This window comes from candidate division KSB1 bacterium (genome assembly GCA_034506255.1).
GTDB classification, from domain to species: Bacteria; Zhuqueibacterota; Zhuqueibacteria; order Zhuqueibacterales; family Zhuqueibacteraceae; genus Coneutiohabitans; species Coneutiohabitans thermophilus.
In genome coordinates this window covers 403,023-518,365 of record JAPDPX010000001.1, presented here as the reverse complement: position 1 = coordinate 518,365, position 115,343 = coordinate 403,023, and the positions used below count along the sequence as shown (strand labels likewise).

Below are 115,343 nucleotides of genomic sequence, written 5' to 3'. Positions count from 1 at the left end.
TGCTGCTCTTGGGTGTGTTCGTTTATGAGGATGCCGCCCGCTGCGCGATGAGAAACACATGGTTTTGCGGATACTGATCATACTCAACATGACGGCAAAGGCAATCGAACTCGTCGAGCAACCGCACATAGGAATTCACCCCCAGGCTGCTGTACGCGAAGATTTCGCCTGCAAATTCCCCGGTGATTTCTTCCGGACCGGAGCCGCCGCATGTAAACAGCAACACACCGCCGGCATTCAGCCCTTTACAAAGTTTCTGCAAAACCGGTTTGTGCCCGGCCAACGGCAGGTGAAAAATGCTGTCCCAGGCGATGATCAGGTCATACTGTTGCGGCAACTGCCACTGGCAAATATCCGCAATGACAAAGTGCACCTGCGGATGCCGTTGTCTGGCCAGGGCAATCATCTCCGGTGCAATGTCCACTCCGGTCGGTGTAAAACCATGCCTGATCAAAACCTCGATGAAACGGCCGCTGCTGCCACAGCCCACGTCCAGAGCGGCTGTTTTGCTGCGGGTGAATGGGATGGCGCGCTCGAGGGCGGCGAGACCATAGGAGGAATGCCATAGTTGCTGCTGCCAGAACCGGGCAATGCGATCGTAGCGCGCAGCGGTTTCTTCCGGTTTCATGCCATCAGGTGTGCAACCAGGAAACGATCTTGCATAATTACTGTACCCGGGTTCATATCAAATTCCCGTTCCAAAATCAAGTCGAGTTTTGCTGAACCGGCGCATGAGCCCGGTGGTGTGACCATCGCTCTTCGTGTGTCGTCTTGACAATCTCGTTTATTTTGGTATTTTGTAGCAGCCTGATTCAGCCCTCCTGACACTGCCGGGGATGGGCAAAAGCTGCAACCTTTCAGGCGCATTTTCCCCTGTGCTCTTTGATCTAACGAGGAGGTACAGTCATGCTGCAAAACTTCACGAAGTATGCCGGCCTGGTGCAAACGGCCATTGGTCTGCTTGGCCAGTTTGTTCCAGACGTCGCGTCCATGCTGGGGGCAGCGGAAACAGCAGGAGCTGGCAACATCCTCGGAGGAGGCAATTTGTTCAATGTCGTGTCCGGTGCGATCTTGAGCTATCTCGGCTTCAAGGGCACGGAAAGCGCACAACGAACAGGCGCCCAGGTCCTCGGTGGTTTGAATGGCTTGGTCGGTCTGCTGGGTGCGTTTGGCATTCAGCAACTGGGCAACCTGCAATTGACGAGCGGTTTGGGTGGTGCCATCGTTAACCTGCTTGTCGGCGCCTGGGGTTTGTACTCCGCTTTTGCCAAGAAAACAGCGGGTGCCGCTGCTCACTGAATCGGAATCAGGCGTTAGGCAGTGCCCTCGCCCTCCTGAATCATTTCAGCCCTTGCCGGCCGCTGGAGGGCGGGGCTGTATAGATTACCCCGGAAAAACAACCATCTTAACTGCGAAGTTTTTGTAGCGCTGGCCTCCTGCCGGCATTGGTTTGCAGACAAGATGTCTGCGTTACGGAATGTGATTTGCAAGTGCTATTTGCGGATTCACGGCGAATTCAGTTTCTTCTCCCCGTCGTTGCCCCATCAACGTCCTGAAGAAACTCTTTAATCCCCATCGTTGCTCTCATGGTCTAAACTGAAAGGATTGGACATGCCAAGTCTGGTGGACGAGATCGTTGAAGCGCTTGGTCCGCAAGTGGCACAGCAGATGTCTTCCCACCTCGGAATCGATCGCAACACCGCTGCCCGGATTCTGCCGCAGGTAGTGCCCTTGGTTTTGGGCGGTTTGAAGCGCCAGATGGAACAACGCGGCGGTGCACCGCGGGTGGATCATATTCTCAACAAGTATGGCAATCCGGATGTGCTCCAGGACATCGGAGGGTTGTTCGGGAGGCAGGTGCGCAATCAGAACGCCGACCCGCGGCTGGGCGGATTGCTCGGCGAATCCGGCGTGCAGGCAGCCGGCCAGATTGCACAGCGCTTTGGTTTGAACATGGAAACCGCCATGAAAATCATCCCCATGCTGGCACCGCTGATTTTGGGCCTGCTGACGCAAAAACGCGATGCCACCGGCCTCGGTTCGCAAGGGCTGGCAGCGCTGCTCGATCAAGACGGTGACGGCAACATTCTCGACGATGTCGCCAGTTTCTTTATGCGTGGTTTGGGCGGCGGGCAAAGCGGCCAGTCCGGCGGCGGGCTGGGTGACCTGCTGGGCGCGGTGTTGGGCGGCGGCCGGCGGTGAACCCGTTCCCCTTTTGCTGAAAAAAAATCCCAATCACCCTGCGGGTGATCGGGATTTTTCATTTTTGTGGATTAGCACGGATCTGCAGTCGCGCCCCGGGTAATTTTTATTTGCCACCGACTTCATCAATATCAACCTGGCCGGTGAGGCGCCGGGTGAGATGCGACCAGGAGACACCAATTGCCAGGACGAGTGACAGCACCACCAGCACAAGGTGGGAAATCGTGCGGGTGCCGCGCGGCGTGAAAACCTCCCAGTAGATCAAAACCCAAATCAGGCAGCCAAACAACGCGGCGGCAAGCACCGCGCCTTTCAAGCCCAGTGCGCGATTTGTCGCCTGCAGGTAGACCACCCACAAGACGAACAGGGCAAGGCCTGCCAGCACCTTGAGAGGATTGATGGCGCTCAAGGTGGTTACCGGCACTTCGGTGACCGGTTGAATCGCCCAGTGAAAGTAGGAAAATCCTTCAGGATTGTAGGTGGCATACACCAGCACAAACGCGAGCGCGAGCCGCAACAGTAAGCCACTCCAACCGAATTCCGTCTTGTCCATGTCACTTTTCCTCAATGACCAGCGCAACGCTTTCGGAGAAATCGAACCTGCCCCCTGTTCCCTCTTTTTGTGAGAAAGAATCCCGGCAGCGGCTTGCCTTCGTTTCATCATGCACCGGCTTCCCAGGACTCACGTCACCCTGGCATCCCCGGCTCTACCAGGGCGCATCACGCGCTGATCGCGGAACCGCTCAACTTTGACGGCTCTTGGTAAAAAGGCGATACGCGAGCAGAATCAATATGGCCCCGACCACTGATCCCACGAAACGCGCATTCTCCTCCGGGGTGTAGATGCCAAGCCACTGCCCGAGGTAGGTGGCGAGCAGCGAGCCACCGATACCCAAGAGGATCGTCACGATGATGCCGCCGGGGTCTTTGCCCGGCATGATGAGCTTTGCAACCGCACCGACCACTAAGCCAATCAGGATGGTGGACAGCATGGTTCCTCCCTCACAGGTATGGAGTGCACAACAAAGCCGCGAAGGCGCAGGGCGTTTCCCTGGCCGCGATATTTCTACCGGCCAGTTGAACGCTGCGCTTTCGCGGCTGCGAGGATATAAAACGCCCCTCCGCTTACTTCACGCGCAAGAACTCGATGCGGCGGTTCTGCTGGCGGCCTTCCGGCGTGTCATTGGAAGCCACCGGCTTGTCCGGGCCAAAGCCCCTGGTGGTAATGCGGTTGGCGGCAATGCCTTTTCTCACCAGGTACGCCTTGACGGCTTCGGCACGCGCCAATGACAGTCTGGTGTTCAACGCCCGGCCGCCACGATTATCCGTGTGGCCCTGAATCTCCACGACGATCTCCGGGTTCTCATTGAGCGTGTTGAAGGCTTTCAACAGAATCGCCTCGGATTCCGGAGAAATCTCGGCGCTGCCGCTCTTGAACACCACGCCCTCCAGCACAATGGCCTTGCCAACTTCCACCTGCAGTGTCTCTTCAACTTTGGCCGCTTTCGGCACGTCGTCTTCGGCGTTCAGCGGATCACTGCCGCGCGTGACTTCCGCGCCATCATTCACACCGCCGCCGTCGCTGTCCGCCTTCAGCGGGTCACTCTTGGTTTGTGTCACCTCCCGGCCGTCGCTCAAGCCGTCACCATCGCTGTCGGCCTTCAAGGCATCGGTCTTGTGCGTGTTGAGCTCGGCGCCATCATTGAGGCCGTCACCGTCGCTGTCGGCGTTGCCGGCCTGCGTGCGATGTTTCAGCACCTCGTCGCCATCGCTCAGGCCGTCGCCGTCGCTGTCGGCTTTGTTGGCGTTGGTGTTGTACTTCCTCAGCTCATCGCTGTCGCTCAGACCATCGCCATCGGAATCGGCTTTGAGTGGGTCGGTTTTGTGAACATTGACCTCCTCGCCATCATTCAGGCCGTCGCCATCCGTGTCGGCGAGATTGGGATTGGTACCGCGCGCTTTTTCCTCCTTCCTGGTCAGGCCGTCACCATCCTTGTCCGGGTTGCCGCCGCTGAGCCAGGTCAGGCCGGCCGTGCCGGTGAGGAAAGCGTCGTTTGCACTTTTGGTGGCGAGGCCATCATAACGATCGTCGAGCGCGTAATGATACAAGCCGCGCACGTCCAAAGTCACACTCTCTCCGAGCCCCAGACTTACGCCACCGCCGAGTGGAAAGGCGAACGAGGTGCGATCGTACTGGTCATTGTTCCCGCCATCGGGGTCAATGCCAAGCAATTCTGCACCCGCCGCCAGATAGGGACGAAAACCGCCGCCCAACAGGGCCAGACGGCCGATCAGACTCAAGCTGCTGGCAACCGACTTGAAATCGCTCGCGCCGGTTTCGCCAGCCAGCTCACCGATGTTCAAAGCGGTTTCCTGTGAAAAGCGGTTGGTGAGATAGTACTCCGCCAGCACGCTGCCATAAGGCCGCTGTTTGGCGGAATCATAGTCATCGCCCTGGTAGTTGGTGAGGCCGCCACGCACGCCAAAGGCGACCGATCCCGCACGATCCTGGCTGAGCGCAAGCGAGCTCAACACCAACACCGCCAGGAAACCCGATAGAATCTGCCTGGACATCATCAACTCCTCTCTTGGTTCAGACCCTCTTGCCATTTTATCAGCCCGACTCGGCACCAGTCCCCTCCCAAAAAGAAGGCCGGCGGTCGGATGCAACGCATCGGATGCCATTCCGCGTGACCGCCAGCCTGATTCACAGCCAGTCGTGAGCTTCTCGTGCCAGACAACATCCCATCAATACTGCAGCTCAGAGAGCATGAGAGAAGCAGTGCAATGACGACGGCGCATGCGCGCCGGGCTTTGACAGTATTGCACGACTCTTCCCATTTTTTTACAACTCTCATGCCATCGACTGTGTTGCGGGCCGGCAGTCGAATAAACTCCTGATTCTTCTTGCAAAGCATGTCACCCGGCAAGCGGCCATTTCAACACGTTATGCCTCGCCGGGGCATTTACCCCATGTTCCTGGGCAAAATGGGGGATTTCCCCAGTCCCGTTTGGCGCAGCCCGTAGCGCACCAAATTCAAGCAACGTGAAACCGCATGAACGGAAAGCTTGATCGCAAATTTATTTGGTATGTCGCATTGCGAAGGATCTTCGCGCTCGTGAGAATTCTTCCGGCACGATTGTTCTGTCCGTTTGGACATCCATCTGCCGGCGAAGCTCAAACGGCTGCGCTCCCGGCGAGGTGCCGGGTCAATTCCCGATCGAACCCCGAGTCGAGCGCTATTTTGATATTACGGCAGCGAAGCCATGCAAACGTTTCCATACTTGCCGGGGACAAAGTTGACACCCCCGGTTCATGCAAATCGCCGGTCTTGCTTTTATTGCGCTTCCGGGCGCCAATCATATTCCATGTATTTCGCCGTCTCCCACGCTTGCTCTTTGCCCAACAGGCCGGCGACAACATACAGCGACATGTCGATTCCCGCCGAAATGCCGGCGGAGACGATAATTTTGCCGTTGTCGATAAAACGTTTTGTGGCGTCAATCTTGGTGTTGGGCGCAGTTTCTTGCAGCAGTAAAATCGCGCCGTGATGCGTCGTTGCCGACAAACCTTCGAGCAAACCGGCTTTGGCCAGGATCAAAGCACCGGTGCAAACGGAAAGGAGACGCTCAGTATTTTGCGAAAGGCGCCTGACCCAGTCGAGCACAATGCTGTTGTTCATTTCACGGCGCGTACCGAAACCGCCGGGAATGATGAGAATGTCCGGTGGCGGGCAATCCGCAAAGGTGTAACGCGGATTGACGCTGAGCTCGTTGCGCGCCAAAATCGGGCGTTGCTCCTGTGCAACGGTGTAGACATTGAATGGATTCGATCCCTCGCGCTTTCCAGTCACAGAGAAAACTTCGAATGGACCACAGAAATCGAGTACTTCGACTTCATCGAAAATAAAGATGGCGACATTTCTTGGTTGGTTGGCCATGTTTCCCCAAAGCATGTTGGCACGAGAACAACGTCATCATGACGTCTTCCGGCGTCAGGTGGATGAATTTGTTGGAAGATGCTTGAAATAATCACGTGCTTTTGTTGCTGCCTCTCAAAGCCCTGGAACGTTTGGGAATCGAGGCTGAAGCTCTACCACAAAAGTGTTCTCCTCATTCCCTGGCGATGATGCCCTGGTGTGTGATCTGCAAAGTCACCGCCTGCTGCACGCCGCCCAAATTGCCGAGCGGGTTGCCATTCAGGAAAAGCTCGGTCTGGCCGGCATTGCCCACCTGCACACGAAAATGTTGCTCGCCATGCCAGACATAGGTTTCTCCGCGCCGGAAAATGAAGTCTGTCGAGTCGCGTCCATCGGTAATCACCTTCATCCACACCCGGCCATGCACGCGCGCTTCCAGGCGCAAGGGCGGCGGCAACGGCACCGACTCCCGCGCCGCCGTCGGCGTTACGATTGGCCCGGTCGGTGGCGCGGCAGGGTTGATGGGCTGCCCATCCCGCCACAGCGCGCTAAACAACATCAGTGCGGCAACCGCGGCCAGAGCGACTTTTGCAGTTGCCGTGCGGTACCACGGCCGGAGACCGACTGCTGACCGTGCCGGCTCCGGTTGCGCCGGCTGCGAAAAGGCGGTGATGAACTTGTGCATGGGCTGTCGCGCGGCCTGCAGCACGGAGGCATCACCGGCAAATTCGCGCAACTCGCGGTGCCAGGTGTTGTGAATGCGGCGCAGCAGACCACGCAGCTTGTCCGGAAATTGCACCGGCGGCGTTCCGGTGGTCACGGCGGCCAGAAAGGCCGGGGGGTTGACGGCCACAAAGATCGTCTTCTCCCCATAGCGGACTTCGTGCAGGTCACCCTCCTGGCCGGCGCCGAAGGCTTCGCGGGAGAAATCTTGAATCGCCGTAAGCATACCGCTCACCATCTGCAGCTTGCCGTTGCTGTCACCCCCGCTTGCCGCGGGCACATGCACCAGCAACAAGCCCGAGCGTTGATCGATGAGAAAGAGTTGTTCGATGGTAAAGGGGAAAACTTGTGGAATGACGGCGAGCGGAGCGGGCAGGCCCAGCACGCGCGCTTTCAGCCGCGCCCAGGTGGCCTGCAGATTGAAGGCTTTGTCCAGCCGCTGGTTGATTTGCGTCACCAGTTTGCGCATCGCCTCGGCCACGGCGCGGCGCACCGTCTGGCCGATCACTGGATAAAGCGCCTCGACCATCTCCTCTTTGGATTCTGCCACCTGTTGTTTGATCGCCGGGCCCATCAGGGGTGCCACGATTTCCGCCATCTCCGGCCCGGCGCGGGCAATCTTGCGCTCGAGCAAATCACCAATGACGGGGGTGAGCGAGGCAATCAAGGACTCGCGGTCCGCGAGCTGGTGGCGCAATTCGCCCACCTCGTTTTCCAGACGACGCACGCGCGCACGGTCGCTGCTCAACAACAGCTCGCGCAGGCGTTCGATCTCCGCGTTTTTTTCTGCATCCGCATTCATGGTGATTTTCGCGAACGGCGTCCGGCAGAGGAATTCTTTTGACGGGAGTTCCCCGCAGGGCGGCGGGAACGCGCAGCAGCGGTGGGTGAACTTTTTATGTCATTGGCGGGTGTCCCGCCGGGGCGCAGGTGCGGGGTCAATTGCGTCAACAATTCGGCGAGCTTGAGGCGGCTGCGCTCCCAGCGGACACGGCTTTGCATGCGCTGCCACTCCGCTTCAAACGCGGCGAGCGTCCGCTTGAGGTGATGACGCTGCCGCAGCAGGCGGCGTGACATGCGATCGAGACGCGCCTGCAACTGCGTCAGTTTCATCTCCTGCTCCGCCCGCCACTGCGCTTGTTGCGCGCCGAGACGCTCGACCTGGCGGGTCAATTCTTGCAGCCGGCGGTCGAGATCGCGCCACACCGGCCCCAGCACAATCTCGCGGATGGCGTCAAGCGGTTCCGCCTGACTGCCATCCCTGCCCAAAAATTTCTGATCTGCCATCCCTCTCTCACTTTTTTGGCCCGCACATGACGCTTTAAAGTAGCCTGCAATCCCGCCAAATGCAAGCAGTTTGTCGGGCAAGCCAGACAGGCAGCATGCCGCCCGCACACTTGCAAGAATGGCGTTGCATTTCAATCCCATTTTGATAATTTTGCCGCCGGATGAGGGATGGCAATGGTCATCTGCTGTGCGCGAGAATCTCAACACTGGCACAGGTCCGTATGAGATCTTTCCACACCCCCCAAACATGTCACCCTCTCCGGCGGGCACGACTCGCCGGCTTCAGCTTAACGGCTGCTCTTATCCTCTCTTCCCCCCTGCCGGCACAGCATCTGAATGCCGTGAGTTACAGCATCGAGCAGGGGTTGCCCACCAATCTTACCAAGGCCATCTTTCAGGATGAGCTGGGTTTCATCTGGATCGCCACCGATGCCGGCCTGGTGCGCTTCGATGGACGCAACTTCAAAACCTACACCGAAAACCTCCCCGACATTTTCATCAAGGGCTTCTTCGTCGCACGCGACCACCGCGTTTTCGTCATCACCGATTTGGGCATCTGCCAGCTCGACTCGCGCGGCGACACCACCCTGTTCAAGCCGTTCCTGGCCGGCAGCCGGGTGCGCACGGATTCCACCCTGCTTTATCCCAAAACCATGTTCCAGGACAAAAATGGTGCTTTGTGGATCAGTGAACCGGACGCAGTGGTGCGCTATCAAAATGGCAGGATGCAGCGCTTTGCCTTTGATGAAATCTACCGTGCCGACAGTTACTCGCGCTCGTTTCTTTGCGTCGAAGACGACCTGGGACGTCTGCTGGTCGCCTCACAGCGCGGATATTTATTCCATTTCGATCCCGCCACCGAGACCTTTCACAAAATCGCCGAGCGCCGGCCCGAGCCCACCTTTTCCATCGACGCCATGATCAAGCGGCCCGGCAATCGCCTGTGGATCGGCAGCAACAATGGCCTGTTCGAGCTCACCCTCACACCGGATCTGAAAGGACTCTCCTGGCAGCCGCTGGCGTTTATCAGCGCAGGTGTGTCATCTTTGCTGGAGCATACGGACGGCAATCTTTACCTCGGCACCTGGCGCGAAGGGCTCTATCGCTGGCGCCTGGCGGACGGCGAAAGCCGGCCACAACCGATGACCGGACTGCCGCTGGTCGTCATCAACCACCTCTTTGCCGGACAAGAAGGCCGGCTGTGGGTCAGCGCGGACGACGGCATGGCCGTGCTGCATGAGACCTTCTTCGCGCCCTTCAAGCTCAATGCGGAGAGTCCCTACATTCACGCGGTGACAATCGACTGCGATGGCAACGTGCTGACCACCAATGGCGATGCCATTTTCCGCATTCACCCCACTGCCCGCGGCTTCACCACTGAAACGGTTTTTCAAAAACAGGAGAGCTGGATTCTTGCCCTGGCCTGTGAGGGCCGGACCATTTGGGCGGGCTACCGGGACGGCTTCCTCACACGGCACGAGCATGGCCGGTTTGAAAAGATCACGCTGCCGCAAACTGGCAATCGCATCATCTCCTTTCTGAGGGCAGACGCGCAGCAAAATCTCTGGATTTGCCAGGATGGCACGCCGGGCGTGCTGCGGCTGGATCCGGAGCGCCGGGTGAAGCATTATGCCGCCGGCGAGGGGCTCAGCATCCCGCTGCAGGTGGTCGAGGTCAGCCCGCACGGGGAGGTGTACGGCGCCGGCGCCGGTGCGCAGAGCTACCTTTTCCAATACGACCCGGCCGCCGACCGTTTCGTCAATTGCAGTGTGGCAGCAATCGGTCTGGAACCCGGGTTTGCCGTGCATGATCTCGCCATTGCACGCGACCGCACCATTTTTCTGGGAAGCAACCAGGGCCTGTGGCTTTATCGCAATGGCAGGATGCAGCCCGCGCCGGGCTGGCAGGGCTGGCGCGACAGCATGATCAAATCGCTGGCGGTGGACGATTCCGGCAGAGTGTGGGCCGGCACCAATCACGGACTGATGCTCTACGTGGGCGGGCAGGTGACGCATTTCGACCGCAGCGACGGCTTCCCCAGCCTGACCATGAGCTTTCGCGCCGCGGTGATCGATCATGCACAGCGGCTGTGGATCGGCTCTTCCCTGGGGCTGAGCTACTGGCAGGATGTGGGGCACCGCCAAATGCCGACACCCGCACCGATCTTTCTGGCGGTGCGCCTCAACGGAAGCAATGTGCTGGGCAAAGCGCCTGAGGAGGCGACTTTCCCGTATCATTCCTACCTTGAGGCGGAATTCGCCTCCCTGCTTTATCCCGCGGAAAAAATCCATTATCAAACCCGCCTGCGTGACCGGCAGGACTCGTGGTCACCGCCCTCGCCGGAGGGCAGGATCATTCTGCCCAAACTGGGCCAGGGTGAACACACACTCGAGGTGCGGGCGCTGCAAAGCGGCTATTTGTGGAGCGCACCGCGGACTTTTCAGTTTGCGATTCAGCCGCCGCGCTATCTCTCCTGGTGGGCTTTCCTGCTCTACGTGCTCAGTATATTGGTGCTGGTGGTATTTCTCACCAATCTGCGCGTGGCGGTGCGGCAACGCACCCTGGCAGAACACGCCCTGCGGGAAAGCGAAGAACGCCTGCGCACGGTGGTTTCGAACACTCCGATTGCCCTGCTCGCCGTGAATCAAGACGGTGTCGTGACACTCTCCGAGGGGCGGGCCTTGACGGCGCTGGGTTATCGCCCGGGTGAAATGGTGGGCCGTCGCATATTCGATCTCTTCCCTGACATGCCCGCGCTGGCGGAGCACTTCGAACAGGCGCTCGCCGGCAGGGCTTGCTCCGTGGTGACGGAGACCAATGGCGTCTTCTTTGAATTTCGCTGTGCGCCGCTGCGCCAGAACAATCGCGAAACCGGCGGAGTGATCGCGGTGGTGGTGGACATCACCGAGTTGAAGCGTGTGGAGGCGGATCTGCAAAAGGCCAAGGAGGCCTCCGAGACGGTCTCCCGTGAACTCAAACGCACCAATCAACAGCTCCAGCAATCCATCGAGCACGCCCGGCAGATGGCGCTGGCCGCCGAGGCCGCCAATGTGGCGAAAAGTGAATTCCTCGCCAACATCAGCCATGAGATTCGCACGCCGATGAGCAGCATTTTGGGCATGACGGAACTGGTGTTGGACACCGATCTCTCCGCGCAACAGCGCAGATATCTCCAGGTGGTGGAAAAATCCGCGGAAGAACTGCTGGCGGTGATCAATGAGGTGCTCGACTTTTCCACCATTCAAGCGGGCCGGCTGGTGCTGCAGCCCGCCCCCTTCCGGCTGCGGCCCTGCCTGGCGGCCGCCCTGCAGCCTTATGAACAGCGTGCACTCGAGCGGGGCTTGCAATTCACCTTTCGCATCGCGCCCGGTACCCCGGATGATTTGATCGGCGATGAAGCCCGCTTGCAACAAGTCTTGACGATTTTGGCCGACAACGCCATCAAATTCACCGAACGCGGCGAAGTGGTGGTGGAGGTGCGCCGGGATGGCACCACGCATGCGGCTGAAGCAGACGACACCCCCGCCGGCATTCGCCTGCATTTCACCGTGACCGATACCGGCATCGGCATCCCCTCGGAAAAGCAGGCCATGATCTTCGCACCCTTTGCCCAAGTTGACGGCTCTCCGGCTCGCAAATATGGCGGCATCGGTCTGGGTTTGAGCATTGCCGCGCAACTGGTGGAATTGATGGGCGGCCGGATTTGGGTGGAAAGCACGCCCGGCAGAGGCAGTACCTTTCACTTCACCGCCAGCTTCGCGGTCTCGGAGCAGGAAACGCCACGGCCGCTCGTCTTTCCCACGGAGCCTGTTGCCAGCACGGCCGAAGAGGAATTGTCGCTGGAGGAGCCGGGCTGGACCCTCACCCCCACTGCACACTCCCGCCGTATTCTGCTGGCTGATGCTGACCCCCTTGCGCAAGAGTCCACCGCCCGCCTGCTGCGCAAACTTGGCCACCGTGTGGTGGTCGCCACCTCCGGTACCGATGCGCTCTCCGTGCTCACCAGCGAACATTTCGATCTTGCCCTGCTCGATATCAATCTCCCGGAAATGAGTGCCCGGGAACTGGTTGAAAATCTCTACCGCCAGCAGAGCGAAAGCGGTGCAACCACACCGGTCATTGCACTCAGTGCCCATGCCACCCCGGCTGAGCGCGAACGTTGTTTGCAGGCGGGCATGGCGGGCTATCTGGGCAAACCGATTCAGGAAGCCGAGCTGCGCGACGCGCTGGCAGCGCTGTTTTCAGCCCCGATGGAACCCGCCGGGTGAAACCGTCAAACCCTTGCACGTCATCCGCCTGGTCCTGACGGGCGTGTGACGCTGTTGTGCTGCATGCTTCAGATGAACAAATGAAACTCAAATTGGCCTGCGTCCAATTTCACTCCCGCCCGGGAGAAGTGGCGTACAACCTGGACCAAATGACGCGCTGGTGTGAACATGCCCGTGCCGCAGGCGCGGAAGTCGCACTCTTTCCCGAGGCCTGTCTCACCGGATATTGCCGTCCGCGGGAAATGACCGGGCTGGCCATGCCTTTTGCCGGCGCCCTCGCCGATCGCCTGGCTGAGCTTGCGCGCGTCAACAAACTGCTGCTGGCTTTTGGCATGCCGGAACGTGACGGTGCGGCAATTTACAATTCCCTGATCGCCATTGCACCCGACGGCAGGGAGCTGGCGCGCTATCGCAAAACGCATTTGTGGGCCGCGGAGACCCGCTGGGCAAAAGCGGGAGATTGCTTTGTCAGTTTTCAAACTGAGCAGGCGCATTTTGGCCTGATGCTGTGCTATGACACACGCTTCCCGGAGGTGAGCCGCGCCCTGGCCCTGCGCGGCGTGACCATCCTGCTGGTGGCGAGTGCGTGGCGTTCCAGTCACGTGGAAGAATGGCGCTTTTGTGCGCGCGCTCGTGCGCTGGACAATGGCGTCTTTCTCGCCGGCAGCGATGCCATCCTCGATGCCGATCATTTCAAATGTGCTGGCGGCAGCCTGATCGCCGGACCGGCCGGTGAAATACTGGCACAGGCCCGCTACCATGAAGAGAGCATGATTGTCGCCGAAATCGACACCGCCGCGCTTGCGGCGCGCCGGCGGGACCTGCCCCTGCTCGAGCAGCGCCGGCCCGAGCTTTATGCCGCCGCCGGTGTCTGCTCCACCCTGCCCCCCTGAAGCGCCCGGCAGGCGGGCCGCGCCGCGCAGCGATTGCTCAAAGCAGGAATTGCCGATCAAGTTTTGCGCCGGCCAAGATTGTCCTGCCATCCGACAAGCAGCGGTGTTCCCTTCCGCCGGGCCGACAAAGTTTGTAAAAGCCAGCCCCCTGCAAGGTTCACTGGCGGGCATCTGCCGGGAGGATTTGGCGGGATAAATTAAGATAAAAATATCTGATAAAATTCTTGACAATGAGCGCGCGCGAATTATTTTGTCGCTTGTGCTGCACGGTCATGGGTGTGCGGGCACTTGCCGGCCGGGAGAAACGCCCGGTGCGCGGCCCGAGGGCCGGCAATTGCCATGCTCGAGGTGATCATGTACGTTTACTTGTTCCTTGTCCCGTGGTTATTGTTGGATCCTTTCGAGGAGGTGTGTAATGTTGCGAAATGTATGGCGAAGTCTGGTGATGCTGGCCGGCCTCCTGCTGGCCGCGCCGTTGCCGGCGCAGCAATGCGTGGAATGCCACAAAAAAGTCACCCCCAACATCGTGAGCGACTGGCAGCTCAGCAAGCACAGTCAAAACGAAATTGATTGTGCCGTGTGTCATGGCGCGGAACATCAAAGCGCGCAGGACGTGGCCAAAGCCAAAATTCCGACGCCGGAAACCTGCGGCACCTGTCACGCCGAGCGCCTGGAGCAATTCAAGGGCGGCAAGCATGCCGCCGCGTGGGCGGCGATGAAGGCGATGCCCACCGCCCATTGGCAGCCGATGGCATTGATGGAAGGAATGAAAGGCTGTGGTGGCTGTCACAAAATCGGCTTGAAGAGTGATGCCGAAATCGCCGAGCTGCGCAAGAACGGCGCCGGCTTCGGGGTGGCCTCCTGCGATGCCTGCCACACCCGCCACACCTTCTCGGTGCAGGAAGCCAGGCAACCGCAGGCCTGCCAGACCTGCCACATGGGTTTCGATCATCCGCAATGGGAGATGTATTCGGCATCCAAGCACGGCGTGCGCCATCTGTTGAAGCAGAACGGCACCCTGCCGGAGAGCGTGGCGGCCCCCACCTGCCAGACCTGCCATATGCAGGAAGGCAATCATGAAGTGCGGACGGCATGGGGCTTTCTCGCCGTGCGGCTGCCGATGCCGGAGGACAAAGAGTGGGCAGCCGATCGCGCCACCATCCTGCAGGCGCTGGGCGTGCTCGATCCCGCCGGCAAACCCACGGCCCGCCTGGATGTGGTCAAGGCGGCCGATGTCGCGCGCCTGACGCAGGAAAGCTGGCAAAAAGAGCGCGACAAAATGCTCAAGACCTGCAATCAGTGCCATTCGCTCAACTTTGCGCGCGCTGAACTGGAAAAAGGCGACCAGATGATCAAGGCGGCCGACAAGCTGACGGCCGAGGCCATTCGCCTCGTCGCAGGACTTTATCAAGACGGTATCCTCGCCAAACCTGCAAACTATGCCCATCCCTTCCCGGACCTGCTCACCTTCCACGATGCCCCCACGCTGATCGAACAGAAGCTCTTTGTCATGTTCCTGGAACATCGCATGCGGGCATTTCAGGGCACCTTTCATGCCAATCCCGATTATGCCCTGTGGTATGGCTGGAGCGAGATGCAACAGGATTTGACCGAAATCAAAACCCTGGCGGAGGAAATGCGCGCGAAAAAGAAGTCATAACCCCCCATGCAACCGGGCTGTGTCGAAAGCCGGAGGTCTCCTCCGGCTTTTTTATTTTTCCGGGAAAAACGGGAACCAACTTTTCACTCCGTTCCAACCGCAGCGCAATCCCTGCGAGCAAACGCCTGTCTCGGCCGGCGGGAGCCCTGCGCAGGCGTCGAGCTTTTCCTTCCACGGACTGGCTCCTGAAATTTTCGCCGGATTTTCGCTTTCATGCCCGGAGCATGACTGATGGGAGGGTGCTCAAAAATCGCAGTAGACCCGGCATGCCCTTGGAAGTGTGCATGCCGTTTCATATCCAGGAAGAAAAGATGAGAGAATTGGGCCGGATTCTGATTGCCGATGACGAGGTTGGATTTGCAGAGGTGACGGCCGACTTGCTGCGCGAAGAAGGCTATGTCTGCGATTGCGCCGCCGATGCCTTTGCCGCGCGCCGCCTGCTCACCGGCCACTGTTATGACTTGCTGGTGGCGGATATCAAAATGCCCGGGAATGAGGAGCTGGAATTTATCGGGATACTGCCCGCCCTTGCCCCCATTTGCCGGTCATTCTTGTCTCCGGCTATCCCACACTGGAGACCGCCATCAAATCGACCCGCCTGTCGGTGGTGGGGTACATGATCAAACCCAGGCCCAGTGAAGACTTTTTACGCCTGGTTCGTGATGCCGTGATGCGCTCACAAACCATGCGCTTGTTCGAACGCACGCGCGAAAAAATGCAGGAAATGCAGCAGGAAAGCAACACCCTGCGCGGACTGCAAATTCTGCCGCGCGCTTCGAAAGTGGACGTTTTCCTGCATTATGCCATCAATAACATCCTGGCGAGCCTGGCGGATTTGAAAAGCCTGGCGCATTCCCTGAGTCGCAGTCAACCGCCTTCGCACGTTTGCAACCTGATCAACTGCCCGCGCCATGCCGAGCGGTGCCAGGCTCTGGCGGATGCGGTGACCGTGCTGCAGCGCACCAAAGGATCGTTCAACTCGAAGGAGCTGGCAGCTTTGCGTCGGCGCTCCGAAGAGTTGCTGGTGCAGCATCATCTGCACAACGGCAGCAGGGCTGGCGGTGTTTGACACGGCTGTGCCAGAAAATTTTACCGGCCGAATTTCCCGCAGAGCGGGCAGGCTGGCTTACATTTATGCAAGTTTTCACACAATCGATCCCTCGCAAGCGCTCAGTATCAGCCGTTTCGACGACAGGTGCAGGCAGGCCCTGCCACGTCCGGTTCAAACGAGACTGTCGCCAGCCTTGCCAGACAAGCCCGGGGCTTGTAGGACGAAGACGCCCGCAAATCCACGACATGCGAAAGCGGAATTGCTGGCGCTTTTGTATTTCTGACAACAATGTGCCAAGCTTTGGAAAGCACTTCCAGTCATATGCCCCTTGCGCTGGGGTGAGCACTGCCGCGTGAACGCGCGGGCGGCAGTATGGCGCCGTGCGACGGCTGCAAATCAAATCGTGGACTGGCAGTGTGATTGCCAGGGAGCCTGCAGCACCATGCCCTTCCTCCGGTTCGAGTACAACTCTCGCGCTGAGCATGTCATGACAATTGCAGCGCAGCGCAATGGTCATGCCAACACCGCCGCCCCTTCCCGTCCTGCCAATGTATCGGCCGCAAGTGCAGAGATTTTTAGCGGCGATTGTCAGGCAACTGCGGAACGGGATGAAAATCACAAATGTGAACAGTAACGAAATATTACACCGGCATGAGGCAGCGCAATGAATTGAAGCAACCGGTCAAATTCGCCGCAGTCTGATTACAAGCCGGAGATGCTGTGCGTCTATCTCCGCACGCGCCACGCAGGATGCTCATGCCCGTATCCCCCAGGGTTCTCACTGATATCCGGCCAGCTTGATTCCTGCAAAAAGCGGCACCTCATGGAAATTTTCAGCGGGCGGGCATTATAGAAATCCGCCAGCTTTTGCTGCGACGCAATTTTTCGTGGGAGTTGACTTTTCGTGGCAGGATCGGCATGCGTGTCGCTCACTGCCGGAGCCTCGCGGGATGATCAGGAATGCCTTGCAAAGCCTGCAGCGCGCTAGCGCACGACACGCAATGATTGCAGCTCACCATTGTCAGACAAACGCACGTAGAGCAACTGTTTGTGGCCGTCATAGGCCCAGCCCGTCGTTGTGCCAGCGCGAACTCGATCCAATTTTTCCTGTTGCACTCGCCGGCCGTCATGCACGACCGCCGCCGGCGTGGCGGGCAGGGCGTGAATTGCCACCAGGAAATCCCGCACCGGCGGTTGATACCCGCCCTGGCGTGCCGCGAGACGCAGCAGCAGATGATCACCGTGATCCGCAAATGTCATGGCCGTCACCGCATACCTGCCCTGCTCATACTCATAAGTCATGCCGTCATCATCATAGAGCGTAAAGCTGCCCGCGCCGTCGGGATAGCAATGAAGCGTGAGCGGATTCGGGGGTGTCTGCGGATCATCCACGAATCGCCCCACCGGCGCCATTGGCACAATTGCACCGGCTTTGACGAAGATTGGAAGATCCCGCAGGGTCACCGGCACATTCACCCAGCGGCCGCCGGTGTGCCTCTGCTCCGTCCAAAAATCAAACCAGGTGCCCGCCGGCAAATAAACCGAAACCGTGTCCGCGTGCGGCTGCACCACCGGCGTAACGAGCAGGGACTCGCCGAACAGCCACTGCGAATAAAGCTCGGCAACCCGGGGATCATCGGGATAGTCCCACACCAACGGCCGCACTAGCGACAGCCCGGTCAGATGATTCTCCCAGGCATGGGAATAGATGTAAGGCAGCAGGGCATAGCGCAGGCGAATGTACTTCGTCACGATGGCCTCGGCTTCGGGACCAAATTGCCAGGGCTCACGTTCCTGGTTGAGCGTGCCGTGCACCCGAAAGATCGGCACGAACGCGCCGAATTGCATCCAGCGAATATAGTTCTCGGGCGCGGGCCGGTCTTTAAAACCACCGATATCCATTCCCCACCATGCCGACCCCAACATCACACTGCTCAGCATAAAGAGGCGCTGCTGTGCCATGGATTCGAAGCCGGTGGGTATGTCGCCCGACCAGTGGCCGTAGGCATAGCGCTGCGCACCGAGGAAAAAATTGCGGTTGATCGACCACACGCGCAGATTGTTGCGCCGGCGCTGGCCTTCATAGTTGGCGCGCTGCATCTGCAGGAACATCAGGTTGCCGCCGTAGCTGTCCGCTTCGTCGTTCCAATACCCGATAATGCCGGTGGCGAAGCTGTGGTGGCGATCCCAGAATGAATCGAAATACCATTGCCGCACTTCCGGCATATGAAAATTCAACCGGCCCACCTGCTGCTTGCTGAAATAATCCTTCTCGCTGTCGAGGAAGAATCCCCGGCTTTTGGCAAAGCGGCCCTGTTCGGTATCGAGATGCACGCGCGGTTTGCGAATGCCGAACAGCTTCACGCCCAGCGAATCGGTCACCTGCTTCAGGCGGCCGCTCGGCCCGTCGGGAAATTTTGGTCCCCAGCGGAACTCACCATAGTTGTCCTCGCCGTAGGCCATCCAGTCAAAGTCGAGAATGTAGGCATCCAGCGGTATGCCCTTGGCGCGGTAGGTTTTGATGTCACCCAGCAGCTCGGCCTGATCCATGCCCCACTCGGTGTTCAGGAAACCGTGCGCAAATCTGGGAAAAAGCGGCGCAGCACCCGAGACCGCGGTCATGGCTGCGAATATCTCGCGCGGGTTGCCCACGAGAAGATAAAGCTCGACACCGGTCCGGGCGGGAGTTTTTGTGCCGTCTTTGGCACCCAGCCGGTGGAATTGCCGCGCGCGTGCCACTGTGAAATCCAACTGACCATCGGCGATTTTGATCTCACCGCTGTCGCTGTTCATCAACAAACCATAGCCGGCAGTGGTCCAGACGAATGGCGCGCCGGCGTGGCCCTGCATGCCGGCACTGATCGTGCCGCCTTGGTTCTTGCTCAAACTGCCGGTGAAATTGTTGTAAATGCCATAAAAGTTCCCGCCGCTCACGCGCAAACGAATGCCGTTATCATGCAGACCCACAGCCGGCATTTCCTGGAGCAGTTGCCGGCCGCTGGCATCGTAGAGCGTGAAGCGCATGGGCCGGCGCGTGATGGTCAGCCGCAAGGCCGCGGTGGTGATCACCAGAGCATCGCCACTGGTGTCGATCTGCGCGCGCACGGCAGGCCAGTCTCGCCGCGGTGCAATCAGCGTGTCCGGCTCACCGGCGCCCGGTGGACGAAAGCTGATCCGGAGAATGTTGGGCCGGCACACGTGAAAGACGACGGTTGCCGCACCGGCCTGCAGCGTGAGCACATCTTCCTGCACATGGATTTCCGTGACATCGCCCACTCCGGCCTGCAGACACGCCGGGAAGAGGAAGGACAACAGAAACTGCGGAAATGAAACGCTTTTTTTCCAGTCGGTCGGGAAGAAGGGCTTGGCCATGGACAGGTTTCCTGGTCGGGTGGTTTCACTTGCGCTGCCGGCACGTTTCCGCAAGACAGGTGCAACGATAGAAATTTCTTTTGGGAATGTCAAGCCGGCCGGGGCCTGGCGGGAGGAATTTGCCCTTGATTTCGCAACGGCGCTTCTGTATTGTAGGGTCATCGCCGGACGGTTCATCCCGGCAAGGCGTTAGTCGGGCCCGCACCACCGCCGGCGGGTGTAATGACAACACGGAGATCGAGTGCCCATGCCCTTCCCCACTTTGGCCGACATTCGCGCCGCTGCCGGGCGCATCAAGCCGTACGCGCATCGCACGCCGGTCATGACCTGCGAAAGCATCAATCACATGGTCGGGGCCCGATTATTTTTCAAATGCGAAAATTTGCAAAAAGTCGGGGCCTTCAAATTTCGCGGTGCCTGCAATGCGGTTTTCTCGTTAAGCGATGGCGACCTGGCGCACGGCGTGGCGACGCATTCTTCCGGCAATCATGCGGCCGCCCTGGCGCTGGCAGCGCGTTTGCGCGGTGCGCCGGCCTTCATCGTCATGCCCAAAACCGCGCCGCGCATCAAAAAACTGGCAGTGGAAGGCTACGGTGGCAGGATCGTCTTTTGCGAGCCGACGCTGGCGGCGCGTGAAGCCGCGCTGGCGCAAGTGGTCGCGGAAACCGGCGCCACGATCGTGCATCCCTTCAATGACGAACGTGTCATCGCCGGACAGGGCACCGCCGCGCTCGAATTGCTGCAGGAAGTGGATGAGCTCGACTATGTGCTGGCGCCGGTGGGGGGCGGCGGATTGTTGAGTGGCACGGCGCTGGCGGTTGCCGGCATTTCACCCAAAACAAAAGTGATCGCTGCCGAACCGGCCGGCGCGGATGATGCCTGTCGTTCGCTGCAGCAGGGCAGGATCGTGCCTTCGATCAATCCCCAAACAATTGCCGACGGCCTGCTCACTTCGCTGTGCGAGCTGACCTTCGGCATCATTCGCCGTCACGTTGATCAAATCGTGACCGTCAGCGAGCAGAACATCATCACCGCCATGCGGCACATCTGGGAACGCATGAAAATCATTGTTGAACCCTCGGCGGCAGTTGTGTTGGGCGCGCTCTTGGAAAACAAATTCGATTTCACCGGCAAGCGCTTGGGCTTGATCCTCTCCGGCGGCAATTGCGATCTGGAAAAGCTGCCGTGGCTGCCACAATGAGTTTGTCACCATGGGTGTGACCTCCATTGCTGAACAACCGTCACTCCGGGCGCTACTGCAGTCGGGGATGAGGCCCCCACCGGCAGGCGCTGTCCAGAAATGTGAAATAAAAAAGGCCCGAGTCATTCGACCCGAGCCTCTTGGCTGTGAGGGGGAGCCACAGTCTTTTGAACCGACATTCCCTGTCAGTACATTCCTAAAATCACTCTGCCCGAATCACTGGCAATCAGCGTGCCGCACGCATTGCGCGGCTGCGGATCAATGCCTCATCCCCATCTCCCCGAAACAAACTGTTGACTTCATTGCTTTTGCTCCGGCGGTCAAGCACCCCGCCTGCAGGACGTGGCGGGATCAATATGTATCGCATACAGGCAGAAGTACATTTTCGAAATCACTCGTGTAACCGTGATACACAAATCGTAACCGAACCCACTGGTTTCTTCTCACGGTGCAACCGCAAGAGTATGCACCGGCAAATTGCCGCCAATGCCACCCTGCAAGCTGGCCGCGCCGGTTGCGAGATTGATGAGATACAGGCTGGATCTGCCGTTGCCCGCAACCGTCAACGCGGCGTAGGCCAGGCCATCCGGCGCCGAAATGTCAAAGCCCACGAAGTCATTGGTGTTAACCCCCAAATCGCCGATGGTCAACATCCTGCCATTATTCGGGCTGGGCAAATAGACCAGCAGATCCCAATTGGAATCGATGGCATACAAAGCCGTGCTGGTCGCACCGGCAACGCTGTTGGTGTAGGCGGTACCGACAATGTTGGGATTGGCGCCAAAATAGGGATCACTGTTGTCAAAGGCGAGCGTCGAATCCTGGGCCAGCGCACCAGTCACCGGATCCACCCGCAAATCCTGCTCGGCATTGCTGTGCACGCGCATTTTGTCGGGCACGGGATTGAAGCCGAATCCGAAAGAAGAACCAACCAGGCCGGTGCTGAGCGGCGTCGAGCGCACCGGCAGTGCAGCAGCCGAAACCGTGTCAATGGTGTAAACGCGGCTGAAGTTGCTGAGGCCGTACAATCTGCCGTCGACCGGGCGGAAATCAATGCCGACGATCACCTCCCCGGGCTGCAGTCCGGAGATGGCCTTGCTGGTCACCGTATCCGGGCTGAGGCTGCCAAAGCGAACCAGGTTGTTGCCGCTGTCGACGGCATAGAGCGGGCGGCCTTTGACTTGTGGTTGCACCACCTGGTCTTCACAAGCGACGCACAACAACGCCAGCACGGGCATGCCCCATCGCATGGTCCGCCCGATCGTGCTCCTCCCTGCCCTTGCTGCTGCGAGCATGATCTTCTCCTGTACCTGAAAAGTCCGCGGTGTTTACAATCCTGTAATTCGAATTCGACGCGCAACAGACAGTCACCCGCGTCATGCGGAGGTACGGATCTCATCTGCTTGCGCGTCACAACTGGAATTCACCGGCATTCCATCCGGCCACAGACCGCAATTCAGGTGCCAGTGCAACGCGAAAACACCCATCCCATGGTGGAATGGGTGAGGCACGGTTGGTGGAAATTTCCAGAGCGGGGGGTGAGCAGGGAACTGCCGCAGGTGGTGACAGTGCGCCTGCGCGCGCAAGCCCGGTGGTCAAACGGCATGGCTGCCATTGCGGGAGGCTTAAATCAGGCGCAGGGGCATTTTTCAAATTGCAGTCCGCGGCGCCTGCCGCTCGCGTTGTCGCAGTTCCCGAACGGTGCGCCGGAAATTTGAGTGCGCCTGCGCGCTCCAACCCACACGCGCAGATTCACCGCATCACGGCCGTTTGCACGGCCTCGCGCCGTTGCTGGACACCGGCGATGCCAGGCTGCTTCTCAGTGCGCGGTTGCGATTACTGAACAGGCGGGCGATGCTGTATCGCGGGGAAATGATGATGAGCACGGCTGCCATCCGTCACCTCTCTGTTTGCGCTGCCGGAAATTTCGATTCGGGCGCGCTGCCAGGTTTGCCATGGCTTTGCGACGCATGGGGAGGACAGACCGGGCAACCGGCAGGGCGAAAACGTGTCATTCGCTGACCAAGCCCTCATACCCTGGGTTGGACGCACTGCGCTTGCAGCCAGGCATCCACTTCGCCTCGAATGGAAAAAATTTTTGTGTGATCGAATTTGAACGTCTTGTGCTCATAATCGCCGTTGGGCAGGCGCAGGTATTGTGCGCGATAAAAATCCTTGTTGGCGGTGATGTGCTTGAGCGCCGCCACCAGCGCATCGACGTCTTTCTCGGTGCTGTAAATGCCGAAGCTGGCGCGCACCATGCCGCGGTGCAACTCCGCCAGTTGTTCGAGCGCTTCATCGGAAAGCCGCTCCGCCTCCTCCGCCAGACTCATCGTCACCATCTCGCGCACGTAGGGATGGGCACAGAAACACTCGTTGCGCACCGAGATGTTGAAATAATCGTTGAGTGCCGCCGCCACCAGGCCGTGGTCCATGTTTTTCAGGTTGAATGAGATGGCGCCGGTGCGCTGGCATTGCGTGCAATCCGTTTCCCCGTAAATGATCAGATCGTCGACCGTGCTGAGTTTTGCAATGGCATACGCGATGAGCCTGCACTCTTCTTCGGCAATGTAGTCCATGCCGATTTGGTTGAGCGCATACAATGCCGCAGCCAGCCCGATCGCACCGCAGATGTTGGGTGTGCCGGCCTCTTCGCGATCCGGAAATTTTTGCGACAGGGTGTAGCGGTTGAGGTAAACCGTCTCCACCATGCCGCCGCCCACTTCCTGCGGCTCCAATCCCGCAAACAACTCCTGGCGCGTGACAACCACACCGGGAGAGCCGGGCGCATAAATCTTGTGTCCGGAAAAAACCAGCACGTCGAGATCGCGCGCCGGGTTGTCATGGCCGCTCATTTGTATCGGCACGTGCGCCGTCATCTGCGCCGCATCCACCACGATCAGCGCCCCGTAGCGGTGCGCCATTTCCGCCACATCGTGAACCGGGTTGATGATGCCGGTGACATTGGAAACGCCGGTGATGGCGACGTAATTGACCTTGTCATGATGCTCGCGCAGCGCCTCTTCGAGCCGGCGCAGATTGACACAGCCGAGCGAATGCGCCGCCATCGCCGCGGGAATGTGCACGACTTCGCGAAAATGCTTGCGGTGCGGCAGATCGTTGGAGTGATGCTCCATGATCGTGGTGATGACCACATCGCGCGCCGGACGTTTCTCGCGAAGGGTACAGGCCACGCGATTCATGCCGCCGGTCGTGCCGCTGCCGACAAAGAAGGCGGTGTAAATTTCAGGGTTCGCACGCACGAACTCCAGCACCATGTCGTGCGCCCATTGATACTCCCGCGTGGAAAGTTTGGCGCCAAAATGCAGCAGGCTGTGGGTGTTGGAGTAATAAGGTTGAAACTTGTCGAGCACCTCCTGCACCACCTTCAGCCGCAGCGTGCTCGCCGTGCTGTCGAGATAAATCCGCCGGGTGCGCTCGCCGGTCGCCAGCGTATATTGCACCTCCAGGCCGACGACCTCGCGCCGCAGCCTCTCAAAAAGCTCATCCCGGCGTGCGCTGCCGTTTGCGTCTGTCAATTGCATGGGACCTCTTGATCTGGGAGCGGGTCAATCCCCGCGGGTGATGAAAATTCAACCGTTTCAATCTCTCAGTATTACACAAAAGAAAAATTATTTGCAACTGTTCAGACAATTTTTTGCAGGATGCGTTTGACCAACTGGTCGCGCGTTTGCTGAAAAAAATCCACGACGGCCTCCGCGGCCTGCGTCCCCTGCACCTGGCCGGTTTGCACCTCCTTCATGGCCAGTCCCGATTGAATCAAATCATTGATGCGCTCGCCGAGCGAAAGACGATTCACCTGTGTGGCTTGCATCAGATCGCCCAAAGAAACCACCGGCTGTTCCCGCAACTTCACCAGAATCGCCAGATTGGTTGGCTCCAATGCCGCCCGCAAGGCCCGCAACACAAGGTCACCGGCGATGGCCTTCACCTCGTCGGGACTGTCGGCCAGCGTTTGCAACCAGCGCGGGGGAGCCTGTGCGCCGACATGACCTTCCGGCAGCTCTCCCGACGGTGCCATCCCAACAAAACTGTCCGCTTTGTCAATGATCATCGCCAGCAGCCGAAACCGCTGCCACAACTCCTCGGCGATGGCCGCGGAAATTTCAGACAAGTCCTTCATTTCAAACCAGTGCTGTTTTGGCCCTTTGTCTTCCCCGGGTTCCGGCCTTCTATGCCATTGCCTCCGCCACCAGCTCGATCAAATCTTTCACTTCGATCTTGCCCTCATTGCCGGAAGTCTTCACTGCGTCGGTGTACATGGTGTAGTCTTTCGGGCAGGCGGTGACGAAGTATTTCACCCCACCCAGGCCGAGCGCTTCCTCGATCCGCTGCTCACTCGTGCGCTTTTTCTCGTTCGAAGTGTCCATCCAAATCCTGCCGCCGCCGGCACCGCAGCAGAACGTATTTTCACGGCAGCGCGGCATTTCGCGCAATTCCACGCCCAGTGCCGCCATCACTCTGCGCGGCGCATTGGTTTCACGATTATAGCGCGCGAGATAGCAGGGATCGTGGTAGGTGACGGTATAATTCAGCCTCCGGTTGAATTTCAACCTGCCCTCGTCGATCAGCTTCGCCAGCAAGCCGGTGTAGTGGTGAACCGTGTAATTTCCGCCGAACTCGGGATACTCATTCCGGAAAGTATTGAGCGTGTGAGGATCCGTCGTGACGATCTCCTTGAATTTGGCCTTCTTGAGCGTCGCCAGATTGTCTTCCACCAGCATTTCGTAAAGCCCCTCTTCGCCGACTCGGCGCACATCATTGCCGGAATTTTTTTCAGCGTCATAGAGAATGCCGAAATCCACGCCGGCTTTGTTGAAAACCTCGGCGACAGTGCGGGAAATATTTTGCAGACGCGGATCGAACGAGGCAAAATCTCCCACATACCACAAATACTCGACCTGCTCTTTGCGCGCGTCTTTGATTTTGAACGCCAGCTTCTGCGTCCACTTGGCGCGGTTCTTGGGCGACTGCCCGAACGAGTTGCCATACTCACCGAGGTTTTGCAGCGCCCCTTGCAAGTTGTTGTCGAGTGTGCCGGCATCCACCAAATTGCGGCGCATCTGCACGATGTGAGTCAGATGCTCAATGCCCACGGGACAGGCTGCGACGCAGGCCATGCAGGTGGTGCAGCTCCACAGGGTTTCCGGACGAATCACCTGCTGCGCCACATCAATGCTGCCGTTGCCATTGGCGGGCCATTTGGAGTCAGGCAAAAATTTTTGCCGGAACCATTCACTGGTGCGGAAAGTGGCGTCGGCGAAGGTGCGCAGATCGAGAATCAAATCGCGTGGCGAGAGTGTGGTGCCGGCGGCGTTGGCAGGACAGGCAACATGGCAGCGGCCGCATTTGGTGCAGGCGTCGAGATCGAGCAGCTCCTTCCAGGTAAAATCCGTGATTGTGTGATAGCCCGGCTTTTTCGCGCCCGCGAAGGGTTTGGGCAGACGCCGCGCCGCCATTTCGTCTTTGAAAATGAGATTCGCCGTATCGGTGAAAATATGCATCGCCTTGGAGTACGGCAAATACGCGAGAAACACCATCACCAGCAGCGCGTGGATCCACCACGCCGTGAGGTGCAACGGAATCACCTGCGCTTGTAATCCCAAGCCATTTGTTGCTTTGGCGAGCAGCCAGCCCACCGGCGACCAGCGCTCGAAAGGCGGCATCCTCTCGGCGATGCGAAAGCCCTCGATCAAATATCCCGTGACGCCGATCAGCAGGAGCAGCCAGAGGAACATGCGGTCATCGAAGACAAATCCGGAACGATCATACCTGCCGTTCTGCGAATCGGCACGGGTGTAATCGAGCTGCGGCAGCCGGAACGAAGTCCGGCGCACCATCATCATCACCAGGCCTGCCAGAAAAAGCACGCCCCAAACATCCAGGATCAGCGAGAACCAGAGATAAAACGGGCCCTGCAGCATCTTGAGGCCGAAAAACCGCAGGAAATCGTGATCGATGGCGACGATCACCGTGCCGATGAACAGAAAGGTGAAGCCCCAAAAAATGAGAAAGTGTGAAACGCCGGCATACGTGTCGCGGTGAAAGATCGTGCGATTTTGCGCAATGGTTGTGAGTGCGCGGACAAGGCGCCGGCCGGGATGGTCGAAGCGGTTGACGCTGTGGCCGCGACGATATTTTTGATAACGGCGGTAGAAGCCATACAGAAACGCCAGCGAGGCGATCCCGGCAACGGCATAAAACACCAGTTGCATCCACATCGGAAAATGCGCGAAGATTTCGCGGGTGGGAGTTTCGGGCATAATTCCTTCCCTTTTGTTTGTAATAGACCCTTTGGGGGTCGGGAGGCCGCCAGGTTCATTCTTAATCGAAAATTTCGATGCCGTGGTTGTCAAATGGTCTCATGCTTTTCCTGCAAATGATAAAGCAACAGATCGAACGCCACCATGCGGATTTCACGCTGATATTCTTCCAGCACCGCCGCGCTTTTCTTCAGCGGCTGTTTGACGCTCTGCCGGCAAAGCGGGCAGGTCATTTCATACACCATCCTGCCGGACTGCTCGTCCACATAAATCTTGATCTCTTCACCATGCTCTTTGACGAGATGCGCGTGCAAATCCATGCGGTGGCCGGAGAAATCACAATGCGGGCATTGCATGACTGGTTTTTCAGTTCAACAGACGGGTTGCGGAATCGCCGGGACGGGGGCGTGATGGGAATTTGCAGAGGGCATCACTTTGTTCTTTCCAGCCCGCAACCATCCCCCTGCCTGGCTGGTGCGCCGGTGAATCTCCGGCAGCAGCTTGATGCCCTCGTCAAAATCGACGATGCGGTTGATGAGATAGAAAAGATACATCGTCGTCAGCCAATTGGTGAATTCCTGCTGCGAGCCGAGATGTTTTTTCATGTTCAGCATCACCCAGGAGAAATGCTCCCAGGTGTCGAAACAGCTTGCGCAGTCACGATCGACACCGGTGCAGCAGCGCCGTGTCGTCACAAAATCGGCATTGTAGGCGCGAAAATGCGGGTTGTACGGCCTGCCGTTTTTGATGCGCCCCTGATTGATTTCGTTGTCGGAGCTGATGCTCGTGCAAACTTCGTAACCCCACTGTTCATCGTACAGCCAGCCGGTCGAAACGACTCTGCTGAAATAGGAGGTCATCAAGATTTTGTCGGGATGGCGCTCGATCATGCGCGCGATCTCGCGGCGTGCCGCGTCGAAGCCGCGGCGATAATCCAAATCACCGCCGGCGCCGGTGAGATCGCAGTAAAAATTGAACAGCACGCGATTGCCGTTGCCCACGCATTGCTCGACCACGCTTTCAATTTCGTGGGCATTGCCGGGCGTGACAGTGTAATAAAAAAAAGCGCGTGGATCGTCACGATAATTTTCCAATGCTTTGGCAAACACTGCGATTTTGCCGCTGCCACGCAACCGTTTGTCGGTTTGATGATCACCCCAGACCGCCACCCCGATCGGCATCTTCTCAAAACCCTCGTAGGGGATTTTGCGCAGGCCGTTGGTGGCCACATTCATCCAAAAATTGTCGTGGATTTTTTTGAGGCGGGACAGCGCGAGACTCGGCTCGCCTCCGACGACGGTGACGAAATTGGTGCCGCGCGCCTTCTCCCGCGCCAGGAAAGCGTCGAACACGGCCTCGTCCGCGGGCGAGTGATGGCGGTCCATCCCCTCGGCAAAAAAATAACAGCCGAGGCAGCGAATGTTGCACACGTGGGTGAGATCGACGGCAATGGATTTGATGGGGCCGGCGTTGCGGATCTCGGTGTACAGGCGGTTGAGAAACGGATCGCGCAGATATTCTTTGAGCAGGTGAGCCATTGTAATTCTCGGGGTTTTTGCCGCAGCATCCTCCGCCGTACTGGCTGCATTTGAAACAAAATTGTTCCTGTCTTGCTTCCACCTCCAATGCCGGCCGGCGCGGCTACGCGACCATGTTGCATCCGGCAGGCGGGATCGCCGCAGCCACCTGAAAAAAACTTTCCCAAAAATTTTGCCATCCCTGAAACGGCATGCCGGCCATGGCCGCTTCATGCTTCTGCCAGTTCTGTGGCGGCTGCGAGTCGAGACGCGCCACCGCAACACAATTGTGGTCAACCCGCACGCTCGCCCACATGACGTGTCCATTGCACACCGTCTGCGCGGCACGGATGAAAACATTCGCTGAAATTTTCAACTCCTGCTGGGGCTCGACTTCGCCATGCCCGCGATGCAAATTCAAATATGCCGGCGAAGTCAGCTGCGCTGCCAGCTCGCGGCTGCGGGCCTCCTCCACCGCTGTCAAGCGGCCGGACAGCACCGGCCGTCCCAGCGTCCTTTCAAACTCTTCCACCAGGATTTTTTCAACTGCGGCAACTGCAAAGGAACCAAGCTGCCGCAGCGTGACGAGACGATCCTTCATCGCCTCCAGCGCCAGCAGGCGAAACGATTCGCCCGGCACGCGCCAGACCCGCCCCATCGTTTCGTAATCGAAATCAAACAAAAAATTTCCCACCACCACCGCGGCTTCGCCCAGGCGCCCGCTGCCCGTCCCCGCGATGCGTTTGCCGGCAACTTCGATTTCATTGAGATCGCACAATGCCGCGTTGAGGCCCAAACGGCGCAAAGCCGCCACCGGCGCGGCGAGCATGCGTTGATAAAGCGCCTTCAGCAAAACCGGCACGCGGCGGTGGTGAAAAACGCATTGATAGAACAACTGATTCGCATCCAAATACGTCGCGCCGCCGCCGAGCCTGCGGCGGAACACCGGCAGGTTGCGGCGCACGCATTCGGCACGATCAAAGGTGGCGTCGAAAACTTGATGATAGCCCAGGCACAAATACGGTGTTTGCGGCCGGCAGATGATGATGGTATCCGGAGCCTCCGCGTGCATCAACTCCGCGACCGCGTGATACACCGCCTGCGTGCGCCAGGATTCGGTGAGGCCGAGGTTCAGCAGGCGGATGGGAGTCGAATTTTTTGCAGTAGACCCGTCAGAGTCTGCGCTTGAAGGCACTACTACGAAATTTTCGCCCACACTTCGTCGAGCTTCATCTGTTTGCGAATGACCACCAAATCATCCGTGTTGGGTACAAAAGGATAATCCCGGTATTCCTCGCCGGGACGATACGAACCATACGGCCGGTTGCAAGCCATGACACCATCGCGATCCGGACAGCCATTGGTCATGAACGGCAAACCGGTGTCGATGGCGGCGTCCACGCCAATATCCGGCGCCTCGAGCCGGGCAATGTTGCCGGGCGCGTCGAACTCAATGGCATCGGGTGGCAAATCGTAATTTTCGATGAGATACTTGACGAGTTGAATGCGGCGCCAGCGCTGAATGGGCGCGCGGGGCGCCTCCTGCATCGCCGTGCCGGGTTCGGGATTGAATGAAAAAAGATAACCGGCAATTTGCTCGGATTTGAGCTGATAAAACAAATCGACAAGCTCGCGATCAGTCTCGCCGAGGCCGACGATGATGTGGCAGTTGACCTTCATCGGACCGAAGAGGCGCCGCGCGGCGCGAATAATCTGCCAGTGATGATCCCAATCGTGCGGGCTGCGCGCGCCTTTGCCGCGCGTGTTATAAAAAACTTCTTCGGAGGCCGCATCCAACCCGACACCGATAATGTCCGCGCCGGCCTCTTTGATTTTGTAGAGCCGCTCCTCGTTCAGCGTCGTGGCGCTCACCAACGCGGAGATCGGTACTTCTTTGGCAACGCGCCGGATGCGCCGCGTCATGTCGATCAAATCATCGTACGCGCGATGATCCTGCACTTGCGCAATGCAAACGCGACCCACGCCGTCTTTCGCTTCCTTCTCCGCGATTTTCTCGGCGACCAAATCCGTCGGATAAAGCGGCCACGCCACGCGAATGAACGTATTGTCTTCCGGCACACCGGGCCGTTCGCGCGCGAGGCCGCAATAGGTGCAATTGGCATAACAGCCTTCGGGATAATTCTGCAGCAGGTTGATGCAGCCGCAACGGCAATCGCGCAGCAAACGGCCGGGCTTCAAGCGCAGCTCGATCGCCGCCGCCATGCTGATGCGCACATAATCCGGGCTGATTTGAAATTGTTCCGCTTGCAGGTAAGAGGGGATCGTTACTTTGGCCATGGATTCCTCAATTTTTCGCAGTAGTCCCTTCGGGGGCTGTTATCCAACACGTGAAAGTTTACTCATCTGAACGGCGTGCGAGGCTGCAGCATCGCAAAACTGAAGTTTTGCACTCCGAGTTCAGGCGGCCAAATTCATACAAAATTCTAGGACTATGTCCACTACTGTTCCAGCGCCTGAAGGCGCGCTTACAAAATTCACCACGTCACCCCACAACAGGCGTTGATGAAATTCGGTGTCAATCTTTTCTGCCGGGCATAATCGACGATGCCCTCCGCCGGATAAGCGATGCCATTCAAGCCGGCGTCGATGGCGAGGCGATCAATATCGAATTTGATTTGTCCCAGCGGCCGCGCGCACCCCAACATCACCGGCGTGGCGGGCAGCGTTTTGCGCGCAGTCGCAAAAAAATTTCCGATCTCATCCAGAGACGGCGGCCTGGTCACCGCCATCGGCGTGCCGTTGAGCGGCATCAAAATCACAAGCACCAAAATTTTCGGCGGGTGGCGCGCGATCATCTCCAGCGCGCGCCATTCACCCAACATCCGGCCAAAATGCAAGCCGAGAATGATGTGAGGCACGGTTGGAACATTGTGGCGCGCGAGATGTTCAAGCGCGGTTTCATAAGCTTCCGGCGTCGAATCGAGATGATAAACTTCGCGAATTGTGTCTTGATGGCCGATGACGTCGATCATCGCGCCGTCAATGCCGACTTTGGCCAGGGCCTCGCATGTTTCTTCATCGGGCAAACCCACGTGAACGCGCAGGGCGAGTCCCAACTCGCGACGAACGCGAATCATGTCGGGAATGTGAGGCAGCAGCGGCACACGGCCCTGCCGGTCACTGCCGCCGGAGATCAAGACCCCGCGTGCCCCGCGCCGGGCGAGAGCGGCGCACAAATCAAACAACGAGCCCTCGAATTGCGGCAGCGCCATCATGCCCTTGAGCACGCTCATTTTGCAATGCTCGCAGCCCAACGCGCAGGCCGTGCCAGTGATGCTGATCGAGACGAACTCCTGCGCGTTGTGGCCGTCGTATTCGGAGGTCTTGTAGCCTTTGAGTCCGGGCGTGTGAAAGGTGATGTGATCGGGAAAATGTGTGCGGCGAATCACCCAGCAGGCGGGGTCAGGCATGACGGGCGGCAAAGCAGGTTTGGATGTGTAAAGAGGAACAAGGTCAGGCATGCGCGGCCTCTGGATTGACGAAACAGCCGTAAGGATTTGCCTCAGCAGCGAGCGCCTGCTCGACCGCCGCCTGAACGGTTTCAATCAACATTCGCAAAGGAATCGCGCCCAATTCATTTTGATGTTTCGCATGAACTCGCTGCAGCGTTGTGGCAATCGCCTCGGGCGCGCTCGCATGCCAGCGCAAACTCGCTTCGAGATCGGCGATGGCATTTTCCGCGGCAAAAAAATCGCCGGTGACATACGCAGCTTTCAACATACGGCCCGCCAGGGTGACTTTCACTTCGAGCAAGCCGCCGGGCGTTTTCATTTTTGCCGCGCCCCGCGCATCGGACACGGCCGTGGCCTGAAAAATCCAATCACGGCTGAGATATTTTTCCTGTTCGAGCTTGTTGATGACGTTCAACTCTTCCGCGGTAAAATCTCCACCCTTCATGTCGGTGTTGAAAGCGCGCGCGTAGCCTTCGGCAACCTTGAGCCGGACTTCATTGAGCGAAATGAGGCGCCCGAGTTCACGACGCACCGTCGTCGTGCGCGCGGCAACCGTGGCAATTTCCTTGTCGGAGATTTTCTCGAACGGCGTGTTGAGCACACACAGCATGAGCGGCACGTCGAGATCGACCAGCAGCGAGGCATGAAACAACAAGCCGCCATTGCCGGCGCGATGAATGCCGAGGCCGGCGATTTTTCGGCCGTGCACTTCGATGTCGTTTTTCCGGCGGAATTGCGCCGGCACGTCAAGCTGGTGCAACGCCCAAATCAGACCGGTGGAAAATTTCTCCATCAACTCGCGCGCGCGGCCATACGTGTCTTCGCCGCCGGCGGGAATCATCAACGCAACACCCAATTGATTTTCGCCCATGATGATCGCGCCGCCGCCGGTGGGCCGGCGATTGACGGCGATATCATGGCTGCGGCAATAATCGAGGTGGATTTCGTTTTCGATATTTTGAAAACGCCCGACCAGCGCGCAATGCGAGCGATAGGTATAGAGGCGCAACGTTGGCGGCGAGGCGCCGATGCCAACTCTTTGGGCGAGGGCGTCATCAGCAGCGAGGCCGAACGAAGCGGAGACGTTGTCGTCAGTAATTAAGCGCCAAGTCATTTTGAATGGGAACGTCTATGCTTTTCGCGCGCAAATTATTCCTGTCACCGGCGTTATCTCTTCAACGCGCTCGACGACAAATCTACGCTCTTCAAAAAATAGTCTTTTCAAATTTTCTGCTCTGCCCATGATCTCGCCACGATCTCTGCGAAACTCTTCCTCCAGTGTCGCAGCCGTCTTTGGATCAATCCTGGCTTGCATCTTTTCGATTTTCTGTTCCATTTTCAGCCTTGCTCATCGGCTTGCCCAAGAATTCCGACATCATGTCCTGATGTCGTGCATCGCCTGGGTTAATCTCTCGGTTTGCTTCTGCGGATCGGCGACAAACATTCTTTCTCCCAACACAATTTTTCCGGAATCGTTTAGCAAGCTGTGCATCCTGTCGATTGCCGTTCTTTTATCCCTGCCAGGAATCCATTCAAATGCCAGATTGGAGACGATAATATCAACCTTCTCCGAAATATTGGGATCGATAAAGCTTCCTACTTTGAACTCAACGTTTGTTATGCCCTCTTTTTCGAGCTTTTCTTTGGCAGTCGCCAACATTTCTTCCGAAATATCGATTGCAATCACCTTCTTCGCCTTGGGCGCAATTTTCTTCGCCAGAGCCCCCGTCCCTGTTCCGATGCCGAGAACGATGTCATCTCCATTGGGATTAGCCAATTCAACGATTCTCTCCATCATTCGACGATAGAACTGATTTTTCTTGTAAACCTCGTCATAATGCTGTGCGTGTTTGTTCCACGTCTTAACGACCTGTTCTTCGTTCATCGTCATCTCCTGCTTATTGTTGCAAGCGGATGCCCAAAGGCAACACAGCAAACTAAATCCATCCTTGCATGCGATAACGCTCCACTTCCGCTTCAACCCACGCCGGAATCGCTTCGCCGGAGACGAGCGCCGCCGATTCTTTTTTCCAATCCGTCGGATCGAAGGAAACAATCCAGCCTTTCTCGTACGGATCGCGATTGACCAAAGTCGGATCGCGCAGAACGCTGTCGTTGCGGCCAATCAAGATGCCGCTCACGGGCGCGATAATGTCCCCGGTCATCTTCGCCGCCTCAAGCGTGCCGACCGCTTCGCCGCGCTTCACCGGCGTGCCGACCTCCTTGAGCGTGATATAAACCAAATCACCCAGGGCTTGCAGGCCCAATTCGTCAATGCCGATGACGATGCGACCGGTGGTGGAGTCCGATTTTGCCCAAAGATGATTCACACCGTCGTAATAGCGGTCATTCGGAATCTGAAACTTTGCGGGAGTTGTCATGCCTGCCTCTGCTGGTTAAGAACCTTCGGCAACAAGCCGCGAGCATCAAGCCTTCGCTTTCTCGGTGAGCAGCGGGACGATGTCGAACAGATCGCCGACGATGCCGTAATGCGCATAGTCAAAAATCGGCGCGTTGGGGTCGGAGTTGATGGCGACGATCAGCTCGGCGTCTTTCATGCCTTCGATGTGCTCCGGTGCGCCGCTGATGCCGAGTGCAAGATAGAATTTCGGTTTGACTTTCACGCCGGATTTGCCGACCTGCCGCGTCTTCGGCAGCCATTTGCTGTCGACGATCGGGCGCGAGCACGAGAGCGCCCCGCCGAGAGCGTCGGCCAGCTCCTGCATCTGCGGAATATTGTCAACGCTCTGAATGCCGCGGCCGACGCTGACAAGAACTTCCTTGGTGGTGATGTCGACGTCGCCGCCTTCGGGTTCGATCATTTTCTTAAAGCGCACTTTTGGCGAAGCGAGCGACAAAGGCGGAGCAAAATCTTCAACTGCGGGTGAGCCGGTAGCACGGCCTTTATCTGCTGATGACGCGCCGGCCAACATGCTGACGACCGCACCCTCCGCAGAAAATTGTGATTCCACATTCAGCTTGCCGCCGTAAAGCTGGCTGGTGGCAACGAGCGCGCCGTCTTCGACTTTCACATCGATCGCATAAGCCACGAGTGGCAGACCGGCCCTGATTGAGAGTGCCGCAGCCAGATCCATCCCCATGGAGGAATTCGCAACCAGTGTCGCTGCAGGCGATTTGGCTCTGATGACTTCCGCCAGTGCCGTACTGTAAGTTTCCGGGTTGAAATTTTCCAAGCTGGCATGTTCGACGGAAATCACCCGGTTGGCAATGCCCATTTCGGTGACGAGATTTTTCACGCCATTGCCCAACAGCACAGCGACGAGATTTCCGCCTCTGGCATCTGCAAGCTCCCTGCCTTTGCCGAGCATTTCAAACGTCACATCGGCGAGCTTGCCTTTCAAATGTTCCGCGACAACGAAAATGTCTTGGCTCATGAATGATTCCTATTTTGCAGTAGACCCTTCAAAGTTAGGATGCAAGCACGTGCGCGCACCGGAAGGCGCTGTTACGAAACTTACTTCTTCAACCCCTTCTCTTTCATCAACGCCACAATCTTGTCCGCGATTTCTTCCGGGCTGCCTTCAATCATTTCTGCCCGGCTCCCCTTTTCCGGTTTCATCATGCGACGCACACTGGAACCGGCAGCAACTGCGGTATCACCGGCTTCAACCTCCTCCAACGTCGCCTCTTTTTGAACCTGCCGCACACGGCTCACGGCAACATAACGCGGCGTTTCGCGCGCCGCCTGGATACCCAAGACCGCGGGCAGATCGACTTCGAACTCGGCCATCACGCCGCCGGCATATTCCTTGTGCACGATGGCCCTGCCGCCATCAACTTTCACACCGGTGACGACGCTCACATGCGGCACGCCCAGATAATTCGCGAGCAGCACCGCCATTTGGCCGTCGCGATCATCCACCGCCTGCACGCCGGTGAGAATCAAATCATGAGGCAGGGTGCTGATGGCATTGGCCATCGCTTTCGCGGCAACGTGCGAAGTCACGCCGCCGGCGAAATCGCCGGTGACTTTCACGCCTTTATCCGCACCTTTGGCAATCGCAGTATAAAGCATCTTGTCGGTTTCATCGCCGTCGAGTGCAAGCACCGTGACCGTGCCACCGACTTCGGCTTTGAGTTGCAGCGCCTCTTCCAGCGCGTGATCGTCAAACTCGTTGATTTTGTATTTGACCGCGTCGCGATTGAGATCGGTGCCTTCTTCGTTGATCTCCAATTCTTCGACGAGATCGGGGACCTGTTTGATGGGAACAAGAATGTTCATTCGTTCTCCTGCAGAATTGTGGCACTCTCAGCAGGACATGCTGAGCAGTTATGATGAATGGAAACAACATTGTTGCCCAAAATCGAAATTTCGTCAGCCACCCCGGCTTGCAATTATTCACGATGAAACGCTTCACCGTTTTTCTTCCCGGGAATTTCCCAAACCCGCAGAATGTTGCTTTGGGCTCGCAGCAAGCGTCAGCACCGGAAACCGAGGGCAGCGATCGATCAATTTCTTCTAGATTCAAAAAGCCCGGAAAAATCAATGGGGAATTTTTATGAGGCGAGTGGTCATCTTGTCTCTTTTTCCCTGGTCCACAATACAATACCCGCGAAGAGCTGCCGTTGGATCGGCTGCTGCAACTCTCTGGAATGGGGGCATGTGACCCAATGCCGGTCCACATCTGAGATGTTCACGCTTGCCGACGAAACAGCCCGCAAAATCAACCTTTCGCTGAGAATGAATTCCCAGGCTCAAAGCTGAAAACGCCTGAAGGCGCTACCCACCAATCGATTGGCAAGGTGAGGACAACACGACCCGTGCAAAATTCAGGTTATATCAAGCCGGAATTGAAACGAGAGTGTAAAATTTGTTCCACTATTGCCGCATCGCTTCCTGCAACAATTCCACAATATCCCGGACGATCAGCTTCCCTTCATTGCCGGTGGATTTCACCGCATCTTCGAAACGGGAGACTTCATAGGGGCAGCAGACAGCGAGCACTTCGGCGCCGGTTTCGACGGCTTCGCGCACGCGACGTTCGGAGAGGCGCTCGACAACGTGATCGGCCATGAAGCCATCGAGCCACATGCCACCGCCGCCGCCGCCGCAGCAATAGCCGTTCTCCCTGCAGCGCCACATCTCGGTGAATTGCAGGCCCGGAATCGCGCGCAACAACTTGCGCGGCGACTCGAACTCACCGTTGTGCCGGCCGAGATAGCACGGATCGTGGAAAGTGACTTTTTGCCTGACTTCTTTTTTCAACAGGGGTTGAAGCCGGTCCAGCCTGGCGGCGAGAAAGGTGGTGTAATGCTCAACTTCAAATTGGCCGCCGAGCCTGGGATATTCTTTGCGGAAGGCATTGAGTGCATGTGGATCAGTGACGACGATTTTGTTGAATTTATATTTCTTCAACGTTTTGATATTGTGGGTCGCCAGTTCTTCAAACAAGCCGGGCTCACCCGCCAGTCGCTGCGAGTCGCCATCGCATTTTTCCTCGGCGCCGAGAATGCCGAAATCCACGCCCAGGGCATTGAATATGCGCGCCAGAGCCTTGGAGGCATCGATGCCGCGTTTGTGATAGCTCGGATAATCGCTGACGAACCAGAGCACATCCACCGGCTTTTTGATCTGCGCCATGATTGGCACCGGCACGCCCGCGCTTTTCACCCAGTCCGCGCGCTTTTTGGGAGACTCGCCGAGCGGGTTGCCGTACTCGGCGCAGTTTTGAAACATGGTTTGCAGCTCTTTCGGCACGTAGCCATTGAGCACCGCCTGCTCGCGCACCGCCGGCATGATTTTAATCATGTTCACTTCCTTTGGACAGACGCGCAGGCAGTTCATGCAGGTGGTGCATTGCCACAAATCCGGACTGTTGAACAAATCCATGCCGAATTGGACTCTGCGAAAAATCTTGCGCGGGCCGTAATCGCCGACGATGTCGACCGGACACACCGGCACACACTGGGCGCATTGGTAGCACCAGCCAAAGGACTCGGCATTGTCGAGCGCGGTGACCTTCTCGATCAGCTCCGGCGTGTAATCCCAAATCACGCGCTGCTCAAACATGCGGTTCCAATGGCCGGAAATATCCAGGCCTTCCTGGACAACGTGCTCTTTTTCGATGATGCGATCTTTGTCAACGGATAAGAGAGAACCCATGCGGCTTGCTCCGTGAACATGTTTTGTAATCGTGCTTTGAGGCACGCGGGCTGAGAAGGCAGTTGACCTTCAGATTTCCTTCCGCGCCTAAAGGCGCTGCTCCGAGGGGGCATTGGGCTTGTGATAAACCCCCAGCAACCTCCGCGAAAACTCCGGCAAACCCGGCATCACTTTGTTGAACTCCTGCGTCATGCGCATGCGCAGCACGGTGTAAACATACACGACGTACACGCAGCTCAGAAAAACATCGGTGCCGAAGATGGTTTTGCTGATCGTCTGAAAACCCGCGGCTTCGCCGACGTGATGCACGAAGGCCACGGCTTCGCCGACGCGCAGGTAAATGTCGCCCGCCGTGTCACCGCTGAAATCATATGCCGCATGCGTGACCAGGGGCAGCGCGCCGGTTTTGGTTTTGGGATCCCACATCCAGCGCGTCCACAGCCAGTAGCGTTCGGGGTCGGTGAAGTGCAAAATCTCGCTGGCAAAATCGCGTTTGATGTTGTCCTCGATGCCGTTGAATTTGTCCACGAAATTTTGAAAGCGTGTTTTGACCTCACCGGCCCCGTAAAGCAAGTCCCACGTCCAACTCCGCAGATCTTCCAGGGGAAATTGCTTGAGAATCGTCTCGGCTTTCCGGCGCGTGGCGAAAATGCGGCGCAACAGCGAAAAATACGCTGCGGAGGAGAGCCTGGGGATGGCCTCACGCTCCAACTTCTCGCGAAACCATTGCGATTTCAGCTCCACTTCGCCGCAGATTTGCAACAACTCCTCGCTGGCCACTTTCTCCAGCGCCTCGCGCATGAACTCTTTGGCGCTTTCCGTGTCAACCACCTGGCCCATCGTGCCGACTTCCGCTGGTAAAGTTTTGGGAAGAAAAACCGGTTGAGCAGAAAAAACTCCCTGCTGAAAAGGGGTGAAAAAGACCGGCGGAAAGTAATGAAGCTTCCTTGCGCGCCGTTGCCCCTCGAGGATTGCTCCCCTGGCATTCATGCCGCGGCCTTCACGTGATGCTTGCGCACCACCGCTATCGCCTTCATCGCCGCGGCGGCGGCAGAGGAAACCGAGTCTTCCAAATCTGCCGGACCGGTGGCAGCGCCGCAGGCAAACACGCCTTCGACGTTGGTGGTGACCGTGTCCAGGGCACCGCCGATGGTCTCGATGAATTTATACTTGTTTTGCTGTACGCCAAAAATCTTCGCCAGCTCGCGCGTGCCGGCGCTGGGCTCCATGCCGACGGAAAGCACAACGATGTCCATCGGAATTTCCATCGGGCGGCCCATGGTCGTGTCCTCGCCGCGAATCAACAGCCGGTCGCCCTTCTTCAACACCTCGGTCACGATGCCTTTGACGTAGTTGACTTTGTACTTCTCCTGCGCCGGCCAGTAAATCTGATTCTCCCAATAGCCGTACATGCGCATGTCGATGTAGAAGATGAAAACTTTGCAGTTGGGCAACTGCTGGCGCACTTCAATGGCCTCTTTCGAGGCGATGCCGCAGCAGACTTTCGAGCAGTATTCGTTACCGATCTGCCGGTCGCGCGAGCCGACGCATTGAATGAAGCACAGTCGCTCCGGCGGCTTGCCGTTGGAAGGCCGCACCACCTTGTGGGCTTTCAGCATCTTTTCAAGATCAACGAGCGTGATCACATCGTCGAACTCGTAGTAGCCATACTGCTGCGTTTCGCGTCCGGGATCGAAATGTTGAAAGCCGGTGGCAATGATCACCGCGCCGGCTTTTACCTGCTCCGCCGTCGCACCGTTCTGAAGCGTGACTTCAAAATTGCCGGCGCTGCCGCTCGCCGCGGTGACGGTCGAGTTGAGCTTGATCTGCACGAACGGATTGTTTTCGATGCGCGCCGCCATCTCCGCCATCGCTTCGCCGGCGTTGCGAAAATCCGGCGTGAGCGCGGCATATCCGGCATCGTCAGGCGTGCCGCCAAGACGACTGCGCTTTTCCACGAGAATGGCGTGATAGCCAAGATCCGCAATGGCGCGTGCCGCCTCCATGCCGGCGGGGCCGCCGCCGATGATCAAAATGGGTTGCTCAGGCATCTGCATCTTCCCAGGTGAGATATTGTTGTTCGCCACTTTTTAACTTTTCAACCGCGGCTTCGAACTCCTGCCACGCTTTCTCCGTGTCGATGCCCACCTTTTGCAGGAAGGGCTTGTTGTCGGTGCTGTGCCAGTGAAGCTGCAAAACTTTGTAGGGATGCGCGCCCATGGCCAGCGCCGCAATCTGCGAATCGGACATCACCGGCACACCGACGTTGCGGTTGTGCGCTTTGGCGGCGAACTGGCTTTGATCCAGCGTGGTGACGCAGCCGGTGTCGTGTGTGACGGTGACGTCGGGATTGGCCTCCGCTTTCATCACTTCGATCTTGCGCATGGTCGCGAAAGAACGCGAGAAATCGCGCGAGACCAGAATATGCCGAAAGCCGAAGCCGCAGCAGTCGAACCATGTCGAATAATCTGCGACGTCGATGCCCAGTGCCTTCAGGGTGCCGGTGACGATGGCCGAGCGCTGGGCGCCGTAAATTTCTGGATCATAGATCGCATCCTCGGCGATGAGCTTGTGATAATGACACGCGGGATGCACGGTGGCGCGGATCTTGCTCATGTCGCGTGTCTGGCGTTCTGCAATCCTGTCCCGCACGGCATAGACCCACTCGCTGTAATGCACGATCTCCTCGGGAATGACGAATTTCTTGCCGAGGCGTTTGAGAATGTCACGCACCTGCCGGCGCAACTCCGGGCTGTGAATGAGCTGCTGCCGCGTTTCCTTGTAATGGCCGAAGCTGGTGCCGCAATGGATGATGGGGTAATAACCGGTTTCCGCCGCCGCTGCAAAATTCCGCATCGCCACCGCGGCCTGCGCCGCGGCGTTGGAAGTGGCCGAGGCATAATAATTCCAGGCCGTGCAGGAGGTCTGATCGGTGGGATCGATGTAATCGAAACCGAGCCGGCGGTTGATCCAGAAAATCGAGGTGGAATAACCGGGAATGTGGCCGCATTGCCCGCAGCTTTTGTGATGCCAGGTGTGTTGCAGGGGAATTTTTTTCTTGCGGCCATATTTGGTTTGTACTTCGACATACGGCTCCGGCACGCGCTGCACTTCCCACTCGCCTTCTTTTTCGAGCTCGAAAAGAATGTCGTGAAAGTCTTCGGTGGGAATCTGCTCCGCTGTGCGCACAAACTGGCGATCCTTGGCCTGCTTGACCAGGGCTTCGGCTGGGATCATGATGTTTACTCCCTTGAGTTTGTCATCCTTCTATGCCTCGAATTTTCCGCGTTGCCTTTACTGAAGCAGCGCTCCGTCGCACCGGCCATCATCGTAAAGGTTTGGCGATGGCCTTCTAGCCTCTGATTTCATACAATCCTTCCTTGCGTGGCATGGCTTGGGGTTTCGCCCAAGGGTGGCCGACATTGAGCAGAAAGGCGACCATCCACTTCCCGCTGGCGAATCCCAAAAACTCGAGAAGCTCGCGCTCAACACTGGGCGAATAAAAAGTGACGATGCCGCTCGCCAGGCCCACGGCTTCCGCCTGGAGCATCATGTTTTGCACGGCCGCCCACGCCGAACCCAGATTGTGCCACGGATGGAAAGCGCTGCATCAAACGGCACCAGGCCAACGATGAGCACCAGCGCGTGGCCCAGGTTTTGGGCGAAATCCCGAGCGCGCTCCTTCCATTGTTGATCCTCTTCACTCTCCGCCTCGGCACCCCAGGATGCTGCTTCCTACATGGTGCGAATGTATTTCAGAATGGTTTTGCTTTTGGTAACAATCGTCACGGCCTGGTCGCGCGGCGCGCCTTTGAGTGCGATAAATTTCCATCCCTGGGGATAATAGGATGCATACGGCGCCCACCTGCCTGCCGTCAAGATGCGTTTGAGACAGGCGGCGCTGACCGATTTTTCCGAATCAAATAGGCGCACGGTTTGGCGCCTCTTGATCAGCTTCAACAGGTCTAGCGGGAGAATGGCGCTTATTGAGCGTCTCACAAGTTTACTCAAAACTTACATCATATCCTGCCTCTTCCAATCGTTCTTCCATCACATCCTGCAAGATCATGAACAGCCCTTCGTCGACTTCCTTGATCATGTCCATCACGCCGGTCATGTGCCAGATGAGATAGAGCTCGATGATGGTTTTGTCGTCGACCTTCCATCCTGTTTCCGTGGTGTGCAGGGTTTCCGGCGGCAGGGCGCGGCGCCAGACTTCGAGGTTGTTGGAGATTTCCTTGACGTGCGGCCCCCAATCCGGGAAGGCGTTGGGCTGCAGCATGTCGGGCGAAACTTGCGTGCCAGTAGACATGATTTTGTAGACGACGCGGCCGTAGCCTTCAAGCGCGGCTTGCGCGCTGGACAAGCCGTTCTTCACCGCGACTTCGCGCATGATGGTGATGATGCCGCCGGGCGAGTTTTTGCGCGGGCAGCGGTCGCAGGAGAAACATTGCGAGCAGTCCCAAATGCTGTCGTTCATCAAGGTATAAACGAGATCGACATCCTCGCGCGCGACCGCCTGGGCAATTTTGCGCGGGCTGAAATCATAAAAGCGCGCCGAAGGGCAGGAAGCCACGCAAATGCCGCACTCATAGCAACCGTACAAATATTCCTCATAGCGCAAATCTGCCTTCACCTCGTTGAACAGCCGCTCTTTTTCTTCGTAGGGCACCTGCGCGTATTTTTTGCCGGTCAAATCGAGAGCCATTGTGGTCTCCGCATCGTTCCTTTCAAACGCGGGCTCCTACTCCTGCTCGCTTTTCAGGGGCGGTTTAAAAGCGAGTAAGAGTAAGAGTATGAGTATGAGTATGAGCAAGAGGGAGAGAGGTAAGGGCAACCAGGATCAGGCCTCAAACCCTTCGACATGCACACACGCTTTCAAATCTTCCTTTTCAATTTTTTGCCGGTAGGCTTCCACTGCCGCCTCGCCGGTTTGCATCTCGGCCAGCTCCGCCTGCAGGTTGCTGGGTTTCATTTTTACAATCCAGCCCTCGTTGTAGGGACTTTGATTGATGAGTTTGGCGTCCTGCGCGACTTTGGAATTGACTTCGATGATCTCCCCGGAGATGGGGGCTTTCACCGGGCCGACCCATTTGCCGCTTTCCACCGTGGCGATCGGCTTGCCCTTGTCGCGCTTGGTGCCGGGGCCCTTGGCTTTGGCATGCAGCAACGGCCCCGCCATGTTCTGTGCCACATCGGTCATGCCGACGAAAACAGTGCCGTCGTCATTGACTTTCACCCAGGTGTGATCTTCGACACGATAATAAAGATCCTTGCGAATCGCGCAGCCGCGAATTTCTTCTTTGTCGGGCATGGTCAACTCTCCATGTTTTTTGTGGCGGCGCCCTCTGGTGCACAGGCTCGTTCGCGTCCTCACGAGTTTGTGCCTGAAGGCACCACTACAAAATCAGAAATACATCACATGATCCGCTTCCAGCGCCAGATCGATGATGCTGGTGGCGCCGAGAATTTCAACGCCGGGGATCAGATCCTCTTTTTGCATCTTCCACAGCGCCATGCTCTGCTGGCAGACGCGCAATTTGACACCCGATTCCATCGCCTGTTCAAGCATGGTTTTGAGCGTCACGTCGCTGGTGGGATCGAGCTGCACCTTCTCCGCCGCGCCTTTTTTGAGTTGATTGGTGCCGTCCATGGTGAACCACACCATCACATCCATTTCCATTGCCGCCGCCGCCATGGCATAAAAAAGGGGGGAATAGGTGCGGCGCGGGGTTTCCACGCCATGGGTTTGAATCACGAGAATTTTTTTGCCTTCACCGTCAATCACGATTTGCTCCACCTAATGGGGTTGTAATAAAAATCGAAAAAAGCCCCCAACGGATGAAAAAAGCTATATCAGTTGGGTTGTTTCTATCCGTTGGCGATAATTTTGCTTGCCCTTGCCTCAACCAGTAACAAGCATCCAGCATCCAGCATCCAGTATCCAGTATCAAGGCTCAATCTCACACGGCTTCTCCGGATTAGCCTGCACCAGGAGATATTTCTTGCTCCAGTCCCAGCCCTCGTGCTCCATCATGAAGTCGTGCAATTTGCCTTTGTCACAATGATGCGCGTGCAATCGGAACTTGCCCGGCAGCCGTTCCGACGCGCCTTCCAGAATTTCCAGGAGCAGCCATTCACCCGCCAGATCCTGATAAAGCTGGGCAAGGTCGCGCAGCAAGATTTCTTTTTGCGTCCAGTCAGCCACATTCACTATTTTCGAAAAATGAGAACAGAAGAGAGGGGAATCTGCTCTGCAGCCATTCTCCCACTGCGTCCCCCTTGGCGGCTTTGCAGGGCTCAAATGAACAAACTCACGTCCGCCTCCGCCGCGTATTCCAGAAAGGTCGCGGCGCCGCCGATTTCCGCTTGCGGGATGAAATCTTCCCTGGTGAAACCGAAAACATCCATCGTCATCTGGCAGCCGATGAGACGCACGTCCATTTCAATGCAGGCAGCGCGCAGTTGCTCGATGGTCGCCACGCCTTTCTTTTTGAAGGTTTGCTTCATCAAGCTGGTGGCAACGCTTTCGAAGCCGGGGAGATTGGACATCAGCAGGTTGGGCATCGGCCAGTTGATCTTCTGGAACGCCTTCGGCCCAAAAGGCATTTTCATCGGCATGGCGGGATTGCCAACGGGAGAGACCGCAGCGCCGAGTTTTTTCTTCAGCAGCGGCAGGCCATAGAAGGTGAAGAAGACACCCACTTCCCAATCCATCGAGGCGGCGGCACTGGCGAGGATGAACGGCGGATAGGCCCAATCCAGCGTGCCCTTGCTGGCGATCAATGCCAGGCGGTGTTTGCCGTTTTCTTTGGACATGACTTTCCTCCTTCCGCCCAGTCGGTCTTTGAAGGTTCAAAAGTGAATTTACGTCTGCCCGTTTGCAGGCTGGCAAGTTGCAGGTCGGGGAGTGCCGGAAGATTTACCCGCACACAGGCTCAGTGTGTTTTTTTAATGAGAAAACGGAACTTCCCTCCCTCTTCCTTTTGCGCCAGGAGCAGCTCGTGTTGCGTTTGTTTCGCCCACGCTTCCATGTCGGGGATGGAGCCGGGATCCGTCGCAATCATCTCGAGAACCTGGCCCACCTGCATGTCTTTGATTACTTTTCGCGTTTTGACCACCGGCATGGGGCACAGCAAGCCGGTGCAATCCAAAGTTTGGTCGGGTTTCACTTGTGCCATACTTGGCCTCCTAAAAAGATTTGCGGATGTAGAACCGGTATTCATTGCCGCGCTGCACGACGTCGACCATTTCATGCCCTGTGCACCGACACCATGCCGGAAAATCCGAGGGGGCATGCGGGTCGCACGAAATCAATTCCAACACTTGACCGACCGGCAGAGCATTGATTGCCCGCCGCAATGCCACGACCTGCATCGGTCCAAACATCTCCCGGCAATCGACGCGCTGGCTGATTACGATAGTCATCCCGTGTCATCCGAAAAATATTTTTTTAATGATTGCAAAATTGGCAAAGGTTATACCACAGGAGCGCTTCCCGAAGCCGGGATTTGTCACCATGAAAATTCGTTAGTTGCCTCGCGTGGTTGTGAAAGGATTTTTGTGACCCGGGCTTTTCCATGCCGGCCGGCCGGCCAATTTTATGGCGATTCGATGAGATTATGGCGTTGCAACCTTAAACACCTCATGCCATTGAATTGGTGACAGGCTGTACTTGCCAGGGAGAAAATTGGAGTGTCGTCGCTGGTTGATTCAGGCAGGCAGGATAGTGGAAGAGAGAGGAAAAAGCAACAAAAAAGTTTTTACCGGCAATCAAATCCTGGCCGCCGGCAGGCCGCTGGTGCTGCTGTAGGTGACTTTCACTTTTTCCGAGGGGTGAATGTACTCCAGCGCGCTTTTCACCGCCATCGCTGCCTCGGCAAAACCGGTGGCGATGAGCTTGATTTTGCCCGGAAAGGTCGCCACGTCACCCGCGGCAAACACGCCGGCGAGATTGGTGCGCATGCGGGGATCGACTTTGATATGCTTGTCCTCCAGCTCGAGCCCCCAGGTGGCAATCGGGCCGAGATTGATTTTGAAACCGATCATCGGCAGCAACACATCGAGCTCGAGCCGGTGCTGGTTCTGCCGCCAATCACGCAGGGTGATGGCTTCCAGATGCTCGTTGCCATGCAGCTCGTCGATAATGGTGGAAGTGTAAACCTTCACACGGCCGCGGCTGGCGAGCTGCATGATCTCGCGCACACTGGCGGGGTGTGCGGCAAAATCGTTCGAACGATGGACCAGGGTTATTTCGGCGGCCACTTCGGCCAGGTTCAGCACCCAGTCTGCCGCCGAATCGCCGCCACCGACGATGACCACGCGCTTGTTGCGAAAATTCTCCTTGCGCTGCACCGAATACACGATGCCTCTGCCTTCGAACTCATCGGCGCGCTCATTGGGCAGCTTGCGCGGGCTGATGATGCCGTTGCCGCTGGTGATGATCACCGCACGCGAGAGATACACGCCGCGTGTCGTCGTCACTTCGATGAGGCGCGTGTCCCCGCCCTGCCCGCCGGCGGCCGGGAAGTCTGCGCTGTTCTCCGCTGCAACATGGCGCAGGTTGGTTGCCAGCTCGTCCAGATGAATTTCCGGATGGAATTGCAGCGCCTGCGCCTCCAGATTTTTCACCAGATCGCGCGCCAGAATTTTGGGCAGGCCGAAGACGTCGAAAACGAATTTTTCCGGATACAACGCCGTCATTTGTCCGCCGAGATTGGGCAGCACCTCGATGATGCGCGCCGTGGCTTCATGCATGCCGGCACGAAACACCGCCGCCAGTCCCGTCGGCCCCCCGCCAATGATTGTAAGGTCACGAATCTCCATTTTGCCCTTTTGCAGTGGACCCTTTCAGGGTCACACCTTTTGTAGTAGATCCTTCAGAGTCACGCTTTCCTGCCCAAAGGCACCACTACGAAAGTCGTCAATCCGCCTCTTCCGGGCCGCTGCCCGTTGCATAAATTTCCTGCCAGTCAATTTGCGAGGCATCGAAATGGCCGTTGGAATTGAACAAAAAACGCTCGCGCGTCAGGCGCACCACATTTTCGACGGTGAAACCGTAGGCCTTTTCCAAATCACCGGCTTTGCCGGAATCGCCGAAATGATCGATGCCCAACTCGTAGCCGTGGGTACCGGTATATTTTTTCCACCCGAACGTCGAACCGGCTTCGATGGAGAGGCGCGCGGTGACGGCGGGCGGCAGCACCATTTGCTTGTATTCCTGGTCCTGCTCGTCGAACAATTCCCATGAGGGCATGTTGACCACGCGGATTTTTTTATCGGGGATTTGCTGTGCCGCGGCCAGTGCCAGATGCACTTCGGAACCGGTGGCAATGTAAATGACATCGGGCGTTTGCTCTTGAAAGGATTTCGTCGTCGTGCCTTTTGACCCTGAAGGGTCTACTACAAAATCGTAGAGGATGTACGCGCCGCGCCGCAAATTTTCCGCGCCCGGATATTTGCCGCGCTCCAGCACCGGCACATTCTGCCGCGTGAGCATGATCGCGGTCGGGCGGTGTTTCTGCTCCAGCGCGACTTGTATCGCCACGGTGGTTTCCGTTGCATCGGCCGGACGAATCACCACGAAATTCGGCAGGGCGCGCAGCGAGGCGAGCTGCTCGACGGGTTGATGGGTGGGACCGTCCTCCCCGAGATAAAAGGAATCATGCGTGAACTCATGGATGACGCGCAGATGCTGCAAGGCCGCCAGGCGCAGCGCGGCGCGTTCGTAATCGGAAAAAATCAAAAACGTCGCGCCGAAAGGAATCAGGCCGCCGTGCAACGCCAGGCCATTGCAAATCGCGGCCATCGGAAACTCGCGCACGCCGAACACCAGATTGCGGCCTTTGCGGTTCGTGCGGGTGAAGTCGCCGGCCACTTTCAGGAACAAATCAGTTTTATTTGAAGGCTCCAAATCCGCGGAGCCACCGACAAGATTGGGCAGTTGTCCCGCCAACGCCTGCAGCGTTTCGCCAAAGGCCACGCGCGTCGCCAGGCTGGTCTTGCCGGCGAATGAAGGCACTTTCAACGTGGCGGGGGTTTTCCCTTCCACCCATTGTTCCCAGCGTGCGGCAAATTCGGGATTCCTGCGCGCAGCATCCAGGCGTTGTTGCCACGCGCGCTGCCAGGCCGCCAGTTCATCATGGCGTTGACGAAAATGCCGGAGCACTTCCTCAGGCAGAAAGAAAGTTTGATGCTCCGGCAAACCGAGTTTCTTTTTCGTTGCAACAATTTCATCCGCCGGCAGAGGCTCGCCGTGCGTTTTTGCCGAGCCTGCCAGCGTTGCCGTGCCGTTGGCAATCACCGTGTGGCCGATAATGAGGGAGGGCTGGTCTGCGACTTTCTGCGCGTGCCGAATCGCCGCGCGGATGGCGCTGCGGTCGTGACCGTCGATTTCCTGCACATGCCAATTGAAGCCCTCGAATACTTTGGCATAATTCGTCGTGTCGCAGCGATGGGTGGCACCGGAGATTTGGATTTCATTTTTATCGTAGAACACGATGAGTCTGCCCAGCCCCCAATGTCCGGCGAGCGCGGCGGCTCCCATGCAGATCGGCTCCTGCAAATCCCCGTCACTGGCAACCACGTAAGTAAAGTGGTCGATCAGCTCGCGTCCGAAATTCGCAGCCAGAATTTCTTCCGCCACCGCCATTCCCACGCTCATGCCGAAGCCTTGTCCCAACGGGCCGGTTGTCGCCTCGACACCGGGCGTGAGATACGACTCCGGATGCCCCGGCGTGCGGCTGCCATATTGCCGGAATTTTTTGAGATCCTCGAGCCCGAGATAACCCGCGAGTGTTAACAGCGCATAGAGCAGCATCGACTCGTGGCCGGCGGAGAGCACGAAGCGATCGCGATTGAACCATTTCGGATCGCCGGGGCTATAACGCAAAAATTCTTTGTAAACGGTGTACGCAAAATCGAGTGACGACATCGCGCCGCCCGGATGCCCGGAATCGGCATGCCGCGTCGCGTCCATCACCAGGCCTTTGATGACGTTGATCGTATATTGGTCGAGATCAAGTTGCAACATCATTTCTCCCTGCTTTCATGGCAGACCCCTTTGGGGGCACGAGCACGTTACAAAACTTCGTGAATCCTTTCCGCGATGCGTTGATCCATCCCCTCCTGGAACTTCATGAAATCTGCAACCGCCAGCAGGCTGTAAAGCGTATCGAGTGGCAGTTTTTTCGTCAACGGCGAATCGAGATCGGGCAATTTGTTTTTGCGCAGCTCCTGCCACTCCACCGGTGTGGGCGAATAGAACACTTCGCCGAACCCGGCGTGATCGAATTTTTTGAAAAGGCCGTCGCCATCGAGTTTGTCGAAATCTGGCGAGCGGCGCAATTCCACGAGAAATCGCAGATAGTCCGGCTCGATTTGATAAAGTTGTGCGAGTCGCGCACTGCCGATTTTTTCCAGAACTTTTGCGGAAACACCCAGGAGACCCGAGTAATCCGATTCCAGTTGGCTGCGAATTTCCTTCGGGCCGATTTCCTTTTGCGTGAGAAAATCTTTCAGCGTTTTGTAAGGCACGGTGAAGACGTCGCAGCCCGCGGCATGAACCAGCGTCTTCCAATCGCGCACGCTGGCGACGATGAGCTGCGTTTTGAGATCGTACTGCCGGCGCAGTTTTCTCAACAATCGTTGTGCTGCAAGATCGACTTGCTCGCCGAGCAGCTCCGCTTCAAGGCCCTGATTGAGACGGCCCATGAAAATATTCGTGCGCGCCACGTTCGCGAGCAAAGCCGCCGCGGCAACTTGCCGCACGGAGAAGGTCGTGGTGAAGTTCACCCGGATGCCCTGTCGTTCCAGATCGCGCGCGATGAGCAGGCAGTGGGGCTCGTGGGGTGTGAACGCGACTTTGACGAAACTGCCCGGGACCATCCTCGCGAGATAACCGGCGACGCGCCTGGACGCTTCGGCATCGCCGGCGAGGCCGGTGTGCAGCTCCAGGCTGATTTCCCAACTGCGCCCATTCTTCCGGCCCGCGCCATAATATGCTTTGAACTGGCGGCCGAGCCGGCCGTTGATGATGGTGTACAGCAGAGGCACGATTTCCGTGAGTCCAAGCGCAGGTTGCGCCCTCTGCAACTCGCGCGCCCATTTGGTGAGATTCGCAGCGCCACGTTCTTCGAAATATTGCGGCAGCACTTTGTCCACCAGCGCCTGATTGGTGGTGTTGCCGTCGATCTCCTCCACAAAAGTGAGATGCTTCTCGGTTTCTCCGGCAACGAGCAGATCATCCAATTCGGTTTTATCGGCGGTATCGGTGTAAATGTGCCTGGTGCCTGCCGCCTTGAGGGCGGCGAGCAGGGGATGCGAGGTCCACGCCACGGTTTTATTCGGCGTCGTTACCAGCGCCTGTTTTGCCAAACACACCACCACTTCGGCGAGCGCATCGCGGCCGGCAAGGTTTTCTTCTGTGCTGAGGTTCATAGGTGGTCCTTCCATGAAATTTTGTAGTAGTGCCTTTAGGCGCTAAAGTGGGACCTTGAAGGGTCTACGACGAAAGTTTACTACGAAAATATTGTTCTCATCCTCCTCACCGTCTCCGCCGGATTTGGGGTTTTAAAAATGCCCGAGCCGGAAACGAGAATCTCCGCGCCGGCTTCGACCACCTCCCGCGCATTTTCCAATTTGATGCCGCCATCGACTTCCACTGCGACGTGGGTGAGTTCACGCTGTTGCAACATGCGGCGCAGACGGCGGAGCTTGTCGAGCGCTGCCGGAATAAACTCCTGCCCGCCGAAGCCGGGATTGACCGACATGATGAGCACCAAATCCAAATCCGGCAAAATCTCCTCGATGGCAGCCAGCGGCGTGTGCGGATTGAGCGCGACCCCGGCTTTCATCTTTTTCGCTTTGATGGCTTGCAGCGTGCGGTGCAGGTGTACACATGCCTCGACTTGCACGGTGAAATAATCGGCGCCGGCCCTTGCAAAAGCGTCGATGAAAAAGTCGGGATTCGCAATCATCAAATGCACATCGAGCGGCAATCGTGTTACCGGCCTGAGCGCTTGCACGATGACCGGCCCGATGGTGAGATTGGGCACGAAATGCCCGTCCATGACATCGACATGAATCAAATCCGCGCCGCCGGCCTCGACGGTTTTCACCTCTTCGCCAAGCCGCGCAAAATCTGCCGAGAGAATGGACGGGGCGATTTTTATTTGACGTTGCATGTTGCTGGCTGCTGGTCGCTTGAAAATATTTCAACCGTTCCTGCGAGATTCAAATTCTCCCTTTCTCCCACCCTCCCCGTCTCCCGCTCACCCGCTCTCATTCCCGCCCCGTCACCTCGCCATTCTGCAGCGTGACGAAATCATCCTGGACATACGCGCGCAAAATGTCGCCGCGGGAGATGACGCCAACCAGTTTGCCGTTGCGCACCACCGGCAGGCGGATGAACCGGCGCTCGCGCATGATTTTGATTGCCTGTTCGACCTCGGCGTCCTCTTCGAGGCATACCGGCTCCCTGCTCATGATCTCCTCGGCCGTGGCGGAGCAGAAGCCGTATTCGTCGCGGTTCTGCAGAACTTTGAGAATGTCGAACTCGGTGACGATGCCGATGACACGCTGCTGTTCATCCACCACGGGCAGGCCGCTGAAAAAACCGGAGAGCATCTTTTTCGCCAGATCCTGACAGGTGGCATTGGGTGTCGCCGCCACGACACGCCGGCTCATGACTTCACCGACTTTCATGGGTGCTCCTTTTTGCTTATACCCTCTCATATTCTCATACTCATACTCATACTCATACTCATACTCTTGCTCTTGCTCTTACTCCTTCTCTTACTCTTTCTCATCGTACTCTTTTCGAAAAGCGTTCAAAGCGAGTACGAAAACGAATAGGAGCGGGAGTAAGAGCAGGGGCGTAATCGGGCAGTAAAGAAGGGCTTTTTCACAGCACGGTCGACGGCACAAAATGAATGTACTCATTCAGCAGACGGATTTCGGAGTCCTTCTGCTTCACGTCGTGCAGCAGCAAATCCCGCATGGAGACGATGCCGACGAGCTGATCGCCTGTGATGACCGGCAAGTGCCGGCAACCGGCGGCTTTCATTTTTTCCAGGCAGGCGGGATAGTCGTCGCTGGCGCTGGCAACGATGAGATTGCGTGTCATGACGTGGCCGACTTTGATGAGGGCCGGGTCTTTTTTCTGGGCGATGACACGTGTGAGCAGGTCGCGCTCACTGAAGATTCCAACCAGACGCCTTTCGGCGAGCACGGGTACGGCACCGATGTTCTTTTCGGCCATCAGTTCTGCCGCCTGCTGCACGCTCCAATCCGGCGTGACGACGTGAAGCACACGGCCTGTAATCAATTCACCGAGAGTGTGCATGGCGATCTCTGCAGATACACTTTCGCAGCAAGTAATTCGTAGTAAACCCTTCAGGGTCCCAAGCTATTATGGTGTGCGCCTGGCAGCGCAGGCATCCTGCCTGATTAGTTTGCCCCGCAAGCCGGGGAAATCTGCGCCAAGACTTTGGGTGTTTCCTTTTGAACAGGTGTTCTTCACGCACACCAGCGAGCGCCTGAAGGCGCCACGACAAATAAAGGCGCACCTATGAAATGTTCATGCGGCTGAGCGCGGCGACTGGCGGGGCGAAGGGCAATTGCACACGGTCGTTGTATTTGCGCAGCAGATGATAGGTCAGCAGCAATTGTGCGAGCGCCAGCGGGTGGCTGTGCCGCACTTCATTGCGATCCAGGTACTCGCCAAATTGGTCTTCGCCCACCGGCCGCAGGTCGGGCAAATGCTGCCAAATCGCATTTTCCAGCTCCTCGGCATGCGCGGGCGCCACATCGCCGTCGATTTCGAGAAAGTCCACCGGCCGGCTGTCATCACGGCCCAGCTCCAGGCGGATGCCCGAGCCCTTGCCGTTTTTATAAAGGTAGGTCAAATCCGGATGCGGAATCGTCGGTCGCAACACCAGCCGTGCGTTGAGATTGGGGCCGGCCGTCTCGGGCACCACGTCATTGGGCGGATAGAAGCGCACGACGATATCCGCATGCTCGCGCTGCGGCCGAATGTAAGCGGCGGAATCCGGTTCGCGCTTCTCCAGCTCGACCAGCACTTGTTCAACGGTGTAGCCACGCTTGGTGGTGTCACGCTTGATCTTCCAAACCTTGCGCAAATTTTCCGGCGGATCAAGAAAGACCTTTACATCGAAAAACTGCCGCAGGGTGGGCGTGAAAAATGCGAGCAGACCTTCGACGATCACAAACTCGCGCGGCTGCACGTATTCGGGGCGCACCAGCGTGCCAGTGGAATGATCGTACACCGGCTTGAGGATGGGCTGGCCGTAATGCAGGCGCTCCAAATGCAGCTCCATCACGTCGAGATAATTGCATTCGGGATGCAGCGCGGTGATGCCGATTTGCGCGCGCTCTTTGCGGTCATATTTGTGATAGTCGTCGGTACACACGTGGGTGACGCGCTCGGGGCCGAGAATTTTTGTCAACCCCCGCGTGATGGTCGTCTTGCCCGAGGCGCTGTCGCCGACGATGCCCAGGATGATGGGGCGTTGCCTGTTCATGACGATTCTCGATTTTTATGGATTGTTGGCGCGATGGAATCTTGGATTGAAGGAGCATTCATTATCCCCCATTGCCCGCAATGCCGCGGGCCATGACGCTGTCAGTCCGGCGATGCACCAATTCATTCTGAGATTTCGAACTTGGTGTTCGCCCACAATTCCATCGCCTCACGCAGCTCTTTGCAACCTTTGGCTGCTTCTTCGAGCGTTTTGCCGGAGGCAATCGCTTCGACGGCGACACGGTTCGCCGTGGCGCCGGCGCGGCTGCCGCGCGGATGGCCGTGCGTGCCGCCGCCAAACAGAAAGAATGCATCATTGCCATAAATTTCATAAAGCGCCGGAATGTGATGCACATGAATACCCCCGGAAGCAACCGGCCAGACAGTTTTAAGGCCCGCCCAGTCCTGCTCGAAATAAAGCGTTTCGCCTTTCGGCGTAACCCGCTCGCGCAGAAGATTGCAAACGTCCTTGGTTTCGGAGCGCGAGCCTTCCAGCTTGCCGACCACCGTGCCGGTGTGCACGTGATCGCCGCCGGTCAGGCGCAGCCATTTGGCGATGACGCGAAAATGGATGCCGTGATTTTTCGGACGCGTGAACACCGCGTGCATGGCGCGATGACAGTGCATGATGAGCCGCAGCTCACCGGCGCGCTTGACAATGTCGGCAGTCGCGGCAAATCCGGCGGTGATGAAATCGAACATGAACATGCGGCTGCCTTGCGCGGCAATGAACTCCAGCCGCCGCAAGCTTTCCTCGGTCGAGCCGGCGGTGACATTGAACCAGTGGCCTTTGACTTCGCCGCTGTCGGCCTCGGCTTTTTTCACCGCTTCCATGCCATAGCAAAAACGATCGCGCCAGCGATTGAACGGCTGGCTGTTCATGTTTTCATCATCTTTCGTTGTGTCCAGTCCGCCAACGAGACAATCGTAGATAATCTGGGAATAATCTTTTGCCGAAAGCCCAAGCTTCGGCTTGACTGTGCCGCCGAGCAGCGGACGATTCCACTTGTTGGCAATAACGCGCTCGTCGTAAATGCCAAAATTCGGCCCTGGAAAAGTTTTGACCAGCGCCGTCGGAATGCGCATATCCTCCAGCCGCAGCGCCGCCACCGCCTTGAAGCCGAACACATTGCCGACAATCGAGGACATGATATTGACCACCGAGTTTTCTTCGAACAAATCCATCGGGTAGGCGATGTAGGCGATGTCGTTTTGAATGGCATAGACTTTGGCTTTGTAGAAATCGATATTGGTGAGCTGATTCGACCAGACTTCCGTCCACGTGCCGGTGGAGGATTCCGCGGCCACCGCGGCCGAGGCTTCAATCATGTCGACGCCGGATTTCGGCGTGATGCGAAAGGCACACAACAAATCGGTGTCGAGCGGCTTGTAGTCCGGCGCATAGTATGTCTCGGCATACGGCCGGACGCCGGCTTGATATTTTTTCTCGGCCATCGGCGCTCCTTTTGGCAATGACTTCAGGGATTTTTGGATCAAGTCGCGCGGGGATCTTGTCTGCAAGCAGGGAGGCTTGCGCTGCCATTTTCACCCGCGAAGTCTGTGCCATGTTTTGCGGACGGCGCGACCACGGCCTGTAGCTCATGAAATTTCCAAAACTACCGCACGCTGCAGGCGCTTCGGAGGTGAAATCATCTATTCGGATATGCGACTGTGCTGACGCAGAGTATCAAGCCCGGTGACCGTTCAATGTTTTGCAGAAGGTTTTCTTTGGCCTTCAAATGCAGGAAATTGTGGCGGAGAGAGAAACTCATGGTGTGACATTTGTGTCGCGATACAATGCGACACTAATATCGCAGTGTGTTTGTGTGCCAGGAACTTCTTTAAAGAAGCAGGGCGGATGTACGCATCATCGATGATGCGTGCCTATTTTTATTACGGACACGAGGGGGCCTGCCACATAACTCCGCAATACACACTTGAGGGCTGTTATGAAAAACGCAAAAATGTCTTCACGCTGCTTTCCGCTGTTCCTTCTGCCCATCAGTCTGGCGAGTCTGATCTTCCAACCCGCCCATGCTTTTGTTGCAGAGTCATTCCCGCTCGTGTGTTCAGGCTCCGGCGGCGCGGCGCAAGACACTTCCATAAGCGCACAGGAATTTTCCTTCGGCGCGGTCGAAGTGCTCTCAGCCACGCGCACTTTGCAAAATATCCTGCAGGCGCCTTCCGCGATTTCGGTGTTGCAGAAGGAAGCCGTTCAGCAATATGGCCAGGCCAATCTCGCAGATCTGTTCCGCATGCTGCCGGGCATCGATGTTTTTGCCACCCACCGCGGCAATCTCAACGTGAACCCCCGCGGTTACAACCGGCTGTACTCCAACCGCACCCTGGTGCTGATTGACAACCGCATCGTTTACACCACGTTTTTCGGCACGGTGTTTTGGAATACTTTTCCTCTCGGCCTGCAGGATATCGAAAACATCGAGGTGCTGCGCGGCCCCTCCGGCTCGCTTTATGGGGCCAACGCGGTGAGCGGTGTCATCAATATCACCACGAAACGGCCGCAGTTCTGGCCGGGCGTGCACGTGCGCACCCTGTTGGGCACGGAAAAAAACACCCATCTCGCCGAGATCAGTTATGCCGGCACCTCCGATCCGTGGGGTTATGCAGTGAGCGCCAGCGGTGTGAATCTAACCGACATCCGTGACGGCGAACGCCTGTCCTTGCAAAGCCGGCGTGGTCGTGCCTATTTGGAAAGATCCTTTGGCACCACCGGCCTGGTCTCCTTCGAGCTGGGCACCGGCAGTGCCACCGATGATGAATTTCTGCCCTGGGGCCCCTTCGCCATGCCGGTGCGCTCGACACCGCAACTCACCTAATTACAAGGCCAGTCTCCAGGCCGGCACTTTGAGGCTGCAAAGTTATCTCAACCTGATCGACTTCAACGCTGATGGCATCGGCGTGCCTTTTCACGTGGATATCGCAAACTCCTTGTGGCATAATTCCCTGGAATATTCCCGTCCACTCGGTGCGCGCCAGACGTTCGTCCTCGGTGTGGAATTTCGGCGTGACGCCTTTACAGGCAATGTCACCCGCAACCAAAGAAAGCGCCTCGATCAGTATTCGCTTTATCTGCAGGATGCGATCGCGCTCTTGCCGAAAGTGACGATCACGCTCGGCGGCCGCATCGATCACAAGCCGCGCACGACCACGGAAATCCCCCTGCGCGCCGCCCTGGTGTTTTCCCCGAGTGCAACGCAGAGCTTTCGCTTGACTGCAGCACAGGGCTTTCGTTCGCCTTCGCTGGTGGAATATTTTGTCGTCTCGCAGTTTGGACCGGCACAGGTGCTGGGCAGTACGGCGCTGAAACCGGAGAGGGCCGCGGCGCTGGAAGCCGGCTATCGCGGACTGTGGGGCAATGAAAAAATCCTGCTGGGCCTCGATTTTTTTCTCGAAGCGCTTTCCGGTTTCATCTTTTTCGACCAGCGCGATCTCACCACCATCTCCTTTGTCAACGGCGGCAAATCCACCAACACCGGTGGCGAAGCGGAAGTGGGATTGTTGCTGCCGCACGCCTGGCGCGTGCAAGCGACGTACGCGTATGAGAAAATTTCCGATCAAAGCTCGTATTTGGGATTCGAAAATTCCGTGCCGCGCAGCAGGGCGGCTTTCGGTGTGCATCGCAATCCTTCGGCCGGCATTTTTTTCAACCTCTGGGCATACACCTCCGGAAAGACGACGTGGCCGTTCTCGTATGTGAGCCTGCCGCCCGTTCCACTGCAAGTCCGGATGCCCTCCTATTTCCTGGTCAATACTTATGCGGGATATGCTTTCAGCCCAAAAGTTCGGGCGGGGATTTCGATTTTGAATCTCACCAACACTCAACGCGCGCAATTTCCTTTTGGCGAAAAACAACCGCGCACGCTTTGGGGCGGCCTGGAAGCTTCATTTTAACCAGGGAGAATGAGCCATGAAAACCATACACAACTTTGCGGGAGGGCCCGCGTTGGCGCTGCTGCTCGGGCCCTGGTGCGAAGTGGTGGCGCAATCGAAAATTGCCGAGGCCACCAACTGGTTCAATCTCGCTGTGCAGGAAAAAGAACCGGCGAGGAAAATTGCCGCCTATCAAAAAGCCATCAGTCTGGATCCCAATTTTGTCGAGGCACTTTACAATCTCGGGGTGCTGTACAAACAGCAGAGCGATCATCAAAACGCCGGGCAATACCTCGGCAAAGCTCTCACGGCCAGGCCGGAGCGCCTGAAAGCGGAATTGAAGCTGCAAATTTTGTATGAACTGGCCGTCACCCAAAAAAAGCTGGGCAAAGCCGGCGAGGCCGAGCAGAATTTCCGTGCCGCCAGGGCGCTGGCGCCTGCGAACGAGGTGCGCGCTGCTGTTGTCCTGGAAATCAGCCGTCTGCTGATCGAGCAGGGCCGCCACGGTGAAGCGGCGGCCGAGCTGAAAACCGCGCTAAATCTCGAACCGCGATCCTCCAAACGCCAAAGCGAAATGCAAAAACTTCTCCAGCTTGCTGAGGAGGAGATCGAGCGGCAGCGTCTCTACGCCGCGGTGGAAAACGCGAAAGCGGGTGGCAACCTGCAGGAAGCAAAACGATTGCTGGAACAGATCAAGGCGAAGAAGCCGGAAGACAAAACGATTGATGCCCTGCTGACAGCAGTGGAAAGCGCGCAGCAAGCAGCAACGCAGGAGAAAACTTGGGCGGCGATGCGGGAGCAGGCACAGAGGCACGCGGCCGCGGGCAATTGGGAGCTGGCGATTGCTGTCTACGAAACGATGCTGCAACAGAACCCCGCTGACCAAGATGCTCGCGCCGGACTTGCAACCGCGCACCGGCGCTTGCAGCAGAAGCAGCAGGAAGACCGGTTGGAGAGCGAGTATGCCGCCGGTCTCGCCGCATTGAAAGCCCGTGATTGGACGCGCGCCATCCTGGCCTTTGAAAAAGTATCGGAGCTGGATCACAACTTCCGCGAGGTGCGCAAACATCTGGCCGAAGCGCAAAGCGGCCTGGATCGCGAAAGCAGCGAGACGATCGTGGCGCGTTATTATGCCGAAGGCGTCACCGCCATGAATCGCAATGATCTTGGCGCAGCCCTGGCCGCGTTGGAAAAAGTGCGTCGGATCAATCCGAGTTATCGCGAAACCACCGCGCTGCTGGCCGAGATCGAAAGCGCGCTGCACATCAAGGATCCGGTGCCGGCGACTGCCATGCTGGATTCGTTGTACCGCGTGGCCGAAGTTGCCTTTGAACGTCAGGATTGGACGCAGGCAATAGTCGCATTGGAAAAAATACGGATGGTGCAACCCGATTATCGCGACGTGGTTGATCGCCTGGCACAAACTCGGGTGCAACGGACTTTGGCGCAAGAAAGCGGGGGTGCGAAAAACGTGGCAGTTGTCGAAGTTTCATCAGATAAAAATCGCGGCCTCTACATTGGCACGCTCCTTGTCTTGTTGACCGCGTTTGCAGCGGTGGTGATCTCGCCCACGATGCGGGCCCGGTTTTATCTGTTACGGGGCAATTACGCTGCAGCGGCGCAGCTTTACGAGAAGCTTTTGACACGCCATCCCAACCGGGTCAAACTCTATGCAGCCCTGGCGAATGTCTATTTACTTATGGGCCGTACCGACGACAAAGCGTTGCGGGTTTTCAAGGCAGTGCTGCAGTTGAATCTCGCCGTTAAAAATCATGATGCGATCAGCGCCATCGTCGCACAAAACTATTTGACTCAAGGCCGGATTGATTCCGATGCCATCGCCGTGCTGGAAGACGCCTTGAAAGCCGAGCAGCGCCGCCACAAAGCGTGAGCGGGAGAATGGGAGACGGAGTGCAACACCCGGCTTTTCATCGCATCACTCTTGCGCAATCCCGTCTCCCTCCCGCAGGCCGGTCCCGGCACAGCGGCAATAGTTCCACCGCTGAAAAAAAGGCCGTCCGGCAAGCGAGAAAAAGAGTCATGAAGCCCTGCAGAAAGCAACCGGCCCTGGCGGACGCTGCCATGCCGGGTCAAGCTCTGCACACCGGGTCTGCCCCTCGAACGAGGTTTTAAACTTCCTGCAGCCGGGCTGTGCGGATCTGCATCCCGACTTCCTGATGAAAAATTTGCCGGGAGATCAAGCGGGCGGGAAACTATCAGGCTGGTGTGCAAAAAATGGCGTCTCCACCCCACCTGCTTTGCAAGTGCCGGACGCCCTCCGGTGAAAGGGCATGCCGGGGGAAGGCCGTCTCTAATCATGCCCCCTGATCCTTACCAGCGTTTTCGCCTCCCTGTGCTGCCGACCGTGCAGTCCTCCCAACTACCCGGGGCCGTGACTCGGAATTAATTTTTTCATTTGAACGCCTGCGGCACAATTTTGTGCCTGGCCATCAGGCGCTGAAAAGTGCGCCGCGGCACTTTGGCGGCTCTGGCGGCGGCCGAGACGTTGCCGCCGCTCTCGGCGAGATAGCGAGAGATCGCTTGATGTTCGAATTTCCCGATCATCATTGCTTTGAGCGCCATCAAACCATCGCGGAGCGCAGGCGACTCCAGCGCGTTCATCACACCTTGGGGCTGCAGGGTCAACGGCAAATGCGCGAGGTCGATTGCATCGCTGTTGGTGAGCACCACGGCGCGCTCGATCACGTTTTCCAGCTCGCGCAGATTGCCCGGCCAATCGTAATCCACCAGGGCCGACAGTGCCGCCGGCATAATTTTGCTGACACGCTTGTTGACTTTGGCCTGTGCGGATTTCAAAAAATGGGAGGCGAGCAAAGGCAGGTCTTCCTTGCGCTCGCGCAGCGGCGGCAAATGGATCGTGAAGGCATTCAACCGATAAAAAAGATCGGCGCGAAATTCTCCCTTTTCAATCGCCTCTTCCAAATTGCGGTTGGTCGCGGCAATGATGCGCACCTGCACTTTTTTGCTCTTCACCCCGCCCACCGCGCGAATCTCTCCGGATTGCAAAAAGCGCAGGAGCTTGGCTTGCATCTCGACCGGCATGTCGCCGATCTCATCGAGAAACACTGTGCCGTTGTCCGCCATCTCCAACAGGCCGAGACGGTCGGAAGTGGCGCCGGTGAAGGCGCCCTTCTTGTAGCCGAACAATTCACTCTCGATCAACGTGGGGCTGAACGCGGTGCAATTGACCGTGACCAGCGGCTTCTCGCGCCACGGGCTGCTTTGGTGAATCATGCGGGCGACGATTTCTTTGCCGGTGCCGCTTTCCCCGCGAATCAGCACCGTTGTGGGAGTTGGCGCGACACGAGCAATCAGGTTCGCCACCTCGAGCATTTTTTCGGTCTTGCCAATCACGAACTCGCCGGCGGCATGCCGCTCCAGCTCGCGCCGCATCAGGTTGTAACGATCTTCGAGAATTTCTTTTTTCTTGAACTCATCCAACAGCGTCCAGATGAACAGCGCGCCCAGGCCGCCGATCAGCTCGGTCTGCTCGGGTTTCTCGCGGATCAGCTCGCGCTGCAGGGCACAACTGCCGGTGACGTTGATCACCAGGTCCAAATCCTCCTCATAAATGAACTGGCGATAATCCGTGCTGGTGGGCAGGCCAAACTGCTGCGCCATCAACATGCCCGGCGCGTTGGGATTGAGATCGACCACGCCGGCGATGGTGACGGTGGGATCGCGGTGGAAGAGCCGCAACAGCATGCTGCCGGCGCGCCCGGCGCCAATGAGCAAAACCTTCGCACCGAATTTCAGGCCGTCATCCGGGACTGTAGCATCTTTTTCAGCCATTTGTCATGAGGAAAATGGATTTCGCAGCCGCACCCGCAGAAGCAGACCCTGAGGAGTCAATTACGAAACAGCGGACTGGAGCGCCTCGTCGCGATTCGACATCATGGCGGCGCCGTCATCGGTGCGATCGTAAAACAACCGCAGGCGATATTCCGCGCCAGCTTTTTTATTGACGTGCGCCAGCGCGCGCACCAGGGCCTCGCGGGTGGATTTCAAAAGCGTGACATCCGAGAAAAAAATATTCTCGCGCCCGATGATGCGGTCGAGTCCGGAGCGGCGAAAGACGCGCTCAACTTCGCCGGTGGCGCCGGAGATGAGCAGCAGCTTGCCCTGCTTTTTCAGCTCTTGGTGCATTTGCATCAGGCCGAGAATGCCGGTGGCATCCAAACAGCAGGCACGCTTCATGCGGAGAATGAGCACCACCAGCTCCGGGCGCCGGACGATCCTGGCAATTTGCTCCTGCAGGATTTCCGCCGCGCCGAAGAACACATCGCCTTCGACGTGGACAATCGAAATTTCCGGAATCGGGCGTTGCTGAGGGTCTTTGAGTTCTTGAAAGCCCTCGCTCTCGTCGTAGATCAATTCGCTCAAGCGCGGCGTTTGTACCTTGCGCAGGAACAAAATGAGCGACACACCGACGCCGATGTAGATGGCAATGTCCAGGGGATAAATCAGCGCCGCGGCAAAAGTGGCGAACATGGCGGCGGCATCGGCGCGCGTGGCGCGTATCGCGATTTTGGCATGCTGCCAGTTCACCATGTTGACCGCAATCATCACCAGCATGCCGGCCAGCGCCGCCACCGGAATGTAACGGACGAGCGGACTGAAAATGAGGACGATAACGGCCAGGAAAATTCCGGCTGAAATGTTGGCGAGTTTGGTCACCGCACCGGAGCGAAAGCTCAACATGCTGCGGGTGAGCGAGCCGGAAACCGGCATGCCGCTGCAGAACGCCACGCTGATTTTCGCCAAACCCTGCCCGATCAGCTCACGATCGGCATCGATCTGATCGCCCGAAAAGGCCGCCACCGCCTTGGCCGCAGAAACGGCCTCCGCCACGCCGATCAACATCAGCGCCAAAGCTCCGTGCGCGAGAGTTGGCAAAAGATTCAAATCGAGCAGCGGCAAGCTCACAGGCGGCAGCGAGGCGGGAATCGTGCCCACCACGCGCACGCCCTTTTCTTCCAGTTTCAAAATAGCAACCACTGCGGCGGCGGCAAGAATCGCGAGAAGATAAGAGGGCAGCAACGGCGCACCCATTGCGGACTTGGGGCTGACCTTGTTGAGCAGCAGCGCGATCAGCACCGTGCCGGCGCCGAGCGCAAGCGCTTCCCAACGCACCTGGTCGCGGTGGGAAAAAACGTGTTCGAGTCCCTCAATGATGGAAATGCTGCTGTGGCCGGCAAAGCCCAGCAGCCCGGGCAACTGATTGACGGCGATCAAAAGCCCGGCCGCCGCGATGAAACCCACCAGCACGGAGCGGGAAATGAATTGCGTCAAGTTGCCCAGGCGCAGCACACCCGCACCGAGTTGAAACAAACCGGCGAGCAGGGTGACCAGCAACATCACGCCGAAGAAGTCGGGATGATTCGTATAGGCTGTCAGCGCGCTCGCCAGAACGATCGCGCTGGCATTGGTGGGTCCGGTTTGCAGATGCCGGGAGGAGCCGAAGAGCGTGCCGGCAATCGTGCCGATTATGAAAGCATAAAGCCCGTGCTTCGGCTCCAGCCCGGCCAGCAGCGCATATGCCATCGACTGCGGCAGCGCGAACAAGGCCATGGTCAAGCCGGCAAACAGGTCCGGCCGAAGTTTGCCGGCATTGAAATTTTTGCCTCGACCTTCCCGGATAAATTTTTTTAAGGAAAGTCGGGGCAAAATTTGAGCGGGAGAATTCTGCATATGTCAACGTGCCGCATTGGCGGCCAGGGGCGTGCCTCCACTTCCTCCCTTGTCTCTGGCTGTCGCATGCATGAACGCGACCGCCAGATCATAATCTTCGCCGAGTTTTTTGCCGTCGTACTCCATGTCCTGCACGAAAACCGGCACACCATTTTTGTTCACCTCCGCATGGCAGGAGGCACAGACCAGGGGCCCATGGCTGCCATCGGGATTGAGTGACGCCGCCTGGCGATAGGTCGTGACATCGACATAGGGCGTGACCGGATAAAGTCCGTGGATGGACTGGTGGCAAGCCTGACAGGCCAGTCCGCCATGGCCCTTGGTGTAACGCATGGAAGAGTATTTGCCCGGCTGGTTGATCGGAAAAGCAGCGCCACCCTGCCCTTCAACAAACGGCGCCGCATGACAATCGGCGCAATGCGGCACCCCAACCGACAGCCAGTAATCCCGGCCATGAGTGGCCGCGTCATATGGCGCGGCAAAGCCGCCGCGATCGGCATATGCCGCGGCATTATTCGGATTGGCATCGAGCAGTGAGACATTCACGTCGCCGTCGGCATCCTTTGCAACCACCGGCTTTCCGCCTTGCGTGGCAATCACGGCGATGTTGCCCGTGGTGCGTCCGGCGCTTGCCGGTTTCCACGCTGCCAGGGTGAGCCCGGTGTCTTCGCCCTTGTCATTGAGCACGACTTTGGGATCGAGACCGGCGGTCAGCTCCTCCACGCTCATGCCCAGCTTCTGCGCGATTGCTTCCAGCGATTCCTCTCTGATCGTCTCGTTGGAATCGGGGGTGAAGGCGTTGCCGGCCGCAAGCTGATCATGCTTGTACAACTCGCGTGAAATCTGATTGTGGCAGTTGGTGCACCACAAGCCTTTCACCCTGCCGTTTTGGTCGCGGGCGACATTGGCTTGCAGCCACTTGCCGATGGCATTGAGGTGTTCCGGCGTGCCGGCACCGTCGGCATCCTTGTTGGGATTGGAATGCACATCCCGCCCGACGAAACAGCCGCCGGCGGCATCACGATTGTCGTTGCCGAGCGCTCCCGGCTCGCCGCTGTAGGCATTCCGACCGTCGCTGGTAATGGGATAGCCGGTGAGATTGCGATCCTGCCGATGCGCCGGATGGCATCCCTGACAGGCGCCCGTGCGGCCTTGACCATCAGCAAGCGGGCGGAGCTTTTGATGATTGTTGTGAATGGCCTCTGTCAATGGTGAGATGACGTGACCATCCGGCGGCACGTTGGGATTGGCGGGATCGAGAAAGTCGACCGGCGTATCATCCGGCAGACCCAAATCCGCATGCGAGGCATCCTGCACCATGACGACCTTGTTCTTGTGAACAACCCTGGCGCTGTTCAACACGCCGACCACATTGTCGGCATGGCATTTCTGGCAAATCACGGCATCCCGGCCCAGGCGGTTTGCCGAGGCGGTGGGATCGTATTTGGCGGTGAACTGGGTGCCGTGTTTTTTGTCGTGCAGCGCGAGAATGCTGATCGCCGTCGCTTTCAAGTCGGCATACCATGCGGTCGCGCCGGAGGATTTCCAATATTCGCGCTCCTGGTTGACCTTTTCCCAAATCTCCGGATGCTTCTGGTTGGCGTTCTCCGTCGCATGACAATTGTTGCAATTCGGCTGGTCAATCGGCTCGGTACCGGTGAAACTGACTTCGCGGCCTTTGCTGTCAAAGATCGGCTTGTCGGTCTCCGCGTCCACCAGCGTGACGCGCGCCACTTGATACGGCTGGATTTCCTTTTCCGTGACGCTTTTGAGGTCCTTGCCGCCGCGCTCGGAATCCAGAAAAGCGGTCAACGGCAGACCGAGCGCTTCCCAAATGCCCGGATTGGTCAGGACGATCGGCACGTTGTCCAACACCGGTGATTTGGTAAACACGACCGTTCCCTTTGCCGTCGAGTTTTTCAGATAGCCGCTCATGCCCTGCCCGGAAGGTCCGGCATTCAGCGGCACTTGCAGTTTCGCACCGCCCACCGCGAGCTTTTTGCCGTCCTCCGAAGTGCCGTCGGGATTGCTGCCTTCGAGATCTTTGTAGACGTAGAGGTGATTCCAATAGGCATTGGCGACCACCTCACCGGGCTCGCTGGCATTGCCGTCGCGGTCAATGTCATATTTGGCGTTCCAATAAACCATTTTACTGCCTTCGGAGAAGGTGTTGTCGTCGAAGGAGTATTTCAGGCGGTAACGCTTGCCGGTCGCCTTGTCCACCAGCACCGTGGGGTCGTTGGGGTCATAGCCATCCATGAGCTGGGGCTGCTGATCACCTTTGCCGACTTTCACGACCTGTGCCTGAATGCTGTTATAGGGCGGCAGCACACAACAATATTCAAAGTCAAAGCCGGTGCAGTGCATGCCCAATTCGTAGTTGACCATGATGACAAAGTCCTCTTCGCCGCGGGGTGTTTGCTTGCCGCAACTCATCATCATGCCAACCGTGACAAGGAAGAAAAACAGCCGGAAAAGCTTCATGCTTCCCTCCTCTGCCTGGTGATGGTATTGGTTTAATTTGGGCTGGACAACAATGAAACCAAGGCAATTAGAATGCCGCGAACGCCATAGTTGGCACCCCCGCACAAGCACTTGAAGAATCTTGGTGATGGGGCAGAATAAGAAGCGGTGCAGGAAACACCAACGGAAGATTTATGGCGAAGATTTTAAAAAGTGGCTCTTGCGCCATAAAAACTCAACAGCCAGAAGCCCCTTTCTGCGGCCTTGTTTTTACCCTGTCATGGTTTACCTGTGGTCGTGACGGCCCCCTTTCTTCGCCTGCGATCGCGATATTTTTCCACCCATGGTTTGCTGCGAGCCCGGTTAAACGGATTCTTTGAAATCCCACTTGCTCAGGCCGTGGCGTTTCATTTTCTCGAAAAAATTTTTGTAATCCAATTCCGCCTCGCGCGCCGCGTTGGTGATGTTGCCTTTGTGCTTGTCCAACAGGCGGGAGATATACTCGCGCTCGAAGCGATCCAGCAAATCCTGCTTGGCGGTGCGGAACGGCATGTTCTCGTAGATGAAAAAATGGAAGCTGCCCTGCTCGCCCGGCAGCAGGCAGCGCGCGATGGTTTCCCTGGTAAGGGTCTCGCTTTTTTCGAGAATCACACCGCGCTCGATGACGTTTTCCAGCTCGCGTACGTTGCCCGGCCAGCGCTGCTGCGCCAGCAGTTGAATCGCCGCCGGCTCGATGTTGTTGAGCGTTTTGTTGAAGCGGCTGGCGTACATCTGCAGAAAATGAAAAGCCAGCAGCGGCAGGTCTTCCAGGCGGTCGCGCAAGGGTGGGACGGTAATCAGCACGACGTTGAGGCGATAAAACAAATCTTCGCGAAAGGTGTTTTGCTGAATGGCCTTGCGCAGGTCCTTGTTGGTGGCGGAGATGACGCGCACGTCGACGCGCACAGTGTCGTTGCCGCCGATGCGCTCGAACGCGCGCTCCTGCAAAACCCGCAGCAATTTCGCCTGCGTGGCGAGGGCAATGTCGCCGATTTCGTCGAGAAAAATCGTGCCGCCATCCGCTTGTTCGAAGCGGCCAATGCGGGTTTTCAAGGCACCGGTGAACGCGCCTTTCTCGTGGCCAAACAGCTCGCTCTCCAGCAGCGTTTCGGGCAGCGCGGCGCAGCTCACACCGACAAATGGTTTTTCCTGGCGGCCGCTGTTGTAATGAATGGCCTTGGCTATCAGCTCCTTGCCGGTGCCGGTTTCGCCTTGAATGAGCACGGTGGCGTCGGTTCCAGCCACGTCGGTGACCAGATCATAAATGCGCTGCATCGCCGCGGATTTGCCGACGAGATTGCTGAAACTGTAACGCGCGGCGACCTCCTGGCGCAGGCGCTCGACCTCTCTTTTGAGCTGCGACTGTTCCAGCGTCTTTCGCAGCACCAGCATCAGCTCGTCGTAGTTGATCGGCTTGGAAAGATAATTCGCCGCGCCGAGCTGCATGGCCTTGACCGCGTGTTCGATCGAGCCATACGCCGTGATGATGATCACCGGCACCTCGAGGCCGGTGGCGCGCATTTTTTCGAGCAGCGTGATGCCGTCGAGGTTGGGCATCATGTAATCCGCAATAACGACATCGAAGGGCTGGCTGGTGAGCTGGGCCAATCCCGCCTGGCCGTCGGCAGCCAGACACACGGCGTAACCCTCGCGTCGCAGATTGGCCTCCATCACTTTGAGCGTCGCGGGCTCATCATCGATAACCAAAATGGTGGGTTTCAGTTTCATACACTTTCAATCGCGTTGGAAATGTCAACACCGCGCGCGTGCCGCCGCCAGGATTGGATTCCAGCCGCACTTTGCCCTGATGGCTTTCCATGATTTTCCGCACGATGAACAGCCCCAGGCCGGTGCCCCGCAATTTGGTGGTGAAAAACGGCTTGAAAAATTCCTCGGGGTCGCGATTGCCGAGGCCGGGGCCATCGTCCGCGATCACGACTTCAATCTCTTCCGCGAGATCGCCGCTGTCGAGCACCGGCCGGTACGCGCACACGTGCAGGTGTCCGCCCGTTGGCAGCGCCTGAATCGCATTGGTCAACAGATTCACCACCGCGCGTTCCGCCTGCGCCGGATCGAGCGGAAACCTCGGCAGACCGGCTTCAATTTCTTTCTGCAAATGAATGTGCTTTTTCTTCAACAGCCGGTCGACTTGCGCCAGCGCCTGCTCGATCACCGGCGTAATCGTGCCCTGCTGAAATTCGATGACCAGCGGCTTGGCAAAATCGAGCAGGTTCGCCGTCACTTTGGAGACGCGCTGCACCTGTTCCTCGATGAGCTTCAAATACGAGCACAAATTTTCGTCGTGGCATTCGCCTTTGAGATAATGCACGGCGCCGCGAATGGCGTTGAGCGGATTGCGGACTTCGTGCGCGACAATCGCGGCCATGTTGCCGATCTCGGCCAAACGTTGCGTGCGTTCCAAATTCTCCTGCATTTTGACGGCCTGCGTCACGTCCTTGACGTATTCAATCACTTGATCGATCTCTCCTTTTTCATTGTACAGTGGAAAATCATAAATCTCCAGCATGCGGTCTTCCTGTCCGCCAAAAGCGGGCTTGGTGCAAAAAGTCGAAGCCCGGCCGCCCAGTTGAAACACGGTGTCGGCGCGGCAGAAAGAGCAGCGCTGCGGCATGCCCTGACACATCGCGAAGCAGTGCTCGCCGCGCACCTGGGCGAGGGATTTTCCCATGAGTTTTTCGATCACCGGGTTGACGTGCACGATGCGGAAATGGCGGTCGACGATCATCACGCCGTCGGGCAGGCCGTCAAAAATCGCCTGCAGGCGGCGGTGGCTTTGCGCGAGTTTTTCCGAATATTCCTCGGCTTTTTCTTTGGCGTGCTGCAATGCTTCGATGGTATGGCGCAGGTCGCGCACCATCTGGCCGAAGCCGGCGATGAGCTGATTCATCTCGTCGTTGGAATCGCGCAGCGCGCTGGCGTCGATTTCGACATCGAGGTTGCCGCGGCGCACCTCCTCGACTTTTGCGGTGAGCGAGAGCACCGGCTGCACCATCAGGCGGGTAATGAACAGAATGCCGGAAACGCCGATGGCGATGTAGAAGAACGTGACGCCGAGCAGATACAGCGCGGCACGGCCGGGGTCGATTTGCAAAAGCCCGTAAACCACCGCGCTGCCGAGAATGGTCACCAAAATGACCCCGGCAATGGTGGTGATCAGAAACTTGCGTTTGAGGCCGGCGTTCTTGAGCAGCATGAGATCGGTTGAATGACGAATGCGAACCCTTCTGGCTGGCGTGAGGGGGAAAATTGGTGTTACCCGCATGCCATTCCCACGCCAGATTATTGATTGGATGCCCAATATAACCCGTGCCGGAGTAATTTGCAAATACCGGCCTGGCCCTGTCCCCCCCCGCGAAAAGCGGGGATCGCAATCGTTGGGACTGCAATCACTGCATTGTGACTCACGTACACGAACTTCGAAAAAGAAAACTTTGGTTTTGCCAGAGGATGCCAAAACTTCACACTCCCAAGCGCCCGGCCGGTTTCTTCATCTCTGGACAGAAAATAAAAAAGCCTGCGAACATTCCCATCCCGTCTGGACGCCGATGGCCAAAAAGGCGGGCACGTGAAAATCCAAGAAACTCGCAGCAAGGGCCAGCCCGTTTCAGAAACAGTGACTGAAAAGCCGGCAACTTCAAACAGGCACCCACCCACCAAATGCTCACGTTTTTTATTCTGCATATCTAACAGGCAGCACGAGTCCATGGATAGACAATAACCATACCGAAAAATTCAGGCCATTTTGTTTTGCCTTCACCTTGGTTAGCATCACAAAGGTTTATCTTGAAACCAATCTGCCGCTTCCTCGGATGTCACAATGGGCCATTTATGGCAGTCATGTTTTTTTCTGGCGGCAATACCAGAAATCTTTTTTCCTGCATGGTGTTTGAAAGTTTTTGATTTGTAATTTTTAACGGCTTATGAACCAGCGATTCTGGCGGAAGCCTCGGCATCCGATTTGCGAATTGCCATTTGCATTGCATCACGGACGAGTCGCAGCCCGCAAAACAGCATATAAAAAATGTCCACGGGATCCACTGATCGTTTTCCCATCCGCCGGCAACTTGAAACATTCCGAAAATCGATCGTGGTTGTTCCAGCCAACCCCAATCCCAAACGCATGCCGAGCAACTTCATCATGTCAAGCAAGTGAGGAGGAGAAAAATGAAAAAGACAAGATGCGGCAGCTCCGAAGGTTTTTGGAGGTTTGCACTCGTTCTATGCTGTCTTGCCGGTTTTGCCGGGAATACAGCCCATGCCACCAACGGCTATTTCTCGCACGGCTACGGCATCAAATACAAGAGTCTTGCCGGCGCAGGCGTTGCCTTACGGCTCGGCCCGTTGGGACCGGCAACCAACCCCGCCACGCTCGCATTTGGCAAAAAACATTATGACGTGAGTCTCTCCTTCTTCAATCCCAAACGCCAATACACCGTGACGGGCGCTCCGTCCTTTCAACCTGGCACGTTCGGCCTGGCGCCCGGCACGGTTAAAAGCGGCTCGACATTGTTCGTCATTCCTTCGCTGGCGGCAAATTGGAGCTTGAACGACAACACCGCACTCGGGATTTCGATCTACGGCAACGGCGGCATGAACACCAACTATGATCATCCGACCTTTGGTTTCAAGCCTACCGGCGTGGATTTGTCGCAGTTGTTCATCGCGCCCACCCTGGCATTGAAAGCCGGCGCCAAACACTCCTTCGGTCTCACGCCCATTCTCTCCTATCAACGCTTCGAAGCGAATGGTTTGTCGGCATTCGGCCCGTTTTCCAGCGCTGCGGACAAGCTCTCCAACCAGGCCCACAGCAACTCCCTCGGCTTTGGCGCCAGAATCGGCTATTTGGGGGAATGGATGGATTTTCTCTCCGTGGGCGCCTCGTATCAAACCAAAGTGATGATGAGCGAGTTTGATGATTATGCCGGCTTGTTTGCCGAGCAGGGTGATTTCGATATTCCAGCGAACTGGACCGTGGGTGTCGCGCTGGGCTTCGAGCAAATGGGACTGGTTTTCGATGTCCAACAGATGCTCTACAGCGGCATCAAATCGGTCAGCAATCCGATGCTGCCCAACCTCCAACAAGCTCGACTGGGCGACGACAAGGGCGCCGGCTTCGGCTGGAAGGACATGACGGTGTTCAAAGGCGGAGTATACTTTCAAACCAGCGGCGGCTGGACGTGGCGCGCCGGCTACTCTTTTGGCAAGCAGCCCATTCCGGAAAGCGAAGTGCTGTTCAATATTCTTGCGCCCGGCGTCATCGAACAGCATCTCACCGCCGGCTTCAGTAAAACGGTCGCCGGTGACAAAGAGATTAGCATCGCGATCATGCGCGCCCTCTCCAACAGCGTCAGCGGCGGCAACCCGCTCGACTTCCCCGGCCGGCAAACCATCGAGCTGAAAATGGATCAATGGGAGTTTGGCGTCGGGTTTTCGTTTTAAAGCGTTTTACAGTTTTCATCGTAGGGCCTTTAGGCACACACTCTGGTGGTCTGCCATAAAAAATTCAGGCACAGTGATGGTGAAGCACAGCGGAGCGCGGCAACCGGTCAGCAATGCCGGCGCTGGCGCTCCGTTTTCATTATTTCGCAGCCACGCTCTGCAGGGCCCGCCCCAGGGAAGTCTACTACAAAATTACCACGAGAATGCCGTCGCGCAGGCTGCCAGCCTGCCTGGAGACAAGTTGTCTGCGCTGCATTTTCAATCGTGATGGGTGTGCTAAGGCACACGGTAAATTACACGGGAGTGAAGCGTGATGAGCAAAAATCCTCTCGCCAGCCTTGCGGTATTCTCGCTGTTCGCCCTTCTTGCCCTCCATCCCGCTCACGCACAAAACGGCAAAAAAGAATACGGCGTTTATCAATACGTCGTGCAATCGGCGCCGGGTACGTTCGCAGACATATCCGCTGCGCTTGAAAATGCTGCCCGCGCCGCCGGCTGGCGTCTGCTCGCGAAAGTCGACGCCGGAGTGCCGGAGAATTGCCCCTATAAAGTGCGCGTGTTCGTGCTTTATGATTCGGCCTATGGCTGGCAGATCATGCAGGCCAATCGCCAGACCGGTCCGTTTGCCGTGGTCGATCGTGTCAATCTTTTCGAAGATGAAAACGGCATTCACATCGCAGTGGTCAATCCGCATTCGATCAACCGCACGGTTTTGATGGACGATCAAAAATACGAGGCGATGACGGCAACGCATCTGCAAGTCTTGCGCAACATGATTGGCGGCGCGGTGCAGGGAAAGGCGAGTGATAAACAATACGGCCAGATGCGGGCGGAAGGCTACATCGGCAAAACCATGGGCGTCATGGCCGGCGGCAGGTTCGACGGCAAGCTGGTTGAACAAGCCAAGGTTCCCGGCGGCAATTGGAAAGAGGTTGCCGCGAAAGTCCGGCAAGGCCTGAGTCAAAAAGGCAAGCTGTGGGGCATGCATTTGATTTATGAATTGGAACTGCCGGAATATGAAACCGTGGTGTTCGGCACCACCGGCACACCGATGGATGGCAAATCATTCAGCATCGTCGGCGCGGGTGCTGATGAAACGCGCGACAAGCTGCAATGCCCCGGTCTCGCGCACGCCGCGGCCTATCCCATCGAAATCGTCGTCGCCAAAGAGGGTGACGTCGTCAAGGTGCGGCTGGTGGAGGTGATGTTTCGCATGAAAATGTATTTCGAGGACGCCGGCAAATGGGCGTTCATGAAGAACGTGCGCATGCCCGGCTCGATACAGGATGAGCTGGCCGCCCAGATCAAAATGGGACTGAACGCCAGGTGAACCTGCAGCCTCTGACGGGGCAAAGCGATGCAGCAATTTTTACAAAGCAAAGGCGCATGTCAAACCGCCGCGACGCAAAGACACGCGCAGGCCGCACCCGCCGGAATTTCTTTGCGCTGCCTTTGCAGACCGGCGGTGGGGCGTGATCTTTTGCTTTTTGGCGGAAATTTCACTATGTAAAGCTGTCCAGTTTGTCGTGCCGGAAAACGCAATTTGACCCGCACCCGCTGTTTACTTTCAGCCGGTATTCATCGCTCACGTTTTCAAATCTGCCGCGAGGAAGGAATGAACTTTGGCTTCATCATCGACAACCGCAAATGCATCGGCTGCCATGCCTGCACCGTTGCCTGCAAGGCCGAGCACGACGTCGCCATCGGCGTCAATCGCACCTGGGTCAAGTACATCGAGAAGGGCGAGTTCCCGCACACGCGGCGCCTGTTCTCCGTCATGCGCTGCAACCATTGCGAGGACGCGCCCTGCGTCAACATTTGTCCGGTGACGGCGCTCTTCAAACGCGATGACGGCATCGTGGATTTCGACAATCGCCGCTGCATCGGCTGCAAGGGCTGCATGCAAGCCTGTCCCTACGACGCGCTTTACATCGATCCCAACACCCATACCGCGGCAAAGTGCAACTATTGCGCCCACCGCATTGACATCGGCCTGGAGCCGGCCTGCGTCAACGTTTGTCCGGAGCATGCCATCATTTCCGGCGACCTGGATGATCCCTTCTCGGAAATTTCGCAACTGTTGGCACGCGAGCAGGTGACCGCACGCAAAATTGAAAAAGGCACACGGCCAAAACTTTTCTACATCGAAGGCGATGAAGCCGCGCTCAAACCGATTGTGACCGCGTCCACGAGCCAATACTTGTGGAGCGCGCAGGCGACCGGTGTCGGCCATTTTGCTCATTATGCCGAAGCGCGCAGGAGTCAGGCTGATCCGGCGGAGATGGCGCGGCACCTGGCCGGGGAAAACGGCGGTGATGGCATTCTCATCCCCGCCGGCGGCGATCAACAAAAGATGCAGCAAAAAGCACAGGATGTCATTCGCGTAAAGGCGCGGCGGGTTTATGATGCACCCGGCAAGGGCGTGCTGTGGGGCTGGGAGGTTTCCGCTTATGTTTGGACGAAAGCGGTTGCCAGCGGCGCGTGGCTCGTGCCGTTTCTCGCTCTTTTTGTAGTAGATCCTTCAGAGTCGAAGCAATGGCTCGGCCTCGCTCTCGGCTTGATCTTTCTCACATTGACCGGTGCCTTGCTTGTGAAAGACTTGGATCAGCCGGCGCGATTTGCCTACGTGCTGCTGCGTCCGCAATGGGGTTCATGGCTCGTGCGTGGAGGGTACATTATCACGATTTACGGCGGTTTGCTCACGTTATGGGGCCTGGCGAAATATTTTGGCTGGAGCGGCATTCAAGCTTTCACATTATGGGGCAGCGCGATTTTTGCCATACTCACGGCGGTGTATACCGCCTTCCTCTTCGCACAAGCCAAAGGCCGGGATTTTTGGCAAAGCCCGACGTTGCCGCTGCACATGCTCGTGCATGCCTTCATGGCCGGCGCCGCCGTGTTTGGTCTCCTCGCGTCATTTTCGCCGGCCGCCACGGACTGGCGCGACTATCTGCGCTTTGTTTTGTACGGCAGCCTCGCCTTCAACCTCGTTGTGATCACAGTTGAATTGCTGACGACGCATCCCACCGAGGATGCGAAAGCCACGGTGAAGATGATTGTCTCCGGACGGTTCAGCAAGCTCTTCTGGCTGGGAACGATCATCCTCGGCAATATCGCGCCGCTGCTGTTGCTGTGGTCCGGGGCGCCGCCGCTCCTCGGGCTTGCCGGCGTGCTCGTGCTGATTGGGATTTATATCACCGAGCACCTTTGGGTGCGCGCGCCGCAGTTGATTCCGTTGAGTTAGAGAGATTTTAGTAGGCCTTTCGTGGTCTCACCTTCAGGGGCAGACCCGGAAAGGGTCTGCTACGAAAGTCCATTGATTTATCCTCACACACTACAACCTTGACAAGGATATTACCATGCACAGGAGAGAAGCGCTACAAAAAATGCTGGGTGTGATTCCCGGCGTCATCGCTATTCGCAGTGGCTTGCTCGGCGAATTGTTTACGCGAGCGGCTTCACCTTCAACCCCGCCAATCGGCAGCGCGCTGCGCATACCGCCAACGATTTCCGGCGGCACAATGACTTTGGCGCAAAGCAACGTGACGGTGTGGCCCAACACCACCACGCAGGTCATCGCGATCAACGGCTCGTATCCCGGCCCGACCGTTCGCATTCAAAAGGGGCAAACGCTCACCGTGGAATTTCGCAACCAATTGAATCAGCCTTCCAATATTCACTGGCACGGGCTGATCGTTCCGGACAAGATGGACGGCCATCCCAAAGACGCGATTGCGCCCGGCGGCTCGTATACCTATACTTTTCCCGTCATCAACAGAGCCGGCACTTACTTTTATCATGCCCATCCGCATGAGCAAACGGCGATGCAGGTTTACAAGGGCTTCGCGGGATTTTTTATCATCGAGGATCCCGACGAAGCGCAGCTCGGTCTTCCTTCTGGAAATTACGACATTCCTCTGGTCATTCAAGATCGGCGCGCTGCGACTCAGCCGCAGTTTGCTTATAACCCCAACATGATGGAGGTGATGGACGGATATCTCGGCGACGTCGTGTTGGTCAACGGCACGCCCGGCGCTTATCTCGAAGTCTCGCGCACGCTTTATCGCTTTCGTCTCTTGAACGGCTCAAACGCCAGAGTTTATCGCCTCGCATTTTCCGACAATCGTAACTTTCATGTGATTGGCACTGATGGCGGCTTGATCGATACCCCGGTGCAAGTCACCGAGAGCCTTTTGGCCCCCGGCGAGCGGTTGGATATTCTCGTCGATTTCTCGCCTGATCAAATTGGGCAAAGCGTTTATCTGAAATCCTTGCCCTTTGCGGCCGGCGGCGTGGGGACGACGTATCGGCAGGGCATCGAAATGAATTTGCTGCGCTTCGACGTTGCACGCGCGGAATCCTCCGGCGGGAAAATTCCTTCGAGCCTTGCGCCCATCGCTTATTATCACCCGAATGACGCGGTTCGCACGCGAACGTTTACATTGACCATGCAGATGGCGATGAACGGCATGCATCGCATCAATGGCAAAGTGTTCGAGATGAATCGCATCGATGAAACCGTGCCGCTGCACGAATTGGAAAAATGGCAAATCGTCAACACCACGGATGAATTTCATCCGATGCACATTCACGGCCTTCAATTCCAGGTTGTGGATCGCAGCGGCCCTCAAAATCTTTCGCCGGTTGATAAAGGCTGGAAAGACACGGTACTCATCCATCCGAATGAAACCGTGAATGTGCTCGTGCGGTTTGATGCTTACGCCGGAATCTACTTGCTGCACTGCCACAATTTGGAGCACGAAGACGACGGCATGATGCTAAATTTGCAAGTAGCCCAAACGACGGGGGTGAAAGAAGACGCGCCTATCCCGCAGAATTACGGCATGCTGCATCAAAATCATCCGAATCCGTTTACGCACGCCACCACGATTCGCTATGAAATCGCCGCGCCGCAACCGGCGGCGGTTGATTTGAAAGTTTATGATGCACTCGGCAGAGAAGTCGCCACGCTCGTGCGGCAGCGCCAAGCTGCAGGCCACTACGAAATTCCATTTCAAGGGAATCGACTTCCGGCGGGAGTGTATTTTGTCAAGCTGCGAGTTGACGGTTCGGTGTATTCGAGAGCAATCCAATTGGTCAAATGATATTTCTTCGTCGCGCCTTCAGGCGCAAACCCTGAAGGCTCTACTGCAATGAAGTTATTCTGCGGAGAAGACATTCATGCCCACAACTCATACTCCCGGCTTCATCGAAAAAATCGCGGAGACCCTCCGCCTCATTCCCAATCTGCATCATGACCTTGGGCCGCAGGTGCCACGCCTGACCGAGCCCGGCCAGCTCACCAACTATCCGCCGCCGGAGAAGTGGGACGATTGGGTCGAATATGAAGCGAAAAGCTGGCCGCGGCGCGAGGCGAAGCATTACATGATTGTGCCGACGATCTGCTTCAACTGCGAAGCCGGCTGCGGCTTGTTGAGCTACATCGACAAACAAACCCTGCAAGTCCGCAAGTTCGAGGGCAATCCCTACCATCCCGGCAGCCGCGGCCGCAATTGCGCCAAAGGCCCGGCGACGATCAATCAAGTCACCGATCCCGATCGCATTCTTTATCCGATGAAACGCGCCGGAGGAAGGGGCGAAGGGCGATGGGAACGGGTTTCATGGGACAGTGTGCTCGATGATATTGCCGGCCGCATTCGCAAGGCACTGCAGGAAAAGCGCAACAACGAGGTCGTCTATCATGTCGGCCGGCCCGGCCACGAGGGTTACATGGATCGCATTCTGCAATCCTGGGGCGTCGATGGCCACAACAGCCACACCAACATCTGCTCCTCCGGCGCGCGTTTTGGCTATGCGCTTTGGCAAACCTATGACCGGCCCTCGCCGGATCATGCCAACGCCGGCTTCATTTTGCTCATCAGCTCGCATCTCGAGGCCGGGCATTATTTCAACCCGCACGCGCAGCGCATCATCGAAGGCATGATGAACGGGGCCAAACTGGCGGTGATGGATTCGCGCCTCTCCAACACTGCCAGCATGGCCGATTACTGGCTGCCGACTTATCCCGGCAGCGAAGCCGCGGTGCTGCTGGCGATGGCGAAGGTCATTCTCGACGAGGGAATGTACAACGAAGCCTATTTGCGCGACTGGGTGAATTGGCAGCAATATCTCGCGCACGAACGCCCGAGCGACGAAGTCACGTTCGACAATTTCATTCTGGCGGTGAAAGCCGCTTACAAGGATTACACACCGGAGTTCGCGGAAAAAGAAAGCGGCGTGCCGGCGAAAATGATTGTCGAAGTCGCGCGGCAAATCGGACGCGCGGGCACGCGCTTCTCCACGCACAACTGGCGCAGCGCGGGCAGCGGCAATCTCGGTGGCTGGGCGGTTGCACGCAGTTTGCACTTTCTCAATGTGCTCACCGGCAGCGTCGGCACCGTGGGCGGCACTTCGCCGAGCGCATGGAACAAATTCAAGCCGAGCTTCTTCGACAAGCCGCCGGCGCAAAAATTTTGGAACGAGCTGCATTTCCCCAAAGAATATCCGCTGGCGCATTATGAGATGAGTTTTCTCCTCCCTCACTTTCTCAAGGAGGGCCGCGGCAAGCTGGACGTCTATTTCACCCGCGTGTTCAATCCGGTGTGGACATATCCCGACGGCTTCTCGTGGATCGAAGCGCTCACCGATGAGGGCAAAGTCGGAATGCACATCGCGCTCACGCCGACATGGAACGAGACGGCCTATTTTGCGGATTACGTTCTGCCGATGGGCCACGCCGGCGAGCGTCACGATCTGGTGAGCTACGAGACGCACTCCGGCTTGTGGATCGGCTTTCGGCAGCCGGTGTTGCGCGAGGCGCGGCGCAAAATGGGCAAACCCGTGCAGTTCACCTACGAAGCCAATCCCGGCGAGGTGTGGGAGGAAGACGAATTCTGGATCGAACTGTCATGGCGCATCGATCCGGACGGCAGCCTGGGCGTCAAACAACATTTTATCTCTCCGTACCGGCCCGGGCAAAAAGTGACGATTGACGAGTACTATCAATACCTCTTCGAACACACCCCCGGCCTGCCGGAGGAGGCGGCGAAGCATGGCTTGAAACCGCTGGAGTACATGCGCAAGTTCGGCGCGTTCGAGGTGGAAAAAACGTCATACAACAAACACCTGCGTGAGATTCCGGCGGCAGATTTGCAAGGCGCGCAAACCGACCCCCAAACCGGCTTGATTACGAAGAACGGCAAAGCCATCGGCGTGATGGTGAATGGCAGGGTGTGCGAGGGCTTTCCCACGCCGTCGCGCAAGCAGGAATTTTTCTCCCAGACGATGATTGATTGGGGCTGGCCGGAATACAAAATTCCGGCGTACATCAAAAGTCACATTCATCACGAGAATCTCGACCGCAGCAAGGGAGAATTTCCGCTGATTCCAACGTTCCGCCTGCCGACTTTGATTCACTCGCGCTCCGGCAATGCCAAATGGCTTTATGAAATTTCCCACCGCAATCCGATTTGGATGCACAGTTCGGACGCGGCGCGTCTCGGCGTGCAGACCGGTGATTTGCTGCGCGTGAACACGGACATCGGTTATTTCGTTGACCGCGTGTGGGTGACGGAGGGCATCAAACCCGGCGTGGTCGCGTGTTCGCATCATCTCGGCCGCTGGCGCAGACCGCAGGATGCGCCGGGCAACCGCTGGGCGACCTCGCTGGTGAGCATCACGCGCATCGGGCAGAAGGCAGAGGGTGGCGGGCAAATCGCAGGGGGCGGCTGGCGCATGAGAATCATTGACGGCATTCGGCCATTCAAAAGCAATGACGCAGACTCTTCACGAATTTTCTGGAGTGACGGCGGCGTGCATCAGAACATCACGTTTCCCGTGCATCCCGACCCCATCAGCGGCATGCACTGCTGGCATCAAAAAGTGCGGATCGAAAAGGCGCATCCCGGGGATCGCTACGGCGACGTGTTTGTGGATACGGAGAAATCGTTTGCGATCTATCGCGAATGGCTGAAGCTGACGCGCCCGGCGCCCGGGCCGAACGGCCTGCGGCGGCCATTGTGGTTCAATCGCCCGCTGCGCCCGGTGGAAGAGACTTTCTATTTGCAGTAGAAAACCGTCGTGTATGCCGGCATCAGCCATGCCGCACCCGGCATGGCATCGCCCGGGCACAATTATCGGCGGTTGATTTCAAAAACCCGGACAGAGCGATGAGCCACCGCGAATGCGCGCGAATGAAAAATATTCGCGTTCATTCGCGGTGTTTGGCGGCGCCAAAATATCTGCCCCCAAAGCACAGCCTCGCGTTGCCATCGTAACAGCAGGTTGAAACAACTTCTCCAGTCAACCCCACCTCGACTGCCTCCACTCCATTCACCGGCTGCCCTCGCCCGTCCACTTTGACCAAAAACAAATTTGGCGATGCGGCTTCCAGGCTGGCATCTGCTTGCAACATCATGCTCATCCCGCAATTGGCATTTGGCGTGTTGCTGAATGCAGTGAGGGGCTGATTGCGACTGGTCCGCCGGAACCGGCACGATGCCTTGAACAAAACGCCCCGGCCATGGCGGTTGCCGGCAACACAAGAGGGCCGGGCAGGAGGTCTCTGACGGGTAATGCCTCCATAACATGCGGAACCCAGCGCGGACATCTTGTCTGCAAGCAAAGATACCCGCGCTGCTGCACATGTTACCGAAGTATTGCTCGCGCCGTCGTTGTAAAGTTGAAAAAATTCCATTAAACTCGTTCGCCGAATTCCCCCGGGCATGCCGGCAGACTGAGGGAGGAGGTTGCTGACCCTGCCCGGGAGTATCGGGCAGTATGACAGCAAAGATGCTGCACGCCGGTTGCTTGGAGAAGCGATGCCGGCACGCTCACAAACCAGGCAACAGCCATCCTGCTTTGTGGAGGTGAATGTCCTGTGAGCCTTGCAAAGGCGAGGGCGCCACAACCGTCCCGCCTTCTGCCGACCAGGCAGAATGACAGCGTTACACAATCTTCGCGATCATGTTCGTTTTGCGAGAGTGATGCGACAAAATCCCGGCCGTCTTGCTGAGATGCCACAAGCAGAACTGGGAGAGCAAATGAGCACTGAAAAAAATTTTTTTCGCGACGAACCCGCATATGGTGACATGCCGGTTGAAGCGTTTCGCCGCGCCGGCCATCAGGTGATCGATTGGATTGCGGACTATCTGAAAGAGGTGGGACGCCTTCCCGTGCTGCCAGCGGTGCAGCCCGGTGCCGTGCGCCGCGCCCTGCCGGCAACTCCGCCGCCACACGGCGAAGACATGACCGCCGTGCTCGCCGATCTCGACCGGCTGATCATGCCCGGCATGACACATTGGAATCATCCGCGCTTCTTTGCCTACTTCACTTCCTCCGCCAGCGGGCCGGGCATTCTCGGTGACTTGCTGGCGGCGGCATTCAACAGCAACAGCATGCTGTGGCAGGCCTCCCCGGCAGCCACCGAGCTGGAAGAAGTGACGCTCGACTGGCTGCGACAGATGCTGGGATTGCCGGCTGATTTTTGGGGGCTGATCTTTGACACCGCTTCCACCAGCACGCTGCACGGTCTGGCCGCCGCGCGCGAGCAGCTCGGTGACTTGCAGATTCATGAACGCGGCATGGCCGGCCGTGCCGATCTGCCGCGACTGCGGCTCTATGTCTCCGACTACACGCATTCCTCCATCGACAAGGCGGCGTTGCTGATCGGGCTGGGCCGGGAAGGCATTCGCCGCATTCCAGTCGATGCGGAATTTCGCATGCAGCCGGCGGCTTTGGCGCAGGCGATTCAGGATGATCGCCGTGCTGGCTGGCGGCCATTTTGTGTGGTGGCGACGGTGGGTACCACCTCCTGCACCAGCATCGATCCCGTGGCAGAAATCGCGCAAATCTGTGCCACGGAAAATCTCTGGTTGCATGTCGATGCCGCGCATGGCGGCGCGGTGGCCATCGTTCCGGAAATGCGGCATGTGCTCGCCGGCTGCGAGCTGGCGGATTCGTTCGTGGTCAATCCCCACAAATGGTTGTTCGTGCCCATGGACTTGAGCGTGCTTTACACCCGCAAACCGGAGGTGTTGCGCCGTGCCTTCAGCCTGGTGCCCGAGTATTTGCGCACGCCAGCAGACAGCGGGGTGATCAACTACATGGATTACGGCATTCCGCTGGGCCGGCGCTTTCGTGCGCTCAAGCTCTGGTTCGTGCTGCGTTCCTTCGGCGTGACGGGATTGCAGGCCTGCATTCGCGAACATCTCCGCCTCGCCCGGGAGTTCGCCGGCTGGGTTGACCGCCATCCGGATTTCGAGCGCCTGGCGCCGGTGCCGATGAGCACAATCTGTTTTCGCGCCCATCCCGCCAGCCTGAACGAAGAGAGCCGGCTCAATGAACTCAACGAAAGGCTGCTGCATGCCGTCAATCGAACCGGCGAGGCATTTTTGTCGCATACCAAAATCGACGGCCGCTTCGTGCTCCGGCTGGTGATCAGCCATTTGCGCGTCACGCCGGCAGATGTTGAGCGGGTATGGGCCGTATTGCAGCAACAGCTCGGGGCTTTGAATTGATTCTGCCCCACCACTTCGCGCGTGCCGCCCGTCCGCGCGTTTGTGCGCGCAACGGCGCAGCCCGGCTGTCAGGCCGAATGAAGTGAACGCCGCTGCCAGGGTCCGGCCTCGCGTCACAAAGCCTGACCCTCCCTTGACCGCGCCATTGGGGCGGCCGCGTCGGACCCAGTTCGGTGGTTCTTTGCCCGCTCAAACACAAAAGCCCAAACTCCGGTTTGGGCTTTTGTGTTTTGCGGCGAGATCTTCTCGCAATGACACTCAGCCTGCCAACAACTCCTCCGACATTGCGCCGGCCACTTGGCCTGGCGCCGCGCAGATCAGTACATGTCATACTCCCGGCCGAGCACATTCACTTTGCCATTGATGTGCTTGCTGCTGTCGGTGATGTTGCCGAAACCATCCACCACACCCTGATGGCAAATGGTGCAGGCCGTGATCGCGAACGGCGTATGACCGGTCGGCGGCAGGCCATGGCAGGAGCCGCACGGCGCGGAGCCGCTGTTGACCCAACTGGGCGCTGCGTTGTTTCCGGTCATCACCTCGGCGGCAAAACCGAAGTCATTCGGTGACTGCGCCTTGCGCAAGGCCCAATTGCCGTGACAATAGCTGTTGCTGCAGGTGTTGTTGTTGAAATCATACACCACCTGCGGCACCCGCGCGCCGCCCTCGGTTCTGCGCGTGCCCAGGGCACCGGTGAAAACCGCTTCAGCGCGGCTGTTGTCATCAATGTGATCGGGGACGGCGAAGCTGGCGGGCAGCACATGGCATTCCTGACACACCGTCGCGGTCGACAATTCCGTGTAGTACGCGAGATGTGCCTGATGTGCACCCACCGCCGGCGAGGTCGCCTCGGTTTCATCGTCCAGCCCCTTGGGGGGTGCGGCATTCTTCAAATCGGCCGCGCTGGCGGCGGGATTGCCGTGGCAGGTGTTGCAGGCCTCGGGACCATTTTGCTGGGTATGACAGGTCAGGCAGGAAAGAGTTCCTTTGACCAGACTGTAGTCCCGGCCATGACAGGCTTGGCAAGAATTCAGATCATAACCATTGTTCTTCAAAAAAGTGGAATGCGCAGCAGGGCCGGCAATCCAATTCTGCGGGTGGGGGTAACTGGCATGACAGCGCTTGCAGGACACGCCGGAGGTGCCGCCGGCATATTCTGCACCATGACACGCCCGGCAGGCAGTCGCGTTGTAATTCTGTGCGGCCAGCACCGTGCCGTGAAAGCCCGTGCTCGCGGGATTCATCCAATCTGCCGGATGCGGATAGCTCGCGTGGCAGGTGCGACAAGAGACTCCCGAGGTGCCACCATCGAACTGGCTGCCATGGCAACTGTTGCAGAGGTTGAGATTGTAGTTCACCCCGGCCAGTGTCTTGCCGTGAAAATTGGGTGACGCGGCTTCGACCCAGCCCGGTGGATGCGGATAGGTCACGTGGCATTTCCGGCAGGAAGATTTCACCAGGCCGCCATCGAACTGGCTGCCATGGCAGGGCCGGCATGATTTGGCGTCATAATTTTGTGCCGCCAACACCTTGCCATGAAAATTCGCAGAGGTTGGATCGAGCCAGCCTTCGCCATGAACGGCGACTTCGTTTTGCGCCGCGGTCGGCGCCTCTTGCGGATCACTGCAGGCAGTGAGCAGCAGCAATGACACGCCCACGAGTGGTAACAGAAGTTGCTTCATCTTGGCTTTCATAGTCATCAGGCATTCGTCAAATGACCAACTTGTTTCAGGCCGGCGCCTTGCCGGCCACAGCGGGCGCCCAATAACGTCCATGAGAAAGCGAAACCGGCTGATGGCATCCTGCCGCGACCGCCTGACCGGCCGCATGGCTCTCCCGAAAAGTTTTGTGATACGCGAGTTCCACCGCCCCCGGCCCAGCCGAGGTTGGAGCATGCCAGGACAGACGGCGATGGTCGGATGAACGCGGCGGGGGCAGCTGTCGCCGGCGGCGTTTCACTTCATGCCATGACAATAACCACAGAAACCAATTCCCGCCTTTTCGGTGTTGGTGTGACAATTGTAGCAGGTGGAGCCGGCATTGGAATGCCAGTCGCCTTCCTCGTTGCGAAAATTGGCCGGATGCGTTTTGGGATCATTGCCGCGGCCCGGGGTGCGGTCGACATGGCAGATGAGGCAAACCGGATCGCGACCTTCAACGTCATGACAGGCGGCACATGCTTCAATATCACGGCGCGCCAGGGTGGCATGCTGGCCGCCACCGCTGCCCGTGCCGATGCGAACGAAATCGGGCGCGCGATGCGAGAGCGGGAACGGCGCGGCGAAGCCGGCATCTTGATTGCGACTGTGACAGTCGGCGCAGAAAGTTTGCTGATTGTGGCATGAATAGCAATCGGATTGTTTGGCGCGCAAATCGAGGCTGTGCGAGAAGAGATAATTCAGCTCGTGCACGTTCTGTTTGACCAGCGGGTCCCTGCCGGAGGGTGCCGGCCGGTTCTCCGCCAGGCTGCGGCGGAGATCGCCGCGCGTGAGCCGCAGCGTCACCTCGGCATGGCAGGTCTGGCAAAAATTATCCGTGTGGCAAACGGCACAATCACTGCTGGTGTGATCGGCGCGGATCAGGCGCTTGTGTTGTTTGGCCCAATCCGGCGCGCGATGGCTCAACGGCAGCATGGTCTCCACCCGCGGATGGCAGGCCTCGCAGGCGTTGCTTGCCTGCACGTCGTTGTGGCAGGTGTAGCAGGAGGCCATGGTCGGGAGATGGGCCACGCTCGGCTTTTCCGATTTTTCCACACCGGCATGGCAGGCGGCACATTCGAGCTTCTGTCCTTCGACATGTTGCTTGTGGCTGAACACGATGTCGAGTCGTGCAGGGGCGGCATAAGCCTCGAGACGGTCAACATCGACATGGCAGAACTTGCAATCGTCGGTGTTGGCGCTCTCCACCTCGGCATGGCAGGTGCCGCATTCCGCATGTTTCGGGAACAGCAGGTCCCCGGCTTTTTCGCTGGTGGTGGCCGCGGCATGGCAGGCGCTGCATTCCGCTCCCGCTTCCGCGACGTGTTTCCGGTGCGAAAATTTGATTCTGCCCCATTGCGCGACGGGATCATCCCACGAGGCAGGCGGCCCGCTCCATGCCCATGCCAGCGTCAAAACGCCCAGCACTCCCGCCAGCAAACCTGGCAGAACGAACCATGTACGCCCGTGCATAAGTGAATGCTCCTTCCTCCTCATGATGACGCCCCCTGCCTGGTGAAGAACCAGTATTGCATGCGAAACAGCAACCGGACGTCGTTGGAATAGTAGCGATTATGCAGCATCTGCACCTGGCCGTCGAGGGTGAGGCGGTTCCAGGGGCGAACCAGCAGCCCTGCGGCTCCGGAGTAAAGCGATTCCCGTGCGCCGGCACCCCCCTCCAATTTGTATGAAGCCCAGGAGAGCTGCAGGCTGGGCAGCAACAGACCGCTGCGGGTGGGATAATAGAGCGTGGCATTCACGCCGTCAAGATTGCCGGCATAGCCGCTGCGGTGCACGTAGTTCACCCCGCCGTATTTCAAATCGGTGCCGGCCGTCACGCGGTAGGATTGCTCGCCTTCATAAAAAATGCCGGCGACGTTGCCGTAGAATCGCAGTGCCGGACGATGCTCATAATAGAACCCGCCTTCGAGTTCATGGTTGTCTTTGACATTGAAGACGGCGAACAGCGAATTCCAGGGCAGATGCGGGGAACGAAAGATGTAATTTGCCGTCAGGGACAACCGGGGTGTGACCTGTGAGCGGCCGGCGAGTTCGGCACGGGTGATTGCTTTGGCGTGAAAATTAAAATCGCTGCGGCCATAGAACGATGTTTGGGGATTGACGAACCAGGAGCCATCGAGCGAGGCCATGCGATAGGCGCGATCAACGGGTGAGAGGTATTGTGTGAAAACATTGCCGATCGAATCGGCGCGCAGAGCATCGTAGCCGGGCCGCAATTGCCGCTTTTCAAAAAAGCTCAGACTGAGATTGAAATCGCTTTTGGGCCGCCACACCATCTGGCCGCCGGCCATGTAGTTCCTGTCGGGATCGGCGATGAGCTGCATGCGCTGGTCGTGGGGCAGCAGGCCGCCGCCAAAAGCCTTGAAGCGCAACTGGCGGCCGGCGCGCACTTTGATTTGCACGCCGTCAATAGTGCCCGCCGCCACACCGCTGAACACCGGCTGACGGCCCACCTGCAGATCGACCTGCCGGCCCAGGTTTTTGAATTCCAGCGCGAGATGGGAAAGCCGTACTTTTCCGTCGCCCGCCAGGCGCGTGCTGAAATCGCGATCGAGCTGGCCATAGGAGCGCAACGCCACGTTCTTTCCGCTGAGATCAAACTGAAACGTCTGATAGGCGCGCGCATGTCCCGAGTCCACCGCCAGCGAATCACTGCGCTCGTAGACATAAAAAGAACTGGTCAGACGCCCGGAAAAAGTTTGCGCGCTCAGCGCGGCAGGAAAGATTGCGGCCAGCATCCACCACTGCCACCATAGCTTTCGTCGTATCATGAAGCCGCCTTTCTCATAATGAGACTGCAATATTTTAGCTAGGGGAGGGGCAAACCGTGCCTGCGGCCGGTGCGGGGGCGCACACAGGCGGATCGTTTTATTGCAGTGCGACAGCCAAGAGAGCAAACAAATCATAGCGAATTTTCCCGCTGAAAGCAAGCATCTCATCGGCCAGCCGCCGCCCGCGTGCCGTTAAACAGCACACCCCCCACAAAAGAATAGCTGCGTCCTTGTTTGCCACAAGAACGCAGCCACTGAATCAAACAACGACTGACCGGCGGCACAGCACTTCCCGGGCATGGTGCCCTTGCCGGCGATCAGTTGGCCGACAAGCGTGCTTCCGATCAGGTCAACTGACCCTATTTCATCATGACCATCTTCTTCATCGCCGTGAAGTTGCCGGCGGTGATGCGATAGAAGTAGACACCGGAAGGCAGCAGATTCCCGGCGTCATCCCGGCCGTCCCACACGACGACGTGATACGCCGCCGGCTGGAAGCGATCCACCAGGCGCCGCACCTGCTGGCCGAGCGAGGAGTAAATCACCAGACGCACGTGGCCGGGTGTCGGCAGGTGATACTGGATCGAGGTTTCGGGGTTGAACGGGTTGGGATAATTCTGCTGCAGGGCAAACACCGTCGGAACACCGCTGTGATCGTCGACGCCGGTGATTGAGACCGGCAACTCCGCGGAGAACGCACTCTCATTGCCGGAGAAGTCGAAGGCGGAGAGACGATAGTAGTAATTCTGGCCGGCAGTGACCTCGCTATCGAGATAGGTGGTGCCGGTCAGTGTCTTGATCGGTGTGGTGCCTTTCGGATCAAAGCCGGGGATGGTGCTGCGATAGATCGCGAAATACTGAAAGTCGGCGTCAACGGGATCGTCCCAGCTCAGACTCACCTTGCGGTCCACCACGCTGGCCGTGACATTACCGGGCGCGAAGGGCGCCAGGTTGTCCACGGAATAGCCACTGTCGGGCGCGGTTTCATAGACCACATTGCGCGCCTGGCCGGAAACAAAAAACACCGACCAGTGCATGCCCGCGGCCGTGCTGTCATACAAAGTCGGTGCCACCACACTGTACATCTCGTAGCCGGTGGCCGGCAGCCACGCCACAAAATCCCAGGTGCCGAATTGGTTGACGGTGAAGCGGCTGCCCGGCTTTGCCGTCGAAGCCGCAGCGAGCATCTCCTGCCTGGAACCGACTTTTACACCGAGCGCATTGCCCGGGTCATCAACACGGCGCCACACCGAGTAGCTCGTCACCGCATTGGTGGCGGCGGGTGCATCCGCGGCAAATTTCGACCAGGAGACGCGCACCTGCTTGCCCTGATCCTGCGGAATATCCTTGATCGAGAGGATCTTGCCGGCGCCGATATCACCGCTGGTGAGCGTGGCAATCGAACGCCGCAACAGGGCAATGGCGTAGCCGGCGTTGTGCACACCCATGCTGCGATCTTCCTCGACGAAGCGGAAGTTGTACCAGGCTTTGGTCAACATCTGGCGCCGCTGAATTTCGGCCGGCGTCATGCTGGCCTCCCACTTGTAGTTGGCATTGACTTCCGCGGTGGTCGAATTGGGCGGCAACAACTCATCCAGCTTGTGCAGCAGGCCTTCAATCTCATGGCGCGTGCTTTCGATGGTGCCGTCTTCGTCGTAGTCGGCTTTGGCCATGATGTCATCGAAAGACTTGATCGGGCCATGGCACTGCTGGCAGACGGCCACATTTTGGACGCCATCGGCTTCCATGGCAAAGGTATGGCCGCCGATTTTGTCATGCCCGGGTTGTCCCGCCGCCGGGGTTTCCGCCATATGGCAGGTGACGCAGGCATCGGCGATCGCGAACTTGTGGCCCGAGCTGCCGATCGGAATGCCGTACTCGATCGCGTTCGAGCCATCGATCATGTCAGCCTGGTTGCTGTAATGCGGGCCGAAATAAATGCCGAGGTTGGCCGGGTTGTTCACATAGTCTTCCGCATCCCGCCGGCTGATATGGCACTGCATACAGACTTTGCCCATGCCGCCGTACTTGACCACAGTGGTGGTGTCGCCGAGTTGCACGTCATTCAAGCTGCGCACCATGTGTGGCAGACTTTCCGAGCGGTGCGGGTCGTGGCACACCGCACAGCTTATCTGCGAGAAGCCGTTCTCCGGCCGCGTATCAGGGCTTTTGGGATCGATGCGGCGAATGAAACCCCAGCCGGAATGGCACTTGGCACAGCCGGAAGAGGCCGGCCGGTTGGCAACACTTTCAAAGGTCGGATTGAGAATGCCGTGCACCGAGTTTTTCCATTGCTGGCTGATGCGATGGTACGGCTCTTCATCATGGCAATAGCCACACGCGGCCTCATCCAGGCTCATGGCGATTGCGGTCTTGTCGCCCTTGTGTTCGCTGCCTGGGCCGTGGCAGCTTTCACACTGAATGTTGGCGCGCGCCGCCAGTTTGGGATAATTCGTCTTCATCGCCTCCCAATTGCCCGGCTGCAGCACCGCCGGAAAAACCCAGCCCAACTCCCGCGCGACATCATCAAAACCATCGTTGACGGCAGCAAGGGCGGTGTCATAACCGACAGTGTGGCACTCGATGCAGGATTCGCGATAGTGGCTGCTCTCCTTGCCGTCAATCGCCTGGGAGAAAAACGTCGCATGGCCGGTCTTGCTCCAGGCATCGAAATTGCCGCTGTGGCAAAGAGCACACTGCGGGAACTCCCGCGGCAGGCCATCCATGCCGCCAACGCCGACAAACTTGGCGGAAGTAATGGTCACACTGGCAGGCGCACTTGTGCCGGCGGCTGTCGTGATCACCAGCTCGATCGTAAACTTCCCCACCACATCCGGTTTGAATGTAGTCTGCCGTTTGTTGGTGCTGTCGAGCGTGGCGACAGAGCCTGCCGGCTTGGACTTCAACGTCCACGCCCACGAGGTTGCCCCGGCGTTACCCAGCAAGTAAACCACCTGCCCCACTCCGACTACCGGAAGGCCGGTCGAACGCGGCGAGGTCCACCCCAGATCGTGAATCTCCTGTGGACTGTAACCTTCGACCTTGATGGTGGCAGTCGGCGCCTGGGCAAAGGCAAGCCGGGCCAGCACCATCAGGACAACTGAGAATTCGGCGCCAATCTTTAGCACTCTTCTCATAACCACCTCCAGTCAAAACATCTCACTACACCTGCAACTGGAAACCAGGAACCACAACTGTGGTGCGGGAAATGTGTGGGAGAGGCATGCACCTCCTTTCCACAAAAGAGAAGGTTGGTCACGCTTGTTGACAAGTTTGCAACTCGAAACTCGCAAGACCTGTGCCCGCAAGATTCTTCCAATCGCGATCCAACCGATGGCATAACTCATTAATTTTTAGCTGACAAGAACTAAGAAGCAAGGGATGCATTTTTCAATCTTGGGAAAGGTGAGGAAAATTTTCCCGAATATGCGAGAGCCCCGATTAACAACGCCTTTTACCTGAATTTTGCATGCTGGCGGGCTGTTGCCCGGAAGAAATGGCGTGTTCACAAAGCGTCGACAGTTATTCCATGTCAAGCAAGACTTTTTTCGAATGGCGAGCGGTTTCGAAATTTGCCTGTTTGCTAAAAGCAGCACGGCTTCCCTCCCACGAAAATGGCCAGTCAGCTCGAAAATGGACCAAGCATTCTGTTCACGCAACTTCCACACAAAGTGTGCAGCCGTGCCTTCCGCACGCCGGTTTTGCGAAGACTTCTCCCCCACTCTCTGTGGGCCGGCGACAGCCTGAATGCAGCTCATCAGGGCAAACGGGGGAGCCGAATCTTGCACCACGAATAAAAAGGCTGGGATGAGGACTCATCCCAGCCACCATCAACAGGAGGGCGCTCATGCAGAATTGACGCCTCAGGATTCGACCGATAAGCCGCCCGTGCTTGCTCAGCACGATGGGTTCTCTGAAGGTGCTGGTCTCATCTGCACAAGCTTGGGGAAGTACTTCTCGCTGGCTTACTTCCAGCGATGGCGGGTGACCCCAAACAAGCCAAAGCTCAAGCGCACTGCCATCATCGCCATTGGCCTGGTTTGCGGGCCTTGTTTCACTGCGCCAGGCTCTGCGTCTCGTCTCATCAATAACAGACCATCCAATCAATTGACCAGCACCCAGCGCAGTCATTTTTTTTATCTGCAAGGCTGATGCCAGACTTTCTGCGGTTGTCAGCGTTGTAAACATGAAAGTTTCACCGTTACAGCCATGCTGCCGGGACCGAGCCGTTTTCAAGATTGCAAATTCTTCCTGCAAAAATTCTCAATTCTGCAAATCTTGCCTATGATCTGCCCTTTAAAAACGGGCTTGCGAAAGCGGCCAAAGCCCGTTTTCCCTCAAGCTTTTCTTCCTCGAAAATTTCCTGTCCCACGAAATGATTCGCATACCGTGGGGTCTGGTTGCGTGTGAGGACTTTTCCTTGTCTGCTGTTTTGCGGCAGGATTTTGCCGGGGATCAAACTTCTTCAGATGCCGAAAAACATCACCATGCCGCCAGTGAACGCGATAACCAGTCCGGCAATGGCGTGGCCGTAATGTTCCAGCGATGGCATGCGTGTCAGACCGGTGCCGAAATAGGCGAGCAGCGTCTGCCCGGTCATCATCGCCAGGGTGATCAAACCAAAGACGGTTGTGACCGTGATCACCGCGCTCCAGTCCAGCGCGGCGCCCGCAAACATGAGCGGAATCAGCGGCTCACACGGACCAAGCACAAAAATGGCAAACAGCGTCCAGAGCGTGAGTGATTTCTGCGGATCGACTTCATGATGATGGCGATGCCGGGCGCGTTTGAATCCCCAGACCGCGTAAGCCAGGCCAAAACCGATCAGCAACAGACCCGCCACTTCTCCGCGCTGCGATTCGATGCCTTCGAGAGATACCAGGCTGAAACCCAGGAGCAGGCCAGCCACGCCGATGAGAATGGAAGAACCCACGTGCCCCATCCCGGCCAGCAAAGTGACCCAAAACAATTTGGCCGGCGACCATTTCTGCGCGCGACCGATGCTCACAAACGGCACCCAATGATCCGGCGCCAGGGCATGTACAATCGCAATCGTCACCGTCGACGTCAACAAAACCCACAGCGATGAAGGGGCGGACATGCAGGACTCCTGTGTTTGAAATTGATGCATGGCGAAACCGCCCGAGGCGTTTTGCCTGCCGGGTTCGGTGCGCAGGACGCGGCTGTCCTGCCGCGACCAAACCTGTCACCCACGAAGCCGGGAAGAACACCGGACTGGCACTGCCTTGCATTCGTGGCGCCCTGGCGGTTCAAAAGCCTGGCGGGCGGGAATCGTTCCCAAAATTAAATTTTGCACCCGGCTTGATCCCCTCGGCGGGAAACGCCGGTTAGATCGCAACATCCAACCACCCAAAGGGTGGGGCATCAAAAATTTTGCCGGCCAACGTGCGGTCAACTCCGGCAGGGGTCCACTTCACCCACGCCACTTCTTCCAGACAACAGCAAGCCAGCATGCAAAATTCAGGCAGCACAACCGTGATGCAACCCTCAGGGTCAGGATCAAGCCCAAACCATCCGCCCACGAAAGCAGAAATCCCACGGAAAAAGCCATTTTGTGGCGGTCCATTTTCGTGGGAGAGAAGCCGTGACGCCTTCGGCAAACGGGCGAATGTCGCAGTCCGGGCCGCGCCCCATTCGAAAAAGTCTTGCCTGACTGCGAGCGGACCAACTGGTGGAGTTTTGTGAACACGCCATCTCTTCCGGGCTACAACAAGCCCGCAGGCAAAATTCAGGTGTTCAACAAATCCGCGGTAATTGTTCGCCCACCAGCATATCGACCATGCGCCAGCTACCCAACCGGGTTTGCATCGTGACCAGGCCGGGGCGGTCGGCGACCACTTCGCCGATGAGAGCCGCTTCCCGGCCAAGCGGGTGCGCCCGCATGACACGCAACACTTCTTGTGCACGGGCCGCGGCAACCACCGCCACCAGCTTGCCTTCATTGGCGACGTAAAGCGGATCCAATCCCAAAATCTCACAAGCACCGGCGACCGCGGGTTTTAGAGGAATACGATCTTCACGAATGCGAATGCCCACCTGTGCGGTCGCGGCAAACTCGTTCAACGTGGCAGCCAGCCCGCCACGCGTCGGATCACGCAGCGCATGCACCGCCTCGCCGCCGGCCTGCACCACCGCCGCCACCAGTTCATGCAGTGGCGCCGTATCGCTTGTCACCGGCGTTTCGAAAGCCAGCCCTTCCCGCCGCGAAAGGATGGCAATGCCATGATCACCCAGGCTGCCGCTGAGCAGCACGAGATCCCCGGGCCGGATTAGGCCGGCGGAAATCTGCCAGGGATGCTCGACCACGCCGATGCCGGTGGTGTTGATGAAAATCTTGTCGCCCTTGCCCTTGTTGACGACTTTGGTGTCGCCGGTCACGATCATCACGCCGGTGCGGCGGGCGGCGGCGGCCATGGACTCGACCACCCGGCGCAGATCTGCCAGGGGAAAACCTTCCTCCAATATCACACTGGCCGCAAGAAACAGCGGCCGGCCGCCGCTCATGCACACGTCGTTCACCGTGCCATAAACCGCCAGCTCGCCGATATCGCCACCCGGAAAAAAAATCGGATCGACAACGAAAGAATCCGTGCTGACCGCCAGCCGCACACCGTTGATCTCGACCACGGCCTGGTCATCGCGCTTGTTCAAGTAGGGATTTTCGAAGGCCCACAAGAACAGCCTGGCGATCAGATCATTCATCATCTTGCCGCCGCTGCCGTGACCAAGCTGGATGGTGTCGTGCTGCGAGATCGGCAATGGGCATTGCAGATTGAACTCACTCATGCCAGTGGCTCCGCTTCATGCGTCTGCTGCCTTTCCCGCTTCTGCGCCCTCCCGCACTTCTTCCGCTCTCTGGCGGTGATAGGCAAAGTACGCCGCGCAGGCGCCCTCAGAGGATACCATGGTGGCGCCCAGCGGCGTTTGCGGTGTACATTGCCGGCCGAAGGCGGGGCATTCGTCGGGCTTCTTCAAGCCTTGCAACACCAGACCGCTGATGCAAATGGCCGGTTCTTCGACCTGCAGCTCGCCGAGATCGAAGATGACCTCGGCATCGTAGGCGCGAAACTCCGGCCGCAGCCGCAGGCCGCTCGCCGGGATCTCGCCGATGCCGCGCCATTTGCGCGGGGCGATTTCAAAGACTTTGCGAATCAACTCCTGCGCCGGCCGGTTGCCCTCGCGGCGCACCACGCGCGAGTACTGGTTTTCCACGCGCGCCTCCCCGCGTTCCAGTTGCCGCACCGTCATCAGGACGCCTTCGAGAATGTCCACCGGCTCGAAACCGGTCACCACGATGGGCACATGATACTGCGCCGCAATCGGCTCGTATTCCTCCCACCCCATCACCGTGCAGACGTGCCCGGCGGCGAGATAACCCTGCACGCGGTTGCGGGGTGACGACAGCAGGGCTTTCATCGCCGGCGGCACCAGCACATGCGAAACCAAAATCGAAAAATTGCGCAGACCTTCGCGATGCGCCTGCCAGACCGCCATGGCATTGTTGGGCGCCGTGGTCTCGAAGCCCACCGCGAAGAAGACCACATGCCGGTGGGGATTCTCGCGGGCAAGCTGGACGGCATCGAGCGGCGAATAAACCACGCGCACATCACCGCCCGCGGATTTCACCATGAACAAATCCTCGCGCGAGCCCGGCACGCGCAGCATGTCGCCAAAGGAGGTGAAAATCACTTCGGGCCGGCGGGCGATGGCCAGCGCCTTGTCGATCTGTTCCAGCGGGGTCACGCACACCGGGCAGCCGGGGCCGTGCACCAGCTCGATCTCTTTGGGCAGAATTTGATCGATGCCGTTTTTGAGGATGGAATGCGTCTGGCCGCCGCACACCTCCATGATCATCCACGGCCGTGTGGTGATTGCGCGGATCTCCTGCACCAAATGCCGCACGATTTCGGGTTTGCGGTATTCTTCGAGATATTTCATGCCCGGCCTCTTGTTTGTTTTGAAAGCCCTGTCGCAAGCGCAAGGCAACCCACGTCAGCAAAAACGTGCACCCCGCCCGGCGTTGCCCGAAGGCGCGTTGTCAACCTCCCGTGTCGCTGCAGGAAAGGCTTGGTGGCGGACTCAGCCTGGCGGCGATTTTTCGAACGGCATGCCGAAGATGTCGGTGCCCTCCTCCGCCGCGGCCCGCACCAGCTCATCCCACACCGCATAGGTTTTGCGCGCTTCCTCTTCATCGAGCACGCTGATCGCAAATCCGGCATGCACCAGTGCATATTGTCCAATTTGGACATCCGGCACGTATTCCAGGCAGGCGGTGTTCACCGTGCCGGCGTAATCCAGGCGGCCCATTTTCAGGCCGTTCTGCTCGTAGATGGCGATGACCTTTCCGGGGATGGCCAGACACATAGGGCAGACTCCCTGTTCAATTTTGACCGGCCAGCGCGTCGGCAATCACAACCTGCCCGAGCGCCAGGCCGCCGTCATTGGTGGGCACTTGCTGATGGCTCAAAACCTCGAAGCCTTCCGCCTGCAGCCGCGCTGTCATGCGGTGAAAAAAGAGAGTGTTTTGATACACGCCGCCGCTCAGGCCGACGCGCGCGATACCCGTCAGCTCCCGTGCGGCGCAGGCCGCGCGCACGAACAATTCGGCCATCGTATGATGAAAGCGCGCCGCGATTTTTTCACGCGGCACATGGTTTTGCAATTCCTCCACCACGGCGGCGACCACCGGCGTGAGGGGAAGCGCGCCGGCGCCGGCGGAACGCACCGCGTCAGAATAAAAATCCTGCTGCCCTTCGTCCGCCAGCATTTCCAGTTCGATGGCGGCCTGGGCTTCATAATTCACCTCCTGACGCAGCCCGAGCAGCGCCGCCACACCGTCGAACAGCCGGCCGCAACTGGAGGTGAGCGGCGAGTTGATGTTTTTGTCGATCATCTGCAGCACCACCTGCACGGCCTCCCCGCGCAGCTGCTGCAAAAAAGGCAGCGACAACTGCCCGAGGTTGCTGCCGAAAGTCGCCGCCAAATAGCTCAACGCCATGCGCCAGGGCTGCCGGATCGCGGCCGTGCCGCCCGGCATGACAACCGGCTGCAAATAAGCAAAGCGCTGGCAGGCGGCCGCATCGCCGATGAGCACCTCCCCGCCCCAGATCGTGCCATCGCTGCCATAGCCGGTGCCGTCCAGAATCAGCCCAATGGTTTTTTCCGTCACGCCGTTGTCGGCCATCACCGCTGCGAGATGTGCATGATGATGCTGCACTCCGACGCGCGGCAGATGCTCCTGCTGCACCGCCCACTTGGTGGAGAGATACTCCGGATGCAAATCATACGCGATCAACTCCGGAACGATCTCGAGGATGCGCTGCAGATGTGCGATGCTGTTTTCAAAAAAAGCAAACGCCGCGGGATTGTCGAGATCGCCAATGTGCTGGCTGAGAAAAACCGCATTGCCGCGCGAGAGGGCAATGGTGTTTTTCAATTCTCCGCCACACGCCAGCACACGGCGCCGTGTCGCGCGTGGCAGGAACACCGGCTGGGGGACGTGGCCGCGCGCGCGGCGGAGCAGTCGCGGCCGGCCGGCGGCACAGCGCACAATGGAATCGTCGCAGCGCTGCAGAATCTCGCGATCGTGCAGCAGAAAGAAATCCGCCAGCGCCGCCAGGCGCGCGAGCGCCTCCTCATTGGAGATGGCAATCGGCTCCTCGCTGAAATTGCCGCTGGTCATCACCAGCGCCTCGAAGTGGTCGTGCAGCAACAACTCATGCAGCGGGGTGTAGGGCAGCATGAAGCCGAAATATTTCTGGTGTGGCGCCACCGCGGCGGCAAGCTGGTTGCAGTCACGACGCCGCAGCAGAACGATGGGCCGGGTGGGTTGCTGCAACATGGCCTGTTCCAGCGGCGAAACGAAACAAAATTTTTCGAGGGTGGCCAGGTCGCGCGCCATCATCGCAAACGGTTTTTCAGCGCGGCCCTTGCGCCGCCGCAGCGCCTGCACCGCGGATTCATTGCGGGCATCCACCGCGAGGTGAAAGCCGCCCAAGCCGCGAATGGCAACGATGGCGCCCTGCTGCAATTGCACGACCGCCTGTGCCAGCGCCCCGGCCTCCGCCAGCCGCGTGCCGTGGCGGTCACACAGCCACAGGCGCGGCCCGCATTGCGGGCAGGCATTGGGCTGCGCGTGAAAGCGGCGGTTGGCGGGATCGTGATACTCCGCCGCACAGGCAGCACACATCGCAAACACGCTCATCGAGGTGTTGGGCCGGTCATAGGGAATGCCACGCACGATGGTGTAGCGCGGCCCGCAATTGGTGCAATTGATGAAAGGGTAATGAAAGCGGCGGTTTTGCGGATCGAACAGTTCCGCGCGGCAATCGGCGCAGAGCGCGAGATCGGGGGAGATGAAGGCCTGCGCCGGACGGTCACGCCGGCTGGCAACGATTTTGAAATCGACTTCGCCGGCCGGGGCTATTTCCGCCACCTCGAGCCGGACGATGCGCGCGGCGGGCGGCGCCTCCCGTGCCAGGCGGGCACGAAATTCCTGCAGCGCGGCAGCCGCACCCTCGGCCTCGATCAGCACACCTTCGGTGTTGTTGCTCACAAAACCGCCCAGACCGCACTGCTGGGCCAGGCGGTAAACAAAGGGGCGGAAACCAACACCCTGCACGATGCCGGAAATGTGAATGCGTTCGCGACGCAGCAAGTTATGCTCCCATGGTCGGTGGCACTGCGCGCGCCGGGCCGTGCACCAGCCCGCGCAGCCAGTCAAACCAGGCGCGCAGGCCGGCGCCGGTGCGACAGGAGACCTCAAAAATCTCGAGATCGGCATTGATGCGACGGGCATTCGCCTTGGCCCGCTCGAGGTCGAAATCGGAGGTGCCGAGCAGATCGATTTTGTTGATCACCATCACTTTGGCCCGTCGAAACATGGCGGGATACTTCAGCGGTTTGTCATCGCCCTCGGTGGTGCTGATGAGCACGACTTTCATGTCCTCCCCGAGATCATAACTCGACGGACAAACCAGGTTGCCGACATTCTCAATGAACAGCAGATCGAGCTGCGCCAGATCGAATTGCGGCAGCACGCGCGTGATCATTTTGGCATCGAGATGGCACAAACCGCCGGTCACTATCGGCTGCACCAGCCTGCCGCCGGCACGTTTCAAACGGTCGGCATCATTCTCCGTCTGCACATCACCGGCAATCAAACCCAGGCGCAGTTCCTGATTTAACTCCGCCAGCGTCCTTTCCAGCAGACTGGTCTTGCCCGAGCCGGGGGAGCTGACCAGATTGAGCGCCACCACGCCGTGTCGCATCAACTGGCTGCGAACCTCGGCGGCGAGCTTGTCATTTTCAGAGAGGACCTTTTTCTCAACGGCGATTTTTTCAGTCATGCTCTTGTCGATTGAATTGAAAACGGTTCGCAGTCGTCCTTGCCGGGACAAAGCGTTCATGACGCAACTGTGCCTGAAGGCGCAACTATGAACTCACTTCCAAATACGCAATCTCCAACTCCTCCCCCCGGGTGATTTCGATTTGCCCCGAATGGCAGTCAGGGCAGGCGAAAATAAACTCCTGCACTGAAAAATCCAAACCGCAATTCCGGCATTTGCCCTGCAGCGGCACCTGTTCGATCGCCAACCGGGCACCGGCCAGCGGCGTGCCGTTGATGATGGCCTGGAAGCTGAATTCCAACGCATCCGGGACCACGCCGCTCAGCGCACCCACGCGCACGCCGACGGCCGACACGGCCGGCAGTTGCCGGCGCTGCATTTCCTGCAAAACGGTTTCAACAATGGCGGTGGCAATCGAAAGTTCGTGCATCAGGGTTTCCTTGTTTTGCTGATGACGCGAGTATGGCAGCGGGGCGTGAAGCGGTGCCGGGATGCCCTACAAGCCGCTGCTTTCAAGACGCACTCTCGGCAAGGACTAGCTGCGCCACTTGCGGTATGACCGTCGCCAGCTCCGGTGACAGCTCCGTCCCCACCCCCTGCAATGCCGAAATGGACACGGCATACAAAATCACTTCCGGCGGATTGCCGAGCAGATAAAACGCATCCAACAAATCTTTCAGTCCAATGTCGTGCGCCGTGAGCGTGCGCGGATAGTCTTGGGAAAAGCGGGGACGGTGGCGGCGTACCGTCCCCGCCGGCGCGCCATCCATGATGGCGTCGATCAGAATCACTTTCCCGGCTTGTTGCATCGGCTCGAGCAGGTTGAAACTGCCGGTGCCACCGTCCAAACATGCCACGCCCTCCGGCAGCGGCATGTTTTGCAGATGCTGCACCACATGCACGCCAATGCCCTCATCGCCCAGCAGCACGTTGCCGATGCCGAGAATCAGTACCTTCGGCGCACTCGCGTGGTTGAATGCCGGCATCTGCTTTATCCGGGTTTTCAGGAATCAGTCAGTGTTGTCACACGGAAAACTGACCACTGACAACTGGTTATTGTTCACGGAACACGTCCTCCCGCTCAAACTTCCATCCTCCCACCATCGAGGAAGTGGTGCCGCGGCCCTCGATGTAATCGTGGTAGAACACCAGATACATGTGAACGATGATGAACACCACGAAAAACCACAGGAACAGGTGATGCCACTGCCTCACCGCAAAGTCGCCCCCCATCAACGGCACAATCCAGGCAAACAGCCGCGGAAAGAACGAGTCACTCATGCTGGAATACAGCGCAAAACCGGTGAGTGACTGAAACAGAAACGCGAGAAACGACAGAAAGTAGGTGACGCCGGCAAGCGCGTTGTGGCCGATGGAGATCAGGCCCTTGATCTTCGCCTGCAGCACATCCACCTTCAGCACTTCGAGGATCTCCCGCCATTGCGCCTTGCGGAACGGGATGAAATTCTCCCAGCGCGCGTATTGGTTGCCAACGAAGCCCCAGTAGATGCGCACCATGAAGTTGAAAAAGAAGATGAAAGCGGCGACGAAATGCACGAAGCGCACCGTGCCGAACCAATACTGCTGGTAGGCCTCGGTGGAATAGGAAATGGCCAGCGGGTTGCCGATCAGATAGCCGGTGACGATCAACACCGCAACGCACAGGGCATTGAGCCAGTGATAGAAACGCACCGGGAGCTGCCAGACGTAGACGCGGCGATAAGCCACCCCGGTTGAGGTCGTTGCCATGGCCGCCTCCTCAATAAAATTTCACCCGGTGAACCTGCCGGCCGGCGGGATCATAGAGATGCACGGCGCACGCGATGCACGGATCGAAGGAATGAATCGTGCGGAGAATCTCCACCGGCTGGTCGACATTGGCCACCGGCGTGCCGAGCAGCGATTCCTCATATGCCGAGCGCTGTCCACGATGATCCTTGGGGGAGGCATTCCAGGTGCTGGGCACCACCAGTTGATAATTGTCGATCTTCTTGTCCTTGATGCGAATCCAGTGTGCCAGAGCACCGCGCGGCGCTTCACTCATGCCCACCCCTTCACAGGTTTCCGGCCAGGTCGCGGGATCCCATTTCTCGTCGGTGAAGGTGCGGGTCTCACCGGCTTTGACATTGGCCACCAGTTCGTCATAGAACTCCTGCATCCAGTGCACAACCAGCCTGGTTTCCAGGCCGCGTGCCGCGGTGCGTCCGAGCGTGGAGAACAGCGCGGTGACCGGCACCGCGAGCCGGTGCAACGTGTCGTTGACGATCTCCCGCACCTCGGTCACGCCTTTGGCATAGGCGACCAGCAGGCGCGCGAGTGGTCCGACTTCCATGGCATGATCTTTCCAGCGCGGCGTTTTCAGCCAGGAATACTTGCCCTCGACATTGAGCTGCTGGAACGGCGGCTTGGGGCCGGTGAAGTTGAATTCTGTCTCGCCGTCCCAGGGATGCAAACCCGCGCCGTCGCCGTTGTTGTAACTGTACCACGAATGCGAAATGTACTCCTTGATCTCCTCCCTGTCCCGGCCATTCACCTCGTGCACTTCGTTCAAATTGCGGTTGAGGATGGCACCGCGTGGAAATTTGAAGGAGTCGGGCTGGTTGTAGCTGCGCGTGGGAAACTCGCCGTAGGCGAGATAGTTGGTCAAGCCGCCGCCAATGGCCGCCCAGTCTTTGTAAAAACCGGCAATCGCCAGCAGATCGGGCAGATAAACTTGTTCGACGAAGACGATGGCATCGGCAATGAGTTTGGCGACATGATTCAAGCGCTCGGTGTTGATGGCATTGACTTCATCGAGATTGATCGAACAGGGCACGCCGCCGACGAGATAGTTGGGATGCGGGTTTTTGCCGCCGAAGATGGTGTGCACCTTGACGATTTCCTTCTGCCATTCCAGCGCTTCGAGGTAGTGTGCCACGGCCATCAGGTTGACCTCCGGCGGGAGTTTGTACTGGGGATGGCCCCAATAGCCGTTGGCGAAAATGCCGAGCTGGCCGCTGGCCACAAACGTTTGCAGGCGTTTTTGCAGGTCGGCGAAGTAACCCGGCGAGCTTTTCGGCCACGGGGAAAGGCTTTGCGCCAGCTTCGCGGTGGCGGCGGGATCGGCGGACAGCGCGCTCACGACATCCACCCAGTCCAGCGCATGGAGATGATAGAAATGCACGACATGATCCTGCACATATTGCGCGCCGCACATCAGATTGCGAATCAGCTCGGCGTTTTTGGGAACGGTGATGCCGAGCGCATCTTCCACGGTGCGCACGCTGGCGAGGGCATGCACGGTGGTGCACACGCCGCAGGCGCGTTCGGTGAAGGCCCAGGCGTCGCGCGGATCGCGGCCTTTCAAAATTTTCTCGAAGCCGCGCACCATCGTGCCGGAGCTGTAGGCCTCGGCGATGCGACCGTTCTCCACCACGGCTTCGATGCGCAAATGCCCTTCGATGCGGGTGATTGGGTCAACAACAATGCGTGCCATTAGCGCTCACCTCCCTTCGCCTTGCGGTCAGTCACCGATTCCTCCATGTGCTCACTGATGAGCTGGCGTTTGCGGATGTTGGTCACGATGGCATGTGCCGTGACGCCCGCGGCGGCAGCCACGCCCACCACCGTGCCAATGGTGTCGGCCGTGCTCTCGATGCCGAAGCCCGGGAAGCTGGCCAGGTGGCGGTAGAACGGCCCATTATCCCAAAAGCCGTTCTCACTGCAGCCAATGCAGCCGTGCCCGGATTGAATGGGATAGCTCACGCCGTTGTTCCAGCGGGTGACGGAGCAGGCATTGTAGGTCACCGGGCCGCGGCATCCCATTTTGTAGAGACAGTAGCCCTTGCGGGCTTTTTCATCGTCCCACCTTTCCACGAACAAACCGGCATCATAGTACGGCCGGCGGTAGCAGGTATCATGCACGCGGCGGCCGTAAAACTCCCTGGGCCGGCCCTGGCCGTCGAGCGCGGGTGCGCGGCCGTAAACCAGAAGATGCGTCACCACGCCGGTCATGACATCGGCGATCGGCGGGCAGCCGGGCACGTTGATCACGGGTTTGCTGATGATTTTGTGAATCGGCGTGGCATTGGTGGGATTGGGTTTGGCACCCTGGATGCAGCCGTTGGAGGCACAACTGCCCCAGGCGATGACCGCCGCGGCCTCTTTGGCGCATTCCAGCAGGATGTCTTCCGCCGCGCGGCCGCCGATCATGCAGTAGACGCCGTCATCCTTCATCGGCACCGAGCCCTCGACCAGCAGAATGTATTGGCCGGCATAATTGGTGATGGTGTCGTGCAAACACTTTTCCGCCTGATGGCCGGCGGCGGCCTGCAGGGTCTCGGTGTAGTCCAGCGAGAGTTTGTCGAGCACGATGTCAGCAACCAGCGGGTGGGAGGAACGGATGAAGGATTCGCTGCAGCAGGTGCACTCCTGAAAGTGAAGCCAGACGACTGCAGGTCTCGGTTTTTTCTCGAAGGCGTGAACGACGCGCGCCAGGCCGGTGGCTTCGATCCCGGCCAGCCCGGCAGCGAAGCTGCAAAACCTCAGGAACTCACGGCGGGTGTATCCCTTGGCCTGCATCGTCTGCCAAATCGTGGCATTGCAATCCGGCATAGGAACCTCCCTTGGTTCAGTGAAGGTGGAAAAAGGTGCGGCAACACGTATCTCGCCCCGGCCGGTGCACATTCCCCGGTGAACTACCCTCCTGCCCGGCCGTCAAGCTGCAGCGTCGCACAAGTGCATAGCATTCACATGACAATCATTCGCGATTCGCGACCAAACCATGAGCCGAGGCCCGATCACTTGTGCGACGACTGCTGTTTCCAAACACAAGGCTGACACCTCACAGTCGAATGCGTGACGCCCTGCTGGCCACACCACCCTTTTCTCCTGAACCAGGGGGGCAGCAAAGCTGCAAGAGATGGTAACAACATTTTGCAAAAAGCATGCTGCACTTCCCGGCTGAAGACTGGCCGGCTTTAGTTGCAGTAAAACAATAGCGCTTCCCCTCCAGCCGACGATCTGAAGATTGGATTTTTTCATTTTTGAGAATTTGGGGGACGTTTTTTCTTTTTCTTGCGAAAACAAAAGCCCCGGCCGTGCTCGCGCACCACCAGGGCTGCTTCGGTAACGGCAACCACCGTTCAGTCCATCGGAGCCACACGCTACATGCCGGCGGCGAGGCCGTGGCATTCATGACAACTGGTCTCCGTCCAGGCGTCGCCGATATCAACCGGATGGCGGAATTCCAGCCCGTTCAGGTTGCTTTCCTGAACAGTTTTGCCGTCGCCCTGGGCGATGATGAGATGACAGGCGTTGCAATCCCGCGTGATGGTCTTGCCCTCGGCGCTTTTGTGCAACCCGTCGTGGCAGCGATGGCAGCCGGGGCTGAGATAGTGGCCGATGTGATCCGGATAGTTGCGCCAGCCCGCCTTCATCCTGGGGAAATTGTTCCTGGCGTAGATACTTTGCACGCTTGCCACCGCGGCGTTGATTTGCGCGGCCTTCGTTGCCGCCACTTCCGGATAGTTTTGCTCATAAAAGGCATGCAGCGAAGAATCGATTGCAGCCAGTGCCGCTTCCATGCTGGGATATTCCGGCAGCAGTGCGTCCACGGCGGCGGCTTTGATCATCGGCAGCGTTGGGTCAAGCCGGCCGTAATTCAGCGCGGCGTTCACCGCAATGTTGGGCGATTTGAAGATGTGCGTGGGGCGGTTGTGGCAATCGATGCAATCCATCACCCGCAGCTTGCTCTCGTCAATGGCGGCGGCGTCCAGCAGACCGGGATCGGAGGTGTACACCGTCACCTCGCCTTTGGCGTTGGTCGCACGCACCCAGGGAATCACTTCGCGGGATTCATCGGCGGGCAGGTATTCAATCTTGTTGGCGATGTTCATGTGCCAGTGAATGCCGGAAGTGTGCCCGAGCTCCGGGCTGCCGCCGCCGATCTTGATGAGCAGGTTGTAGGTCCAGCGCGTGTTGGCCTCGTCCTTCATGAAGTGCACGCGCTCGCTTTGCTTGGATCCAAAAAAGGCCTGCGGCCAGTGGCATTGCTCGCAGGTCTCGCGCGCCGGCCGCAGGTTGGTGATCGGCGTTGGAATCGGCCGCGGGTATTTGTTGAAAGCCACGGAGTACACTTGATACAGGCCGGAGAGCTTCGATTGCACATACCAGCCGGCACCCGGGCCGACGTGACAGCCGGTGCACGTGACGCGCGCATGGGGTGAGTCCTGGTAGGCGGTGTATTCCGGCTCCATCACCGTGTGGCAGATGGTGCCGCAAAACTGGGTGGACTCGGTAAACTCGTAGGCTTGATAGCTGCCCACCCCGGTCAACAGGAGAAAGAGGCTGGTCACCGACACCGAGAGCAGGAACATGCGGCGGTGGTGGGGAAGGTTGAGATCGATCCGCGGCAGGCTCGGCAGGGCATGGGAGCTGGCACGCCGGCGATGCTCGCGCCACATGCCGATTGGCACCAGCAGCAATCCCAAAATCAAAAATACGGGGAAAACCAGATAATTGATGATGCCGAGGTAGGGCGTCGAGGTTTGCAGGAAAAAATCGACGATAAAAAGAAACAAAATGGCGACGAAGCTGAAGCCCGCAATGGCCGCGCCCGCAATACTGATGAGATTGTAAAACGAACCGGGAAGCTTGCGCGAGTTCGCGATCGTGTTTTCCATACCACTTTTCTCCGGAGAATGGTCAAAGGGTTTCGAACGATACGGCGTTATTCGTCAGCGCTGCAATGCCAACTCAAGAAAAGCGCAGGGAACAAGCCCACCTCCCGCCCGGCCCCGACAGGCTCGCCACCTGGCGTGGAGGAGGGTGCCATCGCACGCTGAGACGCGCACACGATTCCAATCAGCATGAGTCGTGGCGGTTGACTCGTTCAGAGTTACTTTTTGAGTGGGCACACAACACTGAGACCTTGCGCTCCGCCATGCAACCCTCCATGAGATCGCCCGCTTGCCGAAGATGTCACGTTTTTCTCCCGCAAAACGACGTTTTCCGTGGGACTTCGCTTTCGCGGGAGGATTTTTGTGCTGGATCATGACACCGAGGGTTGCACCGGGGCCACGGCGACAGTGCCGCGCACGGATCAGGCGAACAAAGCTCAGCCACGCTCCTGTGATTGCTGCCACTCCCGGTCTTTGCGTCGAATTTTCGCATACAGTGCGGCGGCCACGGCGAAAATGATGACCATGGAAACCGCCAGCCCCTGGCGGCGATACTGTAACTCCTGCAGGGCGGCGCGGCCCAGCCCGACCGCCTGATTCGCCAGATCAACTCCCGTCTTCGATCTCTCCTGCAGCAGCGCGGATCGAAAAGTGTGCACCTGGGTGCGGGCCTTGATGAGTTCATCATTCGCGGCGGAAATGATGAATTTGGCCTCGCTCACTTCCATGCCGGCGCGCTCCGCTCGGCGCACCAGGCTGTCCGCGGTCGCGATTTTACTTTTCATCGCGTGCAAAATCGCAAACATTTCGGCGCCATTTTTCCAGCCGGCGCTTTCCGGCTCGTGGCAACTGCCACAGGCAAATTCGCTGCCCGTGGGATCGAGACGGGCATCCGTGGGCGCGGTGATGTTGTGATTGCCGTGGCAGGTCTCACACTGCGCCAGTCCCATTTCTTCAAAGGGCTGCGCATGCGGGCTCCTGGCAAACAGACCGGCGTTGTTGAAATGACAGCGCCCACACACGTGCGAGATGTTTTTCACTTCGGGCGGAATGGCGCCGTGATTGCCATGACAGTCATTGCAGGCCGGCGCGGCTGTATCACGTTTGCGCAGCAAGGCCTCACCATGCACGCTCGCCTCGTAGTCTGCGACTTGCCCCACCCCGATGCCATAGCCAGCCATGTAGCCAGCATCGGCGTGGCAGCGCCCGCAGGTGGCGGGCACATTCAAGGGATAGACCGGCGAACGTGAGTCGCCCGCCGCCAGAATGCCGTGCGAGCCATGGCAGTCACTGCACACCGCGACCTTGTCATCGCCCTTCTGGAACAGCAGCTCGCCATGACGGCTGGTGCGATAACTGGCCAATTGATCGGTCGGCAACGCCGGGTTGTATTTTTTGATAACGGCCGGATCACTGTGACAGGAGGCGCACAACCGGGGAATGCTCGTGCGGGCGGGCTTGCCGCGGTAACCGGCCGCGCGACTCATCGCGGCTTCCGGGTCGTCGGCCACTGCAGGGCTGGGGTTGCCACCGTGACAGCTCTCACAACCCAGGCCGCTGCCGGCATGAATGTCATTCGCCCATGCCGTGACCGGTGCCAGGAGTTCGGCCTCGAGCTGCCGGTGGCAAATGAGACAACTGCTTTCCGGCGGCGTTTGGGCATGAGCCAGACTGAGTCCCAGAAGCAGCGGGAAAAATATTTTTTTCATGGCGGCTTCGCCTCTCGTGTTCGTGCAAGTGAGATGCGGGGGGTCAAAACGTCTGGGGCACAACATAGGCAAGCAGCGACATGACAACGATGAAAGCCAGCGCCAGCCAGCCGAATACCGTGAACCAACGCGTCCGGCCTCCTGCCTCCGGATGGCGGTCCAGAAACGGCACCAACAGCCAAAACACGCCGACCAGTCCGAATGCCAGGATACCCAGCACCTCGCCATCCAGGAAGAGTATTTTCGCAGGAACGTACTTCAAGGTCTGAAACATGAAGAGAAAATACCATTCCGGTTTTATTCCGGGCGGCGCCGGCGCAAAGGGATCGGCTTTCTCGCCCAGCTCCCAGGGAAAAAGCGCGGCCAGCGCGGCCAACATACCGAGCGCCACCAGCCAGCCGACGAGATCCCGCATCAGGAAATAAGGGAAAAACGGCATGGGTTTGCGTTGGACGGCCCGGGCTTCCTCACCGGGCGGCACGCTCATGCCCTGCACTTGCACCAGCAGCAGGTGCAAAACCAGCAGCGTGGTGGTGAGCATGGGCAGCACCGCGACGTGAAAACCAAACAAGCGTGTCAGCGTCGCACCGGTGACGTCCTCGCCGCCGCGCAGGAACAACAGCAGCTCGTGGCCGATGACCGGCACAACGGAGACGATCTCGGTGCCGACTCTGGTGGCAAAGTAGGCCAGCGTATTCCACGGCAACAAATAGCCGGTGAAACCAAAAGCCAGGGCAAGGAAGAACAGCAGCACGCCGGAGACCCAGGTGATCTCGCGCGGCTTGCGGTAGGCTTTCAGGAAAAACACGCTGAACATGTGAATCATGGCCGCCGCCACCATCAGATTCGCCGACCAACTGTGCAGCGAACGAATCAGCCAGCCGAACTGCACCTTGGTCATGATGAATTGCACGCTCTCGAATGCGGCTTCGGCGGTGGGACGATAGTAGAGCAGCAGCAACACACCGGTGCCGACCTGGATGAGAAAGAAGAACAGTGTCATGCCGCCGAGATAATACCAAATCGTATGGCGGTGCAGCGGCACCGTCTTCCTGGCGAAAAAATGCACGACAGCATCAACTGGAAAACGCTCGCGCCAGAAGCTGCTTTTTGCAACGATCGTGGACATGAGAGACACCTCGTCTTGACATCATGCGCCCTCTCCTGGATGGTGACGGAACCGCACGCCAGCAGCGCGATTCCACGGACGAAAAAATGGCTCAGGACTGCCGGATCGCGAAAACATCTTCCCCGCGAATTTCGACGCGATATTCCTCCAGCGGCCGGGGGGGCGGCCCCGCAATATTGCGGCCGGTCAAATCAAAATGGCCGTTGTGGCAGGCGCACCAGATATGCTTGAAATCATCGCGATACTGCACGGTGCATTGCAGATGGGTGCACACCGCCGAGAACGCGCGATAATCGCCCGCGGGCGTGCGCACCAACAGGCCGGGTTTGTTGCCGAAGCGGAAAACCTTGCCGGAGTTGGGCGCCAGCTCGCCGACCTTGCCGGCCACCACATCATTTTGCACCGCCTGCGGAATCGCCGGTGGCATGATATATTTCAATACCGGAAAAAGAACAGCACCAGCCAAGGCCGCCAACCCGCCACCGAGCAAGTAATCGAGAAAGGAGCGCCGGCTGAGCCGCGAAAAGAAATCCGACATCGTCGCCTCCGATGATTTGGGATGTGAATCTGTGTGGAATCGTCATGCCGCGGAACTTCTGTCTTCTGCCGCGCTGCCAGCGGGGGGAACGCCGATACCCTGCGGCACACACCCTTCCTGCCGGCAGGAAACAAGCTTCCCGCACCGCGGTTTTGCCGGCATGCACGCAGCGAAACAACCCGGCTCCGCCGGGGTGGGAACGTTTTCGGACAGACACTATTTATACCCGAACAGCACGGAATAGATGATCAATCCCACCAACAGCAGGCCAAGGCCGAGGAACAGAAAGCCGAAGAGCTGCAGGACTTGCTCCCGGCGCGGGGAGAGGGTTTTGGTGACCAGCACTTTGCGCAATTCGCCGCTGGCCTTGAGCTCCTCATATTCGCGCGGCCGCAGGGCTTTGTACTCTTCCAGCGGCGTGACACCGGTGAAGATCACCTTGTCCATCGGGAAGGCTTCCGGGCGCAAATGCGTGTTGAAGAAGTGCACGGTGAAGATGAAGCCGACCGCCAACAGGGCTTCATCGCTGTGAATGATGGTGGCGACGTTGATCAGCCAGCCCGGCAGGAACTTGGTGAAAAATTCGGGGAACCACAGCATCAAGCCCGAAGTGCCAATGATGGCAACGCCCCAAAACACCGCCAGATAATCGAACTTCTCCCAATATGTCCAGCGCCCGTAGGCCGGCCGTTCGCCCCGTCCCAGGAACCATTTCATGGTGGCGACGAAATCCCGCCAGTCCTGCCGGTTGAACCAGAGCGACTTGGGATCGAAGACGAAGGCCCGCAGCGTTTTGCGCTCACGGCGTTTCTTTTGGAGGAGCATGTAGAGATGATAAAAGAAGCAGCCGAAGGTGATGAGCGCGGCCAGCCGGTGAATCTTGCCGGCCACGGGGACCCCGCCGAGCAGGTCCGCGAGGAAGCCGGCCCAGGGCATGCTGGAAAACTTCAGCATCATGCCGGTGAGTGCGAGCGACAGAAAGCTGACGATGACCAGCAGATGGGTGAGGCGCTGCGCCGGGGTGAAACGCTGAATGAAGTACCTGCCCTGCGGCTCCTTGCGCTGCGTTCTCTCCCTGTAGGCCTTGAAGGAACGCGGCAGCCAGAGCAGGGTATGCACCCCGAAAAAACCGAATACCGAGATCAGCAGCGCGGTCATGCCCCAGTAGCTGTAAAAAAGAATCGGGTATTTGACTTTGTCGTGGTGCGTGGCATGCGTCAGGTAGCCGGTGAAACGGCGGTTGGCATCGGCGTGGCATTGGCGGCAGGTGTTGACCACGTTGGTGAGACCAACGGTGGAATTGGGATCGTTCACGCTCAGGATGGCATGCGCGCCGTGACAGTCCGAACAGCGCGCCGCCTTCAAATAACCCAGGCGATAGGCCTTGCCATGCATGGTCTCGAAATAGGTCCGGGCCAGCTCCTGGTGGCAGGAGCCGCATTGCTGCGTGACTTCGGTCATGAAGGCATCCTGCTCGACCTGGGCGATGCCGTGCGCGGAGTGGCAGTCGATGCAGGTGGGCAGCTTGTGCTCGCTGCGGTTGCCGGCGTCATAGTGCACACTCTTGATGAACTCCTTGTAAATGCCGCGATGGCAGGTGGCACAGGTTGCCGGAATGTTGCGCGGGTGAATGGTGGAGCGTTCGTCGGTGTGTTTCAAAACATAATGCGCACTGTGGCAGTCGGTGCAAATGGCGACCGGCAGCAGGCCCTTTTCGGTCAGACCCCTGCCGTGCACGCTGAAAGAATAGTCGTACAGCACGTTGATCTCGGCAAGCCCCGGCACCTTCTCCGCCTTGCCCCCCTGCTTGTGACAGTCGCCGCACAGAGTGGGGATCGCGCTGCGGTAGGTGGGCGAAGTTTCATCCAGGCGGGATTTGGTGACGTGACCACTGCCATGACAGGTGGTGCAGGAGGGCGCGTCATACTTCTTTTCGAAATAGGCCCGGCCATGGCCGCTTTGAAAATATTCTTCGGCCATTTTGGCGTGGCAATTGGAGCAATCCACCCGGCCCGCCGTCGCGCACGGCCGCGCCAACTGCGGATCGACATCGGAATGGCACTTGACGCAGGGAATGGTTTTGTGCGAGGAATTTTCCAGCTCGCTTGTGTTGACGAACAGCGATTGCACCCTGCCGTCGACGACACCCTGCAGGTTGTCCTGTTCATGACACTTCAGGCAGGCCCGGTCTTCGACCGTGAGCACCAGGGCGCCGCGCCGCAGGCGGTGGGGCTGGTGGCAGTCGGTGCATGCCGGAATCGCGCCCGGCCGTTTTTCCCACAACTCCCCGCGAATGACCTTTTGATGCACCTGCTCGATGCGGCTGTGGCATTGCATGCAGGTTTTCGCCACGTTGTGCAGCGAGATGGTGGATTTCGGCACGGTATGCGGCAGGATCATGTGCCGGCCGTGGCAATCGGTGCAGGTGGCGGAGACCATCAGTCCCTTCTTGAACATGCCCTCGCCATGAATGCTCTCGCTGTAGTTTTCCAGAATGTTGTGCTCGGAGATGTTGTAGACATTGGCCACCGGTGCGCCTTCGCGATGACACTTGCCGCACAGGTAGGGAATGTTCATTTTGAAGACAGGGGATTCCGGCAGGCTGGCCGCGAGAATATTGTGCGTGCCGTGGCAGGTGGTACAGGTCGGCGCATAAGGTGCCTTGCGGTTGAACGCCTGGCCGTGAATGCTGGCGTCGAATTCGAGCTGCGCTTCATCGTGGCAGGTGGCGCAGTTGACCGGGGTGAGTTGCTCCGGATGCGGGAACTCCTCCACCGCGGCATCGACATGACAGGAGATGCACTCCACTTCCCTGTGGGGAGACTTGTCCAGCACGCGGACATCCACATGCAGCGAAACCTGGCGGCCGCCGCGCTCTGTGGTCAACCCGGGGTCGGCATGACATTCCAGGCAGGCTTCGCGGGTTTGCGCCGCCAGCATCTGAAAACCGGCCAGCAGCAGCAAAGCCAGCAGGCGATCGTGGCATTTCATCTCCCTGCCTCGCACGGTTATGCTCTGATTCTGATTTCTGCCGGAAAGAAACCGCGTCATTGCAAACTGGATCAGAGAGCAAAACCCTCCCGTACACCTCGTCATTTTCAAAAGGCCGGTCTGACCGCAACGGTGTTTCATGCGACAACCAAAAGACAGCGCGCGGAGAGCGCAAAGAAATACGAGCCCGCGTTGCTCGCGGCTTCCCGGTTGACAGATTTGTTCGCGGCATGAATGCCGCGTTATGACGCCCTGTCGGGGTTCGCTGATCTCGCGTGAGCCGCTCCCGGGCGGCGCGCTGAGGTCACAACACCACCTGCACCAGCAGCATCAAACAAAAACCCAGAATGAAAGCCCAGGCAATGCGCGCCGGTTTCTCTTCATTCAGGGCGCCGGGGATCATCTCCAGCAGAATGAGAAAAATCATCGCGCCCGCCGCGAAACCCATCAACACCGGCATGAGAGGTTGAAAGAACCACGAAGCCAGGGCCGCCGGCACCGCGGCAATCGGCTGGGGCAGGCTGGTGAGAAAAGCCGCAAAAAAGCACTTCAAGATGCTGGCGCCCGCGGAGCGCAGCGGGATGGCAACCGCCAAACCCTCCGGAATGTTGTGAATCGCGATGGCGAGCGCGATGTAGGAGCCGAGCTGCGTCTGGTAGACTTTTTCGGAGGCGTAGCCCACGCCCACCGCCACGCCCTCGGGAATGCTGTGCACACTCATGGCCAGGAAGATCAAAATCTCGGCGCGATTGCCCCAGCGCTTCCAGGAATCACGCGCAAGACGCTCCTCGTCAAGGTACTGGTTCACAGCCCACAAGAACAAGGCCCCCAGCAAAATGCCGCTCAACACCGGCAGGACCTGCATGAGAGTCATGCTGTGCTGCGTCATGGTCAGGCCCGGAAGGATGAGATTGTACACCGAGGCCGCCAGCATCAACCCGCCGGCGAAACCATAGCCCAAGCCGGTGCGGTGGGCCAGGTCCAGACGCTTGAACAACAGGGGCAGAGCGCCCAAACCGCAGGCCAGGCTGGCCAGCAATCCGGCGACTACGCTCTGCAGCAAAATCTCAAATGGCATACAAGCAGCCTCGTCAGCACCAGCACACTTGCAACATCATGATGGGAAACAATGTCTGTACCTGCCGTCCGACGGTGGCCGGCGACCCTTCAGACTGCCGGGGCGTTGCCCACTGCGGAGGTTGCTTCTTTTGCTTTCTCCCCTTCCTGCTCCTGCTGCGCTGCCGTTTCCAACCCGGCCTGCTGCAAACGGGCCAGTTCACGGCCGTGCTCACGCCGCATCTCTTCTTCGGACATCCTGCCGTCGATCATGCTCAGGTTGAGCGGATAAACTTCGGGGTTGAAGATGACACTGTAGAAATGCCAGACCATCACCGCCAGCGTCGCCAGCCAGGCTTCATACAAATGTATGACGGTGAGCACCTCCATCATCCACAGCGGCAGAAACTGCAGGGCAAGGCCTTCGAACCACAGCAGGAACCCGGTGATGGCCATTACGACCGTGCCCCACACCAGCGCCCAGTATTCGATTTTTTCCATGTAGGAAAAATGGTCGAAGGGAGGCGGCGCGCTGCGCCGGCCCAGCAGAAAACGCACATTCTGCCAGAAGTCATCGAGATCCTGCCGCACCGGCAGCAGGGCTTTCGCCAGGGTGCGGCCGCGCGCCGTGAACAGCATGTAGCCGACGTGATAGATGCCCAGGCCGACAAACACCAGGGCCGCGATGCGATGAATCCAGCCGCGCAACGCGAACTGCTCTTCGAGCAGCAACAGGGGCTGCACCCAGGCGGCCTCGGGATAGCGCAGCGCGAAGCCGGTGATTGCCAGCACGATGAAACAGACGGCCAGAATCCAGTGCTGCGTGCGCTCGTTGCGCGTCCAGCGCAGGTAATACTGCTGATTGTTGTTCCAGGTCGCGTTCATGGCAGGAAGGAATGTGCGTCAGGTTCGCAACGGCTTGTTCCGGGTTCGGAGGAAGGCGCGCGGAGGGCGCGCAAAATTTTGTGATGCCGTTGTCCGGCGCCGGACAACGGGCGTCCGCGAGTTTCAACCACGCCGCAGCATCTGCTTGCTCTTGCGGATGAAATCCAGGCCGTTGTGCAGCAGCATGCCGCCAATCACCACCACGATCAAACTGAGATAAATGGTGCGCACGATCGCCACCACCCGGCCTTCGCGCTGTTCTTCGGTAACGTGCACCGGACCGCGCGCGAAGTTGGCGCTGGCGTTGGGGTGGCATTGCCCGCAGGTTTTGACCAGATTGTCGGGGTGAATCATCGAGCGGGCATCGGAGGAGGGCAGGATGTTGTGTACGCCATGACAACTGCCGCAATTGGCGGCCGACAACCGGCCGGAACGCAGGGCCAGACCATGAAAGCTGTCGGCAAAAGTGGAGACGCGCCCGGCGCGCATGCCATATTTTTCGGCAAGACGCGTCGAACCATGGCAGCGGCCGCAGGTCTCCACCGCCACGTTGCGCGCCGATGTCGGGGCGCTCGCCACCGCCGGGGATTCAATGGCGTGCTCCATGTGGCAGTCGGTGCATACCGGCGCAGCCCGCAGGCCGCGCGCCACCGCCGTGCCATGCACGCTGGCGACAAACTCTTGCGCGATTGCCGGGTGACAGGACCCGCAGGTTTGGGGAATGTTGAAATGATAGACCGGCGACGCGGGATGGTTGGCATCAAGAATCTTGTGACTGCCGTGGCACCGGCTGCAAGTGGCCGCACTGTCCACGCCCGCCAGCGTCAAACGGCCGTGCACGCTGCGATTGTAGGCCGTGACTGGATCCTTGATGGGGATGTGATACTTTTTGACAATCGCGGGATCGGCGTGACAGCGGCCGCAGGTAAAGGCCAGTTGTTTCGGATTCACCCACGACAGCGTATCCGCCTGCGCGCGAATGTCGTGACTGCCATGACAATCACTGCAAGTCAGCGCCTCCGCGAGCGGCGCCCGGCCATGCACGCTTTCCGCAAGCTCCGCCACCGCCTCTTCGTGGCAGGTGTGGCAGGCGGCCGGCGCCAGCTTCTCCGGGTGTGGAATCGCGGTGATGTCGGCATGGCAGGTCACACAGTCAAAACCGGCGTGCACGGAATTTTCCAAATGTCCGGGAATGACGAACAGGGAACGCTCCCGGCCGGTGCTGTCGGTGGCCGTGAGCGCTTCGTCTCCGTGGCATACCAGACAAGCCATTTCCTCCTGGGCGGCAGCCGGTTTGGCGGACAGCAGCCACCATATGAGCACCAGCAAACCGGCGGCCAAAGGAAAAACCGGGCGCTCAAAAATCGCGGCCCCGACACCAGCAAGAGTCACAGCTTTGCCAAAACGGTGTGGAGTCATCGTCAACAGTGCTCCCGCTTCACGCTGTGGGAAGTATTACCCGGCAAAAACCATCACGACCGTGAAGATTTTGGGACGGGGATTTTCACGGCGCCACGCCGATGAAAATCCGGCGTTCCAAGCACCCGGGCGGCTTTTCGAATGACCATCTGTGGTGCTCCGTGTCCCATGCCATTCGGTTGCAGCAGAAAAGCCGCGGTGCGTCATCACGTCAAAGTCCGTCCATGCCCGCAGGCAGGGAGGGGCAACCGGCATCGCCGGCGCAGCGGCGCCTCAGATAACATGACGTGCCGGTCGCGCCGCGGCCAATTTCCCAGATCACAACCGACAGCCTAGAGCTTCGGTGTCGGATGGGCGATTTTCTTGCTGTACTCCACAAAGTTGAAGCCCTTGAAAGTCGGGCTTTCGGAGTTGTGGCACTTCAGACAGGTTTTCTCATCACCCTTGATCAGGCCGACGGTTTCGGGTTTGATCTTGCCGGCGTCCAGATCCTTCATCACCGTCATGCTTTTGTACTCCGAGCCCGCGCCATGGCAGGATTCACAGCCCACGCCCTCCCCGGGCTTGAAGCTGGCCGCGAGTTGCGCCGCAGGCACGCCCGCCGCGGTGTCATGGCATTTCAAACAGCCAGGATCTTTTTGCGGATCCGCGATGCCTTTCTTCTTGGCAATTTCCAGGGCCGCCGGGCTTGCCAGCGTGGCAAACGCCCTGGCATGCGGACCATTTTGCCAGATGGTGAAAGCGGCACCGCTTTTGGGCGCAAGGTGACAGGCCTTGCAGGCGTTGGCACCAACGTACTTGGCTTTGCTTTGCGCCATCAACACGACCGGCAGCAGTGCAATCAGCATCAACACAAGACTTGTGCGTTTCAACATGTTCACCCTCTCTGTGTTAAGTTCATCCCAGCACGACACAGTTAACAGCTTTTCGTCTCACATGCACGCTTCCCCCAAAATGCGAGCGCAACGGTAAAAAGCAAGTCCCGTCTGCGACTTGCCCGGCTCGCCGGCAGCCCGGGCTGGGACAACTCTTTTCCGCGCAGGCAAGAATGCCGATTGGCTCATTCATGTTGCTGCCCGTGCGGCGTACTCATCGCTTGCAGTCGGGAGGCTCAATTGGTCAAATCTCATGCCATGTCTCACAAAATTCAGAAGGTGATTTTTAAGCAATTATCCTCCTGCTCATTCACGGTGCGCTCGCCACTCTGCCGGCCATTCTCATCTCTGCGAAAAGAATTCCGAAATCTTGCAGCGCGAACAAAAACGGCGCACTCGTGGGAGTACGCCGTCAGCGGCGCGATCACCGGCATCGCAACACTGTTTGCAACCAGCGCCCACTGCCGCGGTATGCCCGCGGACGCTTTTGCCCGCTGCGCAGCACACCGGCACTACAATGCCGTGTGCTGCGCCTCCGGCTTGTAACTCTGCAGGGCTTTCATGTACTGCGCGCGCTCGAAGGCGGAGGGATCCGGACAGTTGATCTGACTCATGCTCCCCCGCAT

91 protein-coding genes and 1 pseudogene (1 of these 92 only partly in view) are annotated in these 115,343 nt (G+C 58.3%); 19 read left to right on the top strand and 73 right to left on the bottom strand.

Annotated features, from left to right (window positions below):
- Positions 1 to 22 precede the first annotated feature (22 nt).
- A complete protein-coding gene (locus ONB52_02175) occupies positions 23 to 628 on the bottom strand; it encodes a class I SAM-dependent methyltransferase (protein MDZ7414947.1) in 606 nt (201 codons plus the stop codon).
- Positions 629 to 906: 278 nt separating this feature from the next.
- On the opposite strand from ONB52_02175, the gene ONB52_02170 reads away from it, so the two are divergent.
- Together ONB52_02170 and ONB52_02165 are read left to right on the top strand one after the other, a co-directional pair.
- Positions 907 to 1,299 carry a hypothetical protein gene (locus ONB52_02170; protein MDZ7414946.1) on the top strand — a complete coding sequence of 131 codons (393 nt, stop codon included), beginning with the start codon at positions 907 to 909 and terminating at the stop codon, positions 1,297 to 1,299.
- Between the two features lie 312 nt (positions 1,300 to 1,611).
- Positions 1,612 to 2,202 carry a DUF937 domain-containing protein gene (locus ONB52_02165; GenBank protein MDZ7414945.1) on the top strand — a complete coding sequence of 197 codons (591 nt, stop codon included), beginning with the start codon at positions 1,612 to 1,614 and terminating at the stop codon, positions 2,200 to 2,202.
- Positions 2,203 to 2,308: 106 nt separating this feature from the next.
- Here ONB52_02165 and ONB52_02160 read toward each other — a convergent pair whose 3' ends face one another.
- From ONB52_02160 to ONB52_02135, 6 genes are all read right to left on the bottom strand, one after another.
- Complete coding sequence (locus ONB52_02160) at positions 2,309 to 2,755, bottom strand: DUF6524 family protein (GenBank protein ID MDZ7414944.1); 447 nt, start codon at positions 2,753 to 2,755, stop codon at positions 2,309 to 2,311.
- 190 nt (positions 2,756 to 2,945) lie between these two features.
- Entirely contained in the window at positions 2,946 to 3,194 is a 249-nt protein-coding gene (locus ONB52_02155) for a GlsB/YeaQ/YmgE family stress response membrane protein (protein ID MDZ7414943.1), read from the bottom strand.
- Between the two features lie 133 nt (positions 3,195 to 3,327).
- A complete protein-coding gene (locus ONB52_02150) occupies positions 3,328 to 4,779 on the bottom strand; it encodes an OmpA family protein (protein MDZ7414942.1) in 1,452 nt (483 codons plus the stop codon).
- Between the two features lie 761 nt (positions 4,780 to 5,540).
- A complete protein-coding gene (locus tag ONB52_02145; GenBank protein MDZ7414941.1) occupies positions 5,541 to 6,143 on the bottom strand; it encodes a DJ-1/PfpI family protein in 603 nt (200 codons plus the stop codon).
- 172 nt (positions 6,144 to 6,315) lie between these two features.
- Positions 6,316 to 7,647: a DUF4115 domain-containing protein gene (locus tag ONB52_02140; protein ID MDZ7414940.1), complete on the bottom strand. Its 1,332-nt coding sequence runs from the start codon at positions 7,645 to 7,647 to the stop codon at positions 6,316 to 6,318.
- Positions 7,644 to 8,132 carry a hypothetical protein gene (locus ONB52_02135; protein ID MDZ7414939.1) on the bottom strand — a complete coding sequence of 163 codons (489 nt, stop codon included), beginning with the start codon at positions 8,130 to 8,132 and terminating at the stop codon, positions 7,644 to 7,646. Before ONB52_02135 ends, ONB52_02140 begins: the two co-directional genes overlap by 4 nt.
- A 341-nt stretch (positions 8,133 to 8,473) precedes the next feature.
- Between ONB52_02135 and ONB52_02130 the strand changes: the two genes are divergently transcribed.
- The 5 genes from ONB52_02130 to ONB52_02110 all read left to right on the top strand — a co-directional run bounded on the left by ONB52_02130 (position 8,474) and on the right by ONB52_02110 (position 16,022).
- Positions 8,474 to 12,400 (top strand): ATP-binding protein, encoded by a 3,927-nt coding sequence (locus ONB52_02130; protein ID MDZ7414938.1) that lies wholly within the window; start codon positions 8,474 to 8,476, stop codon positions 12,398 to 12,400.
- Positions 12,401 to 12,480: 80 nt separating this feature from the next.
- Positions 12,481 to 13,293, top strand: a complete 813-nt coding sequence (locus ONB52_02125) for a carbon-nitrogen hydrolase family protein (protein ID MDZ7414937.1) — start codon at positions 12,481 to 12,483, stop codon at positions 13,291 to 13,293.
- A gap of 415 nt (positions 13,294 to 13,708) precedes the next feature.
- Complete coding sequence (locus tag ONB52_02120; GenBank protein ID MDZ7414936.1) at positions 13,709 to 14,953, top strand: multiheme c-type cytochrome; 1,245 nt, start codon at positions 13,709 to 13,711, stop codon at positions 14,951 to 14,953.
- Between the two features lie 284 nt (positions 14,954 to 15,237).
- A complete protein-coding gene (locus tag ONB52_02115) occupies positions 15,238 to 15,573 on the top strand; it encodes a response regulator (GenBank protein ID MDZ7414935.1) in 336 nt (111 codons plus the stop codon).
- A complete protein-coding gene (locus tag ONB52_02110; protein MDZ7414934.1) occupies positions 15,570 to 16,022 on the top strand; it encodes a hypothetical protein in 453 nt (150 codons plus the stop codon). The genes ONB52_02115 and ONB52_02110 overlap by 4 nt, the downstream gene beginning before the upstream one ends.
- A gap of 966 nt (positions 16,023 to 16,988) precedes the next feature.
- Here ONB52_02110 and ONB52_02105 read toward each other — a convergent pair.
- Positions 16,989 to 19,376, bottom strand: coding sequence for a DUF5110 domain-containing protein (locus ONB52_02105; protein MDZ7414933.1), 2,388 nt, complete (start codon positions 19,374 to 19,376; stop codon positions 16,989 to 16,991).
- A gap of 247 nt (positions 19,377 to 19,623) precedes the next feature.
- Between ONB52_02105 and ONB52_02100 the strand changes: the two genes are divergently transcribed.
- Positions 19,624 to 20,577: a pyridoxal-phosphate dependent enzyme gene (locus ONB52_02100; GenBank protein MDZ7414932.1), complete on the top strand. Its 954-nt coding sequence runs from the start codon at positions 19,624 to 19,626 to the stop codon at positions 20,575 to 20,577.
- A gap of 443 nt (positions 20,578 to 21,020) precedes the next feature.
- On the opposite strand, the gene ONB52_02095 is transcribed toward ONB52_02100, so the two are convergent.
- The 15 genes from ONB52_02095 to ONB52_02025 form a co-directional block, all read right to left on the bottom strand.
- A complete protein-coding gene (locus tag ONB52_02095) occupies positions 21,021 to 21,827 on the bottom strand; it encodes a DUF4394 domain-containing protein (protein ID MDZ7414931.1) in 807 nt (268 codons plus the stop codon).
- Positions 21,828 to 22,607: 780 nt separating this feature from the next.
- Positions 22,608 to 24,122 carry an aminotransferase class V-fold PLP-dependent enzyme gene (locus tag ONB52_02090; protein MDZ7414930.1) on the bottom strand — a complete coding sequence of 505 codons (1,515 nt, stop codon included), beginning with the start codon at positions 24,120 to 24,122 and terminating at the stop codon, positions 22,608 to 22,610.
- Positions 24,123 to 24,223: 101 nt separating this feature from the next.
- Positions 24,224 to 24,712, bottom strand: a complete 489-nt coding sequence (locus tag ONB52_02085; protein MDZ7414929.1) for a hypothetical protein — start codon at positions 24,710 to 24,712, stop codon at positions 24,224 to 24,226.
- A gap of 58 nt (positions 24,713 to 24,770) precedes the next feature.
- Positions 24,771 to 26,861, bottom strand: coding sequence for a heterodisulfide reductase-related iron-sulfur binding cluster (locus tag ONB52_02080; protein MDZ7414928.1), 2,091 nt, complete (start codon positions 26,859 to 26,861; stop codon positions 24,771 to 24,773).
- Between the two features lie 89 nt (positions 26,862 to 26,950).
- Positions 26,951 to 27,217, bottom strand: a complete 267-nt coding sequence (locus ONB52_02075) for a hypothetical protein (GenBank protein MDZ7414927.1) — start codon at positions 27,215 to 27,217, stop codon at positions 26,951 to 26,953.
- 15 nt (positions 27,218 to 27,232) lie between these two features.
- Positions 27,233 to 28,399, bottom strand: coding sequence for a radical SAM protein (locus ONB52_02070; GenBank protein ID MDZ7414926.1), 1,167 nt, complete (start codon positions 28,397 to 28,399; stop codon positions 27,233 to 27,235).
- A gap of 103 nt (positions 28,400 to 28,502) precedes the next feature.
- Positions 28,503 to 29,573 carry a lipoate--protein ligase family protein gene (locus ONB52_02065; GenBank protein MDZ7414925.1) on the bottom strand — a complete coding sequence of 357 codons (1,071 nt, stop codon included), beginning with the start codon at positions 29,571 to 29,573 and terminating at the stop codon, positions 28,503 to 28,505.
- Between the two features lie 2 nt (positions 29,574 to 29,575).
- On the bottom strand, positions 29,576 to 30,676 hold the full coding sequence (locus tag ONB52_02060; protein MDZ7414924.1) for a radical SAM protein: 1,101 nt from the start codon (positions 30,674 to 30,676) through the stop codon (positions 29,576 to 29,578).
- A 197-nt stretch (positions 30,677 to 30,873) separates the two neighbouring features.
- Positions 30,874 to 31,809 (bottom strand): radical SAM protein, encoded by a 936-nt coding sequence (locus tag ONB52_02055; GenBank protein ID MDZ7414923.1) that lies wholly within the window; start codon positions 31,807 to 31,809, stop codon positions 30,874 to 30,876.
- A 43-nt stretch (positions 31,810 to 31,852) separates the two neighbouring features.
- Positions 31,853 to 32,965, bottom strand: a complete 1,113-nt coding sequence (locus ONB52_02050) for a lipoate--protein ligase family protein (GenBank protein MDZ7414922.1) — start codon at positions 32,963 to 32,965, stop codon at positions 31,853 to 31,855.
- Between the two features lie 15 nt (positions 32,966 to 32,980).
- A complete protein-coding gene (locus ONB52_02045) occupies positions 32,981 to 33,187 on the bottom strand; it encodes a hypothetical protein (protein MDZ7414921.1) in 207 nt (68 codons plus the stop codon).
- 39 nt (positions 33,188 to 33,226) lie between these two features.
- Positions 33,227 to 33,736 (bottom strand): class I SAM-dependent methyltransferase, encoded by a 510-nt coding sequence (locus ONB52_02040; protein MDZ7414920.1) that lies wholly within the window; start codon positions 33,734 to 33,736, stop codon positions 33,227 to 33,229.
- Between the two features lie 52 nt (positions 33,737 to 33,788).
- A complete protein-coding gene (locus ONB52_02035; protein ID MDZ7414919.1) occupies positions 33,789 to 34,232 on the bottom strand; it encodes a glycine cleavage system protein H in 444 nt (147 codons plus the stop codon).
- Between the two features lie 45 nt (positions 34,233 to 34,277).
- Positions 34,278 to 35,246: an electron transfer flavoprotein subunit alpha/FixB family protein gene (locus ONB52_02030; GenBank protein MDZ7414918.1), complete on the bottom strand. Its 969-nt coding sequence runs from the start codon at positions 35,244 to 35,246 to the stop codon at positions 34,278 to 34,280.
- A gap of 80 nt (positions 35,247 to 35,326) precedes the next feature.
- Complete coding sequence (locus ONB52_02025) at positions 35,327 to 36,094, bottom strand: electron transfer flavoprotein subunit beta/FixA family protein (GenBank protein MDZ7414917.1); 768 nt, start codon at positions 36,092 to 36,094, stop codon at positions 35,327 to 35,329.
- A gap of 50 nt (positions 36,095 to 36,144) precedes the next feature.
- On the opposite strand from ONB52_02025, the gene ONB52_02020 reads away from it, so the two are divergent.
- Complete coding sequence (locus tag ONB52_02020) at positions 36,145 to 36,375, top strand: hypothetical protein (protein ID MDZ7414916.1); 231 nt, start codon at positions 36,145 to 36,147, stop codon at positions 36,373 to 36,375.
- Between the two features lie 316 nt (positions 36,376 to 36,691).
- Here the strand turns inward: ONB52_02020 and ONB52_02015 are convergent, their stop codons facing one another.
- The 20 genes from ONB52_02015 to ONB52_01920 all read right to left on the bottom strand — a co-directional run bounded on the left by ONB52_02015 (position 36,692) and on the right by ONB52_01920 (position 54,971).
- Positions 36,692 to 37,975, bottom strand: a complete 1,284-nt coding sequence (locus tag ONB52_02015; protein MDZ7414915.1) for a heterodisulfide reductase-related iron-sulfur binding cluster — start codon at positions 37,973 to 37,975, stop codon at positions 36,692 to 36,694.
- An 87-nt stretch (positions 37,976 to 38,062) separates the two neighbouring features.
- Entirely contained in the window at positions 38,063 to 38,815 is a 753-nt protein-coding gene (locus ONB52_02010) for a hypothetical protein (GenBank protein MDZ7414914.1), read from the bottom strand.
- Positions 38,816 to 38,961: 146 nt separating this feature from the next.
- Entirely contained in the window at positions 38,962 to 40,026 is a 1,065-nt protein-coding gene (locus tag ONB52_02005; protein MDZ7414913.1) for an FAD-dependent oxidoreductase, read from the bottom strand.
- On the bottom strand, positions 40,019 to 41,212 hold the full coding sequence (locus tag ONB52_02000; GenBank protein ID MDZ7414912.1) for a heterodisulfide reductase-related iron-sulfur binding cluster: 1,194 nt from the start codon (positions 41,210 to 41,212) through the stop codon (positions 40,019 to 40,021). Before ONB52_02000 ends, ONB52_02005 begins: the two co-directional genes overlap by 8 nt.
- Positions 41,213 to 41,327: 115 nt before the next feature.
- The gene (locus tag ONB52_01995) at positions 41,328 to 41,558 is read right to left on the bottom strand and encodes a nitroreductase family protein (protein MDZ7414911.1); all 231 of its coding nucleotides are present in this window, start codon (positions 41,556 to 41,558) and stop codon (positions 41,328 to 41,330) included.
- Positions 41,559 to 41,710: 152 nt separating this feature from the next.
- Entirely contained in the window at positions 41,711 to 41,974 is a 264-nt protein-coding gene (locus ONB52_01990) for a nitroreductase family protein (GenBank protein MDZ7414910.1), read from the bottom strand.
- A 4-nt stretch (positions 41,975 to 41,978) separates the two neighbouring features.
- Complete coding sequence (locus tag ONB52_01985) at positions 41,979 to 42,683, bottom strand: 4Fe-4S dicluster domain-containing protein (protein ID MDZ7414909.1); 705 nt, start codon at positions 42,681 to 42,683, stop codon at positions 41,979 to 41,981.
- A 135-nt stretch (positions 42,684 to 42,818) separates the two neighbouring features.
- Positions 42,819 to 43,289 (bottom strand): glycine cleavage system protein GcvH, encoded by a 471-nt coding sequence (gene gcvH, locus ONB52_01980; GenBank protein MDZ7414908.1) that lies wholly within the window; start codon positions 43,287 to 43,289, stop codon positions 42,819 to 42,821.
- A gap of 93 nt (positions 43,290 to 43,382) precedes the next feature.
- Positions 43,383 to 43,763 carry a DsrE family protein gene (locus ONB52_01975; protein MDZ7414907.1) on the bottom strand — a complete coding sequence of 127 codons (381 nt, stop codon included), beginning with the start codon at positions 43,761 to 43,763 and terminating at the stop codon, positions 43,383 to 43,385.
- Positions 43,764 to 43,925: 162 nt separating this feature from the next.
- On the bottom strand, positions 43,926 to 44,183 hold the full coding sequence (locus tag ONB52_01970; GenBank protein MDZ7414906.1) for a hypothetical protein: 258 nt from the start codon (positions 44,181 to 44,183) through the stop codon (positions 43,926 to 43,928).
- A 92-nt stretch (positions 44,184 to 44,275) separates the two neighbouring features.
- Positions 44,276 to 44,794 (bottom strand): DsrE/DsrF/DrsH-like family protein, encoded by a 519-nt coding sequence (locus ONB52_01965; protein MDZ7414905.1) that lies wholly within the window; start codon positions 44,792 to 44,794, stop codon positions 44,276 to 44,278.
- A gap of 119 nt (positions 44,795 to 44,913) precedes the next feature.
- The gene (locus ONB52_01960; GenBank protein MDZ7414904.1) at positions 44,914 to 45,156 is read right to left on the bottom strand and encodes a sulfurtransferase TusA family protein; all 243 of its coding nucleotides are present in this window, start codon (positions 45,154 to 45,156) and stop codon (positions 44,914 to 44,916) included.
- 592 nt (positions 45,157 to 45,748) lie between these two features.
- Positions 45,749 to 46,801: an NAD(P)/FAD-dependent oxidoreductase gene (locus tag ONB52_01955; protein ID MDZ7414903.1), complete on the bottom strand. Its 1,053-nt coding sequence runs from the start codon at positions 46,799 to 46,801 to the stop codon at positions 45,749 to 45,751.
- A gap of 97 nt (positions 46,802 to 46,898) precedes the next feature.
- Complete coding sequence (gene tkt / locus ONB52_01950) at positions 46,899 to 49,010, bottom strand: transketolase (protein MDZ7414902.1); 2,112 nt, start codon at positions 49,008 to 49,010, stop codon at positions 46,899 to 46,901.
- Positions 49,011 to 49,054: 44 nt separating this feature from the next.
- Complete coding sequence (locus ONB52_01945; GenBank protein MDZ7414901.1) at positions 49,055 to 50,413, bottom strand: transaldolase family protein; 1,359 nt, start codon at positions 50,411 to 50,413, stop codon at positions 49,055 to 49,057.
- An 80-nt stretch (positions 50,414 to 50,493) separates the two neighbouring features.
- Positions 50,494 to 51,159, bottom strand: a complete 666-nt coding sequence (gene rpe, locus ONB52_01940) for a ribulose-phosphate 3-epimerase (GenBank protein ID MDZ7414900.1) — start codon at positions 51,157 to 51,159, stop codon at positions 50,494 to 50,496.
- 97 nt (positions 51,160 to 51,256) lie between these two features.
- Entirely contained in the window at positions 51,257 to 51,679 is a 423-nt protein-coding gene (locus tag ONB52_01935; protein ID MDZ7414899.1) for a CBS domain-containing protein, read from the bottom strand.
- Between the two features lie 199 nt (positions 51,680 to 51,878).
- The gene (locus ONB52_01930) at positions 51,879 to 52,319 is read right to left on the bottom strand and encodes a CBS domain-containing protein (GenBank protein ID MDZ7414898.1); all 441 of its coding nucleotides are present in this window, start codon (positions 52,317 to 52,319) and stop codon (positions 51,879 to 51,881) included.
- Positions 52,320 to 52,542: 223 nt separating this feature from the next.
- Positions 52,543 to 53,517, bottom strand: coding sequence for a phosphoribulokinase (locus ONB52_01925; GenBank protein MDZ7414897.1), 975 nt, complete (start codon positions 53,515 to 53,517; stop codon positions 52,543 to 52,545).
- A 122-nt stretch (positions 53,518 to 53,639) separates the two neighbouring features.
- Positions 53,640 to 54,971, bottom strand: a complete 1,332-nt coding sequence (locus ONB52_01920; GenBank protein ID MDZ7414896.1) for a form I ribulose bisphosphate carboxylase large subunit — start codon at positions 54,969 to 54,971, stop codon at positions 53,640 to 53,642.
- 509 nt (positions 54,972 to 55,480) lie between these two features.
- Here ONB52_01920 and ONB52_01915 point away from each other — a divergent pair.
- The 3 genes and pseudogenes from ONB52_01915 (at position 55,481) to ONB52_01905 (ending at position 59,298) form a co-directional block, all read left to right on the top strand.
- Positions 55,481 to 56,032: pseudogene (locus ONB52_01915) on the top strand (Plug domain-containing protein).
- Between the two features lie 349 nt (positions 56,033 to 56,381).
- A complete protein-coding gene (locus ONB52_01910) occupies positions 56,382 to 57,428 on the top strand; it encodes a TonB-dependent receptor (GenBank protein ID MDZ7414895.1) in 1,047 nt (348 codons plus the stop codon).
- Positions 57,429 to 57,444: 16 nt separating this feature from the next.
- Positions 57,445 to 59,298, top strand: a complete 1,854-nt coding sequence (locus tag ONB52_01905; protein ID MDZ7414894.1) for a tetratricopeptide repeat protein — start codon at positions 57,445 to 57,447, stop codon at positions 59,296 to 59,298.
- Between the two features lie 521 nt (positions 59,299 to 59,819).
- Here the strand turns inward: ONB52_01905 and ONB52_01900 are convergent.
- The 5 genes from ONB52_01900 to ONB52_01880 all read right to left on the bottom strand — a co-directional run bounded on the left by ONB52_01900 (position 59,820) and on the right by ONB52_01880 (position 68,835).
- Positions 59,820 to 61,220 carry a sigma 54-interacting transcriptional regulator gene (locus ONB52_01900; GenBank protein MDZ7414893.1) on the bottom strand — a complete coding sequence of 467 codons (1,401 nt, stop codon included), beginning with the start codon at positions 61,218 to 61,220 and terminating at the stop codon, positions 59,820 to 59,822.
- 60 nt (positions 61,221 to 61,280) lie between these two features.
- On the bottom strand, positions 61,281 to 63,119 hold the full coding sequence (locus ONB52_01895; protein MDZ7414892.1) for a SulP family inorganic anion transporter: 1,839 nt from the start codon (positions 63,117 to 63,119) through the stop codon (positions 61,281 to 61,283).
- 3 nt (positions 63,120 to 63,122) lie between these two features.
- Entirely contained in the window at positions 63,123 to 65,603 is a 2,481-nt protein-coding gene (locus ONB52_01890; protein ID MDZ7414891.1) for a cytochrome c3 family protein, read from the bottom strand.
- A 342-nt stretch (positions 65,604 to 65,945) separates the two neighbouring features.
- Positions 65,946 to 67,349 (bottom strand): sigma-54 dependent transcriptional regulator, encoded by a 1,404-nt coding sequence (locus ONB52_01885; protein MDZ7414890.1) that lies wholly within the window; start codon positions 67,347 to 67,349, stop codon positions 65,946 to 65,948.
- Positions 67,315 to 68,835: an ATP-binding protein gene (locus ONB52_01880; protein MDZ7414889.1), complete on the bottom strand. Its 1,521-nt coding sequence runs from the start codon at positions 68,833 to 68,835 to the stop codon at positions 67,315 to 67,317. Before ONB52_01880 ends, ONB52_01885 begins: the two co-directional genes overlap by 35 nt.
- A gap of 971 nt (positions 68,836 to 69,806) precedes the next feature.
- Between ONB52_01880 and ONB52_01875 the strand changes: the two genes are divergently transcribed.
- From ONB52_01875 to ONB52_01850, 6 genes are all read left to right on the top strand, one after another.
- Positions 69,807 to 71,081, top strand: coding sequence for an outer membrane protein transport protein (locus ONB52_01875; protein ID MDZ7414888.1), 1,275 nt, complete (start codon positions 69,807 to 69,809; stop codon positions 71,079 to 71,081).
- Positions 71,082 to 71,394: 313 nt separating this feature from the next.
- The gene (locus ONB52_01870) at positions 71,395 to 72,411 is read left to right on the top strand and encodes a hypothetical protein (GenBank protein MDZ7414887.1); all 1,017 of its coding nucleotides are present in this window, start codon (positions 71,395 to 71,397) and stop codon (positions 72,409 to 72,411) included.
- 285 nt (positions 72,412 to 72,696) lie between these two features.
- Positions 72,697 to 74,325 (top strand): polysulfide reductase NrfD, encoded by a 1,629-nt coding sequence (nrfD, locus tag ONB52_01865; protein ID MDZ7414886.1) that lies wholly within the window; start codon positions 72,697 to 72,699, stop codon positions 74,323 to 74,325.
- A gap of 115 nt (positions 74,326 to 74,440) precedes the next feature.
- On the top strand, positions 74,441 to 76,186 hold the full coding sequence (locus ONB52_01860; GenBank protein MDZ7414885.1) for a multicopper oxidase domain-containing protein: 1,746 nt from the start codon (positions 74,441 to 74,443) through the stop codon (positions 76,184 to 76,186).
- Positions 76,187 to 76,262: 76 nt separating this feature from the next.
- Entirely contained in the window at positions 76,263 to 79,151 is a 2,889-nt protein-coding gene (locus ONB52_01855) for a molybdopterin-dependent oxidoreductase (GenBank protein MDZ7414884.1), read from the top strand.
- A 971-nt stretch (positions 79,152 to 80,122) separates the two neighbouring features.
- Positions 80,123 to 81,598 (top strand): pyridoxal-dependent decarboxylase, encoded by a 1,476-nt coding sequence (locus ONB52_01850; protein ID MDZ7414883.1) that lies wholly within the window; start codon positions 80,123 to 80,125, stop codon positions 81,596 to 81,598.
- A 317-nt stretch (positions 81,599 to 81,915) separates the two neighbouring features.
- Here ONB52_01850 and ONB52_01845 read toward each other — a convergent pair whose 3' ends face one another.
- The 23 genes from ONB52_01845 to ONB52_01735 form a co-directional block, all read right to left on the bottom strand.
- Positions 81,916 to 83,280, bottom strand: coding sequence for a hypothetical protein (locus tag ONB52_01845; protein MDZ7414882.1), 1,365 nt, complete (start codon positions 83,278 to 83,280; stop codon positions 81,916 to 81,918).
- Positions 83,281 to 83,553: 273 nt separating this feature from the next.
- Positions 83,554 to 84,768, bottom strand: a complete 1,215-nt coding sequence (locus ONB52_01840; protein ID MDZ7414881.1) for a cytochrome c3 family protein — start codon at positions 84,766 to 84,768, stop codon at positions 83,554 to 83,556.
- A 20-nt stretch (positions 84,769 to 84,788) separates the two neighbouring features.
- Positions 84,789 to 86,087, bottom strand: coding sequence for a hypothetical protein (locus ONB52_01835; protein MDZ7414880.1), 1,299 nt, complete (start codon positions 86,085 to 86,087; stop codon positions 84,789 to 84,791).
- Between the two features lie 359 nt (positions 86,088 to 86,446).
- Complete coding sequence (locus ONB52_01830; GenBank protein ID MDZ7414879.1) at positions 86,447 to 89,224, bottom strand: T9SS type A sorting domain-containing protein; 2,778 nt, start codon at positions 89,222 to 89,224, stop codon at positions 86,447 to 86,449.
- Between the two features lie 1,328 nt (positions 89,225 to 90,552).
- Positions 90,553 to 91,188, bottom strand: coding sequence for a hypothetical protein (locus ONB52_01825; protein MDZ7414878.1), 636 nt, complete (start codon positions 91,186 to 91,188; stop codon positions 90,553 to 90,555).
- A gap of 656 nt (positions 91,189 to 91,844) precedes the next feature.
- Positions 91,845 to 92,894: a hydrogenase expression/formation protein HypE gene (gene hypE / locus ONB52_01820; GenBank protein MDZ7414877.1), complete on the bottom strand. Its 1,050-nt coding sequence runs from the start codon at positions 92,892 to 92,894 to the stop codon at positions 91,845 to 91,847.
- Between the two features lie 15 nt (positions 92,895 to 92,909).
- On the bottom strand, positions 92,910 to 94,046 hold the full coding sequence (hypD, locus tag ONB52_01815; GenBank protein ID MDZ7414876.1) for a hydrogenase formation protein HypD: 1,137 nt from the start codon (positions 94,044 to 94,046) through the stop codon (positions 92,910 to 92,912).
- Positions 94,047 to 94,187: 141 nt separating this feature from the next.
- A complete protein-coding gene (locus tag ONB52_01810) occupies positions 94,188 to 94,472 on the bottom strand; it encodes a HypC/HybG/HupF family hydrogenase formation chaperone (GenBank protein ID MDZ7414875.1) in 285 nt (94 codons plus the stop codon).
- A gap of 16 nt (positions 94,473 to 94,488) precedes the next feature.
- Positions 94,489 to 96,765 (bottom strand): carbamoyltransferase HypF, encoded by a 2,277-nt coding sequence (gene hypF, locus ONB52_01805; protein ID MDZ7414874.1) that lies wholly within the window; start codon positions 96,763 to 96,765, stop codon positions 94,489 to 94,491.
- Between the two features lies 1 nt (position 96,766).
- Positions 96,767 to 97,456 carry a hydrogenase nickel incorporation protein HypB gene (gene hypB / locus ONB52_01800; GenBank protein ID MDZ7414873.1) on the bottom strand — a complete coding sequence of 230 codons (690 nt, stop codon included), beginning with the start codon at positions 97,454 to 97,456 and terminating at the stop codon, positions 96,767 to 96,769.
- A gap of 85 nt (positions 97,457 to 97,541) precedes the next feature.
- Positions 97,542 to 97,886, bottom strand: coding sequence for a hydrogenase maturation nickel metallochaperone HypA (hypA, locus tag ONB52_01795; GenBank protein MDZ7414872.1), 345 nt, complete (start codon positions 97,884 to 97,886; stop codon positions 97,542 to 97,544).
- A gap of 82 nt (positions 97,887 to 97,968) precedes the next feature.
- The gene (locus tag ONB52_01790) at positions 97,969 to 98,442 is read right to left on the bottom strand and encodes a HyaD/HybD family hydrogenase maturation endopeptidase (GenBank protein ID MDZ7414871.1); all 474 of its coding nucleotides are present in this window, start codon (positions 98,440 to 98,442) and stop codon (positions 97,969 to 97,971) included.
- Between the two features lie 67 nt (positions 98,443 to 98,509).
- Positions 98,510 to 99,205, bottom strand: a complete 696-nt coding sequence (gene cybH / locus ONB52_01785) for a Ni/Fe-hydrogenase, b-type cytochrome subunit (GenBank protein ID MDZ7414870.1) — start codon at positions 99,203 to 99,205, stop codon at positions 98,510 to 98,512.
- A gap of 10 nt (positions 99,206 to 99,215) precedes the next feature.
- Positions 99,216 to 100,931, bottom strand: a complete 1,716-nt coding sequence (locus tag ONB52_01780) for a nickel-dependent hydrogenase large subunit (protein MDZ7414869.1) — start codon at positions 100,929 to 100,931, stop codon at positions 99,216 to 99,218.
- A complete protein-coding gene (locus ONB52_01775) occupies positions 100,931 to 102,049 on the bottom strand; it encodes a hydrogenase small subunit (protein ID MDZ7414868.1) in 1,119 nt (372 codons plus the stop codon). Before ONB52_01775 ends, ONB52_01780 begins: the two co-directional genes overlap by 1 nt.
- A gap of 551 nt (positions 102,050 to 102,600) precedes the next feature.
- Entirely contained in the window at positions 102,601 to 104,118 is a 1,518-nt protein-coding gene (locus ONB52_01770) for a NapC/NirT family cytochrome c (protein MDZ7414867.1), read from the bottom strand.
- Positions 104,119 to 104,552: 434 nt separating this feature from the next.
- On the bottom strand, positions 104,553 to 105,824 hold the full coding sequence (locus ONB52_01765) for a cytochrome c3 family protein (GenBank protein ID MDZ7414866.1): 1,272 nt from the start codon (positions 105,822 to 105,824) through the stop codon (positions 104,553 to 104,555).
- Positions 105,825 to 105,867: 43 nt separating this feature from the next.
- Complete coding sequence (locus ONB52_01760; protein ID MDZ7414865.1) at positions 105,868 to 106,953, bottom strand: cytochrome bc complex cytochrome b subunit; 1,086 nt, start codon at positions 106,951 to 106,953, stop codon at positions 105,868 to 105,870.
- A gap of 91 nt (positions 106,954 to 107,044) precedes the next feature.
- On the bottom strand, positions 107,045 to 107,491 hold the full coding sequence (locus tag ONB52_01755; protein ID MDZ7414864.1) for a Rieske (2Fe-2S) protein: 447 nt from the start codon (positions 107,489 to 107,491) through the stop codon (positions 107,045 to 107,047).
- 216 nt (positions 107,492 to 107,707) lie between these two features.
- Positions 107,708 to 110,482 (bottom strand): cytochrome c3 family protein, encoded by a 2,775-nt coding sequence (locus ONB52_01750; GenBank protein MDZ7414863.1) that lies wholly within the window; start codon positions 110,480 to 110,482, stop codon positions 107,708 to 107,710.
- Positions 110,483 to 110,786: 304 nt separating this feature from the next.
- Positions 110,787 to 111,560 (bottom strand): ZIP family metal transporter, encoded by a 774-nt coding sequence (locus ONB52_01745; protein ID MDZ7414862.1) that lies wholly within the window; start codon positions 111,558 to 111,560, stop codon positions 110,787 to 110,789.
- 89 nt (positions 111,561 to 111,649) lie between these two features.
- Entirely contained in the window at positions 111,650 to 112,423 is a 774-nt protein-coding gene (locus ONB52_01740) for a cytochrome b/b6 domain-containing protein (protein MDZ7414861.1), read from the bottom strand.
- Between the two features lie 123 nt (positions 112,424 to 112,546).
- Positions 112,547 to 113,695 (bottom strand): cytochrome c3 family protein, encoded by a 1,149-nt coding sequence (locus tag ONB52_01735; protein MDZ7414860.1) that lies wholly within the window; start codon positions 113,693 to 113,695, stop codon positions 112,547 to 112,549.
- 43 nt (positions 113,696 to 113,738) lie between these two features.
- Here ONB52_01735 and ONB52_01730 point away from each other — a divergent pair, with 43 nt between their 5' ends.
- A complete protein-coding gene (locus ONB52_01730) occupies positions 113,739 to 113,987 on the top strand; it encodes a hypothetical protein (GenBank protein ID MDZ7414859.1) in 249 nt (82 codons plus the stop codon).
- 187 nt (positions 113,988 to 114,174) lie between these two features.
- On the opposite strand, the gene ONB52_01725 is transcribed toward ONB52_01730, so the two are convergent.
- Positions 114,175 to 114,717: a cytochrome c family protein gene (locus ONB52_01725; protein ID MDZ7414858.1), complete on the bottom strand. Its 543-nt coding sequence runs from the start codon at positions 114,715 to 114,717 to the stop codon at positions 114,175 to 114,177.
- Positions 114,718 to 115,229: 512 nt separating this feature from the next.
- Positions 115,230 to 115,343 carry the 3' portion of a dihydroorotate dehydrogenase-like protein gene (locus ONB52_01720; GenBank protein MDZ7414857.1) on the bottom strand. The gene runs 900 nt beyond the window's last position, so the window shows 114 of its 1,014 coding nt (coding positions 901-1,014); the start codon falls outside the window, past its right edge; its stop codon occupies positions 115,230 to 115,232.

Excerpts from the sequence above, each read along its gene's own strand:
- ONB52_02175 (MDZ7414947.1), bottom strand. The coding sequence starts at position 628 with ATGAAACCGGAAGAAACCGCTGCGCGCTACGATCGCATTGCCCGGTTC.
- ONB52_02170 (MDZ7414946.1), top strand. The coding sequence starts at position 907 with ATGCTGCAAAACTTCACGAAGTATGCCGGCCTGGTGCAAACGGCCATT.
- ONB52_02165 (MDZ7414945.1), top strand. The coding sequence starts at position 1,612 with ATGCCAAGTCTGGTGGACGAGATCGTTGAAGCGCTTGGTCCGCAAGTG.
- ONB52_02160 (MDZ7414944.1), bottom strand. The coding sequence starts at position 2,755 with ATGGACAAGACGGAATTCGGTTGGAGTGGCTTACTGTTGCGGCTCGCG.
- ONB52_02155 (MDZ7414943.1), bottom strand. The coding sequence starts at position 3,194 with ATGCTGTCCACCATCCTGATTGGCTTAGTGGTCGGTGCGGTTGCAAAG.
- ONB52_02150 (MDZ7414942.1), bottom strand. The coding sequence starts at position 4,779 with ATGATGTCCAGGCAGATTCTATCGGGTTTCCTGGCGGTGTTGGTGTTG.
- ONB52_02145 (MDZ7414941.1), bottom strand. The coding sequence starts at position 6,143 with ATGGCCAACCAACCAAGAAATGTCGCCATCTTTATTTTCGATGAAGTC.
- ONB52_02140 (MDZ7414940.1), bottom strand. The coding sequence starts at position 7,647 with ATGAATGCGGATGCAGAAAAAAACGCGGAGATCGAACGCCTGCGCGAG.
- ONB52_02135 (MDZ7414939.1), bottom strand. The coding sequence starts at position 8,132 with ATGGCAGATCAGAAATTTTTGGGCAGGGATGGCAGTCAGGCGGAACCG.
- ONB52_02125 (MDZ7414937.1), top strand. The coding sequence starts at position 12,481 with ATGAAACTCAAATTGGCCTGCGTCCAATTTCACTCCCGCCCGGGAGAA.
- ONB52_02120 (MDZ7414936.1), top strand. The coding sequence starts at position 13,709 with ATGTTGCGAAATGTATGGCGAAGTCTGGTGATGCTGGCCGGCCTCCTG.
- ONB52_02115 (MDZ7414935.1), top strand. The coding sequence starts at position 15,238 with ATGCCGTTTCATATCCAGGAAGAAAAGATGAGAGAATTGGGCCGGATT.
- ONB52_02110 (MDZ7414934.1), top strand. The coding sequence starts at position 15,570 with ATGATCAAACCCAGGCCCAGTGAAGACTTTTTACGCCTGGTTCGTGAT.
- ONB52_02105 (MDZ7414933.1), bottom strand. The coding sequence starts at position 19,376 with ATGGCCAAGCCCTTCTTCCCGACCGACTGGAAAAAAAGCGTTTCATTT.
- ONB52_02100 (MDZ7414932.1), top strand. The coding sequence starts at position 19,624 with ATGCCCTTCCCCACTTTGGCCGACATTCGCGCCGCTGCCGGGCGCATC.
- ONB52_02095 (MDZ7414931.1), bottom strand. The coding sequence starts at position 21,827 with ATGCGATGGGGCATGCCCGTGCTGGCGTTGTTGTGCGTCGCTTGTGAA.
- ONB52_02090 (MDZ7414930.1), bottom strand. The coding sequence starts at position 24,122 with ATGCAATTGACAGACGCAAACGGCAGCGCACGCCGGGATGAGCTTTTT.
- ONB52_02080 (MDZ7414928.1), bottom strand. The coding sequence starts at position 26,861 with ATGCCCGAAACTCCCACCCGCGAAATCTTCGCGCATTTTCCGATGTGG.
- ONB52_02075 (MDZ7414927.1), bottom strand. The coding sequence starts at position 27,217 with ATGCAATGCCCGCATTGTGATTTCTCCGGCCACCGCATGGATTTGCAC.
- ONB52_02070 (MDZ7414926.1), bottom strand. The coding sequence starts at position 28,399 with ATGGCTCACCTGCTCAAAGAATATCTGCGCGATCCGTTTCTCAACCGC.
- ONB52_02060 (MDZ7414924.1), bottom strand. The coding sequence starts at position 30,676 with ATGGCCAAAGTAACGATCCCCTCTTACCTGCAAGCGGAACAATTTCAA.
- ONB52_02055 (MDZ7414923.1), bottom strand. The coding sequence starts at position 31,809 with ATGCCTGACCCCGCCTGCTGGGTGATTCGCCGCACACATTTTCCCGAT.
- ONB52_02050 (MDZ7414922.1), bottom strand. The coding sequence starts at position 32,965 with ATGACTTGGCGCTTAATTACTGACGACAACGTCTCCGCTTCGTTCGGC.
- ONB52_02045 (MDZ7414921.1), bottom strand. The coding sequence starts at position 33,187 with ATGGAACAGAAAATCGAAAAGATGCAAGCCAGGATTGATCCAAAGACG.
- ONB52_02040 (MDZ7414920.1), bottom strand. The coding sequence starts at position 33,736 with ATGAACGAAGAACAGGTCGTTAAGACGTGGAACAAACACGCACAGCAT.
- ONB52_02035 (MDZ7414919.1), bottom strand. The coding sequence starts at position 34,232 with ATGACAACTCCCGCAAAGTTTCAGATTCCGAATGACCGCTATTACGAC.
- ONB52_02030 (MDZ7414918.1), bottom strand. The coding sequence starts at position 35,246 with ATGAGCCAAGACATTTTCGTTGTCGCGGAACATTTGAAAGGCAAGCTC.
- ONB52_02025 (MDZ7414917.1), bottom strand. The coding sequence starts at position 36,094 with ATGAACATTCTTGTTCCCATCAAACAGGTCCCCGATCTCGTCGAAGAA.
- ONB52_02020 (MDZ7414916.1), top strand. The coding sequence starts at position 36,145 with ATGATGAATGGAAACAACATTGTTGCCCAAAATCGAAATTTCGTCAGC.
- ONB52_02015 (MDZ7414915.1), bottom strand. The coding sequence starts at position 37,975 with ATGGGTTCTCTCTTATCCGTTGACAAAGATCGCATCATCGAAAAAGAG.
- ONB52_02010 (MDZ7414914.1), bottom strand. The coding sequence starts at position 38,815 with ATGGGCCAGGTGGTTGACACGGAAAGCGCCAAAGAGTTCATGCGCGAG.
- ONB52_02005 (MDZ7414913.1), bottom strand. The coding sequence starts at position 40,026 with ATGCCTGAGCAACCCATTTTGATCATCGGCGGCGGCCCCGCCGGCATG.
- ONB52_02000 (MDZ7414912.1), bottom strand. The coding sequence starts at position 41,212 with ATGATCCCAGCCGAAGCCCTGGTCAAGCAGGCCAAGGATCGCCAGTTT.
- ONB52_01985 (MDZ7414909.1), bottom strand. The coding sequence starts at position 42,683 with ATGGCTCTCGATTTGACCGGCAAAAAATACGCGCAGGTGCCCTACGAA.
- gcvH (MDZ7414908.1), bottom strand. The coding sequence starts at position 43,289 with ATGCCCGACAAAGAAGAAATTCGCGGCTGCGCGATTCGCAAGGATCTT.
- ONB52_01965 (MDZ7414905.1), bottom strand. The coding sequence starts at position 44,794 with ATGTCCAAAGAAAACGGCAAACACCGCCTGGCATTGATCGCCAGCAAG.
- ONB52_01960 (MDZ7414904.1), bottom strand. The coding sequence starts at position 45,156 with ATGGCACAAGTGAAACCCGACCAAACTTTGGATTGCACCGGCTTGCTG.
- ONB52_01955 (MDZ7414903.1), bottom strand. The coding sequence starts at position 46,801 with ATGGAGATTCGTGACCTTACAATCATTGGCGGGGGGCCGACGGGACTG.
- tkt (MDZ7414902.1), bottom strand. The coding sequence starts at position 49,010 with ATGATGTTGCAACTTGATCTCGACCAATATACGATCAACGTCATCAAA.
- ONB52_01945 (MDZ7414901.1), bottom strand. The coding sequence starts at position 50,413 with ATGAACCTCAGCACAGAAGAAAACCTTGCCGGCCGCGATGCGCTCGCC.
- rpe (MDZ7414900.1), bottom strand. The coding sequence starts at position 51,159 with ATGCAACGTCAAATAAAAATCGCCCCGTCCATTCTCTCGGCAGATTTT.
- ONB52_01935 (MDZ7414899.1), bottom strand. The coding sequence starts at position 51,679 with ATGAAAGTCGGTGAAGTCATGAGCCGGCGTGTCGTGGCGGCGACACCC.
- ONB52_01930 (MDZ7414898.1), bottom strand. The coding sequence starts at position 52,319 with ATGCACACTCTCGGTGAATTGATTACAGGCCGTGTGCTTCACGTCGTC.
- ONB52_01925 (MDZ7414897.1), bottom strand. The coding sequence starts at position 53,517 with ATGAACAGGCAACGCCCCATCATCCTGGGCATCGTCGGCGACAGCGCC.
- ONB52_01920 (MDZ7414896.1), bottom strand. The coding sequence starts at position 54,971 with ATGGCCGAGAAAAAATATCAAGCCGGCGTCCGGCCGTATGCCGAGACA.
- ONB52_01905 (MDZ7414894.1), top strand. The coding sequence starts at position 57,445 with ATGAAAACCATACACAACTTTGCGGGAGGGCCCGCGTTGGCGCTGCTG.
- ONB52_01900 (MDZ7414893.1), bottom strand. The coding sequence starts at position 61,220 with ATGGCTGAAAAAGATGCTACAGTCCCGGATGACGGCCTGAAATTCGGT.
- ONB52_01895 (MDZ7414892.1), bottom strand. The coding sequence starts at position 63,119 with ATGCAGAATTCTCCCGCTCAAATTTTGCCCCGACTTTCCTTAAAAAAA.
- ONB52_01890 (MDZ7414891.1), bottom strand. The coding sequence starts at position 65,603 with ATGAAGCTTTTCCGGCTGTTTTTCTTCCTTGTCACGGTTGGCATGATG.
- ONB52_01885 (MDZ7414890.1), bottom strand. The coding sequence starts at position 67,349 with ATGAAACTGAAACCCACCATTTTGGTTATCGATGATGAGCCCGCGACG.
- ONB52_01880 (MDZ7414889.1), bottom strand. The coding sequence starts at position 68,835 with ATGCTGCTCAAGAACGCCGGCCTCAAACGCAAGTTTCTGATCACCACC.
- ONB52_01875 (MDZ7414888.1), top strand. The coding sequence starts at position 69,807 with ATGAAAAAGACAAGATGCGGCAGCTCCGAAGGTTTTTGGAGGTTTGCA.
- ONB52_01870 (MDZ7414887.1), top strand. The coding sequence starts at position 71,395 with ATGAGCAAAAATCCTCTCGCCAGCCTTGCGGTATTCTCGCTGTTCGCC.
- nrfD (MDZ7414886.1), top strand. The coding sequence starts at position 72,697 with ATGAACTTTGGCTTCATCATCGACAACCGCAAATGCATCGGCTGCCAT.
- ONB52_01860 (MDZ7414885.1), top strand. The coding sequence starts at position 74,441 with ATGCACAGGAGAGAAGCGCTACAAAAAATGCTGGGTGTGATTCCCGGC.
- ONB52_01855 (MDZ7414884.1), top strand. The coding sequence starts at position 76,263 with ATGCCCACAACTCATACTCCCGGCTTCATCGAAAAAATCGCGGAGACC.
- ONB52_01850 (MDZ7414883.1), top strand. The coding sequence starts at position 80,123 with ATGAGCACTGAAAAAAATTTTTTTCGCGACGAACCCGCATATGGTGAC.
- ONB52_01845 (MDZ7414882.1), bottom strand. The coding sequence starts at position 83,280 with ATGAAGCAACTTCTGTTACCACTCGTGGGCGTGTCATTGCTGCTGCTC.
- ONB52_01840 (MDZ7414881.1), bottom strand. The coding sequence starts at position 84,768 with ATGCACGGGCGTACATGGTTCGTTCTGCCAGGTTTGCTGGCGGGAGTG.
- ONB52_01835 (MDZ7414880.1), bottom strand. The coding sequence starts at position 86,087 with ATGATACGACGAAAGCTATGGTGGCAGTGGTGGATGCTGGCCGCAATC.
- ONB52_01830 (MDZ7414879.1), bottom strand. The coding sequence starts at position 89,224 with ATGAGAAGAGTGCTAAAGATTGGCGCCGAATTCTCAGTTGTCCTGATG.
- ONB52_01825 (MDZ7414878.1), bottom strand. The coding sequence starts at position 91,188 with ATGTCCGCCCCTTCATCGCTGTGGGTTTTGTTGACGTCGACGGTGACG.
- hypE (MDZ7414877.1), bottom strand. The coding sequence starts at position 92,894 with ATGAGTGAGTTCAATCTGCAATGCCCATTGCCGATCTCGCAGCACGAC.
- hypD (MDZ7414876.1), bottom strand. The coding sequence starts at position 94,046 with ATGAAATATCTCGAAGAATACCGCAAACCCGAAATCGTGCGGCATTTG.
- ONB52_01810 (MDZ7414875.1), bottom strand. The coding sequence starts at position 94,472 with ATGTGTCTGGCCATCCCCGGAAAGGTCATCGCCATCTACGAGCAGAAC.
- hypB (MDZ7414873.1), bottom strand. The coding sequence starts at position 97,456 with ATGACTGAAAAAATCGCCGTTGAGAAAAAGGTCCTCTCTGAAAATGAC.
- hypA (MDZ7414872.1), bottom strand. The coding sequence starts at position 97,886 with ATGCACGAACTTTCGATTGCCACCGCCATTGTTGAAACCGTTTTGCAG.
- ONB52_01790 (MDZ7414871.1), bottom strand. The coding sequence starts at position 98,442 with ATGCCGGCATTCAACCACGCGAGTGCGCCGAAGGTACTGATTCTCGGC.
- cybH (MDZ7414870.1), bottom strand. The coding sequence starts at position 99,205 with ATGGCAACGACCTCAACCGGGGTGGCTTATCGCCGCGTCTACGTCTGG.
- ONB52_01780 (MDZ7414869.1), bottom strand. The coding sequence starts at position 100,931 with ATGGCACGCATTGTTGTTGACCCAATCACCCGCATCGAAGGGCATTTG.
- ONB52_01775 (MDZ7414868.1), bottom strand. The coding sequence starts at position 102,049 with ATGCCGGATTGCAATGCCACGATTTGGCAGACGATGCAGGCCAAGGGA.
- ONB52_01770 (MDZ7414867.1), bottom strand. The coding sequence starts at position 104,118 with ATGGAAAACACGATCGCGAACTCGCGCAAGCTTCCCGGTTCGTTTTAC.
- ONB52_01765 (MDZ7414866.1), bottom strand. The coding sequence starts at position 105,824 with ATGAAAAAAATATTTTTCCCGCTGCTTCTGGGACTCAGTCTGGCTCAT.
- ONB52_01760 (MDZ7414865.1), bottom strand. The coding sequence starts at position 106,953 with ATGTCCACGATCGTTGCAAAAAGCAGCTTCTGGCGCGAGCGTTTTCCA.
- ONB52_01755 (MDZ7414864.1), bottom strand. The coding sequence starts at position 107,491 with ATGTCGGATTTCTTTTCGCGGCTCAGCCGGCGCTCCTTTCTCGATTAC.
- ONB52_01750 (MDZ7414863.1), bottom strand. The coding sequence starts at position 110,482 with ATGAAATGCCACGATCGCCTGCTGGCTTTGCTGCTGCTGGCCGGTTTT.
- ONB52_01745 (MDZ7414862.1), bottom strand. The coding sequence starts at position 111,560 with ATGCCATTTGAGATTTTGCTGCAGAGCGTAGTCGCCGGATTGCTGGCC.
- ONB52_01740 (MDZ7414861.1), bottom strand. The coding sequence starts at position 112,423 with ATGAACGCGACCTGGAACAACAATCAGCAGTATTACCTGCGCTGGACG.
- ONB52_01735 (MDZ7414860.1), bottom strand. The coding sequence starts at position 113,695 with ATGGCTTGTCTGGTATGCCACGGAGACGAAGCGCTCACGGCCACCGAC.
- ONB52_01730 (MDZ7414859.1), top strand. The coding sequence starts at position 113,739 with ATGAGCACCAGCAAACCGGCGGCCAAAGGAAAAACCGGGCGCTCAAAA.
- ONB52_01725 (MDZ7414858.1), bottom strand. The coding sequence starts at position 114,717 with ATGTTGAAACGCACAAGTCTTGTGTTGATGCTGATTGCACTGCTGCCG.